We start from the raw sequence: 91,369 nt of genomic DNA on the forward strand, positions 1-91,369 counted from the left end.
GTGAGTGTCAAAAACTGACATCGAATCCTTCCGTATAGAGCGTTCTTTCTTATGTCATTCTATTTTTATAAAATCTTTAAAGCCGGTAATCTTCAGGATTTCCATGACTTCAGGGGAAACATTTCTGAGAACAGCGATGCCCCCCTTCTGTTCGGTATAGTCCTGCGCCCAGTAAAGGACTCTCAGTCCCGCTGATGCTATGTACACAAGACCATGAAGATCAAAGTAAATATTCTTTACCTCATCAGGTATATCGTTTAATCTGTCGTCCAGATCCATGGCGCTCATGGTATCAAGCTTTCCATCTATTCCAAGGAACAGATCCTCTCCTTTGACTTCCCAGGTTATTTCCATATATGATCCTCCTTTATGCATCCACTCTTTGTCGTTCCACAAGACTTGCAAAAAAGCCATTATGTTTCATGAGTTCATCGTAAGTTCCATCCTCTACGATATGACCGCCGTCCAGTACCAGTATCCTGTCGCACTGTTTTATGGTGGACAGTCTGTGTGCAATCACTATTCTTGTGCAGTCCATCTCACTAAGAGCATCTGAAACCTTTTTTTGTGTTATGTTGTCAAGGGCCGAGGTGGCCTCATCAAATATCAGAAGTTTTGGCTTCGGTGCCACGGCTCTTGCTATCATAAGCCTCTGTTTCTGTCCTCCTGATATTCCGCCGCTTCCTTCCGAAATAAGTGTATTCATCCCCATAGGCATCTGTTTTATATCTTCATCGATTCCGGCTATCCTTGCCGCCTCCCAGGCATCTTTAAGGGTAAGATGTGGCGCGGCGATAACTATGTTGGAAAAGATATCTCCCTGAAAAAGCTTTCCGTTTTGTGTAACAACACCTATATTTTTCCGGAGAGACCGAAGATCCAAAGCGTTAATGTCTTTTCCGTCATAAAAGATTCCTCCTTTTGTGGGCTTCTCAAAGCCAAGGAGCAGTCTTACAAGAGTTGACTTTCCGCAGCCGGTTTTTCCGACTATGGCTACATACTGTCCCGGAGTTATCCTGAGGGACAGATTATCTATGATGATCTGTGAATTCTTTTTGTACCTGAATGTCAGATTGATGAGTTCTATGTTGCCTGAGATTCCGGTCAATGTTTCTTTATTTTCCGATATTTCAGGTTCTGCTTTCAGTATGGGCTCTGCCATCTCAAAGGTGGGTTTGACATTGGCAGCAGTCAGAGCCATGCCAAAGAGTGACATAAAGGCCCCTGAGACCATGCCGTAGGCTGTATTAAAAGCTATGTACTCCGCAGTTGAAACATGAGTCACGATGGCCTGATTGTACATCACTATGGTACCGATAATGGATATGGCGGAGCTTATGACCGAATTCATCTTTATAAGCATGGGGGGATCGTATCTCAGCTTTACTACCTTTGCATATAGATCACCCCACCTTGCGAAAGCTCTTTTTTCGGCTCCCGTAAGCTTTATCTTTTGAATTCCCGAAATCACCGCATAGCTCATACCGCTTTCTTTTGATCCGAGAAGCATCTGCTTTTTGGTGAGCTTCATCTGAAGAAATGAGGATATTACCGTAAACCCCACCGTTATTGCTATGATGATGAGAGCCGGAATAACAAGCCCCGGAGCATAAGCAAAAATCTGTGTAATGTACACCAGGGAAAAAACGGATGTAAGTCCTGTGTTAAGTGCAACATTAACAAGAGTGGAGCACAGGGAATTCACATAGGATGAACGGGAGGAAAGCTCTCCCGAACTGTAGTCCTTGAAAAAGCCGGCAGGAAGAGACATTATCCTCATCATGGTGGCAGCCTCTACCGATATGCTCATTTTCGTATCTATCCTTTGGGAAATAAGGTTTTTTGCCGCACTCAGCATAAGAGCGCCCCAGGATGTACATAAGAGAAACATGGCAGTCACTATAAGAAGGGATACCTCACCCTCAGCTATCACATCCCTGAAGAGAAAAAGATTTATCCTGGGTGTCAGCATGGAAACCAGTATCACCACCAGCGTCGCAAGAGTGATCAGTACGTAATCAGAAGGCTCAATAATATGCAGGATGTATGAAAAAAGATCAGCTATCCCCAATTTCTTAACAGGAAAAGGCCTATAGAAAGAAAATGCTTCTCCCGTAAAGTCAGTTTCATTTTTTCCGGTAACTCTCGTATATTTACCCGAAATATCATCAAAGAATCTGTAACCCGTAAGTCCGTAGGGAAGAAGGGCAACGGGAGCCCCGTCAGGTTTCCGGAAGCCTATCATGGCTCCAAAGGCATCATTTCTAAAGCCCGGTGTGAGCTTGACTCTTCTGTACATGATACCTGAAGGGTGAAGGACATAATCAAGCTTTTCTTCTATAGTCACTATCTTCTTCGGAATATCGGTCTTTCTGACATGATAGTACCTGAGTATCTCTTCGATGGCATTCTTAGCCTTTTCACCCGCATCCATGCCGGAGTCAAGAAAGGTTTCTCCTGTTACTGCACCGGCGATCTTTCTGAAGGTGTTACTAAGAGCCTGTTCATCATTCTGTTTTCGAAGTTTAATCTGATTATCAAACCAACCCATAGTTTACTCGCTTTGAACCAATTCCTTGTAGTAACCGCCCTTTTGATAGAGCTCCTCATGAGTTCCCCTGTCCACTACTTCTCCGTGTTTCAGAACTATGATCTCATCACAGTCTCTGATGGTTGAAAGTCTGTGGGCAATGACTATACAGGTTATTCCTCTTTCTTTGATGGCATTTACCACATCATACTCTGTTCTTGCATCAAGAGCAGAAGTTGCCTCATCAAGTATGACTATAGTGGGATCCTGTGCCAGAACCCGGGCTATCTCCATCCTCTGTCTCTGTCCTCCGGAATAGTCTTTTCCGCCTTCCAATTTGATGTAAATAAAAGAAAAAGTCCTCAGTTCTTAAGTTGCTTTAACACTTACTTTCTTTCCGGAGAATGAAATTCCAAATTTCAAAATATCCCGGATGCCTTCATTCTTCATTTCAGCATCATATCTCTTCTCATCAATCTGGGCTAATGCTTCATCCGCCAGTTCTGAAAGCGCCTCTCCACTCAGGTCCTTTTTCCACTTAAGCTCCATAATGATTCCGGGATATCTGTCTTCTCTCGGACTTAGGCTGATATCATACATGCCATCTCCGGCTTCTCTGTTGGACTTGATTTTATACTGATTATCCATCAAAGCGATCAAACCAAGTACCAAGCCATGATATGACACCAAATAATATTAACATTTTGAGCAATTAAAAAAATGCCCTTTGAAAAGTAAGGGCACTTTTTATTATCTATCTTTGAAGTGTATAACTAATCAGAGGTACAAGCATAACCGTAAATATCTCACGTACATATGTGTAATATACGACTCGGATATTTATCAAGCTCCGTAGCAAAGATCCGTTACAACTCCATTTGCAACTGTTATATAGAGAACCGGTCCGGTGCTGGATATAAATTCTGATTTACTCATATAGTAAAGCCCATCATCACCACCCTCCTCGTACTTGGTTTGACTGGTAAGTTTAAACTGATAGGTACCATTACTCATCCGTGTCGTGTCTTCCCAGTTATTACCCTGATAATAATCCAGGGAACCTTTAACTGTCAGAACATCACCACTGATTGAAACAGAGGACAGATGTGAAATACCATAGCCACTGTCATATAAGTTACCATAGTAAGTTCCGGATGTGGTTACATATGAGGAGCTGCTGCTTGAACTACTGTAACCGCTCGAGTAACGTGACGGCTGTCCATCCCATGCTCCATCTGAACCAACATAATATCCATCCGGTGTCCATGAGTTTACAAGCATAGCACCGTCACTTCCGAGATAATAATTACCAACCCATCTGTTAGTCACAGCATACCCATAATCGTCTATATAGTACCAGTCGCCGAAGTCGAAGGTCCAGTGTCCGGCAAAAGCTGTGATAGAGAAAAGTGAACTGATAATAGCCAGAACAATCGAAAATCTAAGTGCCTTTAAATGTTTACTTAGCATGTTTACCTCCTAAAATCTGATATGCAAAAAGCCACGAACTACTTGTGTCTAAAGAAGTATATCGGCGATGTTCAGGTGTTATATAAACTTTGAAATCTTCCTTCTCTGATTCCTTTGGTTTAAAAGCATATGTGTAATAGTACTTTCATTCCAAAAAAATAATCGAATAATTCACAGTATTTGTGACCTTAAGGCATAAAAATCTGTCTATAGATATGAAGGGACAACACGACTGTATATTCCAGAGGTCAAGTTTAATCAAGATATCAGGAGGCATTTATGAAGAAAAAACTCATAGCAAAAGGTCTGATGGCGGTATCAGTCATCGCACTTACAGCATGCCAGAGTGGATTGGATATCCCGTCCCCACAGGATAACTCCGGCATTATCATGAAAAGCGAAAAAGATATAGCTGGAGATACCGGAAATACAGAAGCTGATGCAGAAAAAAACCGGAAGGATACATCCGGAGATGACCGAAAGGATGTAAATGATAAGGATGATACCAAAGAAACAGAGCTATCCACTGAAAAAGCCATAGAAATGGCAGGGAAAGCATATGACGGGTATGAAGCATCCTGGGACAAGCCTACCGTTGATTACATGCTGCTTAACCACGGAAGTTTTCTCGAAGAAAGCAGTGACAGTCTTCTGGAAGCATGCGACACGGAAGAAGAAAGGGAGGCTGCCAGGGAGTATCAGAAAATTTCAGAATCCCTCAGAGGATATTTCAGAAGGGTCAAATATTACGAACCAAAAGATGGCATCACGATAGGGATAGCCAACAAGAAGCTATACGAATACAAGATATCCGATACTGAAGAAATACTGAAACTCTATAAAAAAATGCTGGAACTCATGTATAGTCTCCCGGGATACGGCATGACATATGATGATGACATGAGTGCAGGGACATGGCTTAAGGGCAGCATGAATATGACAGGCTCTCTAGGAGCAATGAACAACTATATAATGGAGGCTGACGGTTTTACTGCTGAAGCTGCATCTGCCGCAGAAGAGGCTCCGTTACCTATGCCGACATTGGCAGAAAAAGAATCCTTTGACTGGAATACGGAAGAATACAGGAGTTTTTCCGAGAACAGATTCATGTCAGCCAAGGCAAGCCCGTTCTCTACCTTCGGTATGGATATAGACACTGCATCCTACGGGAACCTCAGAAAGAAGGTTTTCAACGGAAGGGATATCCCCATCGATTCAGTCCGTACCGAGGAGATGCTCAACTACTTTGATTATGACTATGTGAAACCGGAAGGTGATGATAAATTCGGAGTAACCGTCGAGATGGCGGATACCCCATGGAATGAAGATACTAAGCTCCTAAGGATAGGTGTTAAGGCAGAAGAAGCCGTTACCGGTAACATTAGTTCAAATGTGGTATTCCTCATAGACACATCAGGTTCCATGTTCGACCCTGACAAGCTGCCTCTTGTCCAAAAATCCTTCCTCATGCTTCTCGACGGGCTTGATGAGGACGACAAAATATCAATCGTGACATATGCCGGAGGTGACACTGTAATATGTGAAGGTGTGACATGCAACAGGAAGGAAGAGATAACCGAGGACATACTCTCCCTTGAAGCATGGGGCGGCACAAACGGCGCGGCAGGGATAAAGACAGCATACGAGCTGGCAAGAGATAACTACATTGAAGGCGGCAACAACAGAGTCATACTCGCCACAGACGGGGACCTTAACATTGGCGCATCAAGTGAGAGTGAACTTGTGGAAATTATAAAGAAAGAAAAGGAGTGTAATGTGTTCCTGTCCGTACTCGGAGTAGGAACGGGAAACTATAAAGATTCCAAGATGAAGGCACTTGCGGACAACGGGAACGGCAATTTCGCATACATCGATTCCACATCAGCTGCGGACAAAGCACTCAGAAAAGATTTCTACTCCCTTATGTACACTGTGGCAGAGGATGCGAAGATGCAGGTGGAATTTAACCCCGATAAGATCAAAGGCTACAGGCAGATAGGCTACGAACTGAGGCAGCTCGATGTTGAAGATTTTGCGGACGATACTAGGGATGGCAGCGAGATCGGCTCAGGACAATGCGTAACTGTTCTTTATGAAATAGTGCCTGTGGATTCATCAATGGAGATACCCGATGTAAAAACCAAATACGGGAATGACCGTGGGAACGTTACCGACACCGATGAACTCCTTACCGTGAGCATACGGTACAAGCAGCCGGGAAGCAGAGAAAGCATTCTGATGGAAGTACCGGTGACAGGAGACTCTTACAATGAAAAAATGAGTAACGACATGTCATGGGCTGCCGGCGTTGCCCAGACAGCCATGCTCCTGAAGGATTCGGAATACAAAGGAGACTCATCATACAGTGAGATATATGAGAGAATGATAAAGAATCCGGACATCAAAAATGACACCACCAAAGCACAGTTCCTCTATATGCTGAAGGAGCTCAGGGATAAATCTTCATAAGATTATTCTCTCACAAAGTTTGAAAATCTCATAATCCTGGTTTAATTCAGATATAGCTCAAAAAAAGTACTTCAAAGATACCTGACAGATACCTTTGAAGTACTTTTAGTTCACTTTATGGTCTCAAAACCCACGCAATTTCAAGCTTTCTTCTCGAAATCATGCGGCTTATTCTGGTTCTGCATCCTGCCTGTGTATGAATAGAAGTAGGTTTTCATCAGACCGTATTTAAAGTGAATAAACCCTTGAAATTACGTGCCTTTCAGCACTTCAATTTTTTTCCGGCCAATTATTTCTGACTATCCGGCCAATTTTGGAATTCACAACAAATTGTCTTTTTTTTGTATTTCTCTGAAACTGAATATATCAGACATTACGCAACATTACTCAGACATTACTCAACATTACTTTTCTTTATCAGAAGTTCCTTTCCTTCAAAAGCAAACGCAAGCTTTATTATCCTGTCTTTGCTATATCCCGCTTCAAGAAGCTCGGTTTCATACTTCTTATCTTCGATCTGTTTCAGCGCTATATCGCAAAGCTCATCAAGGGTCCTGCCATTATCGCTCCGACGCTTGGACTTAAACTCGATGATAACAGCATTATCCTTTTTATCCTTCGGACGGAGCATGACATCATAACGGCCCAGTCCGCTTTCGCGGTTTGACTTTATCTCGTATCTGCCACGAAGTTCCACAAGAAGCCCGATCACAAGACCGTGATAGAAGTTTTCCGGAGCTGCTTTACCACTTCCGTCAAAAGTACTGATCATACTTTCGCAGATTTCTGATAAGGTATCTGTCATGTCATCTATGTTGCCTTCCAGGAGTGCTTTAACAAAATAACTGTAATTTTCTCCTGCATTCTCAAACCATCTCTCTACAAGCAGACTAAAGCTGTCTTTGACTTCGTGATTTGTGAGTTTAAGGCTATACACCGCCATGTTTCCTTCGCCTTCTATAGAAACCGGCTTTAGATATCCGGCTGAGAACAAAAGACTCCATATAGCGTTCTTATTACCGGTTATCTCTCCGTAGACAAGCTGTTCATCAATCTTTGTTTGTATCACGCCATCATTAAGCAGATCCTCAAAAGCCTTCTTTATCTCAACGCTCCCTTCTCTTACGAGCTTTGACACAAGTGAATTAGAGCTTGTATTAGCCCAATACGGTTCATATTTACCTTCTTGAAGGAAAGAAATGATGGACCATGGATTATAGATATCTTCAGTATTTCCAAACTTAAACCCATCGTACCATTCTTTTACCTTTTTCTTTTCAGAACTGTATCCGTAAGCTTCCAATGCCTCGAATACTTCCTTCTCAGTAAATCCAAAACAGTCAGCATACTTATCAGATGAAATAGTTACAATTTTCAAATTGTTAAGATCTGAAAACAATGACTCCCTGCTTACGCGTGTAATACCGGTCAAAAGGGCTTTCTGAAGGTTTGGATTGGTTTTTAAAGTGGAATTAAACATATTCCGCATGTAACCTGAGATTTCATCCCAATAGCCATTTACATAAGCCTCCTGCATTGGAGTGTCATATTCATCTATCAGAATAATGACTTTCTTATTATAGAAATCCGAGAGCCATCTGCAAAAAGTATTTAGGCATTGGCACGCGGTTTTCTCATCCATGTCGTAACTTACTTTTTTGTAGAATTCCAGATCTTTATCACCCATTTTATCTGTGAGCCAGGTATTCTGTGCGATCCACTCAGTGAAAAGCCAATTAAACTGTTGTAAAGCACCTTTATATGTCTCTGCTTTTACACTGGCAAAGGAAACAAAGAGTACCGGCCACTTTCCACACTCTTTCATCATTTCAGTATCCTGTGAAATACTTAATCCATCAAAGAGCTCCTCATTGTTTCCCTGTCTTTCAGAAAAGAATTTCTCAACAGTGCTCAGCATCAGAGTTTTTCCGAAACGACGCGGACGGGTGATCAATGTAATATCATCCTTACTTTGCCACCATTCATTTATAAAATAAGTTTTATCTACGTAAAAAGCATTTTCTGTTATAACCTTTTCGTAATCTTGTAAACCCAGTCCAACCGTCTTTAGCATGTGAACACACCTCTTTCCACTACGTCCATATATGCCTAATAGTAGCATAATTCCGGCTGTCTCTCAAATAAGATGGACTCGATAGTTTTCAGGTGAAATCATAATACTCCAAAAAAAATGACCGTGAATATCTCCACGGTCATGATCAACTAAAAGTATCTGGTTAATATGTTGCTATCCCAACATGGTAAGCCTTTCACTTACCTGGCATATACGACCACCGATAGTTCGATGTCCGTCGGGTGCTTCCGTTAGTGATAGTTGTTCTCGATGCCAGAGCACCGCCATACCGCTCCTTAGTATGGATGTCCATCATACGACGTGAAAGAGAATACTCTTTCGGCGATTAAATTATTTCATATTAGAATATCATTTTCAATAGTAAACTATAGTTACATTGCCCTCGCTCAATTGTAGTTAATTGTTCTGTTTTATAAAAATGTGATTATTTCTTTTTATATTGCGATAAAAAATGAGGCTTCGGGCAATTTTCCGGCCAAAATAAAAGTACTTCTCCGGTATCTTATAGATACTTTTGAAGTACTTTTAGTTCACTTTATGGTCTCAAAACCCACGTAATTTCAAGCTTTTTTCTCGAAATCATGAGGCTTATTCTGGTTCTGCATCCTGCCTGTGTATGAATAGAAATAGGTCTTCATCATACCATTATAGATCTTACGGTTCTTATCGGCCTTGCCGAGATACTTCTGTGAATCCTCCCAGGCCGTGATGACATGCATAGCCCAGCTGTCGAGACCCTGATATGCCTCCTTAAGCTCTGTATAGAGCATAGGAAGATTTCTCTTGTCCTCGATACGCTCGCCGTAAGGCGGGTTACTGATGATGTAACCGAACTTACCGCTGTGGGAGAAGTTGGCAACATCCCTGACCTGAAGGTGGATGATCTTGTCTACGCCTGCACGCTCGGCATTCTCTCTTGCCACCGGAATAACGTCAGGGTTAATGTCATAGCCCTGAATGTCTATCTTTTTTCCGGACTTTGTTACACCTGTCTCAAGAAGCTCGGTGTCAACCATCTCATTTGCTTCGTCGAGGGCATTGTACCATACCTTCTTGTCAATGAAGTTAGTCCAGGTCTCTGAAACGAAAGCTCTGTCCATACCTGGTGCGATATTGGCTGCCATCATGGCTGCCTCGATGATAAATGTTCCTGATCCGCACATAGGATCAACAAGAGCATGCTCCTTTGTCCAGCCTGACTGCATGATGAGGGCTGCCGCCAGGGTCTCTGTAATAGGTGCGAGACCCTGCTTCAGACGATAGCCTCTCTTATGGAGAGACTCTCCCGAAGTATCAAGACATACCGTGAACTCATCCTTATAGGCAAATACTCTTACCGGATACTTTGCACCGTGTTCCTCGAACTGCTGAATGCCGAAGAAATCGCCGAGTCTTGCAACCATAGCCTTCTTCATGATGGACTGAATGTCTCTGGTTGAGAAAAGCTTTGATTTAACCGAGCTTGCCTTGGTTACCCAGAAGCTTCCGTCCTTTGGAATATACTCTTCCCAGGGAAGCTTCTTTGTTGCCTGGAACAGTTCCTCCCAGGTCTCAGCCTTGAAGGAGCCGACCTTAAGAAGGATACGCTCAGGTGTACGCATGAAGATATTGGCACGGGCAATGGCGTCTGCGTCACCGATAAAACCTACACGTCCGTCTGTAACTGTTGTAATGTCATATCCTAAATCTATAACTTCCTTTTTGGTCACTGCCTCAAGTCCAAAATGACATGGCGCAACAAGTTCAAATGTTTTCATATTAATCTCCATTCTATGTTGAATCAAATAAATAAAAAACGGATCTGAAGGCGCGGATTAAATCCTCAGCACTTCAGATCCGTATCCTTCACTAACTCATAAAACGGTATAGTACCCAGGCAACAACCGCTGCTATCATCATCGGACCAAGGTATGGTGCGAGGAGATAAAGTATTCCACCTATAATATTTACAAGTAATTCAAGAATCAGGAAGAAGATGATCATAGCTATGAGACAGCCCCAACCGCTTGTGGTGAAGACATGCCCATAATTCTTTTTGCCATCCTGTGTGCGAGAACTATTATCGCCAAAAAAGCTGTTAAATGCGGAACGTCCGTTGTCATTTCTGACTCCCTCTTCCGAAAAGCTTTCCTGTTCATGACGACTTTCATTTTCATAATTCTGACCCGGTGTTTCCGAATCTGTCTGTGTTTCGTATGCTCTGTCCTGAGCATTTCCGTATGCACCGCGAGAACGTTCATAGTCAAATGCATCGGAATAGGGTTCTGTGTCTATAGTTCCTCTGATTTCTTCGTCCTGACTGGCTACAGGATCTCCGGCAGCTTCAGCTGTATCGATAATAGTCTTAGCAAGAAGTCTCGGTGAACCGAGCTCTGCCACAACTTCGGCTTCGCTTCTGCCCTTCTGAACCTCATTGCTTATATAGTTGTCATAATAAGCAAGCTGATCAAATATCACCTGATCCGAAACCATGAGCTTCAGTTGTACGGTTAAATCGTGGAGGAATTGTTCCTTTGTCACGTAAGCACCTCTCTCTCGAGTATTAATCACTAGATAGAATAAACCGAGACCTGCATACTATGCAAGTCTCGGCGGCAAAATTCAGATAAAATTCACAATGAATTACGGAAACTCAAAGATGCGGATCCGGAAACATTGGCATAATACGGATGGAACTGCCTTAGTTCTCCCCGGCTGCAGGCTCCTCATCAGGAACTACTGCGATACCAAGGTCAACAAGCTGCTGCTCGTCAAATACAGGAGCAGGTGCCTCCATCATAGGATCTGAACCATCCTTAACCTTAGGGAAGGCGATAACATCACGGATAGTATCTGATCCAACCATCCACATGGCAAGACGGTCAAGACCGTAAGCAAGACCTGCGTGAGGCGGAACACCGTACTTAAATGCCTGCATAAGGAATCCGAACTGCTCACTGGCCTTCTCTGGAGTAAAACCAAGCTTCTCCAGCATCTTCTCCTGAACGTCTGCCTGGTGGATACGAACTGAACCACCACCAAGCTCTGTACCGTTAAGAACGATATCGTAAGCCTTTGCGCGTACTGCACCCTGGTCTGTATCAACAAGTGGAAGATCCTCGTCCATAGGCATAGTGAACGGATGGTGCATAGCCTGGAATCTGTCAAGCTCCTCTGACCACTCGAACATAGGGAACTCTGTAACCCAGAGGAACTTCCATGCTGTACGATCGATAAGGTCGAGATCTGAACCAAGCTCGAGACGAAGTGCACCGAGAGAATTCCATACGGTTGTCTTCTTTGTATCTGATACGAACATAAGAAGGTCGCCTGCCTGTCCGCCCATTGCATCAACAAGAGCCTTAAGCTCCTCTTCTGTCATGAACTTTGCGAATGATGACTTGTATGTGCCGTCCTCATTGATTGCGAGGTAAGCAAGACCCTTTGAACCGTAGCCCTTAACGAACTCGGTGTACTTGTCGATCTGCTTACGAGGCATCTTGGCCTGTCCCTTGACATTGAGACCCTTGATGACACCGCCATCATGAGCGCAGTTTGCAAATACTGAGAATCCGCAATCCTTTACAACCTCGGTCACATCCTGAAGGAGCATGTCAAAACGCATATCAGGCTTATCTGAACCGTAGTTGTTCATGGCATCTATCCACTTCATGCGACGGATAGGAAGCTCAATGTCTACATTACAGATCTCCTTAAATACATACTTAAGAAGTCTCTCATTAACTTCGATAACATCATCAACATCAACGAAAGAAAGTTCCATATCCACCTGTGTGAACTCAGGCTGACGGTCAGCACGAAGATCCTCATCACGGTAGCATCTTGCAAGCTGGAAGTAACGGTCGAAACCGGATACCATAAGAAGCTGCTTAAGAAGCTGCGGTGACTGTGGAAGGGCATAGAATGAACCATGGTGCATACGTGAAGGTACAAGGAAGTCTCTTGCGCCCTCAGGTGTTGACTTGATAAGTGTAGGAGTTTCGATCTCAAGGAAACCGTTATCCATCATGAACTTACGGATAAGGAAAGCGAGCTTTGCCCTGGTCATGATGCGCTGTGCAAGTTCAGGACGACGAAGGTCCAGATATCTGTACTTGAGACGAACATTCTCATTGGTTGCGATTCCATCCTCAATCGGGAATGGCGGAGTCTCTGACTCGGAAAGGATACGAAGTGATCTTGCTGAAAGCTCGATGGAACCGGTCTTCATGTCCTTGTTGGCATCCTTACCACGGGAACGAAGTATACCTGTAACTGCGATAACGAACTCTGAACGAAGCTTTGCAGCCTTCTCAAAAACCTCAGATCCGCAATCAGCCTCTTCGAAGATTATCTGTAAAATACCGGAACGGTCACGGAGATCTGTAAAAATAAGACCACCCTTGTTTCTGGACTTCTGAACCCAGCCCATCATGGTGACTTCTTTTCCGATAAATGATTCATCAAGTTCTGTACATCTGCACGTTCTGTGCAGACCTTTCATTGACTCTGCCATAAGAATACCTCTGTTTTATATTTCTACGATGAGTTATCCAATGTTTAGATATCTCATCTATGTAAAAGCCGTCATGTTTAGACGACTGATTTCCTTAGTTCAGTGAATCCTGATAGAATTCCTTAAACTCTGTGTAGCCTTCTGCTGTGAGCTGCTCCTTCTGGAACTTCTTGTTCTTGTTCATGCGGGATACGAGAACAGTCTCACCTTTGAGACGAAGTGCCATAGCCTCGTTAAGAGCCTCCGATGTCTTTTCAGCATCCAGATTCTTATCAAGAAGGAATGCTATCTTCTTTCCTTCACCCGGAACCTTTTCGTCCGCATCAAGCATGATGGTAATGATACGCTCAAAACCGATGGAGAAACCAACTGCAGGTGTATCCTGTCCTGTGAACTTTCCTACCATCTTATCGTATCTTCCGCCGCCGCCTACAGAACCGCTGAAGCCCTCGGCACGTATCTCGAAAATAGGACCTGTGTAGTAGCCCATACCACGTACGAGAGTAGGATCGAACTCTACCTTCACCTTTACACTGTCAACCTTTGCAACAGCTTCTACGATCTCTGCAAGGTTAGCTGTAACTCTTTCGGGAAGAACTTCCTTCAGCTTATCTCCCAGACTGCGAATATCCTGAGACTCTGTTCCGATGCTTGCAAGAAGCTCCTGGTATCTGTCGATAACAGCCTCTTCATAGCCAAGTGAAAGGAGCTCTTCCTTTACACCCTCGTTTCCGATCTTGTCTGCCTTATCAAGGCTTATACATACCTTCTCGAAATCCTCCTCAGGGAAGCCTGCGTAGGCCTGCATGCCGCGAAGGATTTCTCTATCGTTGATAACGATCTTGAAGTTATACTTCTCACCGAAACCTATGCGGTTCAGCAGTGTTGAGATGGCAAGAATAAGCTCAATCTCGGAAACATTGGAACCATCACCGAAGATATCTATATCACACTGCACGAACTCTCTGAAACGGCCCTTCTGTGGACGGTCTGCTCTGAATACAGGTCCGATCTGAAGTGCCTTGAAAGGGCTTGGGAGCTGTGCCTGATTCTGGGAATAAAAACGGCTTAAAGGTAATGTGAGGTCATATCTCAGTCCTGAATCACTGAGGTCATCAAGGCTGCCGTTCTGATATGCAGATTCCAGCTTATCACCGCGCTTCATAACCTTGAATATAAGCTTCTCATTATCACCGCCCTGCTTGCTGAGGAGGTTCTCGATATGCTCAACAACCGGAGTCTCTATCTCTGTAAAACCAAATTCCTTATATGTTCTTCTGATTTCCGAAAGAACATACTGGCGAAGCTCCATCTCACGGGGAAGGATATCCTTCATGCCTGTAACAGGCTTTTTCTTTAATGCCATTTCCATACCTCAATATCAATAAATTTCACGGTCAATAATTATAACAATATTCCATAACTACCGCAAGACCTCCGCCCATATTTGAGCGGAGGTCTTTTCTAATAACAGATGTAATAATTCAGCCCTGACAGGAACCGGGACGAGCCAAAGGGGATCCATAAGGTTCTTTAAAGATACTTCTTCATTGTGTCGTCTATATCAAGGGTTGCAAAGTAGTCTGCCGGAGTCTGGGCACGACGGATAAGCTTTACAGAACCGTCCTCCTTAAGAAGAAGCTCACTGGACCAGAGCTTTCCGTTGTAGTTATAACCCATGGCAAATCCATGAGCACCTGCATCATGGATGAAGAGATAATCCCCCTTCTTGAGCTCTGGAAGCTCACGGTCAATGGCAAACTTATCATTGTTCTCACAAAGCGAGCCAACTACATCGTAAGTCTTGTCACAAGGAGCATTTTCCTTTCCGAGGACTGTGATGTGATGATATGCTCCGTACATTGCAGGTCTCATGAGGTTTACTGCACAGGCATCAACACCCGCATACTCCTTGTAGGTGTGCTTGAAGTGAATGACCTTTGTGATGAGGGCACCGAAAGGACCGGTCATAAATCTGCCCATCTCTGTAAAAATGCTTATGTCTCCGAGTCCGTTGGGAACCAGAACCTCATCAAACACCTTATGTACGCCTTCACCGATCTCCAGAATATCATTTCCCTCCTGGTCAGGCTTGTAAGGGATGCCCACACCACCGGAAAGATTGATAAAGTCAAGCTCTACGCCTGTTTCTTCCTTGATCCTTACTGCAAGCTCAAAAAGCTGCTTTGCAAGTGTAGGATAATAATCATTGGTAACTGTATTTGATGCAAGGAAGGAATGCATACCGAAATGCTTTACACCCTTTTCCTTAAGTATGCGGTAACCCTCTATGATCTGATCTGTGGTGAGACCGTACTTGGCATCCTGAGGATTGTCCATGATGGTATTGGAAATCTTGAAATATCCGCCCGGATTGTAACGAAGTGAAAGAGTCTCAGGTAAGTATCCGAGAGTTTCCTCCAGTTCCTCTATGTTTGTGAAATCATCAAGATTTATGATTCCACCAAGCTTTTCACAGAACTTATACTCACTGAGAGGTGTTTCGTTGGAGGAAAACATGATCTCATGTCCGGAAAAACCACATGCATCGGACATCTGAAGCTCTGTAAGGGAACTGCAGTCTGTTCCGCAGCCCTCTTCCCTGAGTATCTTGAGTATGGAAGGATTGGGACATGCCTTTACTGCGAAATATTCTTTAAAGCCCTTGTTCCAGCTGAAGGCCTTATATACTTTTCTGGCATTCTCCCTGATTCCCTTCTCATCATAGAGATAGAAAGGGGTGTCGTAGGTCTCATTTATTTTCTGAACCTGCTCAAGTGTTGCATATGGTGTTTTCATTGGTTTCCTCCTCAACTTTTTTAAAAACAAGACCCCACAAATAAGACTATTTGTGAGGTTCTTATCCTCATCATGATGAAATATCATCCGTAAAGATGTAGATGCAGCCAACTGCCTCTCACTGATAATACACCGCACTCTCATTGTGTGCAATGAATTTCATCTTTACATAATATAACATTACGATGAAATTGAGAAATAATTTTTAGTTTATGCTCCCATTACTCGCATGATGTTTGTTGCGGTAACAGGCTGGTTGCGGGTCATTCTTGAAAGAATACCTGCTGTGATAACGCAAAGGTCACCCTTTTCTACGATTCCGCGGTTACGAAGCTCGTCCATGGAATTCTCAAAAAGCTCATCGGTTGTATCTGATCTTCTTGCCCAGATAGGTGTTACTCCCCAGAGGAGCATCATCTGACGAACTGTTGCCTGGCTTGGTGACATAGCATAGATAGGTGTTGCAGGACGATACTTTGAAATAAGTCTTGCTGTTGAACCTGTAAGTGAAGGAACGATAAGTGCCTTTGCCTGAAGCTCTGATGCAGTTGTAACGGATGCGGCACAAACTGCGTTTGAGATATTGGCATAAGTATTCTCATCAACCTTACGCTTCTTGTACATGTTGTAATCAAGGAACTGCTCTGTATACTCAACAATGGAAGCCATCATCTCAAGTGCTTCTACAGGATACTTACCTGCTGCTGTCTCACCTGAAAGCATAACCGCATCTGTTCCGTTGTATACTGCATTGGCAACATCAGTAACCTCGGCTCTTGTAGGACGTGGATTACGGATCATGGAATCAAGCATCTGTGTTGCTGTGATTACAAGCTTACCGGCATAATTTGCCTTCTTGATCATTTCCTTCTGAAGCTGAGGAAGACGCTTTGCCTCGATCTCTACACCGAGATCACCACGGGCAACCATGATACCGTCAGCTGCATCAATAATAGCATCAAGATTATCAAGACCTTCCTGAGACTCGATCTTTGCGATGATCTTCATTGTAGAACCTGCATTATCAATGATCTCACGGATCTGACGGATAGTCTCTGCATTACGAACAAATGAAGCTGCAACGAAATCGAAACCTACCTCTATACCGAACTTGATATCCTCGATATCCTTCTCTGTAAGGCCCGGAAGGCGAATGCTTACATTAGGAACATTAACACCCTTCTTCTCCCCCAGCTCACCGCCGTTGGTAACTTCACAGAGAATATCGGTTCCGTCAACCTTCTTTACTTTAAGACCGATGAGACCGTCATCGATAAGGATAACGCTTCCCTCAGAAACATCCTGATTAAGTCCGTCATAGTTGATATATACCTTATCCTTATTACCTATGCACTCTTCTGTTGTAAGAATGATCTCTGCTCCTGCCTCAAGAGTTACCTTCTTGTGATCTTCAAGCTCACCTGTACGGATCTCAGGTCCCTTTGTATCAAGGAGTGCTGCAATCTCACGTCCGCTGTCCTTACGAGCTTCCTTCAGAAGCGCAAGTCTGTCAAGGTGCTCCTGGTGACTTCCGTGAGAGAAGTTGAAACGGGCAACGTCCATATTGTCAGCGAGCTTTCTCATAATTGTATAATCATTTTCATTAGGTCCAAGTGTACATACGATTTTAGTTTTTCTCATTAATAAAGCCTCCTGTAATAATTGTGTTTAGTCAGTTTCATGTCATATGACCGGCCTCCCTGTACTCTGTATCGGAAAGCCAGTTCATATACTGATGTGTTTCACATCATCTGAAATCATTAATATGGAAAACATTGCCCCTCTTAGGCTTCTGATTTGAAAGATAGAAGAACAATGCCACATTTAAAAGTGAAAGGGCGATAGCGACTTTGGTGCCGATATCAGGTGTCCCCAGGAATATGAAGACATACAGAACCACTTCTGCGATTGCAAGCCACTTTGCCTTTATCGGTATGATAAAGTAAAGCATAAAGGTCGCATCCGGAAAAGTAAGGGCGTAAGCAAGGAAAATACTGAAGGTCATGTACGTCGGGTACAGCTGCAGTGACACTCCTGTTACTATATATATAAGAAGTGCTGACAGAACCAGCATGATGGCACCTGAAAAGAAAAAGAAATTATATTTAAAGGTACCCCAAAGCTGCTCCAATGTCATGCCCAGACTGTAGTAAACAAATACGGCGATCACCATCCATATAACACTTGTGGACGGCGGATAAAAAAGAAAAGTAACGATACGCCATATATGCCCATGCAGTATAGCCTCAGGATCAAGATCCAGATAAAAAAAGTAAAGCATGGGGTTGAACATCTGGATAAGAAAACCCACAACATAGATAACACAAATGTATTTCATAAGATCCGGGATGGCATATCGTCCGAATTTCCGTTCAAGCTTTTGAAATAAAGTCAAATCAAATCTCCTTAAATTAGTTTTTGTTGTACTAATATAAAAGGACCAAAATTCCCCTTTATAAAAATTTTTATAGAGTATATATTCAGAAAACTTCTTTTTCAAGGCAAAATGTGCTGAAAAAAATACATTTCATTCAATTTTCATAATTTTAAAATGTATACAGTTTTTATCATCTTTCTGTCCATCCGTTATCTCTCAAACCGGATAGAATCTCATAAAAATTTGTGGAATTTTGCCATTTAAAACAGAAAAGTCCGTTTTAACAAACAATGATTATCGCCCTTAAACCCCGGTTTTATTAACAAAAGTTTAACATTATAACGGTTGAACCACTTCTGCCAAAATGATAATATTACATTTCGGTTATATTTCTTAATAGGAAATAACCGCATTATTTTATCAGCATTAATCATGCTTACTATCTCATTTTCGACAGGAATATTTTCAACAATAATCATCCTTCGAAAAGTAAATTCACATAAATGGGGATTATTATGCAGCAATACAGACTTGGAATTGATATAGGTTCGACTACTGTCAAGATCGCGATTCTGGATCCTGAAAAGCATCTTATGTTCTCTGATTACCGGAGACACCATGCTGATATCCAGGGAACTCTCGCGGATATTCTTGAAGAAGCAAAGGATGGTCTTGGGGAAATCAGCCTTTCTGTGGTCATCACAGGCTCAGGCGGACTTACTCTCAGTAAGCATATGGACGCTTTCTTCTGTCAGGAGGTCGTTGCGGTGGCAACAGCACTTAAGAACTATCGTCCTGACACCGATGTTGCTATCGAGCTTGGCGGAGAAGATGCAAAGATCATATATTTTAAAGGTGGTATCGATCAGCGAATGAACGGTATCTGTGCCGGAGGTACAGGATCCTTCATCGATCAGATGGCTTCTCTTCTTCATACCGACGCAGCCGGACTCAATATACTTGCAAAGGACTATCAGATGATCTATCCGATAGCAGCCCGCTGCGGAGTATTTGCAAAAACAGATATACAGCCTTTGATCAACGAAGGTGCGGCAAGGGAGGATCTTGCGGCATCCATTTTCCAGGCTGTTGTAAATCAGACTATATCGGGACTTGCACAGGGTAAGCCTATCAGAGGACACGTGGCTTTTCTCGGAGGTCCTCTGCACTTCATGCCTGAGTTGCGTAAGGCATTCATCCGCACCCTGAATCTTCAGGGGGACGAAATCATCGAGCCTGAAAACAGCCACCTTTTCGCAGCCATAGGTTCCTGCTTAAACTGCCCGGAGGATGCAAAGCTTTCTTCCATCAGTGCACTCATCGACCTCCTGAGAAACGGAATCAAGATGGATGCGGAGCTTAAGCGTATGGAACCTCTCTTTGAGAATGAGGCCCAGTACAGGGAGTTTACAGACCGTCACAACAGGGCAAAGGTAAAGACCGGCAGTCTTTCCGACTATCATGGTAATGTCTACCTCGGTATCGATGCAGGTTCAACCACAACAAAGCTTGCCCTTGTGTCCGAGGAGGGGGAACTGCTTTACAAATTCTATAAGAACAACAACGGTTCTCCTATAGCCACCTCCATTGAGTCCATGAAAGAGATCAGGTCTCTTCTGCCCTCTGACGCCCGTATAGCTTATGCATGCTCAACAGGTTACGGAGAAGCTCTCCTGAAATCCGCATTTCAGCTTGATGAAGGAGAGGTTGAAACCATCTCCCACTACTATGCGGCATCTTTCTTTGATCCTGAGGTTGATTGTATTCTCGACATCGGCGGTCAGGACATGAAGTGTATCCGTATAAAGGACGGCACTGTTGATTCCGTTCAGCTCAATGAAGCATGTTCCAGCGGATGCGGTTCATTCCTGGAAACATTTGCAAAATCACTGGACTATTCGGTTATAGATTTTGCAAAGGAAGCACTTTACGCAGAAAATCCTACAGATCTCGGTTCACGCTGTACTGTTTTCATGAATTCCAATGTTAAACAGGCACAAAAAGAGGGTGCTACCGTATCAGATATTTCTGCCGGACTTGCATATTCTGTTATCAAGAACGCTCTTTTCAAGGTAATAAAGGTAACAGATGCAAAAGAACTCGGAAAACATATCGTTGTACAGGGCGGAACCTTTTACAACGATGCCGTTCTTCGTGCCTTTGAGAATCTTCTCGGAGCTCATGTTGTGCGTCCGGACATCGCCGGTATAATGGGTGCTTTCGGTGCCGCTCTCATCGCAAGAGAACGATATCATCTCGCAAACGAAAAACTGAAGAATATGAAGCCCACAGAGGAAGTCAAGGTGCCCCGTACCGCATACGGACGTATTCAGACCACCATGCTTCCCATCGACGACATCATAAATCTTAAATACACAACAAAGATGACCCGTTGTCAGGGCTGCAACAACCACTGTGTACTGACTATCAACCTGTTCGGTGCCGGAAGAAACTTCATTTCCGGAAACCGATGCGAACGCGGCCTCGGCAAAACAAAAATAAAGAGAGACATTCCTAATCTTTATGCTTACAAGCTTCAGAGAATGTTCGACTATGAGCCGCTCCCTCAGGATATAGCGGAGCGTGGTGAAGTCGGTATCCCAAGAGTTCTCAATATGTATGAGAATTATCCTTTCTGGGCCACCTTCTTCCGTGAGCTTAAGTTCCGTACTGTTCTTTCTCCCGCAAGTACCAGAAAGATCTACGAGCTGGGAATAGAAACCATCCCCTCCGAGTCGGAGTGTTATCCGGCAAAGATTGCTCACGGACATGTTGAATGGCTCATAAGAAACGGACAGAAGTTCATTTTCTACCCCTGCATACCTTATGAGCGTAATGAGACACCTGATGCAGGAAATCATTACAACTGTCCTATGGTCACCTCTTATGCAGAGAACATCAAGAATAATGTAGAGGGTCTTGAAGACAACTCTATCATGTTCATGAAGCCGTTTTTGGCTTTTACCAATGAGAAGATCTGCACTGACCAGCTGGTAAAGATATTTGCACATCCCGAAGATGGCGAGCATTCCATCCGTCCTGTGGGAGATTTGACCGAAGATAAGATTGCCGAGCAATTTAAAAAGTGGAATTTTACCGAGGAGGAGATACGTTCCGCTGCCCACGAGGCATGGACTGAGCTCACTCAGGCTCACCTGGATATGCAGAAGAAGGGCGAGGAAACCCTAAGATGGATGAAGGAGACAGGCCATAGAGGAATAGTTCTTGCGGGCCGTCCTTATCATGTTGATCCGGAGATCAACCATGGTATACCGGAGCTTATTACGAGCTACGATTTCGCCATCCTCACAGAGGATTCCATCTCACACCTTGCTAAGGTGGAGCGTCCCATCATCGTAACGGACCAGTGGATGTATCACACGAGACTCTATCGTGCGGCAGAATATGTAAAGACCAGAGAAGATCTGGATCTCATACAGCTTAACTCCTTCGGATGCGGTCTCGATGCAGTTACCATCGATCAGGTCAGAGACATTCTCACAGGCTCTGACAAGATCTACACTGTTCTTAAGATTGATGAGGTGAATAACCTGGGAGCTGCGAGAATCCGTGTCCGTTCACTGATCGCTGCTATCCGGGTACGTGATGAGAAGCATTATGTACGCACCATGCGTTCAGCAAGCTATGAAAGACGTCTGTTCACCAAGAGCATGAAGGCTGAGAACTATACCATCCTCTGCCCTCAGATGTCACCTATCCATTTCGAAATGGTGGAGACTGCCATCAGAGCATCCGGTTACAACCTGGTGGTTCTTGATAACGCAAATCGTACTGCCATCGATACCGGACTTAAATATGTAAACAATGATGCCTGCTATCCGTCCATCATCGTTGTGGGACAGATCATGGATGCCCTTAATTCAGGAAAGTACGATCTCAACCGGACAGCGGTCATCATGTCACAGACCGGAGGAGGATGCCGTGCTTCCAATTACATCGGCTTCATACGCCGTGCCCTTGAGCATGCAGGCATGTCACAGATTCCTGTTATTTCGCTCAATGCAAACGGCATGGAGTCAACACCCGGTTTCAAGCTTACACTTCCGCTTCTTACCAGAGCCATGCAGGCCATAGTATACGGCGATGTGTTCATGCGTGCCCTGTATGCAACACGTCCTTATGAGCTGGTTCCCGGTTCCGCTGAAGAGCTTCATCAGAAATGGCTTAAAGTATGTATCAAAGCCCTTTCCAAGAAGACACCTTCCATGAATCAGTTCTCAAGGAATGTCCGGGGCATCATCAGGGACTTTGATGAGCTTCCTGTCAGAGAGGGTCTTGTCAAGCCAAAAGTCGGTATAGTAGGTGAGATACTTGTCAAGTTCTCTCCTCTTGCAAACAACCATATTGTTGAGCTTCTTGAAAAAGAAGGCGCAGAGGCCGTTGTTCCGGATCTTATGGACTTCCTGCTCTACTGTTTCTATAACCAGAACTTCAAGTACGAAAATCTGGGTGCCCGCTGGAAGGGCAAAGCTCTGTGCAACTGCGTAATCAATCTTTTGGAATACTTCCGGAAGACTGCACGTAAGGAATTCGCGAAGTCCAGGCGTTTTACTCCTCCGGGAGATATCAAAGAGCTTGCAAAGATGGCCAAGGAGTATGTTTCCATCGGAAACCAGACCGGTGAAGGATGGTTCCTCACCGGCGAGATGCTTGAGCTCATGGATGAGGGTGTTTACAACATAGTTTGCACACAGCCTTTTGGCTGTCTTCCCAACCACATCGTGGGCAAGGGTGTCATAAAGGAGCTGAAGCGTCACAATCCAGAGGCGAACATTATTGCCGTGGACTACGATGCAGGTGCTTCCGAAGTAAACCAGCTTAACCGTATCAAGCTGATGCTGACTGTAGCCCAGAATAAGCTGAAGGAGCAGGCTTAAGTTTACTTTAGCCTGCAGAATTTGGCACCCGGTGCGGCGGCTCACGGTGTTGAAAGTACATCTCATACGAAAAAATCCTCCCGGCTCGTACGCATACGCGTTCGCTCCGGGAGGATTTTTCTATTCGATGTTCTTTCAAACAGCAAGCCTTGCCGCATCCGGGCACCAAATTCTTCACATTGTTAAAGTATACCTATTACTCGATTTTAATAGCTGCTGTTCTCTGCTTACATTCCGATATATTTGTACTAATAAATTCAAAGCCAAACCCCAGTGAAAACGGTCATTCAGGTGTGCCTAAGCTTGCTGCTTGAAAGAACATGAAGTGAAAAAGTCCATCAGCGATGAACACTCTGGTGTTCAATCACTGATGGACTTTTGAACGTAATGTACTTTCAACGCCGTGAGCTGGCACACTGGATACCGTTTTCACGTCCGTTTTGAATATATGTATCTATCAGCCCTCGTAAATCGGGTACTTCTTCACAAGCTCAGCGACCTTGGCATTGATCTCATCCTTAGAATTCTCGAAATCAGTAGCCGCCTTCCAGATACACTCGGCAATAGGAGCCATATCCTCCTCCTTGAAGCCACGAGCGGTTACAGCTGCTGTACCGATACGCACACCGGAAGTAACAAACGGAGAACGAGGATCATTAGGGATGGCATTACGGTTCAAAGTGATATGAACCTCATCACAGTTGTTCTGAAGAGCCTTACCTGTAAGCTCAGGAATATTGGTGAGATCCACAAGCATCAGGTGATTGTCTGTACCACCTGAAACAAGCTTGAATCCCTGCGCTGTCATAGCATCCGCAAGAGCCTTACAGTTCTTGACAAGCTGAGTCTGATACTCCCTGAACTCCGGCTTCAGTGCCTCACCGAAGCAGACAGCCTTGGCAGCGATAACATGCTCAAGAGGACCGCCCTGACATCCCGGGAAAACAGCCTTATTGAAATTATACTTCTTTGCGATCTCCTCACTTGAAAGGATAAGACCTCCCCTTGGACCGCGCAAAGTCTTATGAGTAGTAGTGGTAACAACATGAGCATAAGGAATAGGTGACGGATGAAGTCCTGCTGCAACAAGACCTGCAATATGAGCCATATCAACCCAGAGAACCGCATCAACCTTGTCTGCTATCTCACGGAATCTCTTGAAATCAATGATTCTCGGATATGCAGAAGCACCTGCGATGATCATCTTGGGCCTGTGCTCCACTGCCAGAGCCTCAACCTCGTCATAATCTATATATCCGTCAGCATTGACACCGTAGGGAACGATGTTAAAGAAGCTTCCGGAGAAATTGGCAGGTGAACCATGAGTAAGATGTCCGCCGGCATCAAGAGACATTCCGAGGATGGTATCTCCCGGCTTGCAGATAGCCATAGTCACGGCCATGTTTGCCTGAGCGCCGGAATGTGGCTGAACATTGGCATATTCACAATTAAAGAGCTTCTTGGCTCTCTCAATAGCGATAGTCTCGATATCGTCCACATGAACACATCCGCCATAGTAACGCTTGCCCGGATAGCCTTCAGCATACTTGTTGGTAAGTACGGTTCCCATGGTAAGCATCGACACATCGGATAAAATATTCTCTGATGCGATAAGCTCGATGTTGTTCTGCTGACGTTCATACTCTTTGATGACTAACTGTCCTACCTCAGGATCAGCCTGAGATATATAGTCCATCACTTCCTTGATCATAGTTACCTCCATTTTTAAAACAAATTTTAAGGCTTCAGCTGGTAATCATCGATCACTATCTGAAGGCTTTGAGTCCCATTATATTCATTAATTTGAGGATAGTAAACTACATCTATTTTGGAAGACGCCCCTTTTTGTCTTAAAAACTCATCTCCATTGGTAAAAATTAATCCATCCATGAGACATCCTCCGTCTGAAAGAAGCTTCATTTTTACCACGTTCCTGTTCTTTCCAAGCACTCTGCACTCAGTAATTCCGAGATTTTTCGTCGCAAAGCTTGGTTTTTCATTTCCTTTTCCGAAGGGCTCCAGTTTTTCAAAATCATGAATCAGGTTATGCGAAATATAATCAATCGGCATAGGCACATCGATCCAGAGCTTGTCCACCAGCTGGTCCCCGGTAAGCTCACATCTTCTGTTAAGCTCCGCTCTGAACATGTCAATATTTTTCTCCTGCAGAGTGAACCCTGCCGCCATGGGATGACCGCCCCACTTTGTGAGAAGCTTATCCACTTCCTGAAGACGTTCAGACATGGAATATCCGTCAATGCTTCTTCCTGAACCCTTAGCCAGTTTCTCGCCCTCTTCATCTCCCTCAGCCCGGGTGATGACAAAGGATGGCTTATAGAACCTCTCTCTCAGCCTTCCTGCAACGATTCCCGCAAGACTCTCATGAAGTTCCGGAAGATAAACCACCAGTACCCTGTCATTCATGAAGTGCCTTTCTACAGTTTCGATAGCCTGATTGGTGGCTGAGATGGTCATGGTCTTTCTTGAATCATTAAGCTCTTTAAGTCTGGCGGCCTTCATGAGGGCCTCCTCTCTTTCATCAGTCAGGAAAAGGTCCAAAGCGATTTCGGCACTTCTAAGCCTTCCCCCGGCATTGATGCAGGGCCCTATGACATAGCCTATGTGGTAGGCGCTTATATGGTCCTGAGTAAGAAGGTCCTGGAGCTCTAAAAGTGCCCTGAGTCCCTGATTTTTTGTCTGCTTTATCTGCTGAAGACCGAACTTTACTATGGTTCTGTTCTCATCCCTGAGCTCCATAACATCACATATGGTAGCAATAGCGGCAAACTCGAGAAAATCGTAGAACTCCTCCTCCGGAATAGTATGATTCTGATACATCATTATGATGATCTTCCATGCCACTACAGCCCCGCAGATCTCAGGGAATGGATATCTGTTATCCTCTCTCTTCGGGTCCACAACAGCATTTGCAGGCGGAAGGATATCCCTTGACTCACATCCGTAATCCTCATCCTGATTCTGACGGACATCATGGTGATCAGTAACAAGAACTGTGATTCCCAGATCCCTTGCATGTTTGAGTTCTTCGATAGCTGCGATACCATTGTCACAGGTGAGTATGACCTGAACCCCGTCTTCTTTGGCCTTGTCTATGATGCCCACATTTATTCCGTATCCGTCTTTGATCCTGTCCGGAAGCACATAATCCACCACGGCTCCAAGACGTCTCAGGCCCTTTACGAGTATGTATGTGGCACAGACTCCGTCCACATCATAGTCTCCCACTACACGTATATGTTTTTTCTCATTTATGGCACGATTAAGCTGATTCATGCACTTGATGGCATCAGGCAGATATAAAGGCGAATGAAGATCATCCTCCAGTGATCCGTGAAGAAACTGCTCAATCTGTTTTTCGGAGTTAATGTCTCTGTTCCTGAGTATTCTGGCAGTTACCTGATCTATATGATACTTGTCCGCTATAGCCTTAAAGTCAGCTTTTTTATTGTATAGAAACCACTTTTTCATAGAACAACCTTTATCAAATGATGTATAATGTAACTTCAGCGCAAAACTGTTGCGCAAATATGCAAAAGTATATCACATTACCGGGTTTTGGGAGAAAGTAATTTAATGAATAATTCCATAAAACACTCATTTGCACTTATAGCAATGGTAACCCTAAGCTTTGAGATCATTTTTCAGCTTGGCGCAAATCTGTTTATACTGTATGGATCTGATCTGTATAAAAATGAATCATTTTCCATGATTGTTGCAGGATTTCTCGCTCTGCTGGCCGGATTTCTAATTCTGGGATACTATGATGCAAATGAAAGAAAGCATTATAAAAAATTCAGCATACTGAAGTTCCTTTGGCTCATACTTCTTTTACGGGGTCTGCAATTTGTCACATCCATACTTGATTATCCTGTCATAAACTGGCTCTATAATCTGGGATTTTCTCTCGATTCGGCACGTGCAGATGCAACCGGCGCAGACATAACCGGAACATGGGACATAATTTATGCATTGATCTGTGCTCCTGTCATAGAAGAATGTTTTTTCCGCGGCATTCTTTTCAACAGATTAAGAAAATACGGCACCATATTTGCCATTACCATCACAGCCTTTCTTTTCGGTCTCATGCACGGCAATATCTTTCAGCTCATTGTGGGATTTGTTATGGGAATCCTTTTTGCTTATGTGCGTGCCGCTTACGGGCTTCGTTTTTCCATTCTCATTCATGCGAGCAACAACCTGCTGGCCCTTCTGATGAACGACTTTACATTCCTTCCTCTCTGGAAGGAGGTGCTCCTTAACTTTTTATTCTACGGAGGAGTAATTGCAATTATTGTAACTATAGTTACGAATTATAAAAAACTGTCTGCAGCCATAAAAAAGGAGAGCTCCCTACCGAGGATGTATATGCTTTGGTTCACAACGATTCCCGTGATCCTGGTTACCCTGTTCTATGTTCTCCTGACCATACTGAGCCTGTTTGCTTGAAGCCCAACGCAAAATCCCACATCAAAGATGGTCGATTAAATTTCAGCCTGTGCCGGCACAGCCTCCGCTTTAAGCTCCTATCTGAAAAAAGACCATTGTGCACGTTCTGCACAATGGTCTTTTGATTTATACATGATCACGCCATGACCTTAGGTTTATGTCATTTATTAAACAGAGTGTCAAGAATTCCTCTTCCGAGGGCCGCGCCAATGTTTCCGCCCACACGTTTTCCGAAGCTTCCCAGGAAAGTCTTTCCGATGGCTCCTCCCGCCTCCCGGCCCAGTGTTCCGGCCGTGGAGCGTCCCACTGACTTGACTGCATTTCTGGTGCCTCTGGATGCCTTCTCTTCAGCCTTTGCCTTCTCAAGGGCTTCCTTCTCTGCCTGCTTCTGTGCCTCCAGCTTTGCAGCTTCAGCTGTAGCCTCATCCGTAAGTCTCTTGAAAAACTCGTAAGCCGAATCTCTGTCTATGGTTTCGCTGTATTTTCCCGAAAGATCCGAAGCTATCATGGCAGCAAGTCTTGATGTATCATCCACCGGGCCCATTTTTGACTGAGGCGGAAGAACACGGCATCGTCTCACCATTTCAGGTTTACCCGTTTCATCAAGGAAAGAGATGAGAGCCTCACCTGTTCCGAGATTCTGAAGCACCTCCGCTGTATCAAAGCTCTTATTCACTCTGAAGGATGCGGCTGCCGACTTAATCTTCTTTTCCTCTGCCGGAGTGTATGCATGAAGCGCATGCTGCACCTTGTTTCCAAGCTGGGCCAGAACACCGTCGGGAACATCACCCGGGTTCTGGGTAATGAAATAAACACCTATGCCCTTTGAACGAATAAGCTTCACTACCTGCTCTATCTTATCAAGAAGGGCCTTTGGAGCTCCGTTAAACAGCAAATGGGCTTCGTCAAAGAAAAATACCATCTTTGGCTTATCAAGATCACCCACCTCAGGCATCTGTTCAAAAAGCTCCGAAAGCATATAGAGCATAAAGGTGGAATAGATCAACGGGCTCTGAATGGTAGTCTCTGCATCCAGAATATTGATCATGCCCTTTCCCGCATTGTCGGTTCTGAAGAAATCCCGGATATCTATGGCCGGTTCTCCGAAGAATCGGTCGCCTCCCGCTGTCTCAAGAGCCACAACAGAACGAAGGATGGCATTGAGAGAAGCTGTAGTCATGTTGCCGTATTCTGCGCTGTACTTCTTATTGTTCTGGGCTACGTACTGCACCATGGAACGAAGATCCTTGGTATCAAGAAGCAAAAGATTCTCTTCATCCGCTATTCTGAAAATGATGGTAAGGATGTTTGCCTGCAGATCCGTAAGACCAAGAACCCTGGAAAGAAGAGTAGGTCCAAACTCACTTACTGTTGTTCTGAGAGGCATTCCCTTTTTACCATCAATATCCCAGAACTGGGTGGGAAAAGGTCTGTAAGTAAAGCCGGCGGTTGCGAGCCCAAAGCGCTCAATTCGTTTCCTCATATCATCGCTGTCAGCTCCGGGACTTATCATCCCCGCCAGGTCTCCCTTGACATCCGAAAGAAATACCGGAACTCCCATATCGCTGAATGACTCTGCAAGCACCTTTAATGTTATGGTCTTACCTGTTCCGGTAGCCCCGGCAATAAGTCCGTGCCTGTTTGCCATATGAGGCAGTATGCAGACCTTTTCATCCGTATCCATATCAAGTCCGGCCCAAATAGCATTGTTATATAACATATGTTCCTCCATCCCTAATGTTTCACAAACCATCCGTACAAACATGACCCTCATTTAATGTGTCTTTTGCACGTCTCTATAAATGCTATTTTAACATACTCCGGTTTGTGTTTACAGCTTTCACTTGATCATAAACAGGGATTGTGGAATGGGCCGGTGCCTTAGGGTATATCTTTAAATCCTTGCAACCCCTGACTTTCTTGCAGCTTCTGCCGTAGCCTTTGCAACCGCATCCTTTACACGCGGATCAAATGCCTTTGGAAGAATGTAATCGGCATTGAGTTCCTCATCGGAAACCAGACCTGCGATAGCCTTTGCTGCCGCAATCTTCATCTCATCGTTGATATCAGATGCGCGGACATCAAGAGCTCCACGGAAGATTCCCGGGAAGCAGAGAACATTGTTTATCTGGTTAGGGAAGTCTGAACGTCCGGTTGATACTACCGCTGCTCCTGCCTCCTTTGCCTCATCAGGGAATATCTCCGGTGTAGGATTTGCACAGGCAAAAATGATAGGATCCTTGGCCATGGTGCGAACCATTTCCTTTGTGAGTGTTCCCGGTGCTGATACACCTATGAAGCAGTCAGCTCCCCTGATAACCTCTGCAAGTGTTCCCTTCTCATGATTAAAGTTTGTGATCTTTGCCATCTCCTGCTTGATGGGATTTAAGTCCTCTCTTCCTTCGTAGATAGCACCCTTACGGTCTGTCATGATTACGTTTTTGAGTCCCATGGCCATGAGAAGCTTAATTATGGCGATTCCCGCAGCGCCTGCCCCTGAGGTTACGATCTTTATATCTTCAATCTTCTTTCCCACTACCTTAAGGGCATTCATAAGACCTGCCAGAGTTATAACCGCTGTACCGTGCTGGTCATCATGGAAGATAGGAATGTCCGAAACCTCCTTAAGCTTCTTCTCGATTTCAAAACATCTGGGAGCTGAGATATCCTCAAGATTGATTCCTCCGAAAGAGCCCAGGAGCATCTGTATGGTATGAACGATTTCATCAGGATCCTTGGAACGTACACAGAGAGGAATAGCATCAACATCACCGAAGGCCTTGAAAAGAACGCATTTTCCTTCCATAACAGGCATACCTGCCTCAGGTCCGATATCTCCTAAGCCAAGAACTGCAGTGCCGTCTGTCACAACTGCAACAGTGTTCCATCTTCTGGTAAGCTCGTAAGACTTGTTCACATCCTTCTGGATTTCAAGACAAGGCTGCGCAACTCCGGGGGTATATGCGATAGAAAGGGCTTCGGAAGAGTCAACCGCTGCTCTTGAAACAACCTCTATCTTACCTTTCCACTCATAATGCTTCTCCAATGATACCTTTGCATAATCCATAACTTTTCTCCTTTATTTATGATTTGAATAGTCCGCTTCTATGGCAGACCATGCCTTCTCAACTAATTCGGGAAGCAACTCATACATTACCATAAAATCCCTCTTTTTCATAGATAAGGTCTCTTCTGGTTCGTATCCATTCACTTACGGTTCCGTACTCTATAATGAAACCGCCCGGTATAAAAAGGCCCTTGCTATGATAAAAATCAGGTTTGGTGAAAAACTATATGGATTATAAAACAGGCTGGAGGCCTTCCATAATCTGTCAGTCTCTGTGGATCATCTTATTCCGAGAAGCTTTTCCGCGTGTTCTACCAGTTCACGGCTTGGTGCAGGTACATCGCTTAAAGTGTATTTAATGCCCATCTTCTCGTATTTATAAATACCGAGACTGTGATAGGGAAGTATCTCCACCTTCTTAACAGTTTTAAGGGTATCAATGAACTTTTTGGTTTCTATGAGTTCCTCATCAGAATCCGTAAGTCCCGGTACAAGAACATGACGTATCCACATATCAACTCCCTGCTCGCTTAAATAGGAACAGCAGTCAAGAATATTTTTATTTGTCTGACCGGTTAATTTTTTATGCTTTTCGTCATCAATTTCCTTAATGTCAAACAACACAGTGTCAGTGACCTTTATCAGACGGTTGAACTTACTGAAGAAGGGTTCCTCTCTTGTAAAAGGCTGGGCAGAAGTATCAAGACATGTGCTGATCCCCATTGCTTTTGCCTTTTCAAAAAGGTCGATAACAAAATCTATCTGAATGAGAGGATCTCCTCCGCTCACTGTGATTCCGCCCTCTTCTCCCCAGTATTCACGATATCTTACTGCATTCTGCAAAATTTCATCCGCAGTACGCATATCCTCACTGTGAAAATCCCATGTATCAGGATTATGGCAGTAACGGCAGCGCATATTGCAGCCTTTAAGGAATACGATATATCTTACTCCCGGTCCGTCAACGGATCCGAATGTTTCAATGCTGTGGATTGCACCTTTGATTGCTTCAGCCATAATTTTTTCCTCCTTTGTATTATCCGTTTAATAGAAACGGCCTGCCGGAAAGCTATTTAGTCAGCTTCCTGCATATAGTCAAAATAAGCCGTCACTCTCTTACGAAAGCGGCGGCTTATTATCAAGGCTCAGAAAATGATACAAAGATTTTGGTCACGCACTGGAAAGAATATGTATCATTTAATCCGGTTTTAAATCAGAGTGCCTTATGCTCAGTTCTTGAAATTACATCAAGCTGCTGCTCTCTTGTAAGATCAATGAACTTAACTGCATATCCTGATACACGGATAGTGAAGTTAGCATACTCAGGCTTCTCAGGGTGCTCCATAGCATCCTTAAGCTTCTCAACACCGAAAACGTTAACGTTTACGTGGTGTGCACCCTTTGAGAAATAACCATCCATAACTCTTACAAGAGTTGTTGACTGCTCATCCTCTGTGTGTCCAAGAGCTGCAGGATTGATTGTCTGAGTATTTGAAATACCGTCAAGTGCATACTCGTATGGAAGCTTAGCCACTGAGTTAAGAGATGCAAGAAGACCTGAAGTCTCGGCACCGTAGCTTGGGTTTGCTCCCGGTGAAAGAGGAGCGCCTGCAGGACGTCCGTCAGGCATAGCACCTGTAGCCTTACCGTATACTACGTTTGAAGTAATTGTAAGGATAGATGTTGTAGGCTCTGAATCTCTGTATGTATGATGCTTCTTGATCTTGTTAAGGAATGTCTTGAGAAGCTCAACAGCGATCTCATCAGCACGGTCATCATCATTACCATACTTAGGGAAATCACCCTCAACCTGATAATCAACTACGAGACCGTCCTCATCACGAACAGTCTTAACCTTCGCATACTTGATAGCGGAAAGTGAATCAACTACGTGTGAGAAACCTGCGATACCTGTAGCGAATGTACGGCGTACATCTGTATCGATAAGAGCCATCTCGGCAGCCTCATAGAAATACTTGTCGTGCATGTACTGGATAAGGTTAAGTACGTTTACATAAACGCCTGCAAGCCAGTCCATCATCTGATCGTACTTATGGCAAACCTCATCATAATCAAGATACTCTGATGTGATAGGCTTGTACTCAGGTCCGATCTGCTCCTTTAACTTCTCATCAACACCGCCGTTGATAGCGTAAAGAAGGCACTTTGCAAGGTTTGCACGGGCACCGAAGAACTGCATCTCCTTACCTGTCTGTGTTGCGGATACGCAGCAGCAGATTGAGTAATCATCGCCCCATACAGGTCTCATAACATCATCGTTCTCATACTGGATTGATGATGTTGTTACAGAGATCTTTGCAGCGTACTTCTTGAAGTTCTCAGGAAGTCTCTTTGTGTAAAGAACTGTAAGGTTTGGCTCCGGTGCAGGTCCCATGTTCTCAAGAGTGTGGAGGAAACGGTAGTCGTTCTTTGTAACCATTGAACGTCCGTCCTGACCCATACCTGCAACCTCAAGTGTAGCCCATACAGGGTCTCCTGAGAAGAGCTGGTTGTATGAAGGGATTCTTGCGAACTTAACCATACGAAGCTTCATTACGAAGTGATCGATAAGCTCCTGAGCCTCAGCCTCAGTAAGAGTACCCTCAGCGATATCTCTGTTGATATAGATATCAAGGAATGTAGAAACACGGCCTACTGACATAGCAGCACCGTTCTGTGTCTTGATAGCGGAAAGGTATCCGAAGTAGAGCCACTGAACAGCCTCTCTTGCATTCTTTGCAGGAGCTGAAATATCGAAGCCGTAAGATGCAGCCATCTCCTTCATCTGACGGAGAGCTCTCATCTGATCTGCGATCTCTTCTCTCTTACGTACGATGTCATCTGTCATTGTTCCGTCGCCGCAGTTGTCGAAATCCTTCTTCTTCTCTTCAATGAGGAAATCGATACCGTAAAGAGCGATTCTTCTGTAATCGCCTACGATACGTCCACGGCCATATGTATCAGGAAGACCTGTAAGAATATGAGCGTGACGAACCTTCTTCATCTCCGGTGTGTAAGCATCAAATACACCCTGGTTGTGTGTCTTGTGATACTCTGTGAAGATCTTGTGAAGAAGTGGATCAGGTGTGTAGCCGTAAGTTGTACAAGCCTGCTCTGCCATCTTGATTCCGCCATAAGGCATGAATGCTCTCTTAAGAGGCTTATCAGTCTGAAGACCAACAACCTTTTCCTTATCCTTAGAATCGGCTGTTATATAAGCTGCGTCGTAAGCTGTGATACCGGAAACGATCTTGGTCTCCATATCAAGAACTCCGCCCTTAGCTCTTTCTTCCTTCTGTAATCCCTGAACCTCATCCCAGAGCTCCTTTGTAGCATCTGTAGGTCCCTGCAGGAAGCTGGCGTCACCATCGTATGGTGTGTAGTTATTCTGAATGAATGAACGTACATTTACGTCGCTTGTCCAATGTCCGGCATTAAAGCCTCTCCATTCCTCTCTCATTTCTTTTCCTCCAATAAAACCATTGTCTTATCTGTATAACATCAGAATCCCGGCACATGCAGTATCTTCACTGTTTTGTCTTACTTCTGATGCTCTGATAATAAACCATTGCCTCCATTAATTCTGTTGCACGCGCAACAAAGATGCGAAGCGTGTATACAATTTATGGAAGCATTGGAAGTATATTATCTTGACAATAATCTGTCAATACACATAAAGGCTTAATAATATATGTTTCTCTTTAAAAACAATAGTATTTATTAATTATGTATTGTCAGCAAAACTGTAGTCGTATTAATATTGTATAAACTCTAGTGATATGGTAGGATTACCGATATCTCTACGCTTTTTTAGGAGGTTGTTTTTTATGATGATTTCAACAAAAGGACGTTATGCCCTTTCGACGCTTATAGACATTGCACAGCACTATGACGGAGTAAATCCCGTATGTATTAAGGAAATATCAGAGCGGCAGGGCATATCCCTCAAGTATCTGGAGCAGATCATTTCCTTGATGGTCAAGGGCGGGTTTCTGAAATCCGTACGCGGCGCCAAAGGAGGTTATCTTTTCACCCGTCCGACAGAAGAAATAAAAGTCGGGGATATTCTTAATGCAGCTGAGGGCAGTCTTGCTCCGGTTGAATGTGTAAGCGGCAATTCCGTGTGCCACAAGTCGGCAAGCTGTCCTTCTTTTTCTTTATATAAGGAGATTGATGATGCTATTTATAATGTGGTAAACAAATACACACTATATGATCTTGCCAATCAAAAAAAATAAAAAAAATTTCAAAATATTGTTGACATTCGTTTTGGTATTCGCTAATATAACTGAGTCGCTTGAAGAGAGCGGCACAAAACAAAAAGATGCGTGCGTAGCTCAGCTGGATAGAGCGTCTGGCTACGGACCAGAAGGTCGTGGGTTCGAATCCTGTCGCACGCATTATTTAACCGGATTGCTTCTGCAATCCGGTTTTTTCTTTTTCAAAAAAAGAACGCGGTCAGAAATGATCGCGTTCTTTTCTCCTTCTTTTCACTTCTTCCCTGAGATACGAAAAGGCCTTCTCCTCCCCTTCTGTTTTCAGCATCAGAAGAAGCTTTGTAATTTCTTTTTTTGTTTCCGGCTCCAAAAGCAAGGTATCCTTTGTAGGCTCAAAGTACTCCCATGCAACACCGTCATGATAGTCTTTCCCTTTATATACTTTTGCAGCCGCTACCCTGTCACAAAACATCTCGGCCACATATCTGTAGGGCATCCTGCAGCCAACCATGATTCCCTTTTTCTCCAGATCATAGTCACACCAGTATTCAAAATGGTGTTTATTACGTCCTTTGTGATGGAGCCAGGCGGCGGATACTCCCGTCTTCAGACGTTCCTCGGTATTGGGACTTTTATTGCCCTGGTAATACTTGATTCCCGTCTTAAACTCCACCCAGGAATACTTTGAAAGGTCATGCATGATTCCCTGTCTGTAAAGTCCCACTCTGAAACAATTCTTCAAAACCTCCCATTTATGCCTGTTTATGGTTTTAAAATGTTTCACAGCATTAATTAGATAGTTCATATTATGTTAATGTTTAACTTCCTTATTTCTACAATCAGAATTCGCTCAGCAGCATCTGATTTGCTTTTTTGTGATCTCCCAGGTCTATAAAATAACCGTAAAGAAAATCTCTCTGCCTGGATGTCAATGGGCGGATATGCGTAGCAGATATATTATTCTTCCCGGGATTATGCAATAAACAATACCCCTTATCGCACAAAAAGTCACGCTCATTTGCGCAGTACCTCTCGCAGAACTCATGGTACCATCCGTTTTTGCTGATTATCTCAACGGCTCCTTCTGTGTGTTCACCCCACTCATAAGGAGTAAAAGTACCATCCGGTGAAATCCATCCAAGAACAGCTCTCGCATCGTCCATAACACGCCCTCCTTTTTAGGTAATCCGGGAAATATTTATCATTTTCATCATAACAAAAACATAAGTTGTACTTTATTAATTTTCACTTAAATCTGCCGGCCCCGTATGTAAAATTATATCCCTTTAAAAACAGCTTATATGACGCAAGTGTCTAAACCCGACATCGGAACCCTTCCGGCATTCGGCTCCTGTATATTTGAAGACATCTAAAATACAGTGCTGCGTCAGGCTGAATATCAAATTAATGTTCTTTTCTGTATAGCGAAAAAGAAGCTTTTCATCGACTTCAATTAATTGAAACCAATGAAAAGCTTCTTTTATTACTTTACATTTCGATTTATTTAGAAACCTCGGACCAGGCCCCCTTCATACCTACGCTTCCAAACTGACAAGGATTAACCTTTGAATAAAAGTGCTGCATTCCGCTGTCATCGATAACAGATACGCAGAACTGGTTTACATCCTCTACCTCATACATCTTTCCGTTTGTGAGTCCGTTTGCAAAGCTTGACCCTTTGTACACTAATCTTGTCATTATTCTCTACTCTCCTTAAAGCATTATATTGTTTTTCCCCAAAAACATCGTAGATTATAGCATTTATATTTGTTAATGCAACTATAAAATTAATTAAATGCCTTTTTGATATACCATACATTCACAGCCTTTACATTTTCAATCCTTCCAATACCTTATTCCGGCCATAACTCTTCTTCGAAATTCCACATTGCAAAAATATTTTCCACCTTTAAATATCAATATCGTTCATAATCGGGCACTAATATTCAATGTAAAGCGCTTTCTCAATGATATTTTCGGTTTACATATTGACCGATATTGAATAGTTAAATTTTATTAAATATCATCGAAGCTTTGATCACTCATCATTGTCCTTAATCTGTATACAAAAATGATAAACCGGTTTGATAACTATTTGTCATAACACAGCCTCCTCTTTCCGTTTATTTTCCCTTTTTTAATAGTTTTTTACGGATAATTATCATCTTACTATTCCTTTTGTCCCCGCATCTCTTCGTCTACCACATCACAGATAACAAAGCATGCATTCGGTTCCTCTGTCGGTGAAGCGGTAAATTTGAGCCAGTGGTGTGTGGCGCCGTCATAAAGAGTCGCCTTTACATATTCACCCTTACAAGCCTTATATGTCATGTCTATCCAGCTCTTATCAGTCTGGGGGAACGTCTCAAGGTAACCATGTCCCAAAAGCTCATTACGGGACTTTCCGGTCATCTCACAGTAAGCATTGTTGACGAAAATAAATACCATATCCATAGGTTTATTATCAGTCTTATCCAGGCGCGGTCTCACCATGACTCCCGGAAGCGGTATGTCGGTGTATGGGTCAGGAATAGTCTCATCCATTAGAACAACTCCGGTTCCAACGAAACGACGGGCCTTTCGTATACGATTATTTGCAAGTTCTATAATACTCTGAAAATTTGTTGCCTCCGAACCGCTTGCTGCGCCAAATCTTGCCACCAGGCGGCATTCTCTTCCGTCCGCCTCATTTATATCATTAACCTCCGCCATGCACTCACTTATACAGCCGAATACCACATCTATGGGACGTCCTCTTTCACATATTCCGAAATGAGCTCCCTCATTTCTTGAAATAACGGCCGTGCTGCTGAAACTGTTCTTTATTACGTCAGCCATCTTCTTCAGCAGTTTCATGGCTACTTCTCCGCCATAATCCACCAGCACATCACTGTAGCCTTCGATATTCAGAGCTATATAGATATAGTTCTCACCATTTGTTCTGTAATTGTTATCAAGCTCAGACAACGCAGTCATCAGTCCCTGTACATTCATAAGACCGGTAACCGGGTCAAGATACCGATTGTCTCTGTTAGGGCCGTCGGCTATTACGTCATAATCAGCGTCAACCATATAACCCACAAGTCCTATGATTTGATTATCCTTATATACGGGGATCTTAGAAGCAATAATATGATGTGTCACTCCATCCACCACATTTATTGTGGTGGCATTTAGAATTGATTCTCCCTTTGTAAGAATCCGGATCTCATCTGATTCAAAAGGAGCATCATTCAGATGCCATCCGATTTCCTCATCAGTCTTTCCCAGAATCTCTTCTCCGCTCTTGTAACCATAATAATTGTAGAATGCTCTTGTAGCACCCAGAAATCTCCTGTTGGTATCCTTCCAGAACATCTTCAGATTACTTTCATCCAAAATGGATTTCCAGATGAATGATTCCATAGTTTCTATTTCATCAAGTTCAAGATACCCGTACTCAAGAACCCGTTTCACAAAAGTCTTCTTACCTTCGGAATCCAGATTTTCAATAGCCGCAGGCTTTATGCAGAAAACAAGCTTATCCTCGTCGGTCTTATTGTCAAACAGAAACATAAGCTCCATCCATAAATAGTTTCCGTTATTCCGCTTCATAAGGAAATAATCAGAAAAGAATCCTCGTCCGGATTTTTTTATCCTGTCAATGATGTAATCCTTATTCGCAAATTCATTCCATTTTTCTTCCTCTTTATCATACAGTCTGCTCTGAATGGGCACATTACAGAAAATATCATCTCCGCTTATTACATCACCTTCCGACTCACATTCCACATTACTTACCACAACCAATCTCAGTTTGTTTTTCAGGTCAAGCACATAAATGCATTCGTATACGGAACTAAGATTCCGGATGATATTATCAGTTGCTTCAGTGGCTCTTATCCTGTTATATATCTTTCCATCCAGCACCGCTGAAAGTACAACTCCGTTTCTGGACTTGGCCACCAGCTTGAACGAAAAATGCAGATATCTTCCGCGAAACAGAAAAGTCATAAACTCTCCTTTTTCGCTAAGTACAGCCTTATCTGCCAGACTTCTGAATCTGGGGCTGTAGGTACTCTGCTCAGAATTCATGATGTCATCTATATATTTATCCAGATACTCATCGTCGCCCTCTTTCGGAAGTTCATCAAGGTAACTTACGTTCCTGAATATCATGTCAAATCTGTTTCCATCATAAAAGAACAGAGCAAGGGGATTATCCGTAACCACATCAATAAGCCCTATCTTCTGATACAGTGTATACTCTTCTCTTGATTCGCCAATAATTCCATTGGCACTGAGATGTTCTATGGAATCCGCAAGAGAAAGCGGCTTTCCGTAGAAGTAACCCTGAATTCGTTCACAGCCTATCTCCTTAAGAAACTCCACGTGCTCCCTGGTCTCAACACCTTCTGCCAATGTATGAATCCCCAGGCTTTTAGCCATCCTTACCGCCATAGTAACGATAGTCTTAGATTTTTCATCAAAGTTTCTGAGGAATCCCATGTCGATCTTTATTTCATCAAAATCAAAATCCTTCAGAATGTTCAGAGAAGAATATCCGCTTCCGAAATCATCCATCAGAACTTCAAAGCCGGCCTTATGAAAACGGTTTATGGCATCCTTCATCACCTGACTGTCGGAAATAACCGCTGTTTCAGTTATCTCAATAGCTATGAGACTTCGTCTCACGCCATGAGCATCACAGGCCGCGGCTATGAACCCTACGGGATCGCAATATTCAAAATCAGAACGGGATATATTTATAGATACCTGAACCGAAGTTAAATTCTGTCTTGTTCGCTGCTGAAGCATGGAGATAACTCTTTGGGCAATATACATATCCAGCTTGTAGGAAAGTCCATTCTCTTCCAGTACAGGGATAAACTTTCCCGGAGATATCATTCCAAGCTCAGGATCATCCCACCTGGCCAAAGCTTCAACGCTGCAGAGTTTTCCCGAAAATGTTCTGATTATCGGCTGATAGTAAGGCTCGATCCACCCTTCGGATATAGCCCTGTCTATATTCGATAAAATGTAGCTTTGTTCTGATTCCGGTTTTTCTGTTATGGGCACAGGAAAAGAAAGGAACACATTGAAAAGAGGTCCTTCAGCCGGACTAAGATAATATCGTCCGAAAGCCTCAACCTGCTTTGTAGTTCCTTTTTTTGTTATGATTCTAAATTCTATCTGGGAATACTCGTCTCCGGTATTGGAAATATGTTTACGTATACTCTTTTTTACCGATTCATAGTCTTCAGGATGTATCACACCCTTAAAAGTGCCTCCGGTATATTCCAGAAACTCTTCCTTACTTTCACAATCAAATTCATCTATCAGGATATCATTGGCAAAGAGTATCTCTTCTTTACTCCAATCCGCCTTATGGATAAGGAGACCGCCCGGAATTGCCTTGATAGCATCAAACATATACGATTTTGAGTATTCTCTTTGTGATACTATATTTTCAGCCCGCATACCGATAACAACTCCATAGTAGATTTTTTATGCACATAAAATCTTCGCATCTCATGCTGCATCGTAAAGGAATTCCATTCCCTATCTCTAAAGCCCACTGATAAAGTCTGAACTCTTTACCTAATCATAGTTTCTAATGTTCTATCGGCAGTATTTTCATAATAAATAACAAAAAAAGCTTGTGTTTAAAACACAAGCCCTTACTCGCGCAGAGGGTGGGGTTCGAACCCACGTGCCCTTGCGGACAAACGGTTTTCAAGACCGCCTCGTTATGACCACTTCGATACCTCTGCATATTCAGTTCATTCGCTCTCAGCGACCTGTATAATATACTCATTTTGTCGCACTTAGTCAATAGCTTTTTGATTTTTATTTTTTCGGTCCTCGCTCACCTTCCTCTCTCAGGATTCTTATCTCCCTCCCGGATCCGTATATGCTTTTTCTCAGCCGAACCGTTAAAGATCATCCTTTTGTGCCGCCCGGGTTATGTTTTCAAAAAAAGAGAACGTTGAATATTCAACGTTCTCAAGAGCCCTTTAATAGCGAGAGGGGGACTTGAACCCTCGACACCGCGGGTATGAACCGCGTGCTCTAGCCAACTGAGCTATCTCGCCATATTTGATTTTCTCGACCCAGGCCGCGCATAAAGCGCAGTCCAGACCGAAGACGTGGGGCCTACAGGGCTCGAACCTGTGACCCCCTGCTTGTAAGGCAGATGCTCTCCCAGCTGAGCTAAGACCCCGTCTATCGCTTTCGTTTCAGTGCTTTTTGTTTTTTAGCTCTGTCTCTTGGCGACTCGTATATATTACTAAATGGATTCATCTTTGTCAATAAACATTTTAAACTTTTTTGATTATTTTGATTCAGACGCCAAAAACCGCGATATTACGTGGGTTTTAAGCCATCGAACAGGCCAGAAACCCCTATTCGATGAACCGGGCTGTCAAATATATATTCTTGCGAAAAGATACTTGCATTTCACAGCCATATAGCAAAAGTAATCCCCCGCCGTAAAGCGGGGAATATAAATCAGTTGAATCCGTAGAACTTCTGGGCAAGCTTATAGCACATGATAGTGAGCTTGTTTCCGGCCTTTGTATTGAAGTTCATGCCCTGTCCAAGGAAAGATGCTCTCATACGAAGCCATACAGAGAAATTTGTCTCTCTTATATGATTCCAAAGTTCCTTTTTCTTTTCCATGTTTTCAGGAAGACCTGACTTTATGGCAAGAACAGAAGAAATGGTCGTAATGATCTGAAGATAGCTGAACATGTACTTACGAAGCTTTCTTGAGCTCAGCTTGTTGATATCACAGCATTCAAGCATGATGCGGTTGACCTTAAGCTGCTGGTCTATACGCCCTATCATGACCGTCTCATTGACAGACTGGTCATCGCGTCCGATAAAGTAATGATAAAGGTTGATGTTCATGTAGTACATGGACTTAACGGATGGCAGAGGCTGATATACGAAGATATTGTCCACATAAAATGTATGCTTGGGAAGCTCCAGCTTACAGTCTCTGAGCATCTGTGTACGATAGATGACAGAATGCATCAGTATGTACTGTCCGATATGGAAATGCTTAACATCCTTCCATGAAAATACCTTATCCTGAGGAAGGGCTGTGGTATATTTCATCACCTTCTTATGTGCCTGTCCCACCTTATCATAGATGAAGTTGCAGACGAACATATCAACCGAATTTCCCTCCATGACCAGAGAACGCAGCTGTGAAAGGACTTTAGGAAGCGCCTCCTCATCAAGCCAGTCATCAGAGTCTACAACTTTGAAATAAAGCCCTGTGGCATTTTTAAGGCCCGTATTTACGGCCTCTCCATGTCCGCCATTCTCCTGATGAACAGCCTTCACGATTCCAGGATACTTAGCTTCATATTCCCTGGCTATTTCAAAGGTGTTGTCCTTCTGAGAACCATCGTCCACAACTATGATCTCAACTTCATCTCCTCCCACAAGTATGGACTCAATACACTTCCCCATATATGCCGCAGAATTGTAGCATGGGATTGCAAAACTAACTAATTTCATGATATTTCCTCAAAATAAAAGCAGTTCATCTCATTCTCATGGATATTCGGGAAGGGAAAACTGCTTTCTCATATACATATTTTTGTGATGAAGTCTTAATTTTCCAACAATCACAAACCATAAAAAATAAAAAGCTACGTGGAAATTTTAACCCCACATAGCTTTTTATTCAAGTAGATATATAGTTTGAAGAACTCCTCTTACGATAATCCGGAAAGAGTCTGCATAGACTGTCAGGCGATGGTGGTACCTGCAAGTCCGGCTACCGCCTTCTCTGCAAGCTCCATTGAAGTAATGATGGCGCGTCTTCCGTTTCCTGCCTCTACGAATTCGATTCCTGCCTCTACCTTTGGCTGCATGGACTTGAACTCAAAATGACCGTCCTTTATATACTGCTTTGCCTCTTCTATGGACATCTTGCCGAGAGGCTTCTCATCAGGCTGTCCGAAATTAAGAGAAACCTGATCCACTGCCGTTGTGATAAGAAGAACATCCGCATCTATCTCCTTTGCAAGAAGAGCTGCCGTTCTGTCCTTCTCAATAACTGCTGCAGCACCTTTAAGATTGTTGCCCTGTCTAAGCACGGGAATTCCACCGCCTCCGCAGGCTATGACAACCTGATCCGCATCAAGCAGAGCCTTTATGGCGTCTATCTCAACTATGGACTTAGGTACAGGAGCCGGAACAATACGCTGGAACTTTCCATCGGAGATCATAACAACATGATTTCCATTGTCCTCTTCTCTCTTTGCCTCCTCAGCAGTCATGATCTTTCCGACTTTTTTGATAGGATTGTAGAAGCTCTCATCATAAGGATCAACAAGCACCTGTGTAAGCACTGTAGAAGCAGACTTGTATATTCCTCTCTTAACGAGCTCGGCTCTTACCGAATTCTGAAGATCATATCCTATCATACCCTGGCTCATGGCAGAGCAGACACTAAGAGGTGTAGTCACGTACTGCTCAGGAAACTCATCAGAGAGATTCTTCATTGCGGTATGTATCATACCTACCTGAGGTGCATTTGAGAAAACCAATGCCACCTGATATCCGTTTTCAACAAAGTCGGCGATCATAACCGCTGTTTTCTCTGTTGCAGCCTTTAACTCAGGAAGTGTAAAGCCCAGATCCTTGTGACCCAGGGCGATAACCATACGCTTCTTACTCATGTTTGTCCTCCTTTTAATCCAACTGAGCGATATCGATAAGATGAAGCTCTGATGATTTATTTTCAAGTGAAGTAGCAAGAGCCTTTGCAGTATCAATGGCGGTAAGAACATTGACACCTGTCTCTACCGCATTTCTTCTGATAACGAAGCCATCCTTGCCTGCCTCTGCACCTTCCTTAGGAATATCTATAACTATGTCAAGCTCGTGTCCGAGAACAAGATCCAGAATGTTAGGAGACTCCTGCTCTACCTTGCGAACCTGATAGCACTTTACACCGCCATCGGAAAGAGCCTTGAAGGTACCATGAGTTGCAAAGATACGATATCCAAGATCCTCAAAACGCTTTGCAATCGGAACTATCTCAGCCTTGTCCTCATCCTTAACTGTGATTACCATATTCTTGTACTTGGGAAGCTGTATTCCGGCTCCCTGGAATGCCTTGTAAAGAGCCTCATTAAAGGACTTGGCGATACCGAGACACTCACCTGTGGACTTCATCTCAGGTCCCAGGCTGATGTCTGCTCCCTTGATCTTTTCAAAGGAGAATACAGGCATCTTGATGGCATAGTAATCAGCTTCCTTCTGAAGCCCCGGCTCATAACCAAGCTCTCTTATGGTATGTCCGCAGATTATCTGTGTTGCAAGAGGCACGATAGGTATACCTGTCACCTTGCTGATATATGGCACTGTTCTTGAAGAACGGGGGTTTACCTCGATGATATACACATCATCTCCGTCAGCTATGAACTGAACATTTACCATACCTATTACATGAAGTGCCTTTGCAAGACGCTCTGTATAATCGATGACTCTCTGCTTTGCAGCGGCACTCAACGAACGCTGCGGATAGATAGATATGGAGTCTCCGGAGTGGATACCTGTACGCTCAATATGCTCCATGATTCCCGGAATGAGAATGTCATGTCCGTCACAGATCGCATCTACCTCCAGCTCTGTTCCCCTGATGTACTTATCAACAAGTATAGGATGCTCCTGGGCGATCTGGTTGATCTCTCCGATGTACTCGTCTATATCCTCGTCGCTGATAGCGATACGCATGCCGGCTCCGCCAAGTACGTATGACGGACGTACAAGCACCGGATAACCAAGCTCTGCTGCAGCCTTCTTTGCTTCCTCTTCGGTAAATACTGTCTGACCTGCGGCACGCTGGCAGCCTGTTTCCTGAAGAATGGCATCAAATCTCTCACGGTCTTCTGCAGCATCCACGTCATCCTGCTGTGTTCCGAGGATAGGAACTCCCATCTTCTCAAGTGCATCCGCAAGCTTGATGGCTGTCTGTCCTCCGAACTGAACCACCGCTCCGTCCGGCTTCTCCACATCAACAACATTCTTTACATCCTCCGGTGTAAGAGGCTCGAAATAAAGCTTGTCTGCGATATCGAAGTCTGTGGAAACAGTCTCCGGGTTGTTATTAATAATTATAGTCTCATAACCTTCTTTTTTGAACTGCCATGTACAGTGTACGGAACAGAAGTCGAACTCGATACCCTGACCGATACGGATAGGTCCGGAACCAAGTACCAGCACCTTTTTCTTCTTTTCCGGATCACGGAAAGCTCCTGTAGATTCATTCTCAGAGCCGAATACACTGTAGTAATAAGGTGTCTCCGCCTCAAACTCAGCCGCGCAGGTATCAACCATCTTGAAAGCAGCCTTGATATCCCACTTATCACGCATTTCTGCAATCTCTGACTCCTCATAGCCTGTGAGACGGGCGATGACATTGTCAGGGAACTCTATTCTCTTTGCCTCACGAAGCAGAGTCTCGTTCATGGACTCACCCTTTAAACGGTTCTCCATGTCTACAAGAATCTTTATCTTATCTATGAACCACTCATCGATCTTTGTGATGTTGTGGATCTCCTCATAGCTGTAGCCTCTTCTTAATGCCTCAGCGATTACCCAGATACGGCGGTCATCCACTCTGTGAAGAAGCTTGTGAAGATCATGATCGTCAAGGTCTGAGAAGTCATAGGACATGAGCGAGTCCACATGCTGCTCAAGGGAACGGATGGCCTTCATGAGACCTCCCTCGAAGTTGTTGGCTATGGCCATAACCTCTCCGGTAGCCTTCATCTGTGTTCCCAGAGTGTGCTCTGCGGTTATGAACTTATCAAACGGAAGGCGTGGCATCTTTACTACCACATAGTCAAGCATAGGCTCGAAGGATGCATAGGTCTTTCCTGTTACCGCATTCTTGATCTCATCAAGTGTGTATCCGAGAGCGATCTTAGCTGCCACCTTTGCGATAGGGTATCCTGTTGCCTTTGAAGCCAGGGCCGAAGAACGGGACACACGTGGATTTACCTCGATTACACAGTACTCCATGCTTTCAGGATGAAGTGCGTACTGTACGTTACATCCTCCGGTGATACCGAGCTCTGTTATGATATTGAGAGCCGAGGTACGGAGCATCTGATATTCCTTGTCTCCGAGAGTCTGGGAAGGTGCAACTACGATTGAGTCACCTGTATGGACACCTACAGGATCGATGTTTTCCATATTACATACGGTGATAACATTACCCGCTGAATCTCGGATTACCTCATACTCGACTTCCTTCCAACCGGCGATACACTTCTCTACCAGAACCTCATGAACTCGTGAAAGTCTGAGACCGTTCTCAAGGATCTCTGTACACTGCTCACGGTTTTCTGCGATTCCGCCGCCTGAACCTCCGAGGGTGTAGGCAGGACGCAGTACTACAGGATAACCGATCTCCTCTGCCACTCTTAAACCGTCTTCAACAGAATTTACCACCTCTGAAGGAGCCACAGGCTCATGGATCTTTTCCATGGTCTCCTTAAACATGAGACGGTCCTCTGCCTTCTTGATGGTGAGGGCTGTGGTTCCGATGAGTCTTACATTGTGCGACTTGAGGAATCCTGACTCGTCAAGGGCCATGGCAAGGTTAAGTCCCGCCTGACCTCCGAGAGTAGGAAGGATGGAATCCGGCTTTTCCTTCTCTATAAGTCTTTCCAGAACATCTATGGTAAGGGGCTCGATATAAACGTGATCCGCGATGTCCTTATCTGTCATGATTGTGGCCGGGTTTGAGTTGAGGAGAACTACCTCAACTCCCTCTTCCTTAAGTGAACGGCAGGCCTGGGTTCCCGCATAGTCGAACTCTGCAGCCTGACCGATAACTATAGGTCCGGAACCGATCATCAATACTTTTTTAATGCTTGTGTCTCTCATCTTTTCAGCCCTCCATCATCTTCATAAAACGCTCAAACAGGTATGCACTGTCTCTCGGACCGGGGCAGGCCTCCGGATGATACTGTACAGTTACGATATTCTTTCCTATATATTTAAGACCTTCATTTGTTCCGTCATTTACATTGACAAAGGCCTCCTCACATACCTTGGGATCCAGTGACTTCGGATCAACCGCATAACCGTGGTTCTGGGATGTGATGTAAACTCTTCCGTTCCCGAGATCCTTTACAGGATGGTTGCCTCCGCGGTGGCCGTACTTAAGCTTGAAAGTATCGGCGCCTGTTGCAAGAGCCATGAGCTGGTGTCCGAGACAGATCGCAAAAATAGGGACCTCTGAATCATAGAGTTTCTTAATCTCCCTGATGATGGAAACGTTCTCCTTTGGATCTCCGGGACCGTTTGAGATCATGATTCCGTCGGGATTCTGACTGAGGATAGTCGAGGCTTCCGTATCCGCAGGGTAAACGGTCACATCACAGCCCTGTCTCTGAAGAGATCTGATAATGTTTCTCTTTGCACCAACATCCAGGAATGCAACTCTCTTAGGATCCTTATTTCCGGTGTAACGTGTTCCGTCAGGATTCTGAGCCTTTGCAACAAAAACTCCCTTTGTGGTTGTCTTTGCCACAACGCCTGTGACAGAGTATTCCTTTATCTTTGAAAGGACATCCTTAAGAGCTTCACCGTTATAACGTCTGGTAGTAACCATACCGTTCATGGTTCCCTTGTCACGAAGGATCTTTGTAAGGGCTCTTGTATCGATTCCGGCGATACCCGGTATATCATTTTTCTTTAAAAAATTCTGGATTGTGTTCTCAGATCTGAAATTGGACGGCATACGTGAAAGCTCACGAACTATAAATGCGTCCAGCCATGGGCGTTCCGACTCCATATCGTCGTAACATATACCATAATTACCGATTAACGGGTAAGTCATGACAGTTGCCTGTCCGGCATAAGAAGGGTCGGTCAAGACCTCAAGATAACCGGTCATGGAAGTATTGAATACTACTTCGGAAATGACCTCTTTCTCAGCGCCGATTGATGTTCCTTTGAAAACAGTTCCATCTTCCAGAATCAGAAATGCGTCCATTGTTTCTCCTTCATTTTGTAAAAACTTATTGCCATGCCGGATTGATACGTACTGTACGTGAAACGAAATGTTCCGGTACTCTCAAAAAAATAGAGATGTATAAATGCATCTCCATTTTTTGTCTTTTATCAAAGCCCCATAAGCTACTACCGTAAGGTCACTCGCGATAATAGCAGAAGCAGCATGACGTATATCTTAATATCACAGAAAAAAATGATATTAAAAGCTGCAACTATGACATCCACGCCATTCCTTCCGGTACGAATGCTGCCGGTGATTTAAAAACCTCTTTTAGGAAATCTTATAAATCACCTTGATTAGTACCAGGCACCTGAATATCGCTTTTGTCACTCAAACTATACCGGGAAATCTCCGCTGAAGACCTCCACCGCAGGTCCTGTCATGAAGCAGCGGCCTGTGGCAGATTCATATTTAATTTTCAAATCTCCACCGATAAGGTGAACCGTTACTTCTGTGTCAGCTTTAAGCTTTCCTGCCATGCATCCCGCCGCAACAGATGCTGTTGCTCCGGTTCCGCAGGCAAGGGTTTCTCCAGAGCCTCTCTCCCACACCCTGAAGTCAATCTCAGTAGGAGAAATGATCCTGATAAACTCTGAATTTACCTTCTCGGGAAAACGTTCATGAGTCTCAAAATCATGTCCATATAAAAGAAAATCCAAATCAGAGACTAAAGAAACATTAAGCTCAGGATTATCAGACAGGAAATAAACTGCATGAGGATTACCGACATCAATGCCGATGAAATGTAAATGCATCCCATGAACAGTGATATCTTCGGGAAGCTCTGAAGTTAATTTCGCAATTCCCATATCAACCGTTGCGTGGGTCATTTTTCCATTGTCTGTATAAAGCTTAATTTTCTTAAGTCCCGATTTGGTATCGATGACTGCTTCATCACGGTCACTTCCGATAATGCCGTGATCATATATGTATTTAGCTACACAACGTATGCCGTTTCCGCACATATTGCCTTCGGATCCGTCCAGATTGAACATATGCATGTATGCATCTGCCTTATCGGATGGCTCGATGAGGATAAGTCCGTCGCCGCCGACACCGAAGTGCCTGTCAGCAATCTTCACCGCAAGGGATGAGGGATCCCCGACCTTCTCCGAAAAGCAATTTACATATACATAGTCGTTTCCGCAACCCTGCATCTTAGTAAATTTCATAGGCTTTCCTTTTTATTTCAAATTTTCAATATAATATCAAAATTAGCTTTCCAGCACAATATAAATAATTTACATAATATGATTTTTTGTTCAAACAAGATTTATCCATATTTTAGCAAAGCAAAGCGCTGAAGTAAAAGCATGGCAGGGGTACTGGTCATCTACCCCTGCCGTATTCATGTCATTTTATATTTTTCACTTTTTCTTGCCAAGATATGCAGACTTGATATCATCATTTGCAAGAAGCTCTGCACCGGTGCCGGAAAGAGTTATACGTCCTGTTTCCATGACGTAAGCCTTGTCCGCAACCTTCAGTGCCATATTCGCATTCTGTTCAATAAGAAGGATGGTTGTTCCTCTCTCCTTGTTGATCTTCTTTATGATGGAGAAAATCTCCTGCACAACGATAGGAGCAAGACCGAGGGATGGCTCATCCAGCATCATGATCTCAGGATTGGACATAAGGGATCTTGCCACAGCCAGCATCTGCTGCTCTCCGCCGGAAAGTGTACCGGCAAGCTGCCAGTTGCGCTCTTTAAGTCTCGGGAACAGATTGTAAACATTTTCTATATCTTCAGTGAGATCGTCGTTTCTGAGATATGCACCGATCTTGATGTTCTCAAGAACAGTCATATCGGGGAAAACTCTTCTTCCCTCAGGACAGAGAACGATGCCCTTTCCCACTCTCTTTGCAGACGGCATATTGGTAATGTCTTCGCCGTCAAGACTTATAGTTCCGTCACTTGCCTTTACAAGTCCGGCTATGGTACGAAGTGTCGAAGACTTTCCGGCACCGTTTGCACCTATAAGTGTAACTATGGAGTGATCCGGAACCTCAAAGCTGATTCCCTTAACAGCTTCGATTCCGCCATAGTGGATTTTAAGATTGTCAACTTTAAGCATCTTCAGAACCTCCCAGATATGCTTCTATAACTTCAGGATTGCTTTGTATCTCCAGAGGTGTACCCTGTGCTATCAGCTTACCAAAGTTAAGAACGTAGATACGCTCTGAAATCTGCATTACCAGATCCATATGATGCTCTATCATGAAGATACTGAGCTTGTACTGATCACGGATCTTTACGATAAAATCTGTAAGTTCCTGCGTTTCCTGTGGGTTCATGCCCGCTGCAGGCTCATCAAGAAGAAGGAGCTCCGGCTGTGTTGCAAGGGCTCTCGCTATCTCAAGATGTCTCTGAAGACCATAGGGAAGTGATGAGGCAATCTCGTCCTTAAGCTCATATAATCCCTGTTCCTTGAGAAGCTGTGCTGTTTCCTCTCTCATACGCTTTTCTTCTGCACGGTTAAGTCTCAGTGTTGCGGTGAAGATATTATCCTTTGCCCTAAGATGCTTTGCTATCAAAACATTATCAAAAACAGTAAGATTCGAAAAAAGTCTGATGTTCTGGAAAGTTCTGGCGATACCAAGTTTTGTTATCTCATCCGGCGAATTGCCCTTTAAGTTCTTTCCGTTGAAAGAAACCTCACCGGAGGTCGGAGTATAAATACCTGTGATACAGTTAAATGCTGTTGTCTTTCCTGCACCGTTAGGACCGATAAGTGCTACGATCTCTCCCTTGTTTACATCAAGTGAAAGCTCATCTATGGCTCTTACTCCGCCAAACTGCATAACAACATTCTGCATGCTGAGGACATTCTGTCTGTTTTCACTCATTATGCCTTGCCCTCCATCTTTTTACTTTTCTTTTTGCCCGGATTTTTGAAAAATGCAAATATTCCGTTCCAGCTGAATTCATTTGTACCCATAAGTCCCTTTCTGTAGAAAAGAACCACGATCATGAGAAGTATGGAGAAAATAACCATACGGAATCCCGGTCTGAACAGAGGTACTTCAAAGCTTCCGATAAAAAGCGGCTCATCAAAGAATCTGAGTATCTCTCTTCCTGCTGTAACGATAAATGCTCCGATAACGGAACCCGTCACTGAACCTATACCTCCGATAACAACGATAAGTAGGATGTCATAGGTAAGAGCAACCTGGAAGGTTTTACTGTCAATTGATCTCATGAACATTGCCAGCATTCCGCCGCTGACTCCTGCAAAGAATGAAGAGATCACAAAGGAAAGCTCCTTGGTCTTGAACAGGTTGATTCCCATGGCCTCTGCAGCAATTTCATCCTCACGTACCGCCTTGAACATACGGCCGTATGATGAATTGATAATAAGCACCATAAGTCCGATACAGACTGCCGACAGTGCCAACGGCTGGAAAATATTGGTAAATCCCGGAATTGACTTAAGACCATAGGATCCGTTTGTAATGGTATCAAACTGAGGCGCAGCGATACACGCACGGATGATCTCCGCAAATCCAAGTGTGGCGATGGCAAGATAGTCCGACTTGAGTCTGAGAACCGGGAATCCGATGAGCGCAGCAACTCCTGCGGCCACAAGGCCTCCGAGTATCAGCGCCAGTATGATAGGGAGCTGAACATTGGCAATAACAGGATTAATTCCCGAAATATAATATACGGAAGCTCTCTGATTTACCGGAATGGTAAATATAGCCGTAACATAAGCCCCCAATGCCATAAAGCCCGCCTGTCCCAGCGAGAACAGTCCCGTGAAACCATTTACCAGGTTCATGGAAACCGCAACCACCGCATAAACCATGGATCTTTCAATAATGGATATCGCATAGCTGTAACTGTATTTATTTGCCTCAAGATAACCGCATACACCAAGCACCAGCGCTATCAGTATAAGGGTACATATGCAGTTCCTTCTTTTTTCTGTATTAATCATTCTATTCGCACTCATCCCTTTCCTCCTTAGACCTTGTTTGTGGTCTTCTCACCAAAAAGTCCGGTAGGACGAACGAGAAGAATTACAATCAGGATTACAAAGGTAAAAGCATCAGAAAAAGTAGAGTGACCCGCTGCAACAAGTGCTGTTTCACCTATTCCGATGAGGAAACCTCCTACTACTGCACCCGGAATGGATCCGATTCCTCCGAAAACCGCCGCAACGAAGCACTTCATTCCCGGAAGTGAACCTGAAAACGGGAAAACCGTCATACGGTCTGTAAAGTAAAGGATGGAACCTACTGCAGCAAGTATGGAACCTATGGCAAATGTTATGGAAATGGTACGGTTAATGTCTATACCCATAAGAGAAGCCGTCTCATAGTCCTTGGATACCGCTCTCATGGCCATACCCATCTTGGTGTGCTGTATCAGTGTAATAAGAAGATACACAAGAATCAGTGTAAGGACAGGTGTAAGGAATGTAACAAAAGATGCAGAAAGACCGCCCAACTGATATACCTTCTTAAGGCCGGGTATCTCAGGATAGCCCATAGGAAGTGCTGTAAAAAGATATGTGGCAAGATTCTGAAGCAGGTATGAAACACCGATTGCAGAAATCATGACAGACATCCTTGGTGCGGATCTTAAGGGCTTGTAGGCAACTCGCTCAATACCCACACCGAGAGCAGTAGTAACGATCAGCACTACAGGTAATGCAATGAACCATGGAAGTGATGCCATAGCAAAGATCATGAAGTATCCTGCCATCATGAAGATATCACCATGTGCGAAATTGATCAGTCGGAGAATACCATACACCATGGTGTATCCGATGGCGATAAGTGCGTAAGCACCACCGAGTGAAATACCTGTCAGACACTGCTGCAGGAACGTTGTAAGAGACATAAGACTTTTCCCCTTAAAAATAGAATATCCTAAACATGGAATCGAGTAGAGGAGATTCCCTCTACTCGATTTCATAATTTTTTAAAAATCAGCCGCTGATAGTTGTTGTTGTAAGGAACTGGAATGCACCATCCTTAACTGTCTTGATGAATGCCATATCCTTATTGGCATCACCTTCACCGTTAAATGAAACTGCTCCTGTTACACCGTCATAGGAAACTCCCTTAAGTGCTTCCTTGATAGCCTCACCGTCTGTTGACTGTGCCTTCTCGATAGCATTGTAAGCTGCGAGGTATGCATCATAGCCAAGAGCGGAAACTGCAGGAATGATATCTGACTGGTCGTTCTTCTTTAAATACTCCTTGAAGCCCTTGATAAATGACTCTGCTTCAGCATTGGCAGGCTCAGCCTCATCAAAGAAGGTTGAAAGAACGATACCCTCTGCATCGTTACCTGCATTTTCAATGATGGTTGAGTTCTCCCAGGTATCACCTGCAGAAATAAGAGCCTCGATTCCGAGCTCTCTGGCCTGCTTGATGATAAGAGGAGCAGTTGTGATAGATGAAGGAGCAAAGATCACATCAGGATTTGCAGCCTTGATATTTGTAAGAACAGCCTTGAAATCTGTCTGATTTGTCTGGAACTGCTCTTCGTCAACTACTGTGCCCCCAAGCTCCTCAAAAGCTGTCTTGAAGTATGAACCAAGGCCTGATGAATAGTCATCACCGAGCTGTGTAAGAATGGCAGCACTCTTGTAACCGTTCTGCATAGCGTAGTTTGCCATAACCGTACCCTGGAACGGATCAAGGAAACATACTCTGAAGTAGTACTCATTTCCCTGTGTTACCTGAGGGTTTGTGCAGGAACATCCTATAGCAGGTACCTTTGCATCTGCAAAGATCTGTCCGGCTGCTATGGAAACACCTGAACCATAGGAACCGAGAACCACTGAAACCTTTTCTCCCATGAGCTTATTGGCAGCATTTACAGCCTCTGTCTTATCGGACTTGTTATCTACCTCAACCAGCTCGATAGTGTACTCTGTATCTCCGATCTTCACTGTCTTGTGAGTTTCATTTGCATAACGGATACCGAGAACCTCCTGATATCCGCCGCCGCCGTTCTCTCCGGTAGTCGGCTCGAAAACACCGATCTTGATCACGTTTCCACCGGAACTGGATGATCCGCCGCCGGCAGCTGCTCCGGAAGAGCTTCCGCAAGCCGCAAGTGAAGCTGCACATGTTACTGCAAGACCAAAAGATAAGATTTTCTTCAGTTTCATATTCCCTCCTATAGAATGTAATCCTATCGTACATTCTCATTTAAAATGTCCGTCTGCGTAATACAATTGTATTTGTATCGCAAACACTTTTGCTTTATTCTATCACTTTTAGCAATAATTTCAATATATTTAAGGCCCAATTATTACCTAAAGTTTGATAGAAAAAAAATACAAGAACAACGGGTTATATCATATATAACAATCGAGCAGGAAAAAATCCTACTCGATTTCGCGTTGGGTTTCAAATGTCCTCTCGTGCAGGCACAGAGTCCGCTTGAAACCCATATCGCAAAAAAAGGAAGCTGCCGCTTTCGCGACAGCTCCCTTGCTGCTCTTAATTCAAAATATAATGTCTTCGTATCTGATTGTCAATGAAGCCCGATGTCGTAATAAGTTATGTCTGTCATAACACTTCATTGTCTCTGTTCGTGACGGCCTCTGCTCACATTCCGTCTTCCGTTAGTATATTCATAGTGGTTCTGTCTTTTTGTATGTGATGTATTATGAGTTTTCGGACGGATTTCTCTTCTGTTCGCAAGAACAGACATAAACTCTTCCTCGGATATGTTTATATCCTTGAGACGCTCTGCCCTTCTCTCTTTCATACGTCTGTCAAGTTCCCTTGAATCCCTGGCATTTTTTATGCCAATGATGATTCCGGTGCAGAGCACTCCGATCCCTAGAATGATTCCTATGGTCTTTCCCAGGGTTTTTACATCCATAGAGGAAACCACCTTTGTCTCCTTTGTCTCTTCCGCTGCCGTTTCCTCCGGAGTGGTGGCGACAGCCACCGTCTGTTCCTTTTCAAGATAGTATCTTCCGACAGTGATCCCGTCTGCCTGATACTCTATTTCTGCTATGGTTCCCATACCCACCGTATCCGGAAGATTATAGTTCAGCCTGTAGCCGAGTCCTTCCTGAGTGGAACCCACCGGTAAAGAAATAAACATATCCTGTTTAACAGAAAGATCTGATGCATTGCAGCTCTCATCAACTATGGTGTCCGCTATAAGACGGTTCTTTATATCCTCTGTGTTAAAAAGAGCCGGATCCAGAAGCTGTTTTTCCGTGCTGTAAAATCCCAGATCCAAAAGTGCCTTTGTATCAGTATAGTGGGAAGGATTCTTATCCTTCAGAACAACAGCCACCAGGTGTCTGTCATTTTCAGATGCCATGGTAATGAGTGTATTGCCTGAATCTCTGGTATACCCCGTCTTTCCCGCCACCACTCTCTTATCGGAATATCCGGTGTCATTTCTCAGCATCTTATGCTCCATATACACCGTATGTCCTTCAGGATTTCTGGCAGTTGGCCCCAGCTTGTATGACAAATGAGAGTCTATCTCCATAAAGGCTTCATTTTTCATGGCGGCCATTCCTATAAGTGCCATATCATAGGCACTTGTATAATGATTTTCATTAAAAAGACCGGAAGGATTCGTAAAATGACTATCAGTACATCCAAGACTCTGAGCCTTCTTGTTCATAAGTTCCGCGAAAGCTTCCCTTGATCCCGCAACATGACAGGCAAGTGCATTGGCCGCTTCGTTTGCTGATTTAAGAAGCAAAGCATGAAGGCAGTCTTCTACTGTAAGGACATCCCCCTCATCTATCTGGGCATTGGAGGAGCCGGCGTCAACATTGTATACATCATCATGTGAAAATGTAACGTTCTCCGTAAGCTCACAGTTATCGAGTACCACCAGAGCAGTGAGGACCTTCGTTATAGATGCAGGATACTCCCTGTTATGCGCATTCTTCTGGAATAACACAGCACCGGTATCCGCATCCATGACTATTCCGGCTTCGGCAACAAGTTCGGTACCCGGAAAATTCCAGGCAGCATAAGCTGTCACAGCTGTGCAGGGATTAAATATACTCAGTATTAAAAAAGTCAGTGTGAGGACCGCAGTAACATATCGCACTCGTCCGTGATTTTCTGTAGTCATCAGTTCTCTCTTTTAGTTCTTAATTTTTATTTGGTCCTTCTCATGCTCAAGTCTCGCATAATAAAACATATACTGCTGAAGCACACCAAGCACCGGCCTATAGCTCTCCGGCCACTCACCGGAGTAATGCTGCTCTTTAACCCTCTTCATCCAGACATCCTCAGGGCATAAGGAAAGTCTGTGAAATCCAAACAGAGCCGTACAGCTGGCAACCTTTATTCCCACGCCCTGCAGCTCCAGAAGTTTTTCCAGAAGTTCTTCATCGGAAAGCTTTTGAAGTCCGCAAAGACCAAGTTCACCTGTTGAGGCCTTTCTTGCTGCCTCCATGATATAGCCGGTACGATAACCCGTGCCTGTAGAATTGATTTCCTCCGGGCCGTACTTTGCCAATGTCTCCGCATCGGGGAAAGGATAATAAACTATACTTTCCGGCAGCGCAGGATTAAGTTCATGCCACACAGTGCAGTCAAGTTTTTTCTCTTCTCCTGACAGGGCGCACAGTCTTTCCACTGTTGTACGTATGGCAGGGACAGATTTCCTCTGGGAAATAATAAAGCTTATGAGCATCTCCCATGGATCCTGATTAAGTATCCTTATGCCTTTTCCGTAATCCATGCATCTCTGAAGGAAACTGTCCTTTTCATCCGCATAATTCCTGTAAATGCTGTAGTCCCTGTTCAGGTCAAAGTAGTCTTTATAGAAATCATCCCATTCAGATTCAGTACAGCCTGCAAGAAATGAATGTTCGTCTCCCTGCGGATCTCCCGAAATAAGCAGACATCTTCCGGAAGCTATGACCTTATATACGGGATAGCCAGGTTTCAGGCTGCCCAGCTCTGTCATACGAAAGCATTGTCCGGACTCCGCAACAGCTCTCAGATCAAAATCATCTATCCTCAAGTGGAGCATTTAAAACCTCCGTACCTTCAAGTACAAATCTGCCGTCTGAGATGATAGAAATCTCCTGTCCCCTCTCTGTAACGGCAACTATGGAATCAAGTTCGTTGTACGGAATGGTTATATCCGTATGAACTGCAAAATAAGCCTTTTCAGGTGATGTCCTTCTCAAGGATGAGCACTCATTTTCCTTGGCTATAAGTTCCTTCCCGTCAGGATTGAACAGCTTCATATCCTCCATGAATGAGTAGCAAGTGTCCCCCACCGCAAAATGGGGGCCTGTCTTTTCAGCTATAAGTATGGGCATCTTTGAACCGAGCCTGTACTTTTCTATCATTTTATAGGCGATAGTATTGGTGCCTATGGCAAACTCACCTATGGGAAGATTCTCTTTTTCACCGAAAATGACTCTTCGTATAAGTGCCTTTGATGCTTCAGGACTTTCAAAATTGTCACAGCTGTAATCTGTAACCCGTCCGTCCCTGAACTCTAATCTCAGATTCTTAAACTGAAGTCCTTCGATAAAAACCGACTTCACATTAAGAACTCCCGTTGTCCCCTTAAGCACAGGCGAAGTAAAAACTTCTCCCAAAGGAATGTTCACATCAGAAAGACAGTTTTCGAAATTAGACTGCTTTTCGGGATTCTCCAGTTTGTGAAGCATAACTGTCATGTCTGTATCATTGCCTTTTCCCTTAACTCTGACGAAGCTTGCTTTGTCAAGAGCATCTATGATTTTTGACTGTACAGGCATATAAGCTTCACTGGACATGGTGTTTATCTTCACAGTCTCATGAAGTATCTTTTCAAAATCCTCTCCTATGGAAGGAAGGGGCCATGCGATAATGGTAAAGGACCTCTCCTCCTCAAGTATGAATCTGTGAACCAAAAGCTGAAGGTCATTCCTATAGCCTCCGTACACTTCTTTCTGATGCTCTGTAAAACGGAGACGCTCCTCCTTTTCCCTGGGTTCAAAATCAGGCTCACCGAATCCTTCCATAACCACAGGTCCGGCATATCGCTTTATTTCATCTCCAAAAGAGCGGAATATCTGTTCCGTTTCCTCAATCATGCGGGATGCGATACGATCTCCCATAACAAGAGAAAGATCATAACTGTGATCATAGTCCATCTGCCTGTTGGGACTCTCATAAAGGCTTCCTGCCCCCTTGGGACTTCTTGTGATAAAGTGTCCCGATCTTCTTGGAAGGGTGAAATCATAACCGTCTTCCTTAAAGTATTCAGCAGTACGCTTCAACACACGCTCATAACCCATCTGATATCTGAATTCGATCAGGGATTTCTTTTCGTAGGGCTTTCCCTGTATCATGAATCCATCCTTAAAGCCTTTATACCAGGTATAGGCCATGCGGTCTATCTCTGTATCCGGAAGGGAAGCAACAAATTCAGCTGTCTTTAAAGCAGTATCCGAAACATAGCATCCGAACAGATAGATATCTTCAGCAGTCTTAAAGTCATGATTAAGCAGGACGCTTCTTGTATAGGAACCATCCGGGATATACTGTCCCGTCATCTGCTGATGAATAAAATCCCATGAGTAGTCAAAAGCATAGGAATAAAGAACATCCTTCACAGCCTTAACATCAGGAAGTGACTGTTCCTGCCTTTTCCCGCAATACCCGCTGCAGCCTGATTCAAACATGCAGTAAATCTGAATGAATGTTTCAAGAACAGCAGTTATATCTGAAAGATTCTTTTCATACGCCGCAGGTATCAGACATTCAATCTCCATAAGAAGCACCGAAAGCATACCGCCAAAAGGAGACAGTCTCTTTTCACTGTACTGAGGATTGAGATATGAATTCTCATAACCCTCTGCCATATCACTGTAAAGAATCCTGTTCCACTCACGAAGCCTTCCCTGCAGTCTCTTTCCTTCTTCATTTTCAGAAAACACAATAAGTGACAGATCCTTATCCTTTGTTTCTTCAATGAAATCATTCAGTTTTAATATAAATTCAGCGCAAACCATGAAATAATCCCGGAAAGTTTCCGGCACAGCCTTTTCTTCCGGGATTTGTCTGATGCGCTCTATAGCATCATAATATCGTTCCATAGTACCTCAGGATAACTTCAAAAAACCAATGACTATCAGGCATATCCATATAATCAGGATAAATCCTGATGTGAAACCGGCTATACGCGACGGAAGGTAATTTTTTTCCGGATCCCTGACACGAGGTATCATATCAAGAACCGCGTAAGCAGCATATATAACAGACATCAGCCCGAGAGCCCCTATGTATAATGCTCCCTGCCCCTTCATCATGGTGGATGCAGTAATGCAGGAAACCAGAAGCGCAAATGATAAGATGGTGATAATGATTCTGAACCAGGTACCCTCTGCCAGCTTCCTTCTTAAATAGTTAAATCGTTTCTTCTTTGCCACTAAAAACCTCTGTATCTTTGTCTTTTCTCAGCAAAACGCACATATCTCATGGTCCTTTTATGAAGGACATACCTGAAAACAAGATACCCCAGTGCTCCGCCCAGAGTATTCAGGATGATATCATCCACATCACAGCTCCCGGCTCTGGTTATAAGCTGCACCATCTCTATGCCATAGCTTAAAAGATATGTACAGATCACAGCATTGTACCAGTGAGCCCTGCACCTTAGGCTGATAACTCCCAGTATAAAGCCAAAGGGCATAAAACCGATGATATTGCCGTATAAGTTCAGCAGCACGCCTCTTAAGCCTATCTGTTTTCCAAAAAACAAATACCTTCTTATTTCCAAAAAAGGTTTGAGATTGTAGGTATAGTCTGATTTTGCACCAAATCCTCTCTGCTCCATCTCGGAGAAGAACATGAGATAAAGAAGTGCCATCAGATATAGTACAAACAGCACCCAACCTATCTTCTGGTTCCTCGTCCTTAGTTTAGCCATCTCAGAATGTCAGTTCATTCTTTCTCTTTAAAAGAAGGGTTCCGTTTACAATGGAGATTACTCCCACCACAATTCCGGTCACAAGTAAAATGACTCCAACAGCAATGGATCCTGCTCCTGTATAACGCATAGTTTTATAAATCTTTTCCATATTATCTCCTGTCATAATTATCTGAATTCCTCTATAATCAACAGTCTGATCTGTCAAATTCCAAAAAAATAAAATCATTATCACATATTGATTCAATGTATTTTAACATAATGGTATTTTGATAGCAAGTTTGATATAATCACTGCCATGGAAGCAGAATTATATAAAGAATTAAGTGAAAATGACCGTTCCGCAGTAAGGGAACTGGTAGAGGAATGTAACCATGCAGATCATACCAACTACGATACCGACCTGGATGGGGATTTTTATTACATTATAAGAAACGATGACAAGGAAGAAAGCGGTCTTAACTCCGAACTCTTTGCTGTTCTCTCAGGTTATCTTCTGGGAGAGACCATAGATGGAAAGCAGGTCCTGGAAGTGGAGGCCTTTACACATCCCGCAATGAGAAGGATAGGATTTTTTTCAACCTGTTATAACAGTCTGAAGGATGACTTCCGTAATTATCGAATCAGATTCATGATCAAAAGCCCATTGTACGGCTTTGATGATCCTGAGTATGAACACATCTCTTTTGAATCAGACTCCGGGGATCACGATATTTGCCTGGGCCATGAGGCAGCTGCCGGGGAAACTGACTATGGCAGGGCTCCTGACGAACAAATGATCAAGTCAGCTGTCCCTTTTATTTTCCCTGATACCTATGAAACCCTGTGCGCTATTAGTGCTGTTCACCTTTACGATGAACTTTTCATGGAAAAAGAACTGGCCCGTTCCATTGCGGATCCCGGTGACAGCTTGTGCAACCGTTTCGGGGAAGTATATCTCTCCGGGTACAACAGCGATACTCTTTATCTTTACGGTCTTCTGGTATATGACAAGTATCTGGGCCGGGGACACGGCCGGAAACTTATGGAATCGGTAGAAAACTATGAGAAGAAAGGCCCCTATAAGAAGATACTTCTTCAGGTTTCCGACAGTAATCATATAGCTTACAGGCTCTATCAGCATCTCGGATATAAGGAGAGGGAACGTATAATCTATTTTCTGGTCTGAATTTTCCTGCCGGCATGGTCCCTTTATCTGAATCATAAAATTACAAATCGCATTTTTTAGCAGGCATCATAACCGGGTCACGATACTTCAAGGCAAAAAACGAGGAACACATTCGGAATGTGTTCCTCGCTTTTTTCATTTATATCTTTTCTGTCTCATGTGCAAAATCAGCTGACTTTACACCTTAACCTTGATTTTCTCAAGTCCCCATATTTCCTTAACGTACTCTTCGATGGTACGGTCTGAAGAGAATTTTCCGGCATGAGCAGTATTCAGGATACCTGCCTTTGCCCACCAGGATTCATCCTCATACTTTTCACATGCCCTTCTCTGAGCTTCGTCATAAGAAGCAAAATCCTTCAGGATGAAATAGCGGTCCGCAACATCCGACTCTATTGTATTAAGGAGTGAATTATAAAGCGGGCGGAACAGCTCAGGGTTATCAGGGCTGTAGAAGCCGTTAACAAGCTGCATAAGGACTCTTCTGATCTCCTGATTGTTGTTGAAGAATTCCATAGGATTGTACTGACGGCTATGCTCAAGGGCGATAACCTCATCAGAGCTCATACCAAAGGTAAATGCATGCTCCTCTCCTACTTCCTTCACTATCTCAACATTGGCACCATCCATAGTTCCGAGAGTCAGAGCACCATTCAGCATAAGCTTCATATTGGATGTTCCTGAAGCCTCCTTGGATGCAGTTGAGATCTGCTCGGAAATATCTGCCGCAGGAATGATGATCTCTGCATTGGATACTCTGTAGTCTTCTATGAATACTACCTTGATCTTTCCGTTTATTGACTCATCGTTGTTGATGACCTTGGCCACATTGTTGATGAGCTTTATGGTAAGCTTTGCAGTCTTATAACCTGCCGCAGCCTTGGCGCCGAAGATGTATACGTGAGGATGGAACTCCATATTCGGATGATCCTTCAGCTGATTGTAAACATACATAACATGAAGTATGTTCATGAGCTGTCTCTTGTACTCGTGCAGTCTCTTGACCATGACATCAAAGATGGCATCCGTTGATACCTCTATACCGTTATGCTCAAGTATATACTTTGCAAGACGCTCCTTGTTATGACGTTTGATAGCCATAAACTCAGCCTGACACTTTTCATCGTCTGCATATACCGCAAGCTTACTGATCTTAGTAAGGTCTGTTATCCAGCCGTCGCCGATTTTGTCGGAAATCCATGCAGCCAGCTCAGGGTTTGCATGAAGCAGCCATCTTCTCTGTGTGATACCGTTGGTCTTGCTTGAGAACTTTTCCGGATACATCTCATAGAAATCCCTGAGAGTCTCCTTCTTCAGAATCTCTGTGTGAAGCTGTGCAACACCGTTTACCGCATGTCCGCCAACGATGGCAAGGTGAGCCATCTTTACCTGACCGTCATAAATGATAGCCATCTTGGAAATCTTGTATTCTGCATTGTCCGGATATTTATGCCGTATTTCCTCACAGAATCTGCGGTTGATTTCTTCAACTATCTGATAAATACGCGGGAGAAGCTTTGAGAAGAGCTCAATAGGCCATTTCTCAAGAGCCTCAGCCATAATTGTGTGGTTTGTATATGCACAGGTCTTAACAGTTATATCCCATGCCTCATCCCATGAAAGATCATAATCATCCATAAGGACTCTCATAAGCTCTGCCACTGCAACTGTAGGATGTGTATCATTAAGCTGGAAAGCAACCTTCTCATAAAGATGCTTAACATCGCCGTCATGCTTATCAGCATATTCCTTAACCGCAGTCTGTACAGATGCGGAAATGAAGAAATACTGCTGACGGAGACGAAGCTCCTTACCTGCATAGTGGTTGTCGTTCGGATAAAGAACTTCAACTATGTTTCTGGCCATGTTCTCATTTTCAACAGCAGCCTCGTAATTACCCTTGTCAAACTCGTCAAGGCGGAATGTATCCTTCGCCTTTGCATCCCATACACGAAGTGTATCAACAACATGATTGTTGTAGCCCACTACAGGTGTGTCGTAAGGAATGGCGATCACAGACTGATATCCCTTCTGAACGAAACGAAGCTTGCCGTTTTCATTAACGGATTCTACCCATCCGCCGAATTTAACTTCTTTGGAAAGCTCTGCACGACGAAGCTCAAAGGGGTTTCCATCCTTTAACCAGTCATCAGGAACTTCCTTCTGGTAACCGTCAACGATCTGCTGCTTGAACATACCGTACTTATAACGAATGCCGCAGCCGCATGCCCAATATCCCAGAGTAGCAAGGGAATCAAGGAAACATGCTGCAAGTCTTCCCAAACCACCGTTACCGAGAGCCCAGTCAGGCTCCTCATTCTCGATAGCGTTAAGATCAAGCTTTAACTCTTTAAGAGCTTCCTGTATACCTTCACGGCAGCTTAAATTGATAATGTTGTTTCCAAGAGCTCTTCCCATCAGGAATTCCATGGAAAGATAATAAACTCTCTTTGTGTCTTTTTTCTCAGTCGTTTTCTGTGTTGCCATCCAGTCATCGATGATGGTGTCCTGAACAGCATAGGCAACCGCAAAAAAAGCTTCCTTGGTGCTGAGATCCTTCAGGGATCTTCGATACAGCTTACGGGCACTGCTTTCAACTTCTTTTTTGAATAATTCCTTATCAAACTTCTCCACTACTCTATCCTTTTCCTTTCTTATCACTAAGGCAGCTCCTGCAGCCTTTCAGCTGCAGGGTGACTGCATATTGGAACCGAATGTAACAGGTCAGACTTTTTCAACAGCAAGAGTAAGATTCTCACCGTTGATGTCCCATGCCTTTTCATAGCCCTGAGACATATTGTAAACAATAGTATCAGCCATAACTATACGAATGATCTCTTCCTCATTGTTTCTCATGAGGTCGGCCATCTTGTTATTATCCTTTACATACACCTTGATATGATCCATAACTTCGAATCCGGCCTCTTTACGCATGGTCTGAATCTTGGAAATGATCTCTCTTACAAATCCCTCTTCTATAAGCTCAGGTGTAAGGTTTGTGTCGAGCACTACAGTAAGCGCATTGTCTTCTTCTGTAACAAATCCGTCCTTCTCTGCCACATCGATGAGAAGGTCATCCTTTGTAAGCTCTACCTCTGTATCACCGTCTACATTGAACTTGAGTACTCCCTCTGTTTCAAGTTCATCCATAGCTGTAGATCCGTCTACCTCTGTAAGATATGTACGGATAGCATTGAGATGCTTTCCGTATTTAGGTCCCACAGTCTTGAGCTGTGGCTTGAATGTATATGAAGTGAACTTTCTGAGATCATCCTGGAAGTTCACGTTCTTAACATTGAGCTCGTCCTCAATGATGCTTACGAAATACCTGTCAAGTTCTGTCTCAGACTTGACATACATATTTCCGATAGGCTGACGATTCTTTACAGCTGCAGTATTTCTTGCTGCACGACCGAGAATAACTATCTTAAGAACCTTATCCATGCTTGACTCAAGTGAAAGATCGATCATTGATTCATCGGCTGACGGGAAATCACACAGATGAACTGACTTCTTTGCAGCCGGATCCACTGAGCAAACAAGATTACGATAGATGGACTCTGTGATGAAAGGTACCATCGGAGCCGCAGCCTTAGAGAAGGTAACAAGAGTTGTATATAAGGTCATATATGCATTGATCTTGTCCTGCTCCATTCCCTTTGCCCAGAAACGCTCTCTTGAACGGCGAACGTACCAGTTAGACATATCATCGGCAAATTCCTGCATGGCATTAGCAGCCTCAGGAATTCTGAAGTTTGAAAGGTTTTCATCAACAGCCTTTACAACAGAATTCAGCTTGCTGAGGAGCCACTTATCCATAACTCCCAGTTTGTCATACTCAAGTGAATACTTAGTCGGGTCAAAATTGTCAATGTTCGCATAAAGTACGAAGAACGCGTATGTATTCCACAATGTAGAAAGGAACTTACGCTGTCCCTCAACAACTGCCTTGTCATGGAATCTGTTGGGAAGCCATGGTGCAGAGTTTGTATAGAAGAACCAGCGGATAGCGTCGGCGCCGTGTTTCTTAAGGGCATCCATAGGATCAACTGCATTGCCCTTTGACTTACTCATCTTCTGTCCGTTCTCATCCTGAACATGTCCGAGGACAAGTACGTTCTCATAAGGAGCCTTGTTAAAGAGGATAGTGCTCTCTGCAAGCAGTGAATAGAACCAGCCTCTTGTCTGATCCACGGCCTCACAAATGAACTGAGCCGGGAACTGAGCCTCGAAAAGCTCCTTGTTCTCAAACGGATAATGATGCTGAGCGTACGGCATAGCTCCTGAATCGAACCAGCAGTCGATAACCTCAGGCACTCTCTTCATGTCGCCGCCGCACTTAGGACACTTACATGTGAGCTTGTCCACATAAGGCTTATGAAGCTCTATATGCTCATATCCAACATAATCCGAGCTGTAGCCTTCCTTACCTGAAGCCTTTAACTCAGCGAGAACATCCTCATAGTTGTATGCCATCTCTCTGAGTTCCTGAATAGAACCGATTGCATGCTTCTCACCGCAGTCCTTACATACCCAGATATTGAGAGGAGTACCCCAGTAACGGTTACGTGAGAGGCCCCAGTCCTGAACATTCTCAATCCATGCACCGAAACGGCCTGAACCGATGGTCTCGGGATACCACTTGACTGTGGCATTATTCTTTACGAGGTCATCCTTAACGGCGCTCATCTTGATGAACCATGATTCTCTTGCGTAATAAATGAGCGGTGTGTCACATCTCCAGCAGTGGGGATATGAGTGAGTGAACTTAGGCGCATCGAAAAGAAGCTTTCTTGCGGAAAGATCCTTCAGTACCTCAGGATCACAGCTCACAGCACCTGCAGCGATTTCCTTCTCTGTAGGCTTGCAGCGCATTCCTGCAAAAGGAGTCTCTGCTGTCATACATCCGCTCTCATCAACAAACTTTACGAGAGGCATATCATGCTCACGGCCTACACGGGCGTCATCCTCACCGAAGGCAGGAGCCTGGTGAACGATACCTGTACCATCTTCAGCGGTTACGTATGCATCAGATACTACGTAGTGAGCTCTCTTGTGCTGCTTTGCGGCCACATCAGCTGCGCACTGATACAGCGGCTCGTAATCGATTCCCTCAAGGTCAGTTCCCTTATAGGTCTCAAGAACCTCATAAGCCTTCTCACCTTCTTTTGCAAGAGGAGAAAGAACCTTATCAAGCAGTGATGATGCCATGATATAAGTATATCCGTCCGCAGCCTTAACCTTTGAGTACTCAAGATCAGGGTTTACGCAGAGTGCGGTATTGGATGGAAGTGTCCATGGTGTAGTTGTCCATGCAAGGAAATAGAAATCCTTATCCTTTGCCTTGAAACGTACTATGGCAGAACGCTCATTGAGCTCCTTATAGCCCTGTGCTACTTCGTGGCTGGAAAGAGGTGTTCCGCATCTGGGGCAGTAAGGTACTACCTTGAAGCCCTCATAGAGAAGGCCCTTCTTCCAGATCTCCTTAAGGGCCCACCACTCTGACTCGATAAAATCATCATGATAGGTAACATACGGGTCATCCATATCTGCCCAGAAGCCTACCTTATAGGAGAAATCCTCCCACATACCCTTGTACTTCCAGACGTTCTCTTTACATAAATCAATAAAAGGCGCAACTCCATACTTTTCAATCTGTTCCTTACCATTGATTCCGATTGATTTCTCAACCTCAAGCTCTACAGGAAGACCGTGGGTATCCCAGCCGGCCTTTCTCGGAACCATGGCACCTTTCATAGCATGAAATCTTGGGATCATGTCCTTGAAAGCACGGGTCTCAACATGTCCGATGTGAGGTTTTCCATTTGCGGTTGGAGGACCGTCGTAGAATACGTAAGAAGGATCTCCCTCATGCTCCTTGATGGAGTCTTCAAAGATATGATTCTGTCTCCAGAACTCCTCAACCTCATTCTCGCGCTCTACGAAGTTCATGTTTGTATCAACTTTTTTAAACATCAGCGCCTTTTCTCCTTAAACATTTATTAAAACCGAAAAATGGGTAGACTTCGGTCTTTAGCGTACTAATTATATAAAACTCACCCTATAAAATCAAGCAACCAGGGGGATTAAATGGTCGTTGAATAACCTGTGGTTATGTCTTATAAAACAATAAAAAAGCCCGAAGTTTTCATGATATTCCGAAAACTACAGGCTTTAAATTCACATATATTCTGTTTATCCCTTGAAGCGGATACTTCTCTGTCAGGCCACCGGATTCATCAGCTTTTTAAGCTCAGCCTCTACAGGCAGAACCTCAGAGCCGATGATGATATGAACAGCTGTCTTACTCGGTCTCAGAACTCCGCCTACCTTGGCAGATCTGATTTTCTTCTCATCCACAGCCCCGTACTCATTTATCTGTATCTTGAGACGGGCACCGTCGTGATCAACACTCTGTACATTTTCGCTGCCTCCAAGACCTGCCAAAATGATCCGGGCCACCTCTTCCATATCAGCCTTGTTATCCAGAGTGATATGAAGCTTGTCATCCTCGGCAATCTTCATGGAAAGCTTGTCAGCATTTTTACGCTTGATGGATCTGTAAATGCTGTAACCGATTATTACAGCCACTACCGCAGAAACAGCGGCAATGATCATTATCATATCTCTATCCATAATGGTCTCCTACCTATACTGCATGAGCCTCATACTTTTTCAGCTCCGCAACATAACGCTCTCCCAGTTCACTGAGAGGAATCTTCTTTTTCTTAATATAGCCTATGGTCATCTTCTCTGATGTATCAAGCTTAACTGTGGTGTATTCAAGACCGTTAAGCTCCTGACAGATGATACCGGAGCAAAGAGTGTATCCATTCAATCCCACCATGAGATTGAGAGCCGTAGCCCTGTCATCGCACTTTATGATCTGTTTGTAATCATAGGTACTGAGAACCTCTTCGGCAAAATAGAAAGAATTATGTTCCCCCTGATAGAAGCTTAGGCAGGGATAATGTCTCAGATCCTCCATGGTGATGAGATCCTTCTTCGCCATAGGATTGCTCTTGCTCATAAATACATAAATATTACAGTCGAACAGCGGAACAAATTCAAGAGAATCTTCTCTTAATATTTTGCCGATGACCTTACTGTTAAAATCATTCATGTATATTACACCCACCTCCGAAGTCTGATTCTTCACGTCGTTTATAACTTCGATGGTCTTTGTTTCCTTCACCGCAAACTCGTAAGTATCCATTCCGAATTCTCTGGCAAGGTGAATAAACGCCTCAACAGCAAATGTATAGTGCTGCATGGAAACCGCAAACTTCTTTTTACGGGTTCCCACATTAACATATTTATCCTCCATGAGCTGATACTGCTCAACGATCTGTCTTGCATATCCGAGGAATTCTTCTCCCTCCGCGGTGATAACTATACCTCGATTGGATCTCAGGAATATTTCCAGACCTATCTCTTTTTCCAGTTCTTTAATGGCAGCGGACAATGAAGGCTGTGTGATAAACAGATGCTTTGCAGCTTCGTTCATGGAGCCGCAGTCAGCTACAGCGATAACCTGCTTTAACTGCTGTAATGTCATAATTATTTCCTTTTACTGTTTCTCGGAGACCGGCGGCAAAAGCCGCCTTTAATCATCCTTTTTTATTTCTGAATAAGTAATAAATCCTGCCGGATCGATATGGATATGCTCTGCCATCCATGTTTCATGTCCTGACCCAACGATGGCTGACGGTCTCATGGTGCTGACTGTACCATCATTGTTCAAAAACTCAATGGACGCATCTCTTCTGAAGCAGCCATCCCCTTCATATACCTTCTTTCCGATGGAACCGTCTTCCTTGCGCTCATAAAGACGCATGCTGGCATAAGTATACCACGCAAAGCCGTTTTCATTTTCAGGCATGATCTGATAGCTTCCTGATGATCTGGCAGAAAACTCCGCATAAAGATCAGGATCCTTAACCAGCAGTTCACGATAGATATAGGTCTTATGATCAAGTTCCTCTATCGGTTTTTTTGAAATCATACATGAACCGTTGTAGGCAAGACTTGTACCATCCGGTGCAGTTGTGTCCATAAGGGCGGCACCGTCTTCTCCCACATAAAAGTTTCCAACCTTCTTTGAAGTGGCAAGCACGCCTGTCGTCATATCAAGATGATAGAACTTTCCGTCATCTATCACCCATCCGGAAGCCGGTTTACCCTTTTCAAAATAATATTTCGCGCCGGAATCATCCGTATACCAGCCTTCATAAAGCTTTGCTTCACCCGTGGAAGGATCACACTTATAAAAAAGAGACGTACCGTCCTCCTGATCCATCCACATGACAGAATCTGCTTTTGACGTGTTGCTGCTGCCGGCAGCTGCTGCAGCGCTTACCGCTTCTGATGCAGAGTCCAATGCATCCGCCGCAGCACTCAGGTACGCTGAAACATCAACATTGCCGTAAGCGGCAAGTCCGGAAAGAATATCAGCAGGAACAGGCTGTCCCACGGATCTGAACAGCTCTGCCGTTGTCTGATAGTACAGTGCAAGCTGTTTTGTCACCTCTGAATAATCCACTGAAGAAGCAGCTTCTGCAGCAGAGGTCACATAAGTCGTGACAGAATTTTCCTCAGCCATCACTCCTGACGCCATCGACACAGACAGAACTGCAGCAGCCGCTATCGCTGCAGCATGCTTTTTAAAATAACTATTCATATAGAATTACCCGTTTGAAAAAGTAAAAATACAGCTTAAATGCCCCGGCATTTACCCCTCCGCCACCGGACAGGCCTAAGGCATTCAAGCCATATAAATACTTTTAAGATTTTTCCTTACAGAAGAGTATGTCTCTGCTCTTCCTCCGATTTCGGATTGAGATACTTCGGAGCCACATCAAATACCGTAATGCAGCCGGTCTCGCCCTTATTTGCCATACGGTAAACTGCTCTTCCATAAGCTGCAAGAACTGAACCTGTGAATTCAGGATTTGAATCAAGCTTCAGGCTGTATTCGATAAGCTCATGATGCTGACCCTCATCTCCTGTAACGCCGGATCTCATAACAAATCCTCCATGTGGAAGCTCTGCATGATCACGCTTCATTTCCTCTTCAGAAATGAAGTGAATGGTAACATCATAATCCGCATAGTAGTCAGGCATGGTCTTTATGGTATTCTCAACCTTTGCAGCATCAGCGCCCTCTTCAAGAACCACAAATACCTCTCTCTTATGCATCTCTCTTGCAGTGAACTCCGGCTGTTTGCCGCTTCTTACCGCATCCATGGCCTCCCCGACAGGAAGAGTGTATGAACGTGCATCCTTTACACCGGGAACTCTTCTTGCGGCATCACTGTGTCCCTGGGAAACTCCCTTTCCCCAGAATGTATAATGCTTTCCTGCAGGAAGAACCGACTCCGCATAGATTCTTGCAATAGAGAACATACCCGGATCCCATCCGCAGGAAATCATGGCAAGCTTACCGCCCTCCTTTGCAGCAGCATCAACTGCGGCAAAATGCTGAGGAACCTTGGGATGTGTATCGAAACTGTCGATAACATTAAAATACTTTGCATACTCCGGTGTCTGCTTTGGAAGATCTGTAGCAGAACCGCCGCATATCATCAAAACATCGATCTGGTCTTTATACTCGAGAATATTGTCAACAGTGTCAACCTTAACACCTTCTGTGTTGATCTTTACTGCAGACGGATCACGACGTGTAAAAACTGCAACCAGCTTTTCGTCTTCGTTACGCTTAATGGCACTCTCGATTCCACGGGAAAGGTTGCCATATCCAAGTAAACCAATTCTAATCATGTTTTTTCTCCTATTGAGTAAGTCTATAACACCGCGTTACAAAACACCCGAATATTATAACATACAGAAGGTGCCGTGCAATACAATAATGTACCATCATTTATCCAAAGATGTCTTCCATGGCTTTCCTGAGATTTTCTTCAGTGCTTTCGGCACTTCCCTGAATCATCTCCTTCTGTCCGCCTCCCCGGCCGTTTACAAGAGCATTGAACTCCTTTGCCCGGCTTCGTACATCCTCAGTTTCCGACCCTATGACATAGTTCCATGAGGAAGTCCCGGAATCCTGGGAACTATCCACATCCTTAAGGCCGAAAATTCCTACCACCTTTGCCTTTGTATGCTTCATGAAATAGTCACAGCACTTTCTGAGTTCCACATTGTTCATACCCTCTTCCACATCAAAAAGGACTCCTGAAAAATCCTTCAGAGTCTCTGCCTTCATGGCATAGTATCTCTGATTCAGTTCAGCTATCCGCCTGTCCTTTTTAAAGCTCTCCTCCATATGCTGTCTCACTGCCTCCTTCACCTCGGAGGGCGCAAAGGAAAGCATGTGGGACAGTTCAAGCAGATCATTATGTTTGTTTCTGTAGTCCTTAAGGGCATCCTTTCCGCAGAAAAGCTCCACTCTGACTCCACCCTTATGTCCGAGAACAGACAGAATCTTGATAAGACCTATTTCTCCTGTGGTCATCACATGGGTGCCGCAGCAGGCGCAGAGATCAGCTCCTCCAAGATCCACCAGCCTCACATCTCCCTTAAGTGCTTTCTTGGAACGGAAATCCGTCTCCATAAGTTCTGCTTCCGAAGGCCAGAGCTGATTAACAGCTCTGTTTGCAAGCACAACCTCATTAGCCTCTTCTTCTATCTTCATGAGCTGCTCCCATGTAAGAACTCCGTCAAAGTCGATGGTCATGACATCGCTCATATGAAAGCCCACATTGTTATAACCATAATGCTTATGAACAAGACCGGAGACTATATGCTCACCGCTGTGATTCCGGGAATTTCTCATTCGTCTTTCCCAGTCTATACTGCAGTGATAAGCTTTTCCGGCTTCCAGAGCTCTGTCGACAGTGTGAAGGATACGGACGGAAACATTGCCCCTTTCATCCATCAGCTTTTCTCCTGTTGCAGGATCCTTCAGAGCCTCCTCCTGAACATCGCACACCACAGCATCACCGATCATTCCGTGATCCGCCGCCTGGCCACCGCCTTCAGGATAAAAGCCATGGGCATCAAGTTCCACCTGATACAGTCCGTCCTTTTCCTCACATGATGTGACTGTCGCATCAAATTCCTTCACGTAAGGAAAACGGTAGTAAAGTGCATCCTTTTCCATCCCTGTTATACCTCTCTTGTAGCCATCTTAAGCCACTCTAGCTTCTCCCCTTCGAAATACGGTGAAAGCTTCTCATAAACTTCCCTGTGGTAGGCATTGAGCAGTTCTATATCTCTCTTTTCCATGAGGCTTAAGTCTATGGCATCAAGATCGTAGGGCGCCATGGTGATAAACTCGAAACAGAAGAAGGTTCCGTAATCATTGGTCTGCCACTTCTTAACGAGAGTCAGGTTTTCGGTACGGATACCATGACTCCCCTCTATATAGAGGCCCGGCTCGTCTGAGGTTATGTTGCCTTCCGAAAGAGCCATATCCTCCATGCGTCCCGGTGCCTTACGGTAACGGATAGCATTGGGTCTCTCATGGACGTTGAGGCAGAAGCCTACTCCATGGCCTGTTCCGTGATTAAAATTCATGCCCTCTCTCCAGAACACCTCTCTTGCCGCAAGGTCAAGGGTTATTCCGGAAGACCCCTGAAGGAACTTCACATCCCCGAGGCGAAGATGAGCCATAAGTACCATAGTATAATGCTTACGTTCCTCATCTGTGATAGGTCCCATAGCTATGGTTCTCGTTATGTCCGTTGTTCCCTCCGGATACTGTCCGCCTGAATCCACGAGATAAAGTCCCTTAGGTTCAATCTTTGAGAAACTCTCAGCAGTCGGAGCATAGTGAGGAAGGGCAGCATTTTCACCGTAGGCAGAAATGGTGGTGAAGCTTGGCTCTATATAGCCCTCCTGCTCCTTTCTGAAGTTTTCAAGCACAGCGGCTGTGTTCCACTCATTTATCTCCGCTTCACCAAGAAGCTCCTTTGCCTCCTCAGTAAGCATTCCATCCTTATCAAAGGCGTGCTTCATAAAATAGAGATAGTTTGTAATGGCAACACCGTCCTTGATGTGAGCCCTCTTCATGTTATCTATCTCAACCTGATTCTTGCGGGACTTCCAGAGTGAGCTTGGCAGCATCTCGTCTATTACATTATTGGATGAATCGATATCGGAAATGGTCTCAAAATTTGTTCTTGCCTTTTCCAGAAGCACCGTCCTGTTTCTTAATGCCTTAACGTCCTCATAGAAACTGTCATAATCCAAAAGTTCCACTTCGAGCTCTGTAAGATATGCCAATGTCTCTTCATCGAAATCCTTCCTGTTGGCATAGAGTCTGGCCCCATCCATATCAATCATAAGATAGGAAAGGAAAACAGGGTTGCATGGAATATCATCGCCTCTTAAGTTAAGTATCCAGGCTATGTCATCAAGACTTGTGACGATATGTGTGTCAGCATCCTGTTCTTTCATATAGTTTCTCAGATCACTGAGCTTATCCCGGGCGCTCTTTCCGGTGAACTTTTCACCGAGTATCCATACCTTTGATTCAGAAAGCGAAGGTCTCCCTTCCCAGATAAGTCCCACAAGATCAGTTCCCGCATGAACTGAAGCCTTCTTTTTTGAAAGTCTGTTCTGAAGGAAATTGCCATGCTGAAAATCCACACATCTTCCGTCAAATCCCAGGCTTCCGCCTTCATCTGTCTTTTCAATGAGATAATCATCAAGGGAAGGCACTCCCGGCTCTCCCATCTTCATGAGCTCCACATCTTTTCCCGAAAGCTCCTTCTCTGCCTGGATAAAATATCTTCCGTCAGTAAAAAGAGCCGCAGTATCTTTGGTTACCACAAGATTACCTTCTCCCGTAAATCCGGAAAGATAATGTATAGCCCTGAAGTAATCTCCAACATATTCACTCTGGTGAAAATCGTCGGTTGGTACAAGATATACATCTATGCCTCTCTTATTCATTTCCAAACGAAGTTTATCAAGCTGTAAATTCATTTAGTTTCTCCTTCTGTAATTCAGGAAATTTCATCCCGAATCTTCCATTTATGAATGCCGGGCTGTCCGGTCTTATTATTTTAATGAATGTAAAAAAACTACATTATATCCTTCCGTCAGGTTCTTCGTACGGCAGATTCTCATGGAATATACCTTGATTAAGACGGAGCATGTCATCAAGAGATAAGTCCAAAGTGAACAAGGGCATTTTTGATTCCATCCCTGTCTATGTCATCGGTGATATAATCCGCCGCCTCTTTTGCCTCGGGAACAGCATTGCCCATGGCGATACCCACATGAACCTTCTCCAGCATCTCCACATCATTGGAGCTGTCACCGAAAGCATAGGTATCCGAAAGTCCTATGCCGAAATGCTCACAGAGATGTTTGATGCCTTCAGCCTTGCTGTACTCGGCTTCCACCACATCAGCGCCGTATTCCTTTGAAAACATCATGACATTAAGCTTCGGGAAAGCATACTGAAGTTCCTTACCACCTGCCCTTTCGCCATAGTAGGCAAGGGATCTGACAGGAAGCTTTAAAAGCTTCTTCGGATCGTCAAAGTTTCTGTGCATATCCGTTTTGAAATAAACCTTGTCAAAATAGAGCACCTTTTCAGGGCATACGAAATAATCCACATCATCTATATGGACACCTATAGGCATCTCATGTTTCTCGCAGAACTCCAGCACTCTCTCAAGAAGCTCTTTATCCATTCGGTGATCCATAAGGATATCATCGCAAAGCTCCACCATGGTACCGTTCATATGAATAAGGGCATGGGGATTCACCTCTCTGAGATACTCTATGGAGGTTCTGTTCTTCATATCCCTTCCCGATGCTATGGCCACCAGATATCCGTTTTCCTTCAGTTTTTCGATACTCTCCATTGCTGAAGGCGTTATCTTCCAGGTGTTATGGTCAAGCAGTGTATGATCAAGATCAAACGCCACAAGACCTTTGTACTTTTTCTCTATATTTCCCATATTTCCTCTTTCTGAAATGCACTCTTTACAATCAATTTAGTTTAGTTTGAAAAAGCGTCAAAGTCAAACCGAACCCTCCTGCAGGCACGTAAGCAGGTCCGAGCCGGGGGCATCCATTTATATGGGAGTCGCCTGCGTCGTAAAAATCAAAAATCATACCCCTAAGCGGCAGTAGGCCCTCGCCAATGCCAGAGTTTTCTTGATGAAAACTCTGACTTGGCGAGGGTGCTAAGGTAAAGGGAACCAAGAGCCACTAAGTGACCCTATTCTGATTTTTCTCGCTTCTGCTTTACAGTCTTAAATAGACCCCCTCTGGCTCTTCTGAAAATCCAGTCTCAATCGAACTACCAAATGTCTTTCCGTGCGGGCAAAGCATCGCACGACCTCCTTATCGCGAAAATCCGCCATGCTGAAAATGAATGTTCATCTCCAGTACGGCGGATTTTTCAAATGTCTCAGTTCAGTTCTTCACTTCTGACTATAGTGTCACAGTAAACGCAGCGGTAAAGTGCCTTTGTGCGGTCAACGATCTTGAATACCTGGGGAAGCTCCTGCTCCACAGAGGTGATACAGCGGGGATTCTTACACTTTAAAACATTGGTCAGAGTCTCAGGAAGAGAAAGGGTCTTCTTTTCAACACGTTTTCCATCCTTAATATAGTTTACAGTGATGCCCGGATCTATATATCCGAGAACATCAAGGTCAATGTCCAGATCCTCGGAGATCTTCACTATGTCCTTCTTTCCCATTACATGAGAAGTACAGTTCTGAATAAGCGCCACCTGAGAGCCAAGCTTATCGAGGTGAAGATATTTATAAACCAGCATAGCCTTTCCGGCTTTTATGTGATCAAGTACGATGCCGTTTTCGATTCCATCTACATTCATATTTATGCTCCTATTTCAAAGGTTTATTTATCAAGTCCAAGTAAATACAGTATCAGAGCCATTCTCATCTGCTTTCCGCAGAGTGTCTGATAGAAATATTTAGCTCTCGGGTCCTTGTCAACAGCCACTGAAATCTCATTTACTCTCGGAAGCGGATGAAGTATGGCCATATCGCTCTTTGCATTCTGAAGCTTTTCCGGAGTGAGGATATAAGTATCCTTCAGACGGAGGTAATCCTCTTCGTTGAAGAAACGCTCCTTCTGCACTCTGGTCATATAGAGGATATCAAGCTTAGGTATGGCATCTTCAAGAGACTTTGTCTCCTCGAACTCTACTCCTGCCTCCTTCAGCTTATCAAGCTCATACTCCGGAATACGGAGCTCCTTGGGAGAGATAAGTATGTACTTGTTGTCAGGATAGCGGAGCATGGCATCTATAAGTGAATGAACGGTTCTTCCGAACTTCAGGTCTCCGCAGAGTCCCAGTGTGATTCCGCTGAGAGATCCCCTTGTTCTTCTGATGGTCAGGAGGTCCGCAAGAGTCTGTGTAGGATGGAAGTGTCCACCGTCTCCGGCATTGATGAAAGGTACAGCGGTATGCATTGACGCAACTACAGGTGCACCCTCCTTAGGATGACGCATAACCATGATATCTACATAGTTGGACATTACGGATATTGTATCTGCCACCGACTCACCCTTTGAAGCACTGGAGCTTGCTGCCCCCGCAAATCCAAGAACCTGTCCGCCGAGACCAAGCATTGCAGACTCAAAGCTTAGTCTGGTTCTTGTGGAAGGTTCATAAAAGAGTGTAGCCAGCTGTTTGTGTGCGCAGCGATCCTGATACTTTTCCGGGTTCTTCTCGATGTCATCGGCCAGATCCATAAGATGTTCAATCTCATCAACAGAAAGATCCAGAATATTGATAATGCTTCTGGCATTTGTCTCCATAATTCTTCTCCTTACTTTTGATGGTCTGTTACTAAAACCGTTTCAAGCATGCCCGAACACTCTCGGTGACATATTGAAAACTCAGTCTGTAAACCTGTGACCATTCATTTCTTTATTAAACTGTGTTATTACTATTGAACCTGTTCATGAGGGACATGGGATGTCAGTTTCTCCATGACTCGTCAGACGGGTTATCACGGAACTTAAGAAGCTTTGCCTCATCCTCAGGCTTAATGTAGTTCTCCTGAACCGCCACCTTTACAAGTGTATCGAGATCACAAAGAGAAGTATTTTCAATGTCTGCCTCCTTCAGTCTGTCGATACCCTTCTGCATACCGTAGGTGAAGATGGAAATGATACCGAGAACATCGGCGCCTGCCTCACGGAGAGGATTTACACAATCAAGAACCGATCCGCCTGTAGAGATAAGATCCTCAATAACAACCACCTTCTCTCCCTTCTCAAGGCGGCCCTCGATCTGATTCTTACGGCCGTGATCCTTGGCTGATCCTCTGACATATCCCATAGGAAGTCCCAGCTTATCTGCAGCTATGGCAGCATGAGCGATTCCTGCTGTACTTGTACCCTCAAGTGCTTCTGCCTCAGGATAAAGCTCCTTTACCTTCTCAGCGATAGCATCTTCTATAAGAGTGCGGACCTCAGGGTAGCTGAGAACCAGACGGTTATCACAGTAGATAGGTGATTTGATGCCCGATGCCCAGGTGAAAGGGTCGTCCGGCTTTAAAAATACTGCCTTGATGGATAAAAGTCCCTTTGCGATTTCTTCTTTAGTTGCCATATATACTCTCCTTTTTTATATTAAAAACTTAAAATCATGCCTGAAATGTCAGCCAACAAACTCCCTCATTGCTCTTTCATAGGCTTCCACAGGATCTGCGGCCGCTGTAATGGAACGTCCCACAACGATGTAATCCGAACCTATCTCCTTTGCCTTTTCAGGTGTTGTGACTCTTGACTGGTCGCCCTTGGCATCTCCGGCAAATCTTATTCCCGGTGTCACAGTCATGAAATCATCCCCAATCTCATCATGGATGCGTCCCGCCTCAAGAGGTGAACATACAACACCATCAAGCCCTGCTGCTTTGGCATTCTTAGCATACTTAACAACCACATCAGCAATGGGCTGATCTATGAGAAGTTCTTCTGTCATGGTCTCCTGTGATGTGGAGGTGAGCTGTGTGACAGCGATAAGTATGGGTCTTGTGCCATCTTCTCTTGTAAGGCCCTCTACAGCAGCCTTCATCATTTTTATACCGCCTGAAGCATGGACATTTGTCATGTCTACTCCGAGATCGCGGAGTGACTGCATTCCGCCTTTAACGGTATTTGGGATATCATGAAGCTTAAGATCCAGGAATACCTTGTGTCCTCTGCTCTTTATTTCCTTAACGATGCCCGGTCCTTCTGCATAGAAAAGCTCCATACCTATCTTTACGAAAGGCTTTCTTCCCGTGAATTTATCAAGGAAGCTGTAGGTTTCCTTTGCCCCCGGAAAATCCAGTGCTATGATGACATCTTTTCCCATTTTTTATCTCCATTCCGCCGGACTCCCGGCTTTATTTACTGTTATTTATTGTCTCTCTGTATGTCAGAAATCCGTACATACAGCAGATTTCTATATTAAGACTGTATTTATAAATATTATCTGTACCTTTTCATTCAGGATATCATCTGTCGAAATACTTCATCACTCAACGCATCCTATGATGTCGCTTATCTTCTCTATCTTTAACTCCTTAAGAAGTTCCGGAAGATCCTCGATGATCTTCTTGCAGGCAAAAGGATCCACCAGATTTGCAGCACCCACTTCAACCGCGCTGGCTCCTGCCATCATCATCTCCACAACATCTCTGGCGCTTGATACTCCTCCCATTCCTATGACAGGAATATTTACGGCCTTACTCACCTGATAAACCATTCTTACAGCCACAGGGAATATGGCCGGGCCCGAAAAGCCTCCCATCTTATTTGCAATCACCGGCTGGCGGCGTCTGATGTCTATCCTCATACCGAGAAGGGTGTTTATAAGTGCAAGTCCGTCAGCACCTGCAGCCTCCGCAGCCTTGGCTATGGAAACGATATCGGTGACATTGGGGCTTAACTTTATGTATACCGGTTTCTTTGCAACCTTCTTTACCTCTCTGGTAACCTCAGCCACATTTAGAGCGCTGGTTCCAAAGGCCATTCCTCCGCCGTGAACGTTTGGGCAGGAGACATTGACCTCAAGTATGCCTACTTCGGGAACCTCGCTCATGGCTTCCGCAAGCTTCACATATTCAGGTACACTGAAGCCTGAAATGTTGGCTATAAGAGGTTTATGATAATGCTTGGCAAGTTCAGGTATCTCCTCCCTGATAACAGCTTCCATTCCGGGATTCTGAAGGCCTACGGAATTGATCATTCCCTGATAGCACTCTGCGATTCTGGGAAGCTCATTTCCGTAACGCTCCTCCACAGTGGTTCCCTTGAAGGAAATGGATCCCAGTATATTAAGATCGTAAAGATCTTTGTATTCCTTTCCGAATCCGAAAGTGCCGGAGGCAGGGATTACCGGGTTACTGAGTTTTATTCCGGAAAGTTCCGTTGTGATGTCTACCATGCTATCTCCTCCATCATGAATATTGGTCCGTCCTTGCAGACTCTCTTGAAGCCTGTCTTTGTCTTCTTGCTGCATCCCATGCATGCACCGAAGCCGCAGCCCATTCTGGCTTCAAAACTGAACTGACCGTCCTTTACCACATTGTAAACTGCTTTAAGCATGGGCTCCGGACCGCAGCAAAGGGCATAATCATGATCCCCGATAATGTCTGTTACAAATCCCTTTGCCCCATAGCTTCCGTCTACGGTGGCTACATTTACAGGTACTCCCAGGGCCTTGAACTCCGCCTCGTAGAAAACATCATCCTTAGTGTTGAATCCAAGTGCCACATAAGGTGTGATTCCCATCTTTTTAAGTTCCTTCGCAAGAGCATACATAGGAGGAACCCCCACTCCGCCTCCTGCAATAACAGGATTCTTCGGAATCCTCTTAAGATCATATCCGTTTCCCAGGCCTGTTAGAGCGCTGATATACTCTCCCGGTTCCATATAGGAGAGGTCTTCGGTTCCTTCTCCCACAACCTTGTAAATAAGTGTCAGTTTATTATCTGACCAGTCACATACGGATATAGGGCGTCTCAGATATCTGCCCGGGATGGAAATCTCCACAAACTGTCCCGGTCTTTTGATATCACTGGTGTCTCCGTCCAATGTCATCTTAAAGATGTCCCCTGTGAGAGGTTCATTGGTCAGTATCTTGAACTCAACATCTTTCATTTAAATCTCCTGACTTTTCCTTTTTTTGGGCATAAAAAAACCAGCCTCAAACAAATGTAAAAAACACATCTGTTAAGTCTGGAATATTAAACAAACCGTTCATGTCATAAACGGCAGCCTTACAATTTGAAATTACGATATTTCTGAACCATAAATACGGAACCTGAAATGCGGAAATGAAAATACCTCGGCCCTTTAAGCCGCTGCCTTTCATATCTGGTGCATTTACAATAAGAGTGAACATATATCCTCCTACAAGTGCCGTCTTCAAGTTCCGAGATAATATAGCACATGGCACTGAATCATGCAAGTGTGAAAATGTAGTGGTCGCCGGGAGTTTTGCTGATGCAAAACTCCTTCACTCGTCCCAGCCTTCTCTTGGCATAATGATCATCATCTCTACAAAACGCTCATCCGGAGCGAGAACCACGTCATCTCTATGAGTCACTGCAGGCAGATCGTTGGTATCACTAAGCTCAAGCTGAATCCAGTCGATTGCATTTAATCTTGCGTCTGCAAGGGCCTCATCTTCCGTAGGGCCTTCACCGTAGCACTGGTCAAGATCAAAATACTCGACTCTGTAGTTTCCATCTGATTTTTTCTTTATCTTTGCAGGGTAATAAAATGTCATAGCTTAATTAATCCTCCTTACCGAACTGTTTTCGGAACTTATGAGGCGTCTCGCCTGTTACGGAACGGAAAATCTTTATGAAATTTCCTATGTTATGGAAGCCGCATTCTTCTGCAATTTCATATACATGAGTATCGGTATCCCTGAGAAGTCTTGAAGCCTGTTCAACCCTGTACCTGTTAATGTAATCCAAAGGTGAAACACCTGTTACGCTTCCGAAAAATCTTATGAAATACTGCTCATTCAGTCCTGTCAGCTCAGACAAATTGCGTATATACAGCTTTTCCCTGTAATGCTCACGTATGTAGTTTATAGAATCCTTGATAGCTCTTACCTGCTTCTCTGCATCCACATCCTCTTTATCCTGAACCATTCCAAAAGAATCAATTAAGGCAATGATGTGAAGAAGATCCGCCTTCACCATAAGCTGATCGGAAACCGAATTCAAAACAAACTTACGCACACTTACCGTATCCGTAGTTCCCTTAGTTCCAAACTCACGATATCTACGAACCATATCATTGAAAGATCTGAGAATCTGAAGAAATCCAAAATCCGATACGGTTATAAATTCGGAGAATTTTATAGTACCGTTCTTTAAAGGATATAGCAAGGCTTCATTTACGGGATCTGTTTCTTTTTGGAAACACAATTCATTCAGATCCAGTTTAATAGAATACTCAACACCCTTTTCATCCAGAGATTCCAGCTTACGGATAACTCCTGAATTCACTATGCAAAAGCACTCATCCGTAATATCATATTCTTTTAAATTGAGCATCAATTTATAATGTCCGTTTTTAAAATATATAATCTCAGGCACATCGTGCCAGTCCAGACCTACATCCAGCTTTTCATCCCGGCTGTTGAGCGACTCATAGAGTATTGCTGCCATCACTTCTCCAATTCAAAACAAAATACAAAAACATGAGTGCTTATACACTCACTGCAAAATGAACGTTCTGACCTGTTTAATTAAATATTAATCCCATACAATTATACTAATGTCATGATAACATAATTTTTGTCCGCCTTCAAACCTTATTACGTGGCTAAAATCTTACAAAAATCATTTTTTTGTAAATTTGCATATCCTTTTGCATTGTAACCTGTGTTGCGTTATATTCTTATTATGTTTTTTATAATGTTTTTTGGGGGATTATATGATTTTAGCTGTAGATTGCGGTAATACTCACACAAAAATTGGATGCATTGATAACGGAAAAGTTATCGATCCGGTGATTCGTCTTGAGACCAACCGAAAAAAGACCATGTACGAGTATGCTTCGGATATTGACCGGATCCTCAGTCTCACACACCTTAAGGATACTCCTGTAGACGGTGTCATCATATCCTGCGTGGTTCCGCCACTGGCAGATGTACTTTCGGGTGCCCTCAAACTTGTAACAGGAAAGAATGCCATACTGGTTGGAGCCGGAGTGAAATCAGGAATTCGTATTCAAATCGACGATCCCGGAACCATCGCTTCAAACCTTGTTTGCGCCGCCGTAGGTGTAAAACATCTTTATGACCTCCCCGCCATAATCATTAACATGGGAACAGCTACCACCATTACAGTGGTCAACAGAGAGGGGACCTATATAGGCGGAACAATCATGCCGGGCGTTACCCTTTCAATGGATGCCCTGACTTCAGGCACCTCTCTTCTTCCTTCCATAGATGTGGCTGCACCCAGAAAAATCATCTGCACGCAGACCATAGATGCCATGAAGGCCGGAATCATATATGGATCAGCGGGGGCTCTCGACGGAATTCTTGATCGGTTCATAAAGGAGCTTGATCATCCATCTCCTACCATCATTGCCACGGGAGGAATAGCCCATGTCATAACAAGACATACAAAGCACAAGATCATACTGGACGAAGACCTTCTCCTGAAAGGACTCTGGTACATCTGGTGTCTGAATCAGGAAAAACACAAAAGGTAAACAGCTATTCCTTATCAGGATATTTTTGATTGCTGCCGAATCATCTCAAATAAAAAAGGATTCAATCCACAGGTAGTAGTGGTTTGAATCCTTTTTATTATGATGCGGGTATCATATATCGATACAGGAACGCTTCATAAAGTCAATCTCCTACTTTTGTGCAAGCACAAACGGGAGCAGACTTCATGAAACTTATATCATATTATTCTTCGCCTCTGTCATAGGTTTCAAGGTCTGAAAGGGCACCGGTCTTCCACTCATTCCAGTTTCCTCCGCGGATAGCGCCGCGGATCTCCTCTGTAAGATGATTATAGAAATACAGATTATGAAGTACACACAGTCTCATTCCCAGCATTTCCTTTGCCTTCAGAAGGTGGCGGATATATGCTCTGCTGTAGCCGCCGGTAAATGTACCGTCCTCTCTCTTCTGCCCTGCACAGACAGGACACATACAGCCTTCTTCAATGGGCCTTTCATCAAGTTCATGCTTCTGATTAAAAAGATTGATCTTTCCCTTATGAGTATAGACATGTCCATGTCTTCCGTTTCTTGACGGATAAACGCAGTCAAAGAAATCAATGCCTCTGTCAACAGCCTCGATAATATTGGCAGGAGTTCCTACTCCCATAAGGTAGGTAGGCTTGTTCTTTGGAAGATACGGAACCACTTCATCAAGAACATGGTACATCTGTTCGTGGGTCTCACCTACTGCAAGACCGCCTACAGCATATCCGTCCAGATCCATATCACTGATGATCTTTGCATGCTGAATACGGATATCATCAAATACTCCTCCCTGATTTATTCCGAAGAGAAGCTGTTCTTTATTTACAGTATCCGGAAGGCTGTTAAGTCTCGCCATCTCCTTCTTACATCTTTCAAGCCATCTGGTAGTTCTTTCAACCGATGGCATGATATATTCCCTGTCAGCAAGGGCAGGAGGACACTCATCAAAGGCCATGGCTATGGTGGAACCGAGATTTGACTGAATCTGCATGGACTCCTCAGGCCCCATAAAGATCTTTCTTCCGTCAATATGGCTATGGAAGTAAACTCCTTCTTCCTTTATCTTACGTCCTGTACCCGCAAGGGAAAATACCTGAAATCCGCCTGAATCCGTAAGAATCGGACGATCCCAGTTCATGAATTTATGAAGTCCTCCGAACTTCTTGATAAGAGGATCTCCTGTTCTTACATGAAGGTGATAAGTATTGGATAATTCCACCTGTGTGCCGATGTTTCTTAGATCATCTGTAGACACACCGCCCTTTATGGCAGCAACAGTACCTACATTCATAAATACAGGTGTTTCGATAGTACCGTGTACGGTCTCCATGTGTGCTGATTTTGCACGACCGCTGGTCTTTACAATTTCATATTTCATTCTCTGAACCTCTATTTCTTGATTCAACTGCAAAGCTTACCGGGAAAGCAGCCCGGAGCCTTAGATAAAAACATAAGTCCTACGCATTGCTTCGCATACGCTTTCGCAATGCTACAGAAATCTCGAATTCGCGCTTTTGCGCTACTTCTCAATTTCTGTTGTCGTGCCAAATGGCGATGAATCCTTACAAGCAAGCTTGACGAATTCATCACCGCTTGGCGCAGGACTTATGCACTAAAAAGACCGACTCAAAAGAGTCGGTCTCTAATTTATAAAAATATTCCAATTCCGTCAAGTCCAAAGACCTGTACGAATTTTCATTTAATTGTTGGCAGCCTTCTTTGTGGTCTTTGCCTCAGCCTTTGCAGCCTTTTCCTTTGCAAGCTTGTCTGCTCTTCTCTTCGTTGCCCAGTTTGTAAGGTCGAACCAGAGCGGACCTGCAATAGTGATTGAAGACCATGCGCCGGCAGCGATACCTACCATAAGAGGCAGTGTGAAATCACGGATTGAAGAAACACCAAGTATGTAAAGCACGATAACCATGATGAATGTTGTAAGTGATGTATTGATGGAACGTGTGAGTGTCTGTGAAATAGCAGTATTCACACATGCTCCGAAATCCTTCTTCATATCAGGATCTGCAAGGTTCTCTCTGATACGGTCAAATACAACGATGGTAGCATTGATAGAGTAACCCACGATGGTAAGGATACAAGCAATGAAGGTTGAACCAACCGCCCACTTAAGTCCTGCATAAAAGGCTACAGTAACAAGTACATCATGTGTAAGTGCAAGAACCGAAGCTGAAGCGAACTTGATGTCCTTGAAACGAATCCAGATGTAGATCAGCATACAGATGATTGCGATAACAAATGCCCAGACTGCATCGACCTTCATCTCTCTTGAAACAGCACCGGAAATGTTCTCTGTTGTTATCTTGTTCTCGTCTACCGAGAATGTATCAACAAGATCCTTATAAAGCTTTGTACGCTCTTCTGTTGTAAGAGTTCTTGTCTTGATGATAACCTCATTGGTTCCTGAAACCTTTGATGCCATTACTGAAGCATCTCCGCCTGTTACCTCCTTGAATATAGGAGAAACCTTTGCATCGATCTCTTCAAGAGAAAGATCCTCATTGAAAGTTACATTAGTTGATGAACCACCCTGGAAATCAAGATCATAATTGAAAAGATTTCCAAGAGAAGCCTTGTTCATGCCCAGGAATACAAAACCTGTAATGATAACTATAGCTGACGCTGTATAAGCAATCTTACGGAACTTGATGAAATCAATAACCTTGATTTCCTTACGTACTCCGTAAAGCTTAGGGCTTGTTGCACCAAACTGTACAAAACACCAGAGAAGTCCACGTGTTACAAAAAGTGCTGTAATAAGAGAAATGATGATACCGATAGCAAGAGTTGTTGCAAATCCCTTAACAGTACCTGAACCTCTAAGATAAAGTACAGCCGCAGCGATAAGTGTTGTAATGTTTCCATCAAGGATTGCAGAAAGTGCCTTGCTGTATCCGGCCTTGATTGAGCCCTCTACACTGTTTCCGAGACCAAGCTCTTCCTTGATACGAGTGAAGATGATGACATTGGCATCAACCGCCATACCGATTGAAAGGATGATACCTGCAATACCCGGAAGTGTAAGTGTAACTTCAAATGCCTGTAGGATAACAAGCTCAAGACCTGTGTACATAACAAGTGCAAGTGAAGCTGTAAATCCCGGGAGGAGATATACAAGTATCATGAAGAGCATTACAAGTCCTAATCCGATAGCGCCGGCCTTAAGAGATGTGGAAATCGCCTCCTGACCAAGTGTGGCACCGATAACATTGGATCTTAATTCTGTAAGCTGAACAGGAAGGGCACCGATACGGATTGTTGATGCGATTCTTGTAGCTTCCTCATAATCTGTAAGTCCTGTGATGGATGCCTGTCCGCCTGAGATAGCCTCCTGAACTGTAGGAGCGGAAATAACGCTGTCATTATAAATAATGAAGATAGGCTTTCCAACATTGGCTGCAGTTGCATCTGCAAACTTTGTAGCTCCGGCATCGTTGAATGTGAGCTGGATTATGTACTCGTTCTTGCCATTGTTGTTTGTCATTCCTGCAGTTGCATTCTTAACATCATCTCCTGTGAGAAGGATGTTTCCGCTTGAATCCGCGAACTGAAGTGTACCGGGCTCACCGAGCTCCGCAAGAATTTCGTTGGCATCTGTTGCACCGGGGATGTCAATGTTTATACGATTGCTTCCCTCCTGGTAAACCTGTGCTTCTGTTGAATAGCCCTGTGCCTTCAGCTGAAGCTTGTAAATTGTATCGGACATCTGCTCCGATGTGGGGTTTGGATCAACTGTCTGATATGTGATGGAAACACCACCGTTCAGATCGAGACCCAGTTTAATGTCTCCTGCTCCATTCACTCCAAGGAAACAGAAACCGGCTGTGATAGCCAGAATCAGGAGTAGAGTGAGAGCTCCCTTTAGCTTGTTGTTCATTGGAATATCTTCCTTTTTGTAAAAATTTACCGTTGCTCAGGTAAAAAAACAGTTATTTTTCTACGTCAACAGCAAACGATATTATAACAAAACTGCTTGTTTCTGACAAGAAATTAATAGGAACAGTGAATTCCTCCCATGCTTCAAAACAAAAAAATCATTCCTGATTCTCTTATCCTGGATGTACGATTCCACGTTGACCGGATCTCACTTCTGCGCCTTAACGAAAAAAAGTGACCCTCCGGGATCACTTTTTTCTTACTCTTCCGTTTTTTTGAATTATCTGTTTTACACTATGTAATTTGAGGCATCAGCCTGCCATGTCAATATCAATCATTCGTCTTTTCCGAAAAGAGAGGCCAGGGCGTAGATTATTCCGCCTGCATAGATAGCTATGTCTCCGATATTTACTATCAGTGTCTTTAGTCCTGTTAATTGTATATTAAGGTAGTCTGTAACCTCTCCATTCACGATACGATCCAGGACATTGGACAATGCTCCGCCTATCACGATGGCGATACCTATTTTCCTCAGTTTATATTTCTTAGGATAAAAGCTTGTGAGATACTGGAGCCCTCCTGCCAAAAATCCTACTGCCGCAACCGAACTGAGCTTTACAAACTCAGGATGCTTTCCCAAACGTCCTCTGGAAAAGCCCGGATTATGAGCCCTCATGATTTTTACATACCCCTTTGTATGAGGCATCTCTCTCGGAAAATTGGATTCCGGCTCAGTATCGATGGCGCTCTTCAGCATCTGATCCACAGCACAGATGATACCCGCAAAACTAAGAAGATGTATAAACTCACTGCTCAAATCCCAAAAGAAATGTGTTGTCTTAAGATTTTTTAAAACACCCATGATTTCCTCCCCACTTTTTCAGACTTCTGCAAAAAGTCCTGATTTTGATTTCCGCCGGCTGTTTGATTTTTTTCTTTTAAATAAGATGGCAACTCCCTAAGCAGACAGTTCGAAAATCTGTCTCATATACAGAGTATAACACTTATCTTTCCTCTTGACGACGCCTGCGTCTCACTCTGTTGATATGTCTTTCGAAATCTCCGCTGTTCAAAAACTCCGCCAGTACATACTGATCAAACATAGGAACCGTACAGGAATAGAAATCTATTTTTTTCTTTAAACTCTCCGTACGTTCTTTCGGCAAAATCATATATCCGACTCTTACTGCCGGCGATAGTGTTTTTGTAAAGGTATTTAAATAAATCACCGTGCGCTCCGGTTCAAGAGAAAACAGCGTATCCTCAGATTTCGTAGATGGAGAAAACTCCGATGCATAGTCATCCTCTATTATCAGAGTATCACGACTTTTTGCCCACGCGATATACTCCTGACGTTTTCCCGCCGTCGCCGTCACTCCGCTTGGATAACTGTCAAAGGGGGTTACATGAAGCACCTGGGCCCTGGACTCTCTCAACTCCCCCGAATGGATACCACGGGAACCCAGTTTCAGAAGTTCATACTTGGCCCCGTTGGCAGCATAAACCCGTCTTATCTTTTCATAAGACGGGTCTTCCAATGCATAAAGCTTGTCTCGCCCAAGCATCTGAACTATCAGACTGTAAAGATACTCAGAACCGGCACCTATCATAATCTGGTCACTGCTGACATCCATTCCCCGGCTTCGCTGAAGATAACGTGAAATACTTTCTCTCAAAAAGAGGGAACCTTCGTTGGGGGATTTTTCAAGTATTCTTTCACCATAATCCGAAAGCACTCTCCTCATTGTCCTTGCAAAGCTGGGGAATGATAAAGAATAAAGGTTTTCTTCATATTTATCAGTGATTACATTTTCATGAACAGATACTCCGGCATCATCAGCTATCGAAAATGAATCTTCGGAGCTGTAACTCACAAAATATCCGCTTCGTTCCCTTGCTTCGATATAACCTTCATCTGCAAGAAGTCCGTAGGCATGCTCCACAGTGATGACGCTGGTGTCAGTTTCATCAGCCATCATTCGTTTCGATGGTAGTTTCTCCCCATTCTTATAATATCCGTTTATGATATGTTTTCTCAGTTTTGTATATATTCTTAGATATGCCGCAGGCTTCCCTTCCATTATTTCCTCCATGGGCCATGCACGAACCGGATCCAGTCCTGCCTTTATCCGCTCCGACAACACTTCTATCCATATTTTTATTGTTTATATTTTTCTCTGTAATCCGTAGGGGTAATACCCTTTGACTCTCTAAAGGTCTTTGCGAAATAGCTCATGTCCTGAAATCCGCAGTCTATAGCTATATCAACTATCTTTTCATCGGAAACCTGTAACAATTCCGCAGCCTTACGTATTCGATAATTCTTGACGTACTGGATTGGGGTAGTGCCAAGCATGTTGTGAAAGCACCTCATGGCCTCTGATTCGCTGATTTCCGCGCTTTCAGACAGAACAGAGACATTGAGATCATCACGATAATGCTCATCTATATAGCTAAGCATTACACGTATACGCTCAGCATCCCTTGTGTCCTTTGAAGATATGACCCTGGGTTCCGCTGCGCTGTGTGAAGAAAGCAAAAATACCATCTGGGACATGGTGGCAATTGCAGCTTTATCATCAGCATCACTTTCTTCGATGGAACTATTCCATAGATTTCCCGCAAGTCTCAGGATTTCTTTGTGCCATGCAACATCCGACATCAATGCTGTTCCCTTAAAAGCTTCACCACTGAATAAAGGAGCTATATAGCTGTTAAAAAAAAGGCTTTCCTGTTCTTCAGACTCATTTCTCGGATCAAAAACCACCGATCTTATCAGGCATTCTCCTGAGGTTTCCGGTAATTGTCTACAGGCATTTAATGCCCCGGAATTTATAAAGAACCCTTCTCCTTCATTCAATAAATAACGCTCAGCTTCAACGCTTACTTCAACCTGGCCTTTATTTACAATGCAGATCTCAAGACTATCCTGCCAATGCCAGGGCAGTTCTATCCTCTGCAGATTCTTTTCATAAAAACAAACAGGAATCTCATAGTTTTCCTGTTTAAGAAGAATTTTCCCTTTTTCAATTATATTGGAATTGTCTGATATTGCCATGCATCTCTCCATAATCCAAACATAATATAGTTCAAGAAACGTAATAAATCATGACAGTATTATCATATCAGTTTTTCAGTATTTTTACAAACATTAAAGCGGCAGGTTAAATCTCACTATACTGTGATTTAACCTGCCACAAGAAGCGTCCTAACTTACTCTGGGAGAACCATGTTTCAGATGTCATAATGTCTATCTCCCGTTTTTATACATGCACAAGCGAAAAAAACTTATGCCATTTATATTTTAAAATATATTTGAAATTAATATTTCCAGTCCTATTCCTATCAGTATAACTCCTCCGAGTATATCTGCTTTATTACTTAGTTTTGTACCGGCAGCCCGTCCTATTTTCAACCCTATGATGCAAATTATAAAAGTTGTAACCGCAATTAGAACAGAGCATAACAGAGCTTCGGAAAAATGATAGTTTGCAATAGTGAATCCAACAGAAAGCGCATCTATGGAGGTTGCTATCCCCTGAATAATCAATGTCCCGTTTGCAAGTTTTGAATTATCTTCAGTTTCTCCCTCAGCCGTTGTTCCCGGTTCCGCATCATTTTCTTTCTTTTTTATGCCTTCAAGTATCATTTTTCCACCGATATAAGAAAGAAGGATCAAGGCAATCCATGGAATAAACATTTGAAATGACTCAAAGTATAGAACTATGGTATGTATGCATACCCATCCTGCCATAGGCATGAACCACTGAAAAAATGCAAAGCAACCTGCAATACGGCACATTTCAGTTTTTTTCATATTGATATCATTCAAACCATTCGCAAGTGAAACAGAAAATGCATCCATAGCCAATCCGAATCCAAGCATGATACTGTTAATGATAAATGCAAGTGTAATACTCATATAATAGACTCCCAAAACAAAATCATGGTCATGTATTATCACTTATTTATATTCGGTTAGTCAATTATAACAATTTACACCAATATGACAGGGAAATTATTCCCTGTCATATTCCGCGTTGCCCGTCAAATGCTCCATTGGGCTTTTGTGCAAGCACAACGCCCATGGAGCGCTTGACGGGCTTATCGCGAAAAAAAGCAGGACAAAAGTCCTGCAAATAAAAAATGGGGCCTACAGGGCTCGAACCTGTGACCCCCTGCTTGTAAGGCAGATGCTCTCCCAGCTGAGCTAAGACCCCATTTAAAAACATATTCAACTGAATCCTTGAGGACTCTTTAATAACCGCTCAAAACCACGCGGTTCTTTTGAACAAATATCAAAAGATCTATCGTACCTTCAAAACTGTACACCACATTTTATAAGTTATTCTCAGTAATCCATCATTAGGTTTCAGTCTGCTCTGTCAGCAGCCTGAAATTTCGCTTTGCGAAACAGCATTTCTTCGAAATACTGCCATATCGTTCCGGAGTTTCCTGATGAAAACTCCTCCACTCTCTATCCGATAAACATTTAACCTCATTGGTCAAACCCTCGACCTATTAGTAACTATCACCTGAATGCTTTACAGCACTTACAGCTTAGCCCTATCAACCTCGTAGTCTTCAAGGGGTCTTACTCTTGCGATGGGATATCTCATCTTGAGGGTGGCTTCACGCTTAGATGCCTTCAGCGTTTATCCAGTCCCGACATGCCTACCCTGCACTGGAGTTGATCTCCAACAGGTCCAACAGAGGTCAGTCCATCCCGGTCCTCTCGTACTAAGGACAGCTCCTCTCAAATATCCTACGCCCGCGCCGGATAGGGACCGAACTGTCTCACGACGTTCTGAACCCAGCT

68 protein-coding genes, 5 tRNA genes and 1 rRNA gene are annotated in these 91,369 nt (G+C 43.9%); 7 read left to right on the top strand and 67 right to left on the bottom strand.

The window, feature by feature from the left end; genetic code table 11:
• Positions 1 to 54 precede the first annotated feature (54 nt).
• The 5 genes from T515_RS07590 to T515_RS18290 all read right to left on the bottom strand — a co-directional run bounded on the left by T515_RS07590 (position 55) and on the right by T515_RS18290 (position 4,000).
• Complete coding sequence (locus T515_RS07590; RefSeq protein WP_036609445.1) at positions 55 to 354, bottom strand: STAS domain-containing protein; 300 nt, start codon at positions 352 to 354, stop codon at positions 55 to 57.
• Positions 355 to 367: 13 nt separating this feature from the next.
• Positions 368 to 2,551 (bottom strand): NHLP bacteriocin export ABC transporter permease/ATPase subunit, encoded by a 2,184-nt coding sequence (locus T515_RS07595; RefSeq protein WP_036609446.1) that lies wholly within the window; start codon positions 2,549 to 2,551, stop codon positions 368 to 370.
• 3 nt (positions 2,552 to 2,554) lie between these two features.
• A complete protein-coding gene (locus tag T515_RS07600) occupies positions 2,555 to 2,866 on the bottom strand; it encodes an ATP-binding cassette domain-containing protein (protein ID WP_036609447.1) in 312 nt (103 codons plus the stop codon).
• 33 nt (positions 2,867 to 2,899) lie between these two features.
• Positions 2,900 to 3,217, bottom strand: a complete 318-nt coding sequence (locus tag T515_RS07605) for a PD-(D/E)XK nuclease domain-containing protein (RefSeq protein WP_278245411.1) — start codon at positions 3,215 to 3,217, stop codon at positions 2,900 to 2,902.
• A 156-nt stretch (positions 3,218 to 3,373) separates the two neighbouring features.
• Positions 3,374 to 4,000 (bottom strand): hypothetical protein, encoded by a 627-nt coding sequence (locus T515_RS18290; protein WP_036609456.1) that lies wholly within the window; start codon positions 3,998 to 4,000, stop codon positions 3,374 to 3,376.
• Positions 4,001 to 4,279: 279 nt separating this feature from the next.
• On the opposite strand from T515_RS18290, the gene T515_RS16555 reads away from it, so the two are divergent.
• Positions 4,280 to 6,469, top strand: a complete 2,190-nt coding sequence (locus T515_RS16555) for a vWA domain-containing protein (protein ID WP_051671553.1) — start codon at positions 4,280 to 4,282, stop codon at positions 6,467 to 6,469.
• 394 nt (positions 6,470 to 6,863) lie between these two features.
• Here T515_RS16555 and T515_RS07620 read toward each other — a convergent pair whose 3' ends face one another.
• The 8 genes from T515_RS07620 to T515_RS07655 form a co-directional block, all read right to left on the bottom strand.
• A complete protein-coding gene (locus T515_RS07620; RefSeq protein WP_036609460.1) occupies positions 6,864 to 8,543 on the bottom strand; it encodes an AAA family ATPase in 1,680 nt (559 codons plus the stop codon).
• Between the two features lie 581 nt (positions 8,544 to 9,124).
• Positions 9,125 to 10,321 (bottom strand): THUMP domain-containing class I SAM-dependent RNA methyltransferase, encoded by a 1,197-nt coding sequence (locus T515_RS07625; RefSeq protein ID WP_051671554.1) that lies wholly within the window; start codon positions 10,319 to 10,321, stop codon positions 9,125 to 9,127.
• Positions 10,322 to 10,412: 91 nt separating this feature from the next.
• Positions 10,413 to 11,084 (bottom strand): DUF1700 domain-containing protein, encoded by a 672-nt coding sequence (locus T515_RS16560; protein WP_051671555.1) that lies wholly within the window; start codon positions 11,082 to 11,084, stop codon positions 10,413 to 10,415.
• Positions 11,085 to 11,244: 160 nt separating this feature from the next.
• Positions 11,245 to 13,059, bottom strand: coding sequence for an aspartate--tRNA ligase (aspS, locus tag T515_RS07635; RefSeq protein WP_036609463.1), 1,815 nt, complete (start codon positions 13,057 to 13,059; stop codon positions 11,245 to 11,247).
• Between the two features lie 94 nt (positions 13,060 to 13,153).
• Positions 13,154 to 14,425, bottom strand: coding sequence for a histidine--tRNA ligase (gene hisS, locus T515_RS07640; protein WP_036609464.1), 1,272 nt, complete (start codon positions 14,423 to 14,425; stop codon positions 13,154 to 13,156).
• Positions 14,426 to 14,592: 167 nt separating this feature from the next.
• Positions 14,593 to 15,858 (bottom strand): diaminopimelate decarboxylase, encoded by a 1,266-nt coding sequence (locus T515_RS07645; RefSeq protein WP_036609466.1) that lies wholly within the window; start codon positions 15,856 to 15,858, stop codon positions 14,593 to 14,595.
• A gap of 210 nt (positions 15,859 to 16,068) precedes the next feature.
• Positions 16,069 to 17,499, bottom strand: a complete 1,431-nt coding sequence (pyk, locus tag T515_RS07650) for a pyruvate kinase (protein WP_036609469.1) — start codon at positions 17,497 to 17,499, stop codon at positions 16,069 to 16,071.
• Positions 17,500 to 17,605: 106 nt separating this feature from the next.
• The gene (locus tag T515_RS07655) at positions 17,606 to 18,253 is read right to left on the bottom strand and encodes a hypothetical protein (protein WP_036609471.1); all 648 of its coding nucleotides are present in this window, start codon (positions 18,251 to 18,253) and stop codon (positions 17,606 to 17,608) included.
• 497 nt (positions 18,254 to 18,750) lie between these two features.
• Here T515_RS07655 and T515_RS07660 point away from each other — a divergent pair, with 497 nt between their 5' ends.
• Positions 18,751 to 23,133: a 2-hydroxyacyl-CoA dehydratase gene (locus tag T515_RS07660; RefSeq protein WP_036609473.1), complete on the top strand. Its 4,383-nt coding sequence runs from the start codon at positions 18,751 to 18,753 to the stop codon at positions 23,131 to 23,133.
• 457 nt (positions 23,134 to 23,590) lie between these two features.
• Here T515_RS07660 and glyA read toward each other — a convergent pair whose 3' ends face one another.
• Positions 23,591 to 24,844, bottom strand: a complete 1,254-nt coding sequence (gene glyA, locus T515_RS07665; RefSeq protein WP_036609475.1) for a serine hydroxymethyltransferase — start codon at positions 24,842 to 24,844, stop codon at positions 23,591 to 23,593.
• Between the two features lie 26 nt (positions 24,845 to 24,870).
• On the bottom strand, positions 24,871 to 26,622 hold the full coding sequence (recJ, locus tag T515_RS07670) for a single-stranded-DNA-specific exonuclease RecJ (RefSeq protein WP_036609476.1): 1,752 nt from the start codon (positions 26,620 to 26,622) through the stop codon (positions 24,871 to 24,873).
• A 105-nt stretch (positions 26,623 to 26,727) separates the two neighbouring features.
• On the opposite strand from recJ, the gene T515_RS07675 reads away from it, so the two are divergent.
• Positions 26,728 to 27,600 (top strand): CPBP family intramembrane glutamic endopeptidase, encoded by an 873-nt coding sequence (locus T515_RS07675; protein ID WP_036609478.1) that lies wholly within the window; start codon positions 26,728 to 26,730, stop codon positions 27,598 to 27,600.
• 160 nt (positions 27,601 to 27,760) lie between these two features.
• Here the strand turns inward: T515_RS07675 and T515_RS07680 are convergent, their stop codons facing one another.
• From T515_RS07680 to pflB, 4 genes are all read right to left on the bottom strand, one after another.
• A complete protein-coding gene (locus tag T515_RS07680; RefSeq protein WP_036609480.1) occupies positions 27,761 to 29,320 on the bottom strand; it encodes a helicase HerA-like domain-containing protein in 1,560 nt (519 codons plus the stop codon).
• Between the two features lie 174 nt (positions 29,321 to 29,494).
• The gene (locus T515_RS07685) at positions 29,495 to 30,667 is read right to left on the bottom strand and encodes an NAD(P)-dependent malic enzyme (RefSeq protein WP_036609482.1); all 1,173 of its coding nucleotides are present in this window, start codon (positions 30,665 to 30,667) and stop codon (positions 29,495 to 29,497) included.
• Between the two features lie 279 nt (positions 30,668 to 30,946).
• The gene (gene pflA, locus T515_RS07690; RefSeq protein ID WP_036609484.1) at positions 30,947 to 31,684 is read right to left on the bottom strand and encodes a pyruvate formate-lyase-activating protein; all 738 of its coding nucleotides are present in this window, start codon (positions 31,682 to 31,684) and stop codon (positions 30,947 to 30,949) included.
• 196 nt (positions 31,685 to 31,880) lie between these two features.
• Positions 31,881 to 34,127: a formate C-acetyltransferase gene (gene pflB, locus T515_RS07695; RefSeq protein WP_036609487.1), complete on the bottom strand. Its 2,247-nt coding sequence runs from the start codon at positions 34,125 to 34,127 to the stop codon at positions 31,881 to 31,883.
• Positions 34,128 to 34,494: 367 nt separating this feature from the next.
• Between pflB and T515_RS07700 the strand changes: the two genes are divergently transcribed.
• Positions 34,495 to 34,905: an RrF2 family transcriptional regulator gene (locus tag T515_RS07700; RefSeq protein ID WP_036609489.1), complete on the top strand. Its 411-nt coding sequence runs from the start codon at positions 34,495 to 34,497 to the stop codon at positions 34,903 to 34,905.
• 88 nt (positions 34,906 to 34,993) lie between these two features.
• Positions 34,994 to 35,067: transfer RNA gene (locus tag T515_RS07705), tRNA-Arg, on the top strand.
• 58 nt (positions 35,068 to 35,125) lie between these two features.
• On the opposite strand, the gene T515_RS07710 is transcribed toward T515_RS07705, so the two are convergent.
• From T515_RS07710 to T515_RS17580, 23 genes are all read right to left on the bottom strand, one after another.
• Positions 35,126 to 35,689 (bottom strand): DUF5662 family protein, encoded by a 564-nt coding sequence (locus tag T515_RS07710; RefSeq protein ID WP_036609491.1) that lies wholly within the window; start codon positions 35,687 to 35,689, stop codon positions 35,126 to 35,128.
• Between the two features lie 34 nt (positions 35,690 to 35,723).
• The gene (locus tag T515_RS07715; RefSeq protein WP_036609493.1) at positions 35,724 to 36,047 is read right to left on the bottom strand and encodes a hypothetical protein; all 324 of its coding nucleotides are present in this window, start codon (positions 36,045 to 36,047) and stop codon (positions 35,724 to 35,726) included.
• 337 nt (positions 36,048 to 36,384) lie between these two features.
• A complete protein-coding gene (locus T515_RS07720; RefSeq protein WP_036609495.1) occupies positions 36,385 to 36,582 on the bottom strand; it encodes a hypothetical protein in 198 nt (65 codons plus the stop codon).
• Positions 36,583 to 37,053: 471 nt separating this feature from the next.
• Positions 37,054 to 40,344 carry an EAL domain-containing protein gene (locus T515_RS16565; protein ID WP_081832724.1) on the bottom strand — a complete coding sequence of 1,097 codons (3,291 nt, stop codon included), beginning with the start codon at positions 40,342 to 40,344 and terminating at the stop codon, positions 37,054 to 37,056.
• A 207-nt stretch (positions 40,345 to 40,551) separates the two neighbouring features.
• Positions 40,552 to 40,637 (bottom strand) — tRNA-Ser (locus T515_RS07730).
• Between the two features lie 247 nt (positions 40,638 to 40,884).
• Positions 40,885 to 40,958, bottom strand: a tRNA-Met gene (locus T515_RS07735).
• A 55-nt stretch (positions 40,959 to 41,013) separates the two neighbouring features.
• Positions 41,014 to 41,086, bottom strand: a tRNA-Val gene (locus T515_RS07740).
• Positions 41,087 to 41,373: 287 nt separating this feature from the next.
• Entirely contained in the window at positions 41,374 to 42,393 is a 1,020-nt protein-coding gene (locus T515_RS07745; protein ID WP_036609497.1) for a glycosyltransferase family 2 protein, read from the bottom strand.
• 233 nt (positions 42,394 to 42,626) lie between these two features.
• A complete protein-coding gene (arcC, locus tag T515_RS07750; protein ID WP_036609499.1) occupies positions 42,627 to 43,562 on the bottom strand; it encodes a carbamate kinase in 936 nt (311 codons plus the stop codon).
• A gap of 13 nt (positions 43,563 to 43,575) precedes the next feature.
• Complete coding sequence (gene carB / locus T515_RS07755; protein WP_036609501.1) at positions 43,576 to 46,782, bottom strand: carbamoyl-phosphate synthase large subunit; 3,207 nt, start codon at positions 46,780 to 46,782, stop codon at positions 43,576 to 43,578.
• 4 nt (positions 46,783 to 46,786) lie between these two features.
• Positions 46,787 to 47,896, bottom strand: coding sequence for a carbamoyl phosphate synthase small subunit (locus T515_RS07760; RefSeq protein WP_036609503.1), 1,110 nt, complete (start codon positions 47,894 to 47,896; stop codon positions 46,787 to 46,789).
• 356 nt (positions 47,897 to 48,252) lie between these two features.
• Entirely contained in the window at positions 48,253 to 49,089 is an 837-nt protein-coding gene (gene dapF / locus T515_RS07765; protein ID WP_036609505.1) for a diaminopimelate epimerase, read from the bottom strand.
• A 195-nt stretch (positions 49,090 to 49,284) separates the two neighbouring features.
• The gene (locus T515_RS07770) at positions 49,285 to 49,992 is read right to left on the bottom strand and encodes an ABC transporter ATP-binding protein (protein WP_036609507.1); all 708 of its coding nucleotides are present in this window, start codon (positions 49,990 to 49,992) and stop codon (positions 49,285 to 49,287) included.
• Positions 49,985 to 50,764: an ABC transporter ATP-binding protein gene (locus tag T515_RS07775; RefSeq protein ID WP_036609509.1), complete on the bottom strand. Its 780-nt coding sequence runs from the start codon at positions 50,762 to 50,764 to the stop codon at positions 49,985 to 49,987. Before T515_RS07775 ends, T515_RS07770 begins: the two co-directional genes overlap by 8 nt.
• Positions 50,764 to 51,870, bottom strand: coding sequence for a branched-chain amino acid ABC transporter permease (locus tag T515_RS07780; protein ID WP_330372647.1), 1,107 nt, complete (start codon positions 51,868 to 51,870; stop codon positions 50,764 to 50,766). The genes T515_RS07775 and T515_RS07780 overlap by 1 nt, the downstream gene beginning before the upstream one ends.
• A gap of 11 nt (positions 51,871 to 51,881) precedes the next feature.
• Positions 51,882 to 52,763 carry a branched-chain amino acid ABC transporter permease gene (locus tag T515_RS07785; protein WP_036609511.1) on the bottom strand — a complete coding sequence of 294 codons (882 nt, stop codon included), beginning with the start codon at positions 52,761 to 52,763 and terminating at the stop codon, positions 51,882 to 51,884.
• An 88-nt stretch (positions 52,764 to 52,851) separates the two neighbouring features.
• Entirely contained in the window at positions 52,852 to 54,045 is a 1,194-nt protein-coding gene (locus tag T515_RS07790; RefSeq protein ID WP_036609513.1) for an ABC transporter substrate-binding protein, read from the bottom strand.
• Positions 54,046 to 54,458: 413 nt separating this feature from the next.
• Positions 54,459 to 55,994 (bottom strand): D-alanyl-D-alanine carboxypeptidase family protein, encoded by a 1,536-nt coding sequence (locus T515_RS07795; protein ID WP_081832725.1) that lies wholly within the window; start codon positions 55,992 to 55,994, stop codon positions 54,459 to 54,461.
• Positions 55,995 to 56,006: 12 nt separating this feature from the next.
• Positions 56,007 to 56,903, bottom strand: coding sequence for a DNA-3-methyladenine glycosylase family protein (locus T515_RS07800; RefSeq protein ID WP_036609515.1), 897 nt, complete (start codon positions 56,901 to 56,903; stop codon positions 56,007 to 56,009).
• Positions 56,881 to 58,968, bottom strand: a complete 2,088-nt coding sequence (locus T515_RS07805; RefSeq protein ID WP_036609517.1) for an aminopeptidase — start codon at positions 58,966 to 58,968, stop codon at positions 56,881 to 56,883. The genes T515_RS07800 and T515_RS07805 overlap by 23 nt, the downstream gene beginning before the upstream one ends.
• A gap of 6 nt (positions 58,969 to 58,974) precedes the next feature.
• Complete coding sequence (locus tag T515_RS07810) at positions 58,975 to 59,301, bottom strand: hypothetical protein (RefSeq protein WP_036609519.1); 327 nt, start codon at positions 59,299 to 59,301, stop codon at positions 58,975 to 58,977.
• The gene (locus T515_RS07815) at positions 59,301 to 59,801 is read right to left on the bottom strand and encodes a VanZ family protein (RefSeq protein WP_036609521.1); all 501 of its coding nucleotides are present in this window, start codon (positions 59,799 to 59,801) and stop codon (positions 59,301 to 59,303) included. The genes T515_RS07810 and T515_RS07815 overlap by 1 nt, the downstream gene beginning before the upstream one ends.
• Before the next feature lies 1 nt (position 59,802).
• Positions 59,803 to 59,952, bottom strand: coding sequence for a hypothetical protein (locus T515_RS17580; RefSeq protein ID WP_036609523.1), 150 nt, complete (start codon positions 59,950 to 59,952; stop codon positions 59,803 to 59,805).
• A 147-nt stretch (positions 59,953 to 60,099) separates the two neighbouring features.
• On the opposite strand from T515_RS17580, the gene T515_RS16570 reads away from it, so the two are divergent.
• A complete protein-coding gene (locus T515_RS16570) occupies positions 60,100 to 60,969 on the top strand; it encodes a GNAT family N-acetyltransferase (protein ID WP_051671558.1) in 870 nt (289 codons plus the stop codon).
• A gap of 177 nt (positions 60,970 to 61,146) precedes the next feature.
• On the opposite strand, the gene T515_RS07830 is transcribed toward T515_RS16570, so the two are convergent.
• From T515_RS07830 to T515_RS07915, 17 genes are all read right to left on the bottom strand, one after another.
• On the bottom strand, positions 61,147 to 63,603 hold the full coding sequence (locus tag T515_RS07830) for a glycogen/starch/alpha-glucan phosphorylase (RefSeq protein WP_036609598.1): 2,457 nt from the start codon (positions 63,601 to 63,603) through the stop codon (positions 61,147 to 61,149).
• A 90-nt stretch (positions 63,604 to 63,693) separates the two neighbouring features.
• Positions 63,694 to 66,945: an isoleucine--tRNA ligase gene (gene ileS, locus T515_RS07835; RefSeq protein WP_036609524.1), complete on the bottom strand. Its 3,252-nt coding sequence runs from the start codon at positions 66,943 to 66,945 to the stop codon at positions 63,694 to 63,696.
• A 246-nt stretch (positions 66,946 to 67,191) separates the two neighbouring features.
• Positions 67,192 to 67,605 (bottom strand): PTS transporter subunit EIIB, encoded by a 414-nt coding sequence (locus T515_RS07840; RefSeq protein ID WP_036609526.1) that lies wholly within the window; start codon positions 67,603 to 67,605, stop codon positions 67,192 to 67,194.
• 13 nt (positions 67,606 to 67,618) lie between these two features.
• On the bottom strand, positions 67,619 to 68,527 hold the full coding sequence (locus tag T515_RS07845) for a LysR family transcriptional regulator (RefSeq protein ID WP_036609528.1): 909 nt from the start codon (positions 68,525 to 68,527) through the stop codon (positions 67,619 to 67,621).
• 48 nt (positions 68,528 to 68,575) lie between these two features.
• Positions 68,576 to 69,649 carry a hypothetical protein gene (locus T515_RS07850; RefSeq protein ID WP_036609530.1) on the bottom strand — a complete coding sequence of 358 codons (1,074 nt, stop codon included), beginning with the start codon at positions 69,647 to 69,649 and terminating at the stop codon, positions 68,576 to 68,578.
• Between the two features lie 116 nt (positions 69,650 to 69,765).
• Positions 69,766 to 70,749 carry a diaminopimelate dehydrogenase gene (locus T515_RS07855; protein ID WP_036609532.1) on the bottom strand — a complete coding sequence of 328 codons (984 nt, stop codon included), beginning with the start codon at positions 70,747 to 70,749 and terminating at the stop codon, positions 69,766 to 69,768.
• A gap of 100 nt (positions 70,750 to 70,849) precedes the next feature.
• On the bottom strand, positions 70,850 to 72,088 hold the full coding sequence (locus tag T515_RS07860) for an alanyl-tRNA editing protein (RefSeq protein WP_036609534.1): 1,239 nt from the start codon (positions 72,086 to 72,088) through the stop codon (positions 70,850 to 70,852).
• A gap of 5 nt (positions 72,089 to 72,093) precedes the next feature.
• Positions 72,094 to 73,917 (bottom strand): aminopeptidase P family protein, encoded by a 1,824-nt coding sequence (locus T515_RS07865; protein ID WP_036609536.1) that lies wholly within the window; start codon positions 73,915 to 73,917, stop codon positions 72,094 to 72,096.
• 176 nt (positions 73,918 to 74,093) lie between these two features.
• On the bottom strand, positions 74,094 to 74,903 hold the full coding sequence (locus T515_RS07870) for a Cof-type HAD-IIB family hydrolase (RefSeq protein ID WP_036609537.1): 810 nt from the start codon (positions 74,901 to 74,903) through the stop codon (positions 74,094 to 74,096).
• A gap of 455 nt (positions 74,904 to 75,358) precedes the next feature.
• Positions 75,359 to 75,790, bottom strand: coding sequence for an aspartate carbamoyltransferase regulatory subunit (locus T515_RS07875; RefSeq protein WP_036609540.1), 432 nt, complete (start codon positions 75,788 to 75,790; stop codon positions 75,359 to 75,361).
• 23 nt (positions 75,791 to 75,813) lie between these two features.
• Entirely contained in the window at positions 75,814 to 76,740 is a 927-nt protein-coding gene (pyrB, locus tag T515_RS07880) for an aspartate carbamoyltransferase (protein ID WP_036609542.1), read from the bottom strand.
• 163 nt (positions 76,741 to 76,903) lie between these two features.
• Positions 76,904 to 77,539 carry an orotate phosphoribosyltransferase gene (gene pyrE, locus T515_RS07885; protein WP_036609545.1) on the bottom strand — a complete coding sequence of 212 codons (636 nt, stop codon included), beginning with the start codon at positions 77,537 to 77,539 and terminating at the stop codon, positions 76,904 to 76,906.
• Between the two features lie 48 nt (positions 77,540 to 77,587).
• Entirely contained in the window at positions 77,588 to 78,286 is a 699-nt protein-coding gene (pyrF, locus tag T515_RS07890; RefSeq protein ID WP_036609547.1) for an orotidine-5'-phosphate decarboxylase, read from the bottom strand.
• Positions 78,287 to 78,448: 162 nt separating this feature from the next.
• Positions 78,449 to 79,360, bottom strand: a complete 912-nt coding sequence (locus T515_RS07895; RefSeq protein WP_036609549.1) for a dihydroorotate dehydrogenase — start codon at positions 79,358 to 79,360, stop codon at positions 78,449 to 78,451.
• Entirely contained in the window at positions 79,354 to 80,076 is a 723-nt protein-coding gene (locus T515_RS07900) for a dihydroorotate dehydrogenase electron transfer subunit (RefSeq protein WP_036609550.1), read from the bottom strand. Before T515_RS07900 ends, T515_RS07895 begins: the two co-directional genes overlap by 7 nt.
• A 358-nt stretch (positions 80,077 to 80,434) precedes the next feature.
• Entirely contained in the window at positions 80,435 to 80,707 is a 273-nt protein-coding gene (locus T515_RS07910; protein ID WP_036609554.1) for an antitoxin HicB, read from the bottom strand.
• Between the two features lie 7 nt (positions 80,708 to 80,714).
• Positions 80,715 to 81,602 carry a helix-turn-helix transcriptional regulator gene (locus tag T515_RS07915; protein ID WP_051671559.1) on the bottom strand — a complete coding sequence of 296 codons (888 nt, stop codon included), beginning with the start codon at positions 81,600 to 81,602 and terminating at the stop codon, positions 80,715 to 80,717.
• A gap of 268 nt (positions 81,603 to 81,870) precedes the next feature.
• On the opposite strand from T515_RS07915, the gene T515_RS07920 reads away from it, so the two are divergent.
• Entirely contained in the window at positions 81,871 to 82,656 is a 786-nt protein-coding gene (locus T515_RS07920; RefSeq protein ID WP_036609556.1) for a type III pantothenate kinase, read from the top strand.
• Positions 82,657 to 82,858: 202 nt separating this feature from the next.
• On the opposite strand, the gene tgt is transcribed toward T515_RS07920, so the two are convergent.
• The 8 genes from tgt to T515_RS07960 all read right to left on the bottom strand — a co-directional run.
• Positions 82,859 to 84,040, bottom strand: coding sequence for a tRNA guanosine(34) transglycosylase Tgt (gene tgt, locus T515_RS07925; protein ID WP_036609557.1), 1,182 nt, complete (start codon positions 84,038 to 84,040; stop codon positions 82,859 to 82,861).
• Positions 84,041 to 84,361: 321 nt separating this feature from the next.
• Complete coding sequence (locus T515_RS07930) at positions 84,362 to 86,551, bottom strand: protein translocase subunit SecDF (protein WP_036609559.1); 2,190 nt, start codon at positions 86,549 to 86,551, stop codon at positions 84,362 to 84,364.
• A gap of 333 nt (positions 86,552 to 86,884) precedes the next feature.
• Positions 86,885 to 87,412: a signal peptidase II gene (locus T515_RS07935; RefSeq protein WP_036609561.1), complete on the bottom strand. Its 528-nt coding sequence runs from the start codon at positions 87,410 to 87,412 to the stop codon at positions 86,885 to 86,887.
• 142 nt (positions 87,413 to 87,554) lie between these two features.
• Entirely contained in the window at positions 87,555 to 88,691 is a 1,137-nt protein-coding gene (gene pdxR / locus T515_RS07940) for a MocR-like pyridoxine biosynthesis transcription factor PdxR (RefSeq protein WP_242839353.1), read from the bottom strand.
• A 17-nt stretch (positions 88,692 to 88,708) separates the two neighbouring features.
• Positions 88,709 to 89,608 (bottom strand): AraC family transcriptional regulator, encoded by a 900-nt coding sequence (locus T515_RS07945; RefSeq protein WP_036609562.1) that lies wholly within the window; start codon positions 89,606 to 89,608, stop codon positions 88,709 to 88,711.
• Between the two features lie 246 nt (positions 89,609 to 89,854).
• Positions 89,855 to 90,472, bottom strand: a complete 618-nt coding sequence (locus T515_RS07950; protein ID WP_036609564.1) for a manganese efflux pump MntP — start codon at positions 90,470 to 90,472, stop codon at positions 89,855 to 89,857.
• Positions 90,473 to 90,697: 225 nt separating this feature from the next.
• Positions 90,698 to 90,770 (bottom strand) — tRNA-Val (locus tag T515_RS07955).
• 281 nt (positions 90,771 to 91,051) lie between these two features.
• Positions 91,052 to 91,369, bottom strand: a 23S ribosomal RNA gene (locus T515_RS07960); the annotation flags it as partial.

The organism is Oribacterium sp. P6A1 (genome assembly GCF_000702885.1).
In the GTDB taxonomy this organism is placed as follows: domain Bacteria; phylum Bacillota; class Clostridia; order Lachnospirales; family Lachnospiraceae; genus Oribacterium.

Coding starts and splice junctions, on each gene's coding strand:
- T515_RS07875 (WP_036609540.1), bottom strand. CDS start 75,790: ATGAATGTAGATGGAATCGAAAACGGCATCGTACTTGATCACATAAAA.
- T515_RS07770 (WP_036609507.1), bottom strand. CDS start 49,992: ATGCTTAAAGTTGACAATCTTAAAATCCACTATGGCGGAATCGAAGCT.
- T515_RS07815 (WP_036609521.1), bottom strand. CDS start 59,801: ATGGCTAAACTAAGGACGAGGAACCAGAAGATAGGTTGGGTGCTGTTT.
- tgt (WP_036609557.1), bottom strand. CDS start 84,040: ATGAAATATGAAATTGTAAAGACCAGCGGTCGTGCAAAATCAGCACAC.
- T515_RS07775 (WP_036609509.1), bottom strand. CDS start 50,764: ATGAGTGAAAACAGACAGAATGTCCTCAGCATGCAGAATGTTGTTATG.
- ileS (WP_036609524.1), bottom strand. CDS start 66,945: ATGTTTAAAAAAGTTGATACAAACATGAACTTCGTAGAGCGCGAGAAT.
- T515_RS07855 (WP_036609532.1), bottom strand. CDS start 70,749: ATGATTAGAATTGGTTTACTTGGATATGGCAACCTTTCCCGTGGAATC.
- T515_RS07660 (WP_036609473.1), top strand. CDS start 18,751: ATGCAGCAATACAGACTTGGAATTGATATAGGTTCGACTACTGTCAAG.
- aspS (WP_036609463.1), bottom strand. CDS start 13,059: ATGGCAGAGTCAATGAAAGGTCTGCACAGAACGTGCAGATGTACAGAA.
- T515_RS07850 (WP_036609530.1), bottom strand. CDS start 69,649: ATGAATAGTTATTTTAAAAAGCATGCTGCAGCGATAGCGGCTGCTGCA.
- T515_RS07870 (WP_036609537.1), bottom strand. CDS start 74,903: ATGGGAAATATAGAGAAAAAGTACAAAGGTCTTGTGGCGTTTGATCTT.
- T515_RS07920 (WP_036609556.1), top strand. CDS start 81,871: ATGATTTTAGCTGTAGATTGCGGTAATACTCACACAAAAATTGGATGC.
- glyA (WP_036609475.1), bottom strand. CDS start 24,844: ATGATCAAGGAAGTGATGGACTATATATCTCAGGCTGATCCTGAGGTA.
- pyk (WP_036609469.1), bottom strand. CDS start 17,499: ATGAGAAAAACTAAAATCGTATGTACACTTGGACCTAATGAAAATGAT.
- T515_RS17580 (WP_036609523.1), bottom strand. CDS start 59,952: ATGGAAAAGATTTATAAAACTATGCGTTATACAGGAGCAGGATCCATT.
- recJ (WP_036609476.1), bottom strand. CDS start 26,622: ATGAAAAAGTGGTTTCTATACAATAAAAAAGCTGACTTTAAGGCTATA.
- dapF (WP_036609505.1), bottom strand. CDS start 49,089: ATGAAATTTACTAAGATGCAGGGTTGCGGAAACGACTATGTATATGTA.
- hisS (WP_036609464.1), bottom strand. CDS start 14,425: ATGGCATTAAAGAAAAAGCCTGTTACAGGCATGAAGGATATCCTTCCC.
- T515_RS07915 (WP_051671559.1), bottom strand. CDS start 81,602: ATGGCAGCAATACTCTATGAGTCGCTCAACAGCCGGGATGAAAAGCTG.
- T515_RS07910 (WP_036609554.1), bottom strand. CDS start 80,707: ATGACATTTTATTACCCTGCAAAGATAAAGAAAAAATCAGATGGAAAC.
- T515_RS07710 (WP_036609491.1), bottom strand. CDS start 35,689: ATGAACTATCTAATTAATGCTGTGAAACATTTTAAAACCATAAACAGG.
- T515_RS07950 (WP_036609564.1), bottom strand. CDS start 90,472: ATGAGTATTACACTTGCATTTATCATTAACAGTATCATGCTTGGATTC.
- T515_RS07760 (WP_036609503.1), bottom strand. CDS start 47,896: ATGGACGCATTTCTGATTCTGGAAGATGGAACTGTTTTCAAAGGAACA.
- T515_RS16555 (WP_051671553.1), top strand. CDS start 4,280: ATGAAGAAAAAACTCATAGCAAAAGGTCTGATGGCGGTATCAGTCATC.
- pflB (WP_036609487.1), bottom strand. CDS start 34,127: ATGAGAGAGGAATGGAGAGGCTTTAATGCCGGACATTGGACAAGCGAC.
- pyrB (WP_036609542.1), bottom strand. CDS start 76,740: ATGGAGACAAATGCCAGAAGCATTATCAATATTCTGGATCTTTCTGTT.
- T515_RS07720 (WP_036609495.1), bottom strand. CDS start 36,582: ATGACAAGATTAGTGTACAAAGGGTCAAGCTTTGCAAACGGACTCACA.
- T515_RS07800 (WP_036609515.1), bottom strand. CDS start 56,903: ATGCTCCACTTGAGGATAGATGATTTTGATCTGAGAGCTGTTGCGGAG.
- pyrE (WP_036609545.1), bottom strand. CDS start 77,539: ATGGCAACTAAAGAAGAAATCGCAAAGGGACTTTTATCCATCAAGGCA.
- T515_RS07805 (WP_036609517.1), bottom strand. CDS start 58,968: ATGGAACGATATTATGATGCTATAGAGCGCATCAGACAAATCCCGGAA.
- T515_RS07935 (WP_036609561.1), bottom strand. CDS start 87,412: ATGGGTGTTTTAAAAAATCTTAAGACAACACATTTCTTTTGGGATTTG.
- T515_RS07645 (WP_036609466.1), bottom strand. CDS start 15,858: ATGAAAACACCATATGCAACACTTGAGCAGGTTCAGAAAATAAATGAG.
- T515_RS07945 (WP_036609562.1), bottom strand. CDS start 89,608: ATGGCAATATCAGACAATTCCAATATAATTGAAAAAGGGAAAATTCTT.
- T515_RS07675 (WP_036609478.1), top strand. CDS start 26,728: ATGAATAATTCCATAAAACACTCATTTGCACTTATAGCAATGGTAACC.
- arcC (WP_036609499.1), bottom strand. CDS start 43,562: ATGAGTAAGAAGCGTATGGTTATCGCCCTGGGTCACAAGGATCTGGGC.
- T515_RS07590 (WP_036609445.1), bottom strand. CDS start 354: ATGGAAATAACCTGGGAAGTCAAAGGAGAGGATCTGTTCCTTGGAATA.
- T515_RS07620 (WP_036609460.1), bottom strand. CDS start 8,543: ATGCTAAAGACGGTTGGACTGGGTTTACAAGATTACGAAAAGGTTATA.
- T515_RS07700 (WP_036609489.1), top strand. CDS start 34,495: ATGATGATTTCAACAAAAGGACGTTATGCCCTTTCGACGCTTATAGAC.
- T515_RS07840 (WP_036609526.1), bottom strand. CDS start 67,605: ATGGATAGAGATATGATAATGATCATTGCCGCTGTTTCTGCGGTAGTG.
- T515_RS07860 (WP_036609534.1), bottom strand. CDS start 72,088: ATGGAAAAGGATGCACTTTACTACCGTTTTCCTTACGTGAAGGAATTT.
- pyrF (WP_036609547.1), bottom strand. CDS start 78,286: ATGGGAAAAGATGTCATCATAGCACTGGATTTTCCGGGGGCAAAGGAA.
- T515_RS07930 (WP_036609559.1), bottom strand. CDS start 86,551: ATGAACAACAAGCTAAAGGGAGCTCTCACTCTACTCCTGATTCTGGCT.
- T515_RS07625 (WP_051671554.1), bottom strand. CDS start 10,321: ATGAAAACATTTGAACTTGTTGCGCCATGTCATTTTGGACTTGAGGCA.
- T515_RS07865 (WP_036609536.1), bottom strand. CDS start 73,917: ATGAATTTACAGCTTGATAAACTTCGTTTGGAAATGAATAAGAGAGGC.
- T515_RS07785 (WP_036609511.1), bottom strand. CDS start 52,763: ATGTCTCTTACAACGTTCCTGCAGCAGTGTCTGACAGGTATTTCACTC.
- T515_RS07845 (WP_036609528.1), bottom strand. CDS start 68,527: ATGACATTACAGCAGTTAAAGCAGGTTATCGCTGTAGCTGACTGCGGC.
- pflA (WP_036609484.1), bottom strand. CDS start 31,684: ATGGCTGAAGCAATCAAAGGTGCAATCCACAGCATTGAAACATTCGGA.
- T515_RS07680 (WP_036609480.1), bottom strand. CDS start 29,320: ATGTTATATAACAATGCTATTTGGGCCGGACTTGATATGGATACGGAT.
- T515_RS07745 (WP_036609497.1), bottom strand. CDS start 42,393: ATGAAATTAGTTAGTTTTGCAATCCCATGCTACAATTCTGCGGCATAT.
- T515_RS18290 (WP_036609456.1), bottom strand. CDS start 4,000: ATGCTAAGTAAACATTTAAAGGCACTTAGATTTTCGATTGTTCTGGCT.
- T515_RS07900 (WP_036609550.1), bottom strand. CDS start 80,076: ATGAAAGATGTTGAGTTCAAGATACTGACCAATGAACCTCTCACAGGG.
- carB (WP_036609501.1), bottom strand. CDS start 46,782: ATGAGAGACACAAGCATTAAAAAAGTATTGATGATCGGTTCCGGACCT.
- T515_RS07795 (WP_081832725.1), bottom strand. CDS start 55,994: ATGACTACAGAAAATCACGGACGAGTGCGATATGTTACTGCGGTCCTC.
- T515_RS07895 (WP_036609549.1), bottom strand. CDS start 79,360: ATGGTAGACATCACAACGGAACTTTCCGGAATAAAACTCAGTAACCCG.
- T515_RS16570 (WP_051671558.1), top strand. CDS start 60,100: ATGGAAGCAGAATTATATAAAGAATTAAGTGAAAATGACCGTTCCGCA.
- T515_RS07780 (WP_330372647.1), bottom strand. CDS start 51,870: ATGAGTGCGAATAGAATGATTAATACAGAAAAAAGAAGGAACTGCATA.
- T515_RS07790 (WP_036609513.1), bottom strand. CDS start 54,045: ATGAAACTGAAGAAAATCTTATCTTTTGGTCTTGCAGTAACATGTGCA.
- T515_RS16565 (WP_081832724.1), bottom strand. CDS start 40,344: ATGCGGGCTGAAAATATAGTATCACAAAGAGAATACTCAAAATCGTAT.
- T515_RS07595 (WP_036609446.1), bottom strand. CDS start 2,551: ATGGGTTGGTTTGATAATCAGATTAAACTTCGAAAACAGAATGATGAA.
- T515_RS07685 (WP_036609482.1), bottom strand. CDS start 30,667: ATGGATTATGCAAAGGTATCATTGGAGAAGCATTATGAGTGGAAAGGT.
- T515_RS07715 (WP_036609493.1), bottom strand. CDS start 36,047: ATGGACGATGCGAGAGCTGTTCTTGGATGGATTTCACCGGATGGTACT.